The sequence below is a fragment of the Verrucomicrobium spinosum DSM 4136 = JCM 18804 genome (genome assembly GCF_000172155.1).
GTDB classification, from domain to species: Bacteria; Verrucomicrobiota; Verrucomicrobiia; order Verrucomicrobiales; family Verrucomicrobiaceae; genus Verrucomicrobium; species Verrucomicrobium spinosum.
On record NZ_ABIZ01000001.1, the window covers coordinates 7,661,451 to 7,776,793 of the forward strand.

At 59.6% G+C, this 115,343-nt stretch carries 71 protein-coding genes and 2 pseudogenes (2 of these 73 cut by a window edge); 33 read left to right on the forward strand and 40 right to left on the reverse strand.

Annotation, left to right across the window (positions count from 1 at the left end; translation table 11 throughout):
* Positions 1–405 carry the 3' portion of a Uma2 family endonuclease gene (locus VSP_RS30910; RefSeq protein ID WP_009965610.1) on the forward strand. Its footprint begins 216 nt before the window's first position, so the window shows 405 of its 621 coding nt (coding positions 217–621); its start codon lies off the left edge, out of view; it ends in the stop codon at positions 403–405.
* A 657-nt stretch (positions 406–1,062) separates the two neighbouring features.
* Here VSP_RS30910 and VSP_RS30915 read toward each other — a convergent pair.
* Complete coding sequence (locus tag VSP_RS30915; RefSeq protein WP_009965611.1) at positions 1,063–2,376, reverse strand: DUF1501 domain-containing protein; 1,314 nt, start codon at positions 2,374–2,376, stop codon at positions 1,063–1,065.
* 24 nt (positions 2,377–2,400) lie between these two features.
* A complete protein-coding gene (locus tag VSP_RS40325) occupies positions 2,401–4,818 on the reverse strand; it encodes a DUF1549 domain-containing protein (RefSeq protein ID WP_009965612.1) in 2,418 nt (805 codons plus the stop codon).
* Positions 4,819–5,145: 327 nt separating this feature from the next.
* On the opposite strand from VSP_RS40325, the gene VSP_RS30930 reads away from it, so the two are divergent.
* On the forward strand, positions 5,146–7,992 hold the full coding sequence (locus VSP_RS30930; RefSeq protein ID WP_081452832.1) for a beta strand repeat-containing protein: 2,847 nt from the start codon (positions 5,146–5,148) through the stop codon (positions 7,990–7,992).
* Here the strand turns inward: VSP_RS30930 and VSP_RS30935 are convergent.
* Entirely contained in the window at positions 7,977–8,441 is a 465-nt protein-coding gene (locus tag VSP_RS30935) for a L,D-transpeptidase (RefSeq protein WP_029190898.1), read from the reverse strand. The genes VSP_RS30930 and VSP_RS30935 overlap by 16 nt on opposite strands.
* Before the next feature lie 50 nt (positions 8,442–8,491).
* Between VSP_RS30935 and VSP_RS30940 the strand changes: the two genes are divergently transcribed.
* The gene (locus tag VSP_RS30940; RefSeq protein ID WP_009965617.1) at positions 8,492–9,520 is read left to right on the forward strand and encodes an aspartate-semialdehyde dehydrogenase; all 1,029 of its coding nucleotides are present in this window, start codon (positions 8,492–8,494) and stop codon (positions 9,518–9,520) included.
* A 180-nt stretch (positions 9,521–9,700) separates the two neighbouring features.
* A complete protein-coding gene (locus VSP_RS38255) occupies positions 9,701–10,918 on the forward strand; it encodes an anthranilate synthase component I family protein (protein ID WP_044135194.1) in 1,218 nt (405 codons plus the stop codon).
* A 119-nt stretch (positions 10,919–11,037) separates the two neighbouring features.
* Here the strand turns inward: VSP_RS38255 and VSP_RS30950 are convergent, their stop codons facing one another.
* On the reverse strand, positions 11,038–11,313 hold the full coding sequence (locus VSP_RS30950; protein ID WP_009965621.1) for an HU family DNA-binding protein: 276 nt from the start codon (positions 11,311–11,313) through the stop codon (positions 11,038–11,040).
* 130 nt (positions 11,314–11,443) lie between these two features.
* On the opposite strand from VSP_RS30950, the gene VSP_RS30955 reads away from it, so the two are divergent.
* The 8 genes from VSP_RS30955 to VSP_RS30990 all read left to right on the forward strand — a co-directional run bounded on the left by VSP_RS30955 (position 11,444) and on the right by VSP_RS30990 (position 24,901).
* Positions 11,444–11,962: a gamma carbonic anhydrase family protein gene (locus VSP_RS30955; RefSeq protein ID WP_044133722.1), complete on the forward strand. Its 519-nt coding sequence runs from the start codon at positions 11,444–11,446 to the stop codon at positions 11,960–11,962.
* A 107-nt stretch (positions 11,963–12,069) separates the two neighbouring features.
* Positions 12,070–12,957, forward strand: a complete 888-nt coding sequence (locus VSP_RS30960; RefSeq protein WP_009965623.1) for a polyprenyl synthetase family protein — start codon at positions 12,070–12,072, stop codon at positions 12,955–12,957.
* 23 nt (positions 12,958–12,980) lie between these two features.
* On the forward strand, positions 12,981–13,340 hold the full coding sequence (locus tag VSP_RS30965; RefSeq protein ID WP_009965624.1) for a metallopeptidase family protein: 360 nt from the start codon (positions 12,981–12,983) through the stop codon (positions 13,338–13,340).
* A gap of 383 nt (positions 13,341–13,723) precedes the next feature.
* Positions 13,724–15,019, forward strand: coding sequence for a glutamate-1-semialdehyde 2,1-aminomutase (gene hemL / locus VSP_RS30970; protein WP_009965625.1), 1,296 nt, complete (start codon positions 13,724–13,726; stop codon positions 15,017–15,019).
* A 509-nt stretch (positions 15,020–15,528) separates the two neighbouring features.
* Positions 15,529–17,190 carry a DNA repair protein RecN gene (gene recN, locus VSP_RS30975; protein ID WP_009965626.1) on the forward strand — a complete coding sequence of 554 codons (1,662 nt, stop codon included), beginning with the start codon at positions 15,529–15,531 and terminating at the stop codon, positions 17,188–17,190.
* Positions 17,191–17,287: 97 nt separating this feature from the next.
* Positions 17,288–23,572, forward strand: coding sequence for a tetratricopeptide repeat protein (locus VSP_RS38260; protein ID WP_198141269.1), 6,285 nt, complete (start codon positions 17,288–17,290; stop codon positions 23,570–23,572).
* Entirely contained in the window at positions 23,569–24,147 is a 579-nt protein-coding gene (locus VSP_RS30985; protein ID WP_009965629.1) for a hypothetical protein, read from the forward strand. The genes VSP_RS38260 and VSP_RS30985 overlap by 4 nt, the downstream gene beginning before the upstream one ends.
* Positions 24,148–24,214: 67 nt before the next feature.
* Positions 24,215–24,901, forward strand: a complete 687-nt coding sequence (locus VSP_RS30990; protein WP_029190900.1) for a metallophosphoesterase family protein — start codon at positions 24,215–24,217, stop codon at positions 24,899–24,901.
* Here the strand turns inward: VSP_RS30990 and VSP_RS30995 are convergent.
* Positions 24,893–25,804, reverse strand: coding sequence for a LysR family transcriptional regulator (locus VSP_RS30995; protein ID WP_009965632.1), 912 nt, complete (start codon positions 25,802–25,804; stop codon positions 24,893–24,895). The two genes, VSP_RS30990 and VSP_RS30995, sit on opposite strands and share 9 nt — an antisense overlap.
* 105 nt (positions 25,805–25,909) lie before the next feature.
* Between VSP_RS30995 and ilvD the strand changes: the two genes are divergently transcribed.
* The gene (gene ilvD / locus VSP_RS31000; protein WP_009965633.1) at positions 25,910–27,586 is read left to right on the forward strand and encodes a dihydroxy-acid dehydratase; all 1,677 of its coding nucleotides are present in this window, start codon (positions 25,910–25,912) and stop codon (positions 27,584–27,586) included.
* A gap of 795 nt (positions 27,587–28,381) precedes the next feature.
* On the opposite strand, the gene VSP_RS31005 is transcribed toward ilvD, so the two are convergent.
* From VSP_RS31005 to VSP_RS31040, 8 genes are all read right to left on the reverse strand, one after another.
* On the reverse strand, positions 28,382–29,734 hold the full coding sequence (locus VSP_RS31005) for an aminopeptidase P family protein (RefSeq protein ID WP_009965635.1): 1,353 nt from the start codon (positions 29,732–29,734) through the stop codon (positions 28,382–28,384).
* Positions 29,735–29,903: 169 nt separating this feature from the next.
* On the reverse strand, positions 29,904–30,908 hold the full coding sequence (locus VSP_RS31010) for a patatin-like phospholipase family protein (protein WP_081452833.1): 1,005 nt from the start codon (positions 30,906–30,908) through the stop codon (positions 29,904–29,906).
* 204 nt (positions 30,909–31,112) lie between these two features.
* Positions 31,113–32,396 carry an SGNH/GDSL hydrolase family protein gene (locus VSP_RS38265; protein WP_009965638.1) on the reverse strand — a complete coding sequence of 428 codons (1,284 nt, stop codon included), beginning with the start codon at positions 32,394–32,396 and terminating at the stop codon, positions 31,113–31,115.
* A gap of 146 nt (positions 32,397–32,542) precedes the next feature.
* On the reverse strand, positions 32,543–32,941 hold the full coding sequence (locus VSP_RS31020) for a hypothetical protein (protein ID WP_009965639.1): 399 nt from the start codon (positions 32,939–32,941) through the stop codon (positions 32,543–32,545).
* 153 nt (positions 32,942–33,094) lie between these two features.
* Positions 33,095–33,529, reverse strand: coding sequence for a hypothetical protein (locus tag VSP_RS31025; RefSeq protein WP_009965640.1), 435 nt, complete (start codon positions 33,527–33,529; stop codon positions 33,095–33,097).
* A gap of 18 nt (positions 33,530–33,547) precedes the next feature.
* On the reverse strand, positions 33,548–34,021 hold the full coding sequence (locus VSP_RS31030; RefSeq protein ID WP_157211159.1) for a hypothetical protein: 474 nt from the start codon (positions 34,019–34,021) through the stop codon (positions 33,548–33,550).
* Entirely contained in the window at positions 33,999–35,123 is a 1,125-nt protein-coding gene (locus VSP_RS31035; protein ID WP_009965642.1) for an RHS repeat domain-containing protein, read from the reverse strand. Before VSP_RS31035 ends, VSP_RS31030 begins: the two co-directional genes overlap by 23 nt.
* A 30-nt stretch (positions 35,124–35,153) precedes the next feature.
* Positions 35,154–36,380, reverse strand: a complete 1,227-nt coding sequence (locus VSP_RS31040) for a hypothetical protein (RefSeq protein ID WP_156345707.1) — start codon at positions 36,378–36,380, stop codon at positions 35,154–35,156.
* A gap of 316 nt (positions 36,381–36,696) precedes the next feature.
* Between VSP_RS31040 and VSP_RS31050 the strand changes: the two genes are divergently transcribed.
* A complete protein-coding gene (locus tag VSP_RS31050; protein WP_009965646.1) occupies positions 36,697–37,245 on the forward strand; it encodes a glutathione peroxidase in 549 nt (182 codons plus the stop codon).
* Between the two features lie 129 nt (positions 37,246–37,374).
* Entirely contained in the window at positions 37,375–37,659 is a 285-nt protein-coding gene (locus VSP_RS31055; RefSeq protein ID WP_009965647.1) for a hypothetical protein, read from the forward strand.
* Between the two features lie 54 nt (positions 37,660–37,713).
* Here the strand turns inward: VSP_RS31055 and VSP_RS31060 are convergent, their stop codons facing one another.
* Positions 37,714–39,171 carry a hypothetical protein gene (locus VSP_RS31060; RefSeq protein WP_009965648.1) on the reverse strand — a complete coding sequence of 486 codons (1,458 nt, stop codon included), beginning with the start codon at positions 39,169–39,171 and terminating at the stop codon, positions 37,714–37,716.
* A 138-nt stretch (positions 39,172–39,309) separates the two neighbouring features.
* Entirely contained in the window at positions 39,310–39,708 is a 399-nt protein-coding gene (locus VSP_RS31065; RefSeq protein WP_009965649.1) for a hypothetical protein, read from the reverse strand.
* 115 nt (positions 39,709–39,823) lie between these two features.
* Here VSP_RS31065 and VSP_RS31070 point away from each other — a divergent pair, with 115 nt between their 5' ends.
* Positions 39,824–42,463, forward strand: a complete 2,640-nt coding sequence (locus tag VSP_RS31070; RefSeq protein ID WP_009965650.1) for a DEAD/DEAH box helicase — start codon at positions 39,824–39,826, stop codon at positions 42,461–42,463.
* A 485-nt stretch (positions 42,464–42,948) separates the two neighbouring features.
* Here the strand turns inward: VSP_RS31070 and VSP_RS40330 are convergent, their stop codons facing one another.
* Both VSP_RS40330 and VSP_RS31080 read right to left on the reverse strand, forming a co-directional pair.
* Positions 42,949–44,532: a serine/threonine-protein kinase gene (locus tag VSP_RS40330; protein WP_009965651.1), complete on the reverse strand. Its 1,584-nt coding sequence runs from the start codon at positions 44,530–44,532 to the stop codon at positions 42,949–42,951.
* A 49-nt stretch (positions 44,533–44,581) separates the two neighbouring features.
* Complete coding sequence (locus tag VSP_RS31080) at positions 44,582–46,528, reverse strand: beta strand repeat-containing protein (protein ID WP_009965652.1); 1,947 nt, start codon at positions 46,526–46,528, stop codon at positions 44,582–44,584.
* Between the two features lie 952 nt (positions 46,529–47,480).
* Between VSP_RS31080 and VSP_RS31090 the strand changes: the two genes are divergently transcribed.
* The 13 genes from VSP_RS31090 (at position 47,481) to VSP_RS31150 (ending at position 64,126) form a co-directional block, all read left to right on the forward strand.
* Entirely contained in the window at positions 47,481–48,452 is a 972-nt protein-coding gene (locus VSP_RS31090) for a S1/P1 nuclease (protein ID WP_009965653.1), read from the forward strand.
* A 437-nt stretch (positions 48,453–48,889) separates the two neighbouring features.
* Positions 48,890–49,666, forward strand: a complete 777-nt coding sequence (locus tag VSP_RS31095; RefSeq protein WP_081452835.1) for a pilus assembly FimT family protein — start codon at positions 48,890–48,892, stop codon at positions 49,664–49,666.
* A gap of 5 nt (positions 49,667–49,671) precedes the next feature.
* On the forward strand, positions 49,672–50,289 hold the full coding sequence (locus VSP_RS31100; protein WP_157211160.1) for a type IV pilus modification PilV family protein: 618 nt from the start codon (positions 49,672–49,674) through the stop codon (positions 50,287–50,289).
* 58 nt (positions 50,290–50,347) lie between these two features.
* Positions 50,348–51,379, forward strand: coding sequence for a prepilin-type N-terminal cleavage/methylation domain-containing protein (locus VSP_RS31105; protein ID WP_009965656.1), 1,032 nt, complete (start codon positions 50,348–50,350; stop codon positions 51,377–51,379).
* Complete coding sequence (locus VSP_RS31110) at positions 51,376–54,495, forward strand: type II secretion system protein (protein WP_009965657.1); 3,120 nt, start codon at positions 51,376–51,378, stop codon at positions 54,493–54,495. The genes VSP_RS31105 and VSP_RS31110 overlap by 4 nt, the downstream gene beginning before the upstream one ends.
* On the forward strand, positions 54,479–55,345 hold the full coding sequence (locus VSP_RS31115; RefSeq protein WP_009965658.1) for a hypothetical protein: 867 nt from the start codon (positions 54,479–54,481) through the stop codon (positions 55,343–55,345). Before VSP_RS31110 ends, VSP_RS31115 begins: the two co-directional genes overlap by 17 nt.
* A 45-nt stretch (positions 55,346–55,390) precedes the next feature.
* Entirely contained in the window at positions 55,391–57,181 is a 1,791-nt protein-coding gene (locus tag VSP_RS31120) for an FAD-dependent oxidoreductase (protein ID WP_009965660.1), read from the forward strand.
* 129 nt (positions 57,182–57,310) lie between these two features.
* Positions 57,311–60,199, forward strand: a complete 2,889-nt coding sequence (locus VSP_RS31125; RefSeq protein ID WP_009965661.1) for a tetratricopeptide repeat protein — start codon at positions 57,311–57,313, stop codon at positions 60,197–60,199.
* A complete protein-coding gene (locus VSP_RS31130) occupies positions 60,196–61,278 on the forward strand; it encodes a hypothetical protein (protein ID WP_009965662.1) in 1,083 nt (360 codons plus the stop codon). Before VSP_RS31125 ends, VSP_RS31130 begins: the two co-directional genes overlap by 4 nt.
* Positions 61,279–61,306: 28 nt before the next feature.
* Positions 61,307–62,110, forward strand: coding sequence for a MotA/TolQ/ExbB proton channel family protein (locus VSP_RS40335; protein WP_009965663.1), 804 nt, complete (start codon positions 61,307–61,309; stop codon positions 62,108–62,110).
* 38 nt (positions 62,111–62,148) lie between these two features.
* Positions 62,149–62,562: an ExbD/TolR family protein gene (locus VSP_RS40340; RefSeq protein ID WP_081452836.1), complete on the forward strand. Its 414-nt coding sequence runs from the start codon at positions 62,149–62,151 to the stop codon at positions 62,560–62,562.
* Positions 62,563–62,565: 3 nt separating this feature from the next.
* Complete coding sequence (locus tag VSP_RS31145) at positions 62,566–63,027, forward strand: ExbD/TolR family protein (protein ID WP_009965665.1); 462 nt, start codon at positions 62,566–62,568, stop codon at positions 63,025–63,027.
* A 37-nt stretch (positions 63,028–63,064) separates the two neighbouring features.
* Positions 63,065–64,126, forward strand: a complete 1,062-nt coding sequence (locus VSP_RS31150) for a vWA domain-containing protein (protein WP_009965666.1) — start codon at positions 63,065–63,067, stop codon at positions 64,124–64,126.
* Between the two features lie 165 nt (positions 64,127–64,291).
* Here the strand turns inward: VSP_RS31150 and VSP_RS44065 are convergent, their stop codons facing one another.
* The 15 genes and pseudogenes from VSP_RS44065 to VSP_RS31225 form a co-directional block, all read right to left on the reverse strand.
* Complete coding sequence (locus tag VSP_RS44065; protein WP_198141270.1) at positions 64,292–64,828, reverse strand: hypothetical protein; 537 nt, start codon at positions 64,826–64,828, stop codon at positions 64,292–64,294.
* Positions 64,829–64,951: 123 nt separating this feature from the next.
* The gene (locus tag VSP_RS44070) at positions 64,952–65,416 is read right to left on the reverse strand and encodes a transposase (RefSeq protein ID WP_009965669.1); all 465 of its coding nucleotides are present in this window, start codon (positions 65,414–65,416) and stop codon (positions 64,952–64,954) included.
* Between the two features lie 272 nt (positions 65,417–65,688).
* The gene (locus VSP_RS42815; protein ID WP_157211161.1) at positions 65,689–66,162 is read right to left on the reverse strand and encodes an Imm26 family immunity protein; all 474 of its coding nucleotides are present in this window, start codon (positions 66,160–66,162) and stop codon (positions 65,689–65,691) included.
* On the reverse strand, positions 66,162–72,263 hold the full coding sequence (locus VSP_RS31170; protein WP_232289531.1) for a polymorphic toxin-type HINT domain-containing protein: 6,102 nt from the start codon (positions 72,261–72,263) through the stop codon (positions 66,162–66,164). Before VSP_RS31170 ends, VSP_RS42815 begins: the two co-directional genes overlap by 1 nt.
* Positions 72,264–73,124: 861 nt before the next feature.
* Positions 73,125–75,413: pseudogene (locus VSP_RS44075) on the reverse strand (RCC1-like domain-containing protein); the annotation flags it as partial.
* A 111-nt stretch (positions 75,414–75,524) separates the two neighbouring features.
* Positions 75,525–75,695, reverse strand: coding sequence for an alpha/beta fold hydrolase (locus VSP_RS42820; RefSeq protein ID WP_156346210.1), 171 nt, complete (start codon positions 75,693–75,695; stop codon positions 75,525–75,527).
* Positions 75,696–76,002: 307 nt separating this feature from the next.
* A complete protein-coding gene (locus VSP_RS31180; RefSeq protein ID WP_009965674.1) occupies positions 76,003–76,419 on the reverse strand; it encodes a hypothetical protein in 417 nt (138 codons plus the stop codon).
* A 206-nt stretch (positions 76,420–76,625) separates the two neighbouring features.
* On the reverse strand, positions 76,626–77,702 hold the full coding sequence (locus tag VSP_RS31185; RefSeq protein ID WP_009965675.1) for a hypothetical protein: 1,077 nt from the start codon (positions 77,700–77,702) through the stop codon (positions 76,626–76,628).
* Positions 77,703–77,944: 242 nt separating this feature from the next.
* A complete protein-coding gene (dxs, locus tag VSP_RS31190) occupies positions 77,945–79,831 on the reverse strand; it encodes a 1-deoxy-D-xylulose-5-phosphate synthase (protein ID WP_009965677.1) in 1,887 nt (628 codons plus the stop codon).
* 32 nt (positions 79,832–79,863) lie between these two features.
* On the reverse strand, positions 79,864–80,235 hold the full coding sequence (xseB, locus tag VSP_RS40350) for an exodeoxyribonuclease VII small subunit (protein ID WP_009965678.1): 372 nt from the start codon (positions 80,233–80,235) through the stop codon (positions 79,864–79,866).
* Between the two features lie 110 nt (positions 80,236–80,345).
* A complete protein-coding gene (locus VSP_RS31200; protein WP_157211163.1) occupies positions 80,346–82,145 on the reverse strand; it encodes an ArnT family glycosyltransferase in 1,800 nt (599 codons plus the stop codon).
* 91 nt (positions 82,146–82,236) lie between these two features.
* Positions 82,237–83,670 (reverse strand): sigma-54-dependent transcriptional regulator, encoded by a 1,434-nt coding sequence (locus tag VSP_RS31205; protein WP_009965680.1) that lies wholly within the window; start codon positions 83,668–83,670, stop codon positions 82,237–82,239.
* Between the two features lie 768 nt (positions 83,671–84,438).
* Positions 84,439–85,155 carry a hypothetical protein gene (locus tag VSP_RS31210; RefSeq protein ID WP_009965681.1) on the reverse strand — a complete coding sequence of 239 codons (717 nt, stop codon included), beginning with the start codon at positions 85,153–85,155 and terminating at the stop codon, positions 84,439–84,441.
* Positions 85,152–85,538, reverse strand: coding sequence for a BlaI/MecI/CopY family transcriptional regulator (locus VSP_RS31215; RefSeq protein WP_009965683.1), 387 nt, complete (start codon positions 85,536–85,538; stop codon positions 85,152–85,154). The genes VSP_RS31210 and VSP_RS31215 overlap by 4 nt, the downstream gene beginning before the upstream one ends.
* Positions 85,539–86,326: 788 nt before the next feature.
* Positions 86,327–86,656, reverse strand: a complete 330-nt coding sequence (locus VSP_RS31225) for a hypothetical protein (RefSeq protein WP_009965686.1) — start codon at positions 86,654–86,656, stop codon at positions 86,327–86,329.
* Between the two features lie 425 nt (positions 86,657–87,081).
* On the opposite strand from VSP_RS31225, the gene grpE reads away from it, so the two are divergent.
* From grpE to VSP_RS40355, 3 genes are all read left to right on the forward strand, one after another.
* Positions 87,082–87,654 carry a nucleotide exchange factor GrpE gene (gene grpE, locus VSP_RS38295; RefSeq protein WP_009965688.1) on the forward strand — a complete coding sequence of 191 codons (573 nt, stop codon included), beginning with the start codon at positions 87,082–87,084 and terminating at the stop codon, positions 87,652–87,654.
* A 51-nt stretch (positions 87,655–87,705) separates the two neighbouring features.
* On the forward strand, positions 87,706–88,857 hold the full coding sequence (gene dnaJ, locus VSP_RS38300; protein WP_009965690.1) for a molecular chaperone DnaJ: 1,152 nt from the start codon (positions 87,706–87,708) through the stop codon (positions 88,855–88,857).
* Between the two features lie 169 nt (positions 88,858–89,026).
* Positions 89,027–89,770 (forward strand): lipid-A-disaccharide synthase N-terminal domain-containing protein, encoded by a 744-nt coding sequence (locus VSP_RS40355; protein WP_009965692.1) that lies wholly within the window; start codon positions 89,027–89,029, stop codon positions 89,768–89,770.
* Positions 89,771–89,803: 33 nt separating this feature from the next.
* Here the strand turns inward: VSP_RS40355 and VSP_RS31250 are convergent, their stop codons facing one another.
* The 5 genes and pseudogenes from VSP_RS31250 to VSP_RS31280 form a co-directional block, all read right to left on the reverse strand.
* Complete coding sequence (locus tag VSP_RS31250) at positions 89,804–90,670, reverse strand: tannase/feruloyl esterase family alpha/beta hydrolase (protein WP_009965694.1); 867 nt, start codon at positions 90,668–90,670, stop codon at positions 89,804–89,806.
* A gap of 220 nt (positions 90,671–90,890) precedes the next feature.
* Positions 90,891–91,947 (reverse strand): annotated as a pseudogene (locus VSP_RS38310) (transposase).
* A 210-nt stretch (positions 91,948–92,157) separates the two neighbouring features.
* Positions 92,158–92,658, reverse strand: coding sequence for a hypothetical protein (locus tag VSP_RS42825; protein ID WP_157211164.1), 501 nt, complete (start codon positions 92,656–92,658; stop codon positions 92,158–92,160).
* Complete coding sequence (locus VSP_RS31275) at positions 92,646–97,616, reverse strand: RHS repeat-associated core domain-containing protein (protein WP_009965699.1); 4,971 nt, start codon at positions 97,614–97,616, stop codon at positions 92,646–92,648. Before VSP_RS31275 ends, VSP_RS42825 begins: the two co-directional genes overlap by 13 nt.
* Positions 97,617–97,956: 340 nt before the next feature.
* Positions 97,957–104,151 (reverse strand): right-handed parallel beta-helix repeat-containing protein, encoded by a 6,195-nt coding sequence (locus VSP_RS31280; protein WP_009965701.1) that lies wholly within the window; start codon positions 104,149–104,151, stop codon positions 97,957–97,959.
* Between the two features lie 104 nt (positions 104,152–104,255).
* Here VSP_RS31280 and VSP_RS31285 point away from each other — a divergent pair, with 104 nt between their 5' ends.
* Complete coding sequence (locus tag VSP_RS31285) at positions 104,256–105,434, forward strand: ISAs1-like element ISVsp18 family transposase (RefSeq protein ID WP_009959057.1); 1,179 nt, start codon at positions 104,256–104,258, stop codon at positions 105,432–105,434.
* Positions 105,435–106,290: 856 nt separating this feature from the next.
* On the opposite strand, the gene VSP_RS31290 is transcribed toward VSP_RS31285, so the two are convergent.
* From VSP_RS31290 to VSP_RS31305, 3 genes are all read right to left on the reverse strand, one after another.
* Positions 106,291–106,896 (reverse strand): hypothetical protein, encoded by a 606-nt coding sequence (locus VSP_RS31290; RefSeq protein WP_157211165.1) that lies wholly within the window; start codon positions 106,894–106,896, stop codon positions 106,291–106,293.
* On the reverse strand, positions 106,863–112,226 hold the full coding sequence (locus VSP_RS31295; protein ID WP_232289534.1) for an RHS repeat-associated core domain-containing protein: 5,364 nt from the start codon (positions 112,224–112,226) through the stop codon (positions 106,863–106,865). Before VSP_RS31295 ends, VSP_RS31290 begins: the two co-directional genes overlap by 34 nt.
* A gap of 634 nt (positions 112,227–112,860) precedes the next feature.
* Positions 112,861–115,343, reverse strand: the 3' end of a protein-coding gene (locus VSP_RS31305; protein ID WP_009965705.1) for an RHS repeat-associated core domain-containing protein. It continues 2,494 nt past the right edge of the window; only the last 2,483 of its 4,977 coding nucleotides appear in the window; the start codon falls outside the window, past its right edge; its stop codon occupies positions 112,861–112,863.

Here is a 115,343-nt window from a genome sequence, read left to right on the forward strand (position 1 = left end):
AAGGTGGAGGCAACGGGGCTGCGCACGTATCCGGACGTCAGTGTCTTTTGTGGTCCCAAGGAATACGACGCTGAGGATTCCCAGCGGGACACCGCCACGAATCCCACCATGCTGTTCGAAGTCCTTTCCGAATCGACGGAAGGCTACGACCGCGGCACAAAGGCGGAGCACTACCGGCGCATTCCCTCTCTCCAGGGCTACGCCCTCCTCTCGCAGGACAAGGCGCACATTGAGCTCTTCGAGCGCCAGGGAGATGGCTCATGGCGGCTCACCGAAGCCACCGGTCTGGAGTCCTCGATTGCTCTTTCATGCATCGACGTCACGCTCCACCTCGCAGAGGTTTACGCCGGGGTGGAGTTCGATGAACCCACTTCCTTGAAGGTCATCCAGCCCGAAAGGGCGTGATGAGGGTATTTTAAAGTGGTTTCCCTCGCGGTCATGGAGTGGCCCTTGGACACTTGACAGCTCTCCGCGGGACAAGCGTCGCATACCGGGAAGTTAGTGCCTGCCAAGGAACCTGGTGACTGACGTGGGGGTGTTGATGGCGGTGGAGAGAAAGCAGATGCGGTCGGCCTTCCCACCTGATCATCCTCCGCGGAGGCACCCAGGGTTGACTCGCTTAAGGCTCGTCCAACCGCTGGGCTGTGCTAGAAATCCCCTTCGGGGATTGGCTGCGAACTGAGCAGTAGTTGGTTCCTTGGCGGCCACCCCAAAACGCGCGCGATTGGTTCGTTCTCCTCACGTCGACAACTACGACCGGTGTTATTGGCCTCACGGCAGAAGGCATTCTCAATCACCCTCCGCATCCGCACACACCCCGATGGCTCACGCCTCAACTCCCACCCACTGGTCTTTGATCACCCACCACCCAGCGCCCCTGTAGTTGTCGACGTAAGGAGGCACTAGCTGAAGCGTCTGCGAGCTTCTCCTGCTCGCCGATCCCGCCAAGTATCGACAGACGGTGGGCTTTATCGGCGGAAGGCGGAAAGAATGCCCCATCCGGATTACTCCCGCAGCCACGCTGCGGGGCACCCTCAACCACCAACCTCCCCCGGCCCCGGTTCAGCCAAACAACTGTGTGAGCGGCTGTCCCTTGTCCGCCACGGTAAAAGGCCGCTTGCTGGGTGAGTACAACACCTGGTCAAGAGGAATGCCCAGGGCATACGCGATGGTGGCGTTGAAGGCGGGAATGTCCACTTTGTTCTCCGCCACCTCGAACCCCTTCTCATCCTTCTTCCCGTAGGCCTGGCCTCCGCGAATGCCCCCGCCGGCGAACAGACAGGTGAAGGCCTTGGGATGGTGGTCGCGGCCGTCGTTCTGGTTGATCTCCGGCGTGCGGCCGAACTCCGTGGCCAGCACCACCAGCGTCTCGCTCAGCAGTCCCCGCGCCTCCAGGTCCTGGAGGAGGGTGCTCAGCGCCGCGTCCAGTTCTTCACAAAGCTCCGGCACACGGATGAAGTTCGCATTGTGCGTGTCCCAGTTGCCGAAGCTTACTTCCACGAACCGCACCCCGTGCTCCACGAGGCGGCGGGCCAGCAGGCAGCCCTGGCCAAAGGAGGATTCGCGCCCATAACGGTCGCGCAACTCATCGTTCTCCTGGCTCAGGTCAAAGGCCTTGAGCTCCTCGCTCTTCATCATGCGCACGGCATCATCATACATGTCCGCGTAGGCACGCACGTTCTTGACGTTGTATTTCTGCGCGAAGGTGGTGTCGAGCTGGCGGGCCGCCCCCAGGCGGCTGCCAAAGCGGTCCTCACTGCTGGCGAACCAGCTGTTGATCTTGCTGTTGGAGACGCCGTCATCCGGGTCATTCACCATGAGCGGGCTGTACTTGGCCTCAAAGAACCCGGCCCCGGGGTGGCGGCTGTCGTTCCCGATCATCACACTGCCCGGCAGGCTGGGATTGCCACGCTCCTGGAACTTCTGCAGCCAGGCCCCCATGGCGGGGTGGCGGATGGAGCTGCGCAGCGTGTAGCTGGTGTGCATGTAGTACTGCCCCTGCTCATGCGCCCCCTGCGTGGAGTTCATGGAATTCACCAGCGCCACCTTGTCCATCTGGCGGGCCATGAGGGGCAGATTGGAGCTGATGCGAATGCCGTCCGCCGTCGTCTTGATGGCGTCTGTCTCCCCGCTCACCTCCTTGTTCTCCGGGCGGGGGTCAAAGGTGTCCAGGTGGCTCATGCCGCCGGTCATGTAGAGGTAGATCACGTTGCGCGCCGTCGCCACCTGCTTGAGGGGCGAGGTGCCCAGCCCGGCGGCGGCAAGACCGCGCCCCTGGAGCTGGTTCAGAAGAGACACTCCAAGGAAGGTCTTGGCCGCACCGCTCACAAACTGGCGGCGGGTGGGCTGGTCCACGGACTGGAAGAGCGGGTTCATCGAAATAAATGCAGAAAAGGGTGGTTACTGGATGAAGAGGAACTGGCGGGTGTTGAGCACGGTCCAGAGGATGTCCCCCCGGCCTTCCTGCGGGTTCTGCTCCACCATCGGGCGCAGCACCGCTTTCTCCTCCTCCGTGGCCCGGCGGCTCAGCGTGCTGAGGTAGATGGTGTCGATCGCGGCGTTCACATCTTTGCCATCCTTCCGGACTTCCCGCGCAAGCGTGGCAAAGGGGCTGATCAGGTTGCGGAACAACGCGCCATTCATCATCGTCAGTGCCTGCATCACGGAGGCATCGCGATTGCCATTCTCCACCAGTTCCCGGTCACTCTGACCATAGAGTCTGAGGAAGTGCCCGTTGGGGGCCGGATTGCGCAGATCTGCCGCACGGACCAGGTTGCGGTCCCGGTACTCGGCAAACTTGCGGTAGTTCTCCTTTTTCTCCTTGGTGTCCACGCCCCATTCCAACATCTCGCGGTCGCGCACGGCCGTCTGCCAGTTCGAGTAATCCTTGCGCTGCTGGTCCAGGACGAAGTCCAAGGCCTCGTCCATGGTCGGGATCTTGCCAAAGTGCTTCACCGCTGCCGCGATCTGCGCGACGAACTCCGGATCCGTCCGCTTCGCCACCACGTCAGGCTCCTTGGCAATCTGCTCCGCGAGCTTCTGGAAGCCGGCGTTGAAGACGATCTCGTCGGACTTTGCGTAGATCTTCTGCCGCTGGGTTTTGGCCGCCTTTTTGGCCTCGCGCACCTCCGCCTCACTCAGCGTGCCCGCCTTGAGAGCCACCGTCTTGGCCTGGATGTCCTCATTCAGATCCTTGCCATAGGCCGCGATCTTCCGGGCCCCTTCCACCAGCTCCGCCGGGGTCTGGGCCAGGAGGGTGCGGTCCATCCACTCCACCTTGGTCAGGAGTTGCTTCGTGTCCATGTAGGTGGCATGGCTGGCCTCATCGGGATTGTCCTTGGCCAGGGCCACGATCGAATCCCAGATCTGTTCCGCCGTCATGCGGCGCAGCAAAGGTCCCGGGAAGTGGTATTGCGCCCCCAGCTCCACATCCGCAGTGTAGGCCTCCCGTTGATAGGTCTGGGAGTTCAGCAGGATGCGCAAATACGCCTTCATGTCGAAGTTCACCTGCTTCATGGTAGTTTCAAGGAACTCCATGAGGGCCGGGTTGCTTGGCACGGTGGAGTCCGTGATCTCATCCACGGGGTCGATCACCCCCATGCCCATCACTTTCTTCCACAGCCGGTTCGCCACCACCAGGGTGAAGCGCGGATTCTCCCGCGAGGTCATCCACTGTGAATAGGCCAGGATGGGAGCCTCACCCTCCTTGGTGATCTTGCCGTCCTTGGAGAAGGACACCGGGATCATTGGTTCGATGTTCGCACCGGGTCTGGCATCCTTGTACTGGTAGTCACCAGGCAGCTTCAACGTGCGGTCCAGGGCGTACACATGGTTGAAACGCAACCGGAACAGGATCTCGCTGAAGGCCTTGTTCATCGTCCGGCGCTCCTCAACCGCCAGGCCCTGCTGGGCCATGAAGCGGTTCACATCCGCCGCATTGGCCAGGGCGTTGGACCCTGCCATGCCGTTGCTGTGCGCGGCCATCTGGTAGTAGTCCATCTGGCTCCACTTGTCGAAGGGGTGGTTGTGGCACTGCGCGCACACCATCTGGGTGCCCAGGAAGACCTGGGTCGTCACTGCCATGTTGTCCAGCGGCATGCCCAGATCCCGCATGTAGAACCCCATGGCCCCATCTTCATAGGTGGCACCATCGGCAGTCAGCAGTTCCCGCACCATCCGGTCATACGGCTTGTTGTCTCTCAGTGACTCCTTGAGCCACTGGATGTACGCCGCCCCTGCCTCACGCCCCTGCCCACCGGGGGCAATCCCGTTCTTCACCCGCAACACATCCGCCCAGAAGTTGAAGGCATGCTGCACATAGCCGTCGCTGTTCAGCAGTTGATCAATGAGCTTCTGCCGTTTGGTGGCATCCTTTGATTCCAGGAACGCCACGGCTTCCGCCTTGGTGGGAATGCGGCCAACCACATCCAGATAAATGCGGCGCACAAAGACCTCATCGGAGACCGGCGCATTGGGCTGGATCTTTTCCGCCGCGAGTTTCGTGGCCACCAGTTCATCAATCTTCGCCGCCGCCTGCTGGACCTCCACCTTGCCGGTGTAGAGAGGCTCCCTGGCTGGCGGAGTCTCCAGGAAGGTTACCTGCGCATTGCGATCCGCCCGTTTGGCGTTTTTGGCCACCGCCTTGACTTTGGGTTTTGCGGCGGGTGCAGCGGTCGGATTCACCGCCGGGACCGCCTTGGGAGTCATTTCCTCATCCGCGCCGGGCGCTCTGCCGGGAAGTGACATCACCACCACGGCCGCTGCGGTGGTCACCGCGCGCAAGCCTGTCGTCAGGTATTGCTTTCTCACTGATTTCATCGCTCTGGAGTCAAGTCGTTAGGACTGCGTCGTGCGCCGCAGCATTCAAAGAGGGTCACCAATGTTGCCACTGGCTGGCGCGTGAAAACGAAGCCGGTGGACACGCCTTTCATTTTTTTCGAGGTGGTTCGCCAGACTGCCCCCACGATCCGGCGCAAGCGTGATCAAAACAATCGCAAGGGATTGGGAGAAATCGTGTCCAAAACCCCCCGCGATTTTGCCTCAAGAGGAGCGGCGTCCTTCCGACCTGTCTTCCCTCTACGGGAAGAAAACGCTCTAGCGCGCTCATCTTAAACCGCTTGCCTCACCCAAGCGCCCCTTGTCTTCATGCCCTTCCCCATCCTCCTCTCGTTCCAATCCTCACGCACCCCGGCATCGCGCCGATGGAGCATGCTGCTGTTGGGAATGGCTTCCCTCCTCACGACTCTGCCCCTGAATGCCGCCAACTTCTATTGGCGGGGCAGCAGTGGCACGGGAGGATCGGCAGACTGGGACACCGCGTCATCATTCTGGTTCGACAGCACCTTGAAGCCCTGGGCCACCGGGAATGCAGCCATCTTCGGCTCACCCACAGATACCGATGCCGGCTTGGGAGGTACTTTGACCTTACGATCCGCAATCGAAGCCACCACCCTGGTCTTCCAGAGCAAGGCCAATGGTTATCTGCTCCAGGGCGACACCAGTGCACGCAGCCTGACCTTGAGTGGGAACATCACCATCGATCCTGCGGCGACCGTTACCTTCGGCCAGAACCTCACCGTACAGCGCACCGGGCAGATCCACGTGGACGGCGGCGGCAAGCTGGTCATCGACAGCGGCGCGACCTTGACCACGCTGGGGAGCAGTTTCCTCAACATCAACGGAGGCACCACCGTCGAGGTCAAGACCGGTGGCATCTTGAGTTCCGGCGAGACCTTCATCGTGGGGACCACCGCCTCTGGCAATGGAGCCTCAGGATCCGGCACCCTTCTGATCAGCGGCGGCATCGTCAATGCCGGTGCCAACACCTCAGGAAGCCGCAATTTCATCTTGGGGAACCGGACCGGTAACGCGGGCGACGTGGTCGTGACCATCACCGGAGGCGAGCTCAACGGCAACGCCTCCGCCACAAACGGCATGGTGTTTGAGAACACCGGAGCCAGCTCGGCCATCTTCAACCTCGATGGCGGCACGCTCACCGTCCGGCGGGTGCTGCGGTCAGGAAGCCCTAACGCGGGCGAGGTCACCGAGTTCAACTTCAACGGAGGGGTGCTCAGGGTCACGGATACCGCAGGGGACGCCGGGGACGTCAACTTTGCCTTCCTCGCCAACACCTCCGGCATCACCTACAACGTGAAGGAGGGCGGAGCCATCATCGATACCAACGGGCGAAACGTCCTGGCCGCGGCCCAGCTCGTTCATGCGGGCACCGCTGCGATCGACGGCGGCTTCACCAAACGCGGCAGTGGCACCCTTCAACTCCACGGTGCCAACACCTTCACCGGGGCCACGGTGATTGAGGCGGGCACATTGAGCATCGCCTCCGATGGCAACCTCGGCGCAGCCCCCACCACCGCCACACCCGCCAGCCTGGTGATCCATGACGGGGCCACTCTGCGCACCACTTCCGCCGCCGATCTGGCTTTGAGCACCAACCGGGGCATCGCCATCGGTGCCGCCACTGGCGCGGGGACCAGCACCATCGAGGTGCAGTCCGGCTCACTCACCTTTGCAGGCATCATCGCCAATCGAGGAACAGGGCCCGCGGGTCTGATCAAAACCGGTGCCGGGGTGCTCAATCTCTCTGGTTCCACCGCCAACACCTTCAGCGGCCCCATCACGGTGAAAGCCGGCACCCTGCGGGCCGCCAGCGCGGCGCGACTGGGCACCGCCACCAATGTTCCCACGAACTTCACCCTGGACGGAGGGGGCTTCGACTACACCGGCGGCGGCTCCCCCATCGAGCGGGGCATCCACATCACTGCCAATGGCGGCACCCTCTACAGCTCCGTGGTGGCGTGGCGGCTCAATGGCAATATCACCGGCTCCGGCACGCTCACCATCAATGTGACGGCGGGATTCATCTCCACCTCGGGCGACAACAGCGCCTTCACCGGTGACATCGACATTGCCGCCGGAGAACTCCAGCTGCGCAAGGCGGCGGCCCTGGGCACCACCGACGGCAAGACCACCGTCCGCACCAATGCCACCCTGTCCCTGGACCAGAACGGCACTGGGGGAGGCGGCCAGGTTCCGGGAGACAACAACTACAAGGACGCCCTGGTTCTTGAAAACAACGCCACCCTGCGCAACCGCGGCGGCACCGGCGGCGGAGCGACCAACAGCCTCTACTCCGGCACCGTCACCCTGCAATCAGGCGTGGCCGTGATGGACATCGCGGGTCGTGTGCTCACCGTGCAAAACGTCATCAGCGGGGCAGGAGGCATCAACAAAACTGGCGCGGGCGAACTGGTCGTGGAGGCACAGAACACCTACACCGGGAAAACCACCGTCTCCGCAGGCACTTACTCCCTGGGAGCCTCCGCCTCCATCGCTGACAGTCCGTGGCTCCAGGTGAACAGCGGCACCACGCTCAAAGCGACTGCGCTCACCGGGACCGGGGGCTACACCACCAACAGCCAGGTCTTCACGGGCTCCGGCACCTTCCTCGGCAACTTCGGCTTGGGCGGCACCGCTCTCATCAAGGCGGGCGACTCCACCACCCAGGCCTTGAGCTCGATAGCCAGTGCAGGAGATCTCACGGGCAACCTCACCTTTGATGGAGACCTCTCCTTCAGCGCCAACGCCAGCGCGACCACCCGCGCCATCTTCGGCCTGGGCGGCGCTGGAGCGGGCCAGTTCGACCGGATCACCATCACCGGTGCCCTCAATGTGGGAGCCAACACCCGGTTCGAAGTGGTCTGGGTGAACGGCTTCGAAGCAGGCTGGGGCCAGTCGTTCGATCTCCTGGACTGGGCGTCGGGCTCCGCCATCTGGGGCACCTTTGACCCATTCCTCGAAACCTCGCTGGACCTCCCTGAGTTCACCCTCGGCTCCGGCCTCTACTGGGACTACAGCACCTTCAAGGACGACGGCATCATCCGGGTGGCTCCCGAGCCCTCCCGTGCCTTGCTCCTGCTGGCAGCATGCGGCACCCTTCTCCTGCGGCGGCGGCGCAGCTATTCCGCTATGTAAACGGGCGTGCCCGGCTCCACCAGATCATAGAGCTCCACCACATCCAGATTGCGCATGCGCACGCAGCCGTGGCTGCCCCGCTGACCGATCAGCTCCTCCTGGTTGGTGCCGTGGATGTACACGTAGCGGTCCTTGGTGTTCGCATTGCGCTCCTCCGTACCCTCCAGCCACAGGATGCGCGCCAGGATGAGGTCCGCGTCGGTCTTTTCCCCAGGCACCCATTCGCCCACAGCCTTCCGGCTCTTAAAGATGGTGTGCAACGGACTGTCCGCCCCGTGCTTCTCCGCCACACGAAAGGCCCCCAGCGGCGTGCGGTTGGAGCCCTCCTCAAAACCAATGCCAAACTTCGAGGTGCTGCATGGCCAGCTCTTCACCTGGCGCGTACCATCCCATAGGGAAAGGGTTTGCGTGGCGACGGAGACTTCGAGGCGTGGGTGCGAAAGTTGCATTTTGCAGGCGTCGGGGTAATCTGCCCGCCCTTTTCTACAAAGCAAACATCATGAGCAACACCAAACATGTCGCGGTCGTCGGCGCCACCGGAGCGGTGGGAGTGGAAATGTTGCGCTGCCTCGAACAGCGCAACTTCCCCGTCGGCCAGCTTACCCTTCTTGCCAGCGCCAGGAGCGCCGGAAAGACGATGAAATTCAAGGGTGAGGACGTGACAGTGAAGGAACTGACGCCCGACGCCTTCGCCGGTGTGGACATCGCCCTCTTCAGCGCAGGCGGCGGCATCAGCAAGGAGTTCGCTCCACACGCCACCAAGGCGGGCGCCATCGTGGTGGACAACTCCTCCGCCTTCCGCATGGATGACGAGGTGCCGCTCGTGGTGCCAGAGATCAATGCTGCGGACCTCAAGAATCTTCCCAAAGGCATCGCCGCCAACCCGAACTGCACCACCGCCATCACCCTGATGGCCCTGTACCCGCTGCATCAGGCCTTTGGCGTGAAGCGTGTGTTCGCCAGCAGCTACCAGGCCGTCTCCGGCACCGGAGCCCAAGCCATTGAGGAACTGGAAGCACAGATCCGCGACTGGGCCTCTGCCGACCGCAAGTGGGACGACGTCCGCCTCGCTGCGGACAAAGTGAAGGTCTATCCCCACCAGATCGCCTTCAACGCCCTGCCGCACGTGGACAGCTTCCTCGACTCCGGCTACACCAAGGAGGAGATGAAAATGGAGAACGAAGGGCGCAAGATCATGCACCACCCCGGTTTCCGCGCCAGCGTCACCTGCGTGCGGGTGCCCGTCTTCCGGGCTCACAGCGTGGCCGTGAGCGCTGAATTTGAGAAGCCTGTCACCGTTGCAGAGGCGCGCGCCGTGCTCGCCAAGGCCCCGGGACTCGATGTTGTGGATGATCCCACGCTCAAGCAGTATCCGCTGGCTCTCGATGTGGCTGGCAAGGACAACTGCGCAGTGGGCCGCCTTCGACTCGATTGCGCCCTCGACAACGGCCTCGCCTTCTGGATCGCCGGCGACCAGCTCCTCAAAGGAGCCGCTCTCAATGCGGTGCAGATCGCTGAGTGCCTGTAACCGACACCCTGGCAGACTCTTCCACCCCGCAGCGGCCTTCTGGTCCTGCGGGGTTTTTGTTGGTTTGTCCGAGCGCGTCGTTCAATCGTCCCGCCTCCCGCCGTCCTGCTTGATGTCCCGGCACTTCCAGTGCACTTTGACAAGGCTGTGACATCCGTTGGACATGCCCCGCACCCCTCTTTGCTCCAGCCGCCTTCGCCGCTGGAACTCGCGCGTGCGAAGCAGGCTGCAGGCGACCTGGTGTTTCTCGACAGCGCCATCGCTACCAACAGTTCCTTCTCCATCGTCGCCGAGGCCCCGGAAGAAGTGCTGACCGGCAATCTCTTTGAAGATGCCTCCAAGCTTCGCGAGATCATGCAGCAGCACCGTCCCCGCCATGTGGCGGATCTCGGTGCTCCGGCTGGTGGCCTCTATGGATGGATCGGGTTTGACGGGCAATACACGCTGGGCCGCTTTGCCCGATGCCACGTGTATCAACACGGAACCCAGTCCTGGCTCAAGACTGGAGACGGCGCGGGCGATGGCAGGCCGGATCTGCTCAAGGCCACTGCCACCGCGCCGGTGGAGACCCTCCTTCCCGAGTTCACGCCATGCATGACAGAGGAGGACTTCTGCAACCGCGTCCGGCGCGCGCAGGAGTACATCACCGCGGGTGATATCTACCAGGTGAACCTCTCCTATCCCTGGTCCGCCACCTGGCCGGCGGGCTTGGATCCATGGCGTTTCTACGAGCGGCTGCGCAAGGCCTCCCCCGCCCCCTACAGTGCTTACCTGAACCTTGCCGGCACCCAGGTGTTCAGCGCATCACCCGAGTGCTTCCTCAAGATCAGCGGCAATCACATCGTGACCCGCCCCATCAAAGGGACACGACCGCGCGCCAGCGAAGCGATCGAAGACCAGTGCCTCGCCGGCGAACTGCTCAACTCCCCCAAAGAACGTGCGGAGCTCGTGATGATCACTGACCTGGAACGCAACGATCTGGGACAGGTTTGTGAATACGGCAGCGTACAGGTGACGGCGTTGTTGAAGCACGAACGCCATGCGCAGGTGCATCATCTCGTCTCCACCGTGGAAGGCACCCTGCGGCCTGATGTGGATCACCTCGATGCGTTTCTGGCATGCTTTCCCGGCGGCTCCATCAGCGGTGCGCCAAAGAAGCGCGCCCTGGAGATCATTCACGAACTTGAGCCGCATCCACGCGGCCTCTACACCGGCGCCATCGGCTGCTTTGGCTTCAATGGTGAAAGCCACTTCAGCATCGCCATCCGCACCGCCTGGCGTGAAGGTGAGCACGCCATGTTCAACACCGGTGCCGGCATCGTGGCAGATTCGGATCCGCTGCGTGAGTGGGAGGAAACTCGCCACAAAGCCGCAGGCCTGCTGCTGGCCAGCCGTTGACTCTCAACATCAATTGCCGCCTCTTGGAAAAAAAGAGCCCGCGGCTGCGAGAGCCGCGGGCTTTTGTCTGAGAGAGAGTGACTGAACGCGTCTCAAGAAAGACGTCTTCAGCGGATCGCTTAGAGCGCGCCTTTGAGGGCGGAGGAGGGAACGAAGCGAACCGTCTTGGAGGCTTTGATCTTCATGGCTTCACCCGTCTTCGGGTTGCGGCCGGTGCGGGCGGCACGCTTGGCCACCTTGAAGGTACCGAAGCCGATAAGCTGGACCGTACCGGTCTTTGCCACGCCCTTGGAAATCGAAGCGAGCACGGCTTCCACGGCATCCGAAGCGGCGCGTTTGGAAGTGTCCCCGCCGAGATTCTTTTGCACGGCTTCAATAAGTTCAGCTTTATTCATGGTCTGCGTGATATGTTTGGGTTGCTGGAAGGACCCTCTGCTGGATAAGTGCGGGGCTTCGCGTTTGTTTATGGATAAATTCACGGAAAGCGTCAACCCCATTTCGTCTCCAGCCCTTATTTTTTCAGGCATGAAACGCTTTTTGCTGCCACAAGAATCACCCCGGATTGACATCACTGCATTCATCGCCGCAGGAGCAGTTGTGGTAGGTGGTGTGACCGTCTCCGCCGAAGCCAGCATTTGGTACAGTTGTGTTCTCCGTGGCGATATTAATCACATTCATATTGGCCCCCGCTCCAACATTCAGGACGGCACTATTGTGCATGTGGCAGATGACTTTGAGGCGAGGGTGGGTGAGGCCGTCAGCGTGGGCCACAGAGCCATCATCCACGCCTGCACCATCGGAGATGAGACTCTGGTCGGCATGGGGGCCATCGTCATGGATGGTGCCGTCATCGGTCCACGCTGCATCATCGCAGCCGGAGCCCTGGTGACCAAGCACACCGTGGTGCCCGAGGGCTCGCTCATCGTAGGCTCACCTGCACGGGTGGTGCGAACCCTGAGCCAGGAGGAACAGGCAGGAAATGCCCGGCTTGCCGCGAAATACGTCGAAATCTCGCGCCGATACCGGGACATGGGCCAACTGTAAAATGCCAGACGAGGCGTATCTGCATCGAACTGCCGCTTGAGATTCCAGCAGGATTGTTCCAAGGAAAGATGCCCATGCCGTGAAGGCATCCCTCACTTCCTCCTGCCATGTCTGCCGATCTCAAGTCTTATCTCACTCAACGTGTCGCCTTTGTGGATGCGGCGCTGGATCGTTTTGTAGCAGCGGCAGAGACCCGGCCGGTGACGATTCACAAGGCCATGCGGCACAGTCTGTTCGCGGGTGGGAAACGGCTCCGCCCCATCCTCTGTCTTGCCGCAGCCGAAGCTTGTGGCGGCTCGCTGGAGAATGCCTTGTACGCTGCGTGCGCAGTCGAGTGTCTTCACACCTATTCGCTCATTCATGATGACCTGCCCTGCATGGATGATGACGACATGCGGCGCGGTGTGCCCACCTGTCACAAGGTCTTTGGCGAGGCCATGGCCCTGCTGGCCGGGGATGCACTGCAGGCGCTCTCGTTTGAACTGGTGGCGCAAACTCCGGTGACCCACCGCCACTCTCCCGCCGCCATGGTCTTGGAACTGGCCCGCACTGCCGGCAGCCTGCATCTGGTGGGCGGACAGGTCGCGGATCTGGAAGGGGAAGGCAAGAAGCTCGGCATCGAGGACCTGCGCTACATTCACGAAAGCAAGACCGCCGCACTGTTGACCTCCAGCGTGAAGCTGGGCGGCATGAGTGCTGATGCGCAGTTGGATCAAGTGCAGGCGCTGCATGACTTCGGCATGGCCACAGGGCTGGCCTTCCAGATCATCGACGACATCCTGGACGTGACGCAGACCACGGAAAAGCTGGGCAAAAGCGCTGGCAAAGACGTGGCCTCGGAGAAGTCCACCTACCCCGCCCTCATGGGCCTGGACGCCTCCCGCGATGAAGCTCATCGACTCACCGGGAAAGCGCGCCAGGCGCTGGAAGTCTTCGGCCCCAACGGTCACTGGCTGCATCAACTGGCAGACTACCTTCTCAAGCGCGACTACTAGCCGCACCAGCCGCCGCATTTTTCATGCACCCCAAGCTGTTGCGACTGGCCCAGACGGAAGTTGAGCGGATCCTCGCACAGCTTCCTGAAACCGTTCGCGACGCCGCACTTGAGTGTTTCATCTCCTACGAAAACGCCGCAGACGAGTCCGACGAGACCCTGGCGGACCTGCTCGGGCTCTTCGAAGGATTCAGCCGGTTGGACCCTGAACCCTCCGGCCCGTCCGAGATGCCCCGCGTGCGCCTCTTCCTGGACAACCTCTGGCTCTATGCAGAAGAGGATGAGCGCACCTACCGTGATGAGGTTCGCATCACTTATTTACACGAACTCGGCCACTACCTCGGCTGGGGCGAGGAGGAGGTCGAGGCCCTGGGGCTGGGGTAGGCCGCCTGCGGCGGAGACACAAGACTTCAAGACACAAGACGAAAGACCTGAGACTGGGAAGGGAAGGTGCTTTTCAGGCTGGGCGGAAGAGGGGCCCTGCTCCACGCATTCCTAGAACCCAGTCTTCCCGCTCCGCATGCGATGTTGGAGTTGCGTCCCGCATGCGGGACGGTCAGGAGGCAGGCGGCCTGGCGACAACACCAGGGCCAGGGAACGTTCATCGCCCGGCGAAGGCCGCGTCAAGCCGAAACACTCCAAGATGCTGGCGCGTTGAAGGACGCCCCCCTTGCCAAACAAACATTCTCCATCCATCCAGCATCCCCCAAGGCCACTCCCCCCTCTTCCCGCTCGACTCCGGGCCGTCCCGCGCTACTCATTCTCCCATGTCCGACTCTCCATCTTCGCTTTCCTCCAAGTTGTTTGCCATGGCGAAGCAATACATCCCCGGCGGGGTCAACTCCCCGGTCCGCGCCTTTCGCAACGTGGGCGGCGAGCCTTTCTTCGCCCAGCGGGCCAAGGGCTGCCGGGTGTGGGATGTGGACGGCAAGGACCGGATTGACTACGTGGGCACCTGGGGTCCGGCCATTTTGGGCCACGCCCCCCAGTGCGTCATCGAGGCGGTGCACAACGCCGCCAAGGACGGGGTCAGCTTCGGCATCCCAAATGCCTACGAGGTGGAGATGGCCAAGCTCATCGTGGACTGGGTGCCCAGCGTCGAGAAGGTTCGCATGACCAACAGCGGCACAGAGGCCACCATGTCGTGCATTCGTCTCGCCCGGGGTTACACGAAGCGCGACCGGATCGTGAAGTTTGACGGTTGCTATCACGGCCATGTGGATTCCCTGCTGGTCGCGGCTGGCAGTGGTGCCCTCACCCACGGCCACCCGGACAGCGCCGGCGTGCCCAAGAGCTTCGCGGAGCTGACCACCGTGCTGCCGTACAACGACGTCGCCGCCCTCGAGGAGTGCTTTGACAAGTACGGCCACGAGATCGCCGCCCTCATCGTGGAGAGCTACCCTGCCAACGCCGGGCTCATTCTTCCGCAACCGGGTTTCCTGCAAAAGATGCGCGAGGTCACGGAGAAGCACGGCGCGCTGCTGATCCTGGATGAAGTGATGACCGGCTTCCGTGTCGCCCGCGGCGGGGTTCAAGAAAAAGAAGGGCTCAAGCCAGATCTCACCGCCCTGGGCAAGGTGATCGGCGGCGGCCTCCCCGTCGGTGCTTTTGGCGGTCGCGCCGAGATCATGGACTACCTTGCTCCCGATGGTCCCGTGTACCAGGCTGGCACCCTGTCTGGCAACCCCCTGGCCATGGCCGCCGGTCTGGCCCAGTTGCAGGAAATGGAGAAACAGAAGGGCTGGGACCGTCTGGAAGACCTCGGCCAGATCATGGAAACCGCGGTGCTCGATGTACTGAAGAAGACCGGCCGCAACTACCAGTGGTATCGCACCGGCAGCATGTTCTGCCTCTTCTTCACGGAGAAGCCCGTGCTCAATCTCACGGACGCCAAGACGAGCGACCTCGCATCCTTCAGGAAGTTCTTCCACTACTGTCTGGACCACGGCGTGTACTTCGCGCCTTCGCAGTTCGAAACCGGCTTCATCAGCATGGCCCACGGCCCTGATGATCTGGCTCGCACCGCCGAGGTGGTGCAGAAAGCGTTGCTGTCATTGGATTAAGTGGGAGGTGGTGAACGATCCGCCAAGTATTCGAACCCGGAGGGTTCACCATGAATAGCCATGTGGTGGAGCGTGCGTAGCGAGTGCAACCCATGGAAAACGTGGAGCGGAAACTCTTCCGCGGAGCGGTCGGCCATCACGACGGTCATACATCCCAAGCAGACACTACCCGCCCAAGGCCTACCGCTCCGCGGTAGCACGGCGTTGACACTTTCCACGGGTTTGACTCGCTAAACTCGCCTAACCCGTGGCTATTCATGGTGGACCCTCCGGGTTCGGAATCCCCCCAAACACCACGCATTTAGAGAGATGTCACCCCTGCGAACCGCATTGGCCTCAAGTTCCCACGAGAGAGGCTCCTAACACAGAAGCCCTGTCGCCGTGTAGACGCTCCGCCGCCGGAGGTCTCTACCAGACATCTGCCTACCAGTTTTCAGCAAACGCACCCCGCAGGCGTTTGCAAAAAAGAAGGGCGCTCGCATAATCGCAGTGTCTTCCTCCCCCACCCGATGCTCTCCCTCCTCAAGATCCAAAATCTCGCCCTCGTAGAAGACCTCGCGTGGGAGCTTGGTCCAGGTCTCGTGGGCGTCACCGGCGAGACAGGAGCTGGCAAGTCCATCATCGTGGGCGCGCTCAAGCTGATCCTGGGTGAGCGTGCCGACAAGGGGCTCATCCGCACTGGCACGGAGTCCTGCAGTGTAGAGGCGGTGTTTGATCTGAAGAAGACCGACACCGTGGACAGCATTCTGACGGCATCGGGACTCGATCCGCTGGACGGGGAGTCCCTCATCATCCGACGGGTCATCGGAGCCAGCACCAACAAGCAGTTCGTGAATGGTTCGCCCGTCACGTCCGCCATGCTCAAGGAGCTGGGGGCCTACCTGGTGGACCTGCATGGACCTCACGACCACCAGTCACTCAATTCACGGGAACGCCAGCTTGAGATGCTGGACGGGTATGCGGGACTTGATGACGCCAGCGAGGCGTATCGTGCCGCGCATCAAATCTGGCGGAAGGCCGTGGGCGAGTACGAAGAACTCGCCACCAGTGAACGAGCCTCCGAGCAGGAGATGGACATGCTCCGCTTCCAGATCAACGATATTGACGCGGCGGGCCTGCGCGAAGGCGAAGAGGAACAGATCGAATCCCGCCACCGCATCGCCGCGAACGGTTCCCGCCTCGTGGAACTGTGCGGACAGGTGGAAGAACGCCTGGGCGAAGGAGAAGGAGGTGTGCTGGCAGGCATGCGCGATGTCTCCCGCCTCCTCCATGATCTTGAGAAGCTTGACCCCAAGCTGGCGGAATCCTTTCAGGGCTTCCAGTCGGCCTACATTGAGCTGCAGGATCTGGAGGGCAGCGTCCGCGACTATGCGGAGGAGATCGAAATCCAGCCCGAGGAACTTGAGCGGCTGGAGGAGCGCATTCACATCATCCAGCTCCTCAAGCGCAAGTACGGGAGCTCCATCACCGCGATCCTGAAGTTCAAGGAAGAGGCAGAGGAGAAACTGGGCCGGATGGAAAACCGCGGCGAAGCTCTTGAAAAGCTGGACCAGGCGGTCAAAGCCTCCCGCAAGGAGGTGGACAAGCTGGGGCACGACCTCTCCGCCCAGCGCAAGCTGGCCGCTCCACGCCTGGCCAAGGACATCGCCGTCCACCTGGCGGATCTTGGGTTCAAGCGGGCCGTGTTCGAAGTGTCCCTGACGCTCCGTCCCGAGCCTGCCCGCGACGGTTTGGAAGAGGTGGATTTCCTCTTCGCCCCCAACCCGGGCGAACCGCTCAAACCTCTGCGCCTCACCGCCTCCAGCGGGGAAATGTCCCGTGTGCTGCTGGCGGTGAAGAGCGCCCTGGCGCGGGAGGACTCCATCCCGCTCATGGTCTTTGATGAAATTGACGCCAACGTGGGCGGCAACATTGCCGAGGCCGTGGGCCGCAAGATGGCCGCCCTCTCCGGGCAGCATCAGGTCATCGCGATCACCCACATGCCCCAGCTCGCCTCCCTGGCGCAGAGCCATTTTGTGGTGACCAAGGAGTTCGACGAGCACCGCACCCGCTCCACCCTGCGGGAGGTGGCTGGCCCGGCCCGGGTGGAGGAGCTGGCCCGCATGCTGGGCGGCAAGGCCGAGAGCGCCCGCATCCACGCCGAGAGTTTGCTGGCCGGAGCGGCAAAGTAATTGCTGCTTTGAACGCCAGTCCGTGTTGTACTGGCCAAGCCAGATGCCTGAGAATCCGGTGGTGCACGCCCCGGATGCGGGCCGTATCCTATCATTCATGACCATGTTTGCCGCGCCTCTCGGAAAACGGAATGCCCGCTCGCAGGATGGATCTCCCCCGGGTGGGACCCAGGCTCGAGCACTTCCCAGCGCTCGCAAGGGCACGGCAGGCGGATGGATCGCCGCTCTCACCTGCGCAGCAGGCCTTTCATTGTCCCCGGCGGCAGACACCGCCACGGCTGCACCCTGGTCTGAGAAGGACTCCCGTCTGGCGAGCGAGTACCTGAATCTCCTGGTGGAACAGCCGGAGTACGGCCGGGTGCTGGACCTGCTTTGGGATCTCTATCGCAAGCACGACTCCACCAGTTTTCTGCTGGAAAACATCGCCACCCAGGCCAAGGCCCAGCCCCACCCTCACATCACGCTGGTCCACGCCCACCTGCTGCGCAAGGCAGGTCACAATGCAGAGGCTGCCGCCTTGTACGACGAGGTGCTCAAGAAAGAGCCCAAGAATCCGCTCGTCCTCCGTGCCCGGGCCGATCTGGCGACCGAGGCGGGCGACTCCCAAATTGCCCTGGACCTCATTCAGCGCCTCACCACCCTCTTCCCGGAGAACGACGTCCAACGCATCCCCTTGTTCCTGGAACAGGGACGCCTGGCTCTGGCACTGAACAAACCCGAAGAGGCGGCCAAAGTCTGGGAACAAGCGACCCAACTGCAGCCGGAGAACACGACCCTCGTGCGGGAGGTGGCACAACGTCTGCTGGGCACTGGATTCCTGGAAAGGGCGCTCGCTCTCTATCAACAACTGGCCCAGACCACGGACCCTGAGAAGCGCCTGGATGCCCTCCAGGATCTGGCGCGAATCGAAGAACAAGCCGACCATTTTGAACCAGCCGCGGAGGCCCTGCGCAAGGGGCTGGCCGTGCTCCACTTCAAAGACTGGCGCTACGCCCAGTTCTTTGTGCGCCTCGTCAGGCTGCATGAGCGCTTTGGCCATCTGGACCTGCTCAAGGCGACCCTCGCAAAGGAAGCCGCAGTCCGCCCCGCCCAGGAAAAAGCCCTGGCGGACATGGCCCGCTTTTCCGACCTGACGGTGGATTCCGATGAGCACCTCCGCTGGCTGCGGGAGCTTGTTTCCTCCTTCCCAGACGCCACCGACTACCGCTGGCAGCTGGTGACCGCGCTGCTGGATCATGACCAGTGGCAGGAGGCGGGACAACTGGTGGATGCGCGGTTGAAAAACGACGGCACAGATCTTCCCGCCCTGGTCCAGTTGCGTTGCCTGGCGCACCTCCGGGCGGGCGAGCCAGAGATGGCCGTGGCCCGGCTGCGTCAGGTGCTGGACACCCAGGGCAGCACCCTGGAGGTGGAGCAGCAGGTCCTCGCGTTCGCACGGGAGAAGGCACTGGATGAGATCGTCGAGCGCATCCTCCGCGCCCGCATGGCCCGGGATCCGGACAAGGCGGAGGTCGTCTTCGAGCTGGCCTCCTATCTGGTAAAACGCCAGCGGCTGGAAGACGCCCGCAAGGTGCTCAACGAATACGCGGCGACACCCGGCCTCCGCAATGAGGAGGCCCAGCGCCGTCTTCAAGACGTAGCCGCTTTCCTCATCACCTCCCAACAATCCGATGCGGCAGAAGAAGCCGCCCGCAGCGCCGTGAAAAAAGGCGGCGACCGTGGAGCGCTCGTCCAGCTCGCCGATGTTCTCTCCCAGAAAGGAGACCACGCTGCGGCCCTGCCCCTCCTGGAAAAGGCCTGGACCCTGAGCGACTCCATCGACAAGCGGACGGATGTGGATGAGATGATGCTTTCCATCCTCTCCGGCGAACAGGCTCAGGAAACTTCCTCCGCCGCCGAGCCCACGGGCGAGTTCAAGATGCCCTCCATCTTCACGGGAGAGGGGTTTGGCTCCGAGGCCCCGCCCGTCCAGCCACAGAAGGGCATCCCCGAGCCGGTGGCGGAATTCGCCGCCGGGCTGGTGCTCCGCCTGGGTGCCATGCGCCAGACCGCTATGCAGGGTGTCACCCTCCTGCCTGTGCAGTGGGCCCGGGACTGGGTGGGCCCCCTCGCCGGACTGCTGCCAAAACCTGACGGCGGGGTCCAGCCGGAACTGCTCCACCGCATCGCCTGGTGGTGCCTCCGGGCCGATCAGTACGACATGGCCTACGCCGTCCTCGCGAGGCTGCACTTCGACGCCCACGGCCGCTGGCAGCCGGCCCCGGTGGAGACGGAAAAGTTGCTCCTCGAACTGGCCCGGGCGGACCAGAACATCCTTCTGGCCCTGCGGCAGCTTCGTCTGCTGGCGGACATTGATCCAGACAACCGGTTCAGCCACCTGCTCCGTCTGGCGGAGATGGAGGGCAAACGCGAGAACCAACGCGGGCTGGATGTGGCCATCCACATCATGGAGGACCTGCTGCGCACCGATCCCTTGAACGAGTCCATCATCTCCATGCTGGCCCCGCTGTATCTCGAGGACGGCCGCCGCGAAGAAGCCACCGCCATCTGGGAAAAAGCCGCCCGGGAGGCCAGAGGCACCGCAGCCGGGCCGCTTCTGGAGCGCTACGCCGAGGTGCTGGTGTCCCAGCGCAAGTTCAAGGAATTTACCGATGTGCAGATGCGTCTGCTGGAGAATGAGGCCGACGTGAAGCGCCGGCGGGAGATCTTCCTGCGGGCGGTGGAGCGCCTCATGTGGGCGGACATTGTGCAGGGCACCCTGCCCGATGACCAGGTGCAACTCCGTCTGAAGCTGCTGCTCTCCGCGCTGGAGGAGCGTTCCCGCCGCGCCCCGTTCGACGGCTTCTGGCATGAGGCACTGGCGACCGTGTATGAGCGCCAGGGCGATGCCACCCGGGCGTTCGAGGAAATGAAGCACGCCTACTACACCGCACCGGAGACGCCCTTCTCCCTGGAACAGCTGCGGGCGGCGGCGATGCGGGTGGGTGACATCAAGAGCGCCATCTATTTCCAAAAACAGATTGCCGCCGCAGCCTCGGCCAAGTCCGGTGCGGAGGAGTGGCGCGAGCTGGTGGAGCTCCTGGAGCAGGACTTCCGCATGGTGGAGGCAGACCAGGCCCGCCGTCGTCTGGAGGCCAAGTTCTCCCAGGACTCAGCCGCGCTCGAAGAACTGGCCCGCTACTACGTGGAGACCGGCCAGGAAGAGGCCGCCCGCCGCGTGCAGGAGCAGGTGGCCCGTGTCCGGTCCTGGGATGTGAAGAACCTGCTGCGTCTGGCCCTGCAGCAGAAGCAACTGGGGGACACCAAGGCCGCCCAGCGCACGCTGCGACAGGTGCTGGGCGCCGCCCCGCCCCCGGAACCGAAGAAGACCGACAACGTGGCGGTGGAGCGCCTGCCCTGGCCGCTCATGGATGGCCGCAAGGGATCCGCAGCTGCTCCCACCACCCTGCTCAGCGCCCTGGACAACGTCCCGGGCCTGGAACAGTCGGAACGCGACCGCATCCGTCAGTTCTTGACCATGCCCCGCAGTGAGTTTTCCGAGGTGCCCGATGATGTGAGCGCCATCCGGCTGCGGGCCGTGGAAGAGCTGGCCCGCATGCAGGCAGGAAAGACGGGCTGGGCTCATCTGGCCCCGGGTGCCGTGCTCTCGGAAATGGAAAAGGCCTGGGCCCTGTTTTACATGGGCGACGGCCCCGGTTTCCGTGCCGTGCTTGCGCAGAAGTCCAGCAAATCGGACTCACTTGAACTACGCTTCCTCAAGGTCTGGATGGGACTGCGCTCCCACGGCATGGCCGATATGCTGGCTTGGGCCCGGCAGCGGGGCGTCGGGGAAGCGGCAATGCAGCAACGCAAGGGACTGCTTCAGGCAGCCACTCATCTCCTGGCGGAAGATGAAATGTTTGAGTTCACCCCAGGCGATCTCATTGCGCTCGGGAAATCGGGGCTGCTGAGCAATATCGAACTGATCGACATCGCCCGAAAACTGGAGAGCCGGCAGAAGTATCCCCTCTCGATTGAACTGCGTCTGCTCGCGCTGGAACGGGACCCCACCCCACAACCGGTGGACGTCCTTTTCATCGCCAATCTGGCGGAAGTGATGGGCAGAACCGCCGAGCAAAAGCAGTACCTGCAAATGGCGTGGAGCATGCCGGTCAAGGCCGGCCCCCCGCAAGCATTTGACCCCTTCCTCTATAGCTTTGTCAGACTGTTGCGCCTGTGCGAGACTCCGGTTGAGCGGGAGCGGCTGATCCGCCAGAGCTGGGCGAGGCTCCAGGCCCTGCCCCCCTCTGGTCAGGGGACGCTGCGGGAGACCATCGTGCTCGGCACCGTGGGTGCGGAGCAGGCAGCAGCGGCAGAGATGGCAGCCTATTTCAGCAATGGGTTCCTGGCAGCCCAGGCCTTTGTGGAGCCCATGCTGGGCGGCAGGCTGCCCCCCGGTGCCCAAGCACCCGGCCCAAGAATCGATGAAACCACCCATCTCCGGCACTACTGGGACGACCTGAGGGAATGGGGAGATCTCATTCGTCAGGAAGGTCTGGCAGGCCCGCTCGTGCAGGTGGAGCGCACTCTGGACCAGCGTTTGGGCGGGGTGCCGCTCGGGCCGAAGTCGAACTACGAGTTCGGCGTCTGGCGCAATCTCGCCCTCACGCGGCGGATGAGGCCGGTCAGTTACCCGGAGCGGGTGCGCATGCTCAAGGAGTTTCTCGAGGCGGATGACCAGGTGGACACCCTGCTGGAGTTGGGCCCCTTCCTGGAATCCCAAGGGTACGCGAGAGAATGCATGGAGGTGTATCGCCGCCTGCCAGCGCGCGCGCCCTCCAATGTGGAATACTGCGAGCAGTACCTGCGCGTGGCGGAGAACTCCTGGGAATGCGAGGCCGCCATCCCCTTCATCGAGAGGCTGTTTGTCGCGGAACCCCAGTTCAAACCGCAAAACCTTGCCGAAGGGCTGCTGGAAGAGAAGCACGCCCGGTTCCTGGCTCGTCTGCACGATGTGACCCGCCTGCGGATGCTCTCCTTCCGCGGCACGGCCAGCGTCAAACCCATGCTGGGCCGGGTGCCAGATGAAGTGCCCTACCTGCGGGAGCTCGCCCAGTTGCTGGAGCGGCTCAATGACAAGCCCGGAGCCCTGGCCGCCTGGGAACAGCTTTACAGTCTCTGGCCGCAGGACATGGACGGCGCGCTCCATGCCGCCACCATCCTGGCCGAACAGGGCAACAAAACCCGTGCGCTGGAGTTGCTGCGCAAGGTGGACTACACCAACCTCTGGAATGACCCCATCCGGGAATCTCTGCTCCTGCGGGTGAAACTGGCCGCATCCACCGGACTTTGGGATGAGGTCCGCCTCATGATGAACGTGGTCACTGGCACCGCAGGAGGCAAGAACGGCACGGTGCCGCACACCCCCAGCGTGATCGCCATCAGCAAGGTCCTCGTGGACCACGACCGCCGGAGTGAGGCCCAGAGCCTCCTTCTCCGGGCGGAGCGGGCTTCCAAGGACACGCTTGACCGTTTTCGCCTGCGTTTGACCCAACTGAAGCTGGCCGCAGAGGATCCCACCTGGTCCCCCTCTCGCGATGTCGCCCGAATCCACAGCCTTTTGCTTCTGGAGCCTCTGGAGCCCGAATCCATGAGCGAGTTTGCCGCTTTTCTCACCAAGGAAGCCGCCGGCTCACGCGCCGCCGCCTGGGTGGAGGTGCTCAAGGGGTGCCCTGCACAGGGCACGACCCCGGCGGTGGCCTTCTGCAGCCTCGCTCCCCTGCTCTCCGAGGCAGACGTGCTGCCAAGACTGGTGCGCCCCTGGCAGCAGGCCTCCTCGAAGACGGCCATGATCCAGCGACTGGCGGTCCAGACCCTCCTGGCTCAAAACCGGCCCCAGTGGGCCCGACAGGTCGCTCTCACGGGCGAGGGTCGCGCTTTGGCCGACTCACCCGTGATGGTAGAGGTGTTTGCGGCTCTCAAGGATGAGCACAGCCTGAAGGAGCTCTTTGCCCGTGTGGTGCGCATGTCGTTCCCGGGAGGAAGTGACACCCAACCCTTTGCCGAGACCTTTGCCAAGACAGGTCACACACGCCTGGCGGATGAGTTCTACGGACTGGCCCTCGACCGCCTGCGTGCCAAAGGGGAGTCCCTGCCCAAGCTGGTGCAGAGCTACGCGCAGTTCCTCATCGGGCAGCACCGGTACGAAGAGGCTGAATCGGTGCTCTTGATTGAACATCAAGGCATGACTGAGGGTCTGCCCGCTCTCCTCCTGGCACTGTATCGGGGCTGGAACAAGCTTGACCGCCTTCCTCAAGAGCTGGCAAAATTCCACCTCCCCGACGGGATCATCAGTGAAGTGCTCTTCCTCCGGCAGAGCCAGCCCCCCCTTCCCCCTACATGAAGCACCTTCCCCTCGTCCCTCTCTTCAGCACCGTGCTGCTTTGTCTCCTGCCATCTGCCTGCGCCAGCAAAAGCCAGGGATCCCAGGCAGTCGGAAAGAAGGAGAAAATGGGGCCGACCATGTCGGAACGCATGGGGAAGTGGGACATGGGCAAGCGCAGCAACTTTGAAAAGAGCCTGGGCACAGCAGGTGCCAACAAGGACTTCAAGACCTCTAACTTCCACCGCCAAAAGGACTTTAACACCGGTTCTGCCTTCTCAGGGGGCAATGACAAGTTCAATGCCAAGAGCTTCGGTCAGTCGGACAAGACCACCTATGACCGCAACAAGGTCTTCTCCGGCGCGGACGACAAGAGCAAGCTCGGCAACAGCAGCTACAAGACCGGCGAAAGCCGCTTCTCCCGGGAGGAAGTCCGGGACTCCGGAAAGACTTCCTCCCTCGATGACGATGTCTTCCGCACCCACGATAATCGCATGGGCACCAAAGGACTGGAGAACAGCAAACGCCCGGTCGTGGAAGACCGTGGCCCGGACTACTCGGAGAGCCAGATCCGCTCCCTTCTCAACAAAGGTTGAGAGAGTGAACAGCAAGTCGTTTGACGCCCGGGGAGCCCCAAAGAATCATGCTCCCTGCCCCCCCTTCATGCGTACCTTTGCCATCGGTGACATTCACGGCTGCCAGACTGCTCTCCAGGTTCTGGACGAACAGCTGAACTTTGGAACGGACGACGTCATCGTCACGCTGGGGGACTATGTGGATCGCGGACCCGACACCTGCGGGGTCATCGATCACCTGCTGGGCCTCTCCAAACGGGCCACGCTGGTGCCTCTGCGTGGCAACCATGAGGTCATGATGCTCAATTCCCGCACCGACTGGAGGACGCTGGACGCCTGGAAAGATTGCGGCGGGGCCGAGACCCTGGCCTCCTACGGCACCACCCTGTTGGAAGACGTGCCGGAACACCACTGGGCCTTTCTTGAGAGCACCCTGCCGTGGTACGAAACGGCCACGGACATCTTCGTTCACGCCAACCTCCGCGCCCATCTGCCTCTCGACCAGCAGTCTGAGAACGTGATCTACTGGGAACGGCTCATCATCTGCCACCCCCACATTTCCGGCCGGCGCATGATCTGCGGCCACACCCCGCAGCACGAGGGGGTACCGCTGAACTTCGGCTACGCCGTGGGGATCGATACCTACGCCTACGGCACCGGCTGGCTCACCTGTCTGGATGTGGGTTCCCCAGATGGCACCTACTGGCAGGCCAATCAGCTGGGCGAGTTCCGCACCGGAAAACTCACCCCGTTGAGCCGCATCGGCTCAGTCTGACGAGAGCAGCTCCAAGAAAGCCTTCATCGCGGGAGAAGTCGAACCGCCCGCCGGATGGGCAAACACATGCGTGATCACGGGTGCCTCCTTGAGCCGCACCACCTCCACACTCCCTCCCAGCACATGGGCCAGGCTTTCCGGTAGAAAGGCCACTCCTGAGCCTGCCGCCACCATCACCGCCACCGCCTGAGCCCGGGGGGATTCCAGGACGATCCGGGGCCGGAAACCTGCCGCCGAGCAGAGTTCTCTCAGCAGAGTGGCAAAGACCGGGGCCGCCTCACTGGAAACCGCGACAAACGGCTCCCGGGCAAACTCCTTGATGGAAACCGGTTTGCGGGATGAGTTGGACCCGCCTGCGCCCAATCTGTGACCGGATGGGACAAAGGCCACGAGCGGCTCCTCCCGCCAGGGGACATGCTGCATGCCCAGCGGGCGGTCCTTCTCATCGGGCATCAGCCCGACGAACCCACCATCCAGTGTGCCCTGTATCATCCCCAACCACTGCTCTGCGGGCGGCATGTCATGGAGCATGACCTGCACCTGAGGATGCCGCTGGCGGAAGCGCCGGAAGGTCTCCACCAGCTTTTCACTCAAAACGGCACTGACAAACCCAAGCCGCAACCGGGCCGTCTCCCCCTGCAACTGCCGCCGCACCGCCTCCCCAGCCCGGAGCAACTGCGGTAAAATCCCCCTCGTCTCCTCCTGAAACACCGCCCCGGCTGCCGTCAGCGCCACCCCTTTTTGCGACCTCTCAAACAACGGTGCGCCAATCTTCTCCTCCAGCACCCGGATGTGCCGGGAGAGCGGCGGCTGGGCCAGATGCAGCCGGCGAGCCGCACGCGTGAAGGAGAGCTCCTCCGCCACCGCCACAAAGCACTCCAGTTCCCGCAACGAGTATTCCATACCAAAACGGTATCATAGCACGACCAAAGCTGTCATTCCAATATGGCAACGCCAGGCCAGTTTCCCCTCATCCAAACCTTAACTCCCAACCCCCTCCTACCTTCCATGAATTCCCACACCATCAAAAAAGGCCCCCTCCGTGCCCCCCATCGCAGCCTCCTCCGTGCTACGGGGGCCATTCAGAGCGAAGCCGACTGGGACAAGCCCTTCATCGCCATCGCGAACTCCTTTGTGCAGATCATCCCCGGTCACGCCCATCTGGATGTGGTGGGGCGCAAGGTGCGGGAGGCGGTGCGCGCCGCCGGGGGCGTGCCGTTTGAGTTCAACACCATCGGGGTGGATGACGGCATCGCCATGGGCCATGGCGGCATGAAGTACTCCCTCGCCTCGCGCGAGATCATCGCCGACAGCGTGGAGACGATGCTCCGCGCCCACTGCTTCGACGGCGTGGTGTGCATTCCCAACTGCGACAAGATCGTGCCGGGCATGCTCATGGCCGCGGCCCGCGTGGACATCCCCACCGTGTTCGTTTCCGGCGGCCCCATGAAGGCGGGGATCCAGCCCTCCACTGGCAAGGCCCTGAACCTGACCTCCGTGTTTGAAGCGGTGGGCGCCCTTTCCGCCGATCGCATCACGGAAGAGGAACTAACTGAGATCGAGCAGCATGCCTGCCCCACCTGCGGCTCCTGCTCGGGCATGTTTACCGCGAACTCCATGAACTGCCTCTCCGAGGCGCTCGGTCTGGCCCTGCCGGGGAACGGGTCCATCCTGGCCACCGCCCCCGCACGCGACCGACTGTTTGAGGAAGCAGGCCGCACCATCGTAGAGTTGGTGAAACACAACCTGCGCCCCTCCCACATCCTCACCCGTCAGGCGTTTGAAAACGCCCTGGCGCTGGACATGGCCATGGGCGGGTCATCCAACACCGTGCTGCATACGCTGGCCATCGCCCGGGAGGCTGGGGTGCCGCTGACCATGGCGGACTTCAACACCTTTAGCGATCGCGTGCCCCACCTCTGCAAGGTGGCCCCCTCTGGCATCCATCACATGGAGGACATCGACCGCGCCGGCGGTATTTCCGCGATCCTCAAGGCTCTGAGCCGCAAGCCAGGCGTTCTGCATCTCAATGCCCTGACCGTGACCGGCCGCACCCTGGGGCAGACCATTGCCGATGCGGAAGTGAAGGATGCCGGGGTGATTCGTCCTATCGAAAACGCCTACTCAGAACGGGGAGGTCTGGCGGTGCTCTTTGGCAACCTCGCGCCGAACGGCAGCGTGGTGAAGGCCGCAGGCGTGTCCCCTGCCATGATGAAGTTCACCGGTCCTGCCGTGATCTTTGAATCCCAAGACGAGGCCAACCAGGGCATCCTCACCGGCAAGGTGAAATCCGGCGATGTGGTGGTAATCCGCTACGAAGGGCCTCGCGGCGGCCCGGGCATGCAGGAGATGCTCGCCCCCACCGCCGCCATTGCCGGTCGCGGCCTGGGCGACTCCGTGGCCCTCATCACGGATGGCCGCTTCTCCGGTGCCACCCGCGGCGGTTCCATTGGTCACGTGTCCCCAGAAGCCGCTGCCGGCGGGCCCATCGCCCTGGTGGAACCGGGAGATCTTATCGAAATCGACATCCCCGCCCGGAGCATGAAGCTTCTGGTGGATGAAGCCACGCTCGCTGAACGCCGTGCCAACTGGCAGCCGCCGCAACCCAAAGTGGCCGCGAGAGGTTTCCTGGCCCGGTATGCGAAGCTGGTAAACAGCGCGGATACGGGCGCGGTGCTGGAGTAGAGAGGGCGGCGATAATGAGCGATCGGCGGCGCATCCAGCAGGCGAAAGCGGTGGCACTTGTGATGTTCTAGAACCACCGTGCTTCAACAGCGCCGGCGACGTCCATTTTATTTTCAGCCTGCCTCAGCTTGCAATGGGTTCAGCGTGTTTCCCTCCGCCAGAGAGCGCTCAAAGCCGGTGTAGTTGTCGACGTGAGGAGGCACAAATTTCCCGGCATGTGGCGATGTGCCGGGAAATAGGATCAAGAGCCCAAGGTGCGAGCCAGGGCGGGTGGGAGCAGGGCGTTGGGTTGGAGAATGTCCCTTGCGATATCGAAGCCGCAGACGCTTCAGTCAGTGCCTGCCAAAGAACCTGGGTGGTGAAGCATCGACTGACAGGCTTCAGATGACCTGTGCCTGGGAAGCTCGGGGAGCGCACCCATCCTGCGTGCTGTTTGCGGCATCTTGCCGCAAACGTCAGTCAGCGCATGACATCAGGTCCAACTGACGTGGGGGTGTTGATGGCGGGGAGGAGGAAGCAGATGCTGTCAGCCGGCCCACCTGATCCTCCTCTGCGGAGGTACCCAACGTTGACTCGCTTAGGGCTCGTCCAACGTTGGGCTGTGTTAGAGATCCCCGTTGGGGATCAGCTTCGACCTGGGGCGGCCACCCCAAAATGCGTGCTGTTGGTCTGTTCTCCTCACGTGGACAACTACAGGGGCGATCTTCGATCATCAAACACGACTCCATGCCCCAAGCCCGGTCCAATTTCACCCCTCTGTCCCCTCTGCGCCTCCGTGGTTAATCCTGAAACTCCTCATCCCCCTTTCGCCCCCGCCTTCTTCTTCACTTTCCCGCTTCCACTTCCACCCGCCATCAATTCCTCAATCTCCTCCACCTCGATCGGCATGGTGGGCATGAGATCCGTGTTCCCCCTGGCGGTGATGACGACATCGTTCTCGATGCGCACGCCGATGCCTTCCTCCCGGATATAGATGCCGGGCTCCACGGTCAAAACCATGCCGGGCGAGAGCTTCTGCCACATGTTGCCCACGTCATGCACATCCAGCCCCAGATGATGGCTGGTGCCGTGCATGAAGTACTTCTTGTACGCCGGACGGCTGGGATCGCGGTCCCGGGCGGTCTTCACGTCCGAACGGTTCAGCAGCTTGAGCTTGATGAGCTCCTCCTCCACAAACGCGCCGACCTCCTCCTGATAGGCCCTGATCTGCACGCCGGGTTTCAGGAGCTTGCGCGCGTGCTTGTGGGTGCGGAGCACGGCATTGTACACGTCCCGCTGGCGGGGGGTGTACCGGCCATTCACCGGAATGGTGCGGGTGAGGTCCGCATGGTAGTTTCCCAACTTCGCGCCGAAGTCCAGCAGCAGCAGATCCCCGTCATTGCAGCGGGCATTGTTGGTGATGTAGTGCAGGACACAGGCGTTCTTGCCGCTCCCAACGATGGGGCTGAAGGCGTGCCCCTGAGCTCCCTGGCGAATGAACTCGTGGATCATCTCCGCCTCCACCTCGTACTCCATGACCCCGGGCTTCACAAAGCCGAGGATGCGGCGGAAGGCGGACTCGGTGACCGCAATGGCCTCCTTCAGCGCGGTGACCTCGGCCGGGGCCTTGATGATCCGCAGCTCGTGCAGGAGCGGGGCCAGACGCTCGTAACGGTGCAGAGGAAACTCCTGCTGACAGCGCGTGATGAAACGACGCTCCCGGGTCTCCACCTCCACGGTGGCACGCAGGGATTCGTTCGTATTCAGGAAAACCTGCCTGGCCTGGCACATGGCCATGCGGAAGAAGCGGTCAAACTGGTCCAGCCAATGGATGGAGCCCGCTGCCACCCCGCTGGCGGCAGACGCCTGGTCCTTGGTCAGTCGTTCGCCTTCCCATACCGCGATCATCTCGCTGGTCTCGCGAAGAAAGATCATCTCCCGCATGGAGGGATCCGGCGCATCCGGGAAGAGCATGAGGATGGTCTCTTCCTGATCCACCCCGCTGAGGTAGTAGAGATCACTGCTCTGGACGAAGCCCAGGGTGCCGTCCGCGTTGGTCGGATACACGTCATTGGCGTGCAGAATGACCAGTGACCCCGGGGGAAGGGATTTGCAGAGACGCTTGCGGGCTGCGGCAAAAACTGTCGGGGGCATGGGACGATAGCGCATGGCGGGGAAGGAAGACTCAAATGAAAAACTTCAAACAACAAACTTCAACCATCACTGCGGGGCGATGCTGGCATTACGAAGTGCAAAGGGATGTCGGGCGCAGCAACGCTGGGACGCGATTTACGGCCCCTTGAGCAGCACCTGTGCTGCACCCATCTTCGTGGAAGAGCTATCTTCCGGCCACGGTGGCCGTGGAAAAGCCAGGCAGCATCTGCTCTTCGCCGCAGCGGCAGGCATGCCGTATCTGATTCAGGATGGCGTTATGCATCGCCGCGGGCACCGCATCGGTGCTGACTGCGGGCTTGCCCGCACCTTCCAGAAGACGGGTCACGGCTTTGGCACCAGACTGGTAACCTGTCTCAAGGAGCAATGACCGCACCTTGCCGGGCAACAGGCCGGGATGCGGGGTCTCGGTCACCACCTCGATCACGCGCTTCCCAGACTCCCGGGCCTGACGCATGCGCATCTGGTGCAGGGTGCCGTTGATGGTGTCGTGCGAAGCCGCGAAACCAGTGGCCACGGAGGGCCAGCGCGGGACGCACTCCGTGCCACGCACATGCTCAATGCGGTGCAGCACAATGGTGTGGATCTCCGGATCCTCCAGCCAATGATCAAAGGGGATCTCCAGGGCCACGCCACCGTCACACCAGCGCATGCCGTCAATGACTTGGTTGCAAAAGAGCCCGGGGACGGCGCAGCTCGCCATGACCCACTGGGCGATGTCCCCCTCCTCCACGAGCACGCACTCGCGGCGGGTCAGGTTGGTCACGGCCAGTTGCACGCGAGGATGGGTGCACTCCTCCAGCCGTTGCTTGGGCAGATGCTTGCGGAGGAACTGGACAAAGTTGTGCCCGGAGAGGATGCCCGAGCAGACCAGGGTGCTCACCACGCCCGGAAACCGCAGCGGAGCCGCCCAGTCCAGAAAGGCCCGCCGCAGCCCGCGCCGCATCACAAACGCCTCCAGATCCGCCCCCTGCAACCCGACCCCACAGAGCGCGGCCGCCACCGCTCCGGCGGAGGTGCCGGACATGTGAGAGGGGAAAATGCCCTGGTCATGCAGTGCCCTCATGAAGGCCGTGTGGGAGTAAAAGCCGAAGAACGAGGACCCCAGAGCGACTGCCAGCCCCTTGGAGGCCGGAGGTTGTAGCGGGGTGGTAGTGGGCATCGAGCTCATGTTTCGGTACAGAAGAGGGCCGGTAGAATGCCCGGGTGAAGGGCCTTTTCAAGGCGGGAGTGGCGGGAGCCCCCGTTGCCCATGCATGTTCAATGCCAAGGGTCTGTGACACGCCCTGCCCGCCCCTAAAACGAAAGCGGGGACGGAACTGGTCGTTCCGTCCCCGCCGGGGTGATGTGGGAAAGGTGAATCTGTTTCCCTGGATCAGAGCACCGGCTCCACCTTGAGCGTGTGCTTCACGGGCACCAGCTTGCTGCGCACCTGGGCGTCCAGCTTTTCCTGCTTGGCCAGCATCTTCTGCTTCAGGGTCGAGATCGCGGCCGCGAACTCCGCGTCGTTCTTGATGTCCTCCGCGAAGTTGCGGAAGTTGGTGATCAGGCCCTTGATCATGGGGGTCTCATACCCCTGCTTGGCCCCAAGAGCGCTCAGCAGACCCTGGAAAGCGGCGTCGAAGGGGGTCTTGGCGAATTCCGCGGGAAGGTTGATCCCGGCGGTAAGCTGCTCCTTGGTGAACTCCTTGGACTCCGTGCCCCAGGTGACCTTGGCCTTGGGAGCATCGAGGTTCTTCACCTTCAAGATGAGGCGGTTCAGATCCTGGTTGAAGCTGGTGTAAGGCAGAATGCTGCGGGTGCTGCCGGAGCCGACGGGGTTCCCGTCAAAGCAGAACGGCCAGGTGGCACTCTCCAGCTCCACGGTGCCGTCCTTGCCGCCCAGCACCTTGTGCCCGCCTATGGCCGAGCCAGCGCCCTTCAGATCCACCGTGATCTCGCCGATATCGCCGCTCACGCCGAGCCCCTTCAGGAAGGACTGCGCCATGAGGAGCTGACCGTTGGCATTGGGGTGCACCCCATCACGGCCACAGACGTCGTAGTCATCGCCCAGGCCCGCCTTGGCTTTGGCCATGACGCTCACCATGTTGTCGTGCACATTGGCAAAGGCGTACTTGGCCTCCAGCGCGAGCTTCTGATCAATGTCCCGCAGGTGGGCAAGGTTGTCATTGTACTGGGCCGGAGTGGCACCCGGGCGGGCGAAGAACTTCGTGTCCACCGCACCGGGAGAACCCACGACCACGTTCTTCACGCCCAGCTCCTGGAGCCTGGCCAGGACGAGCCGCATGTTTTTCTCGTAGTCCGCCCCGATGGTGTCTGCGAAGGGCACATAGCGCCCGTCATTCATGCCATAGCAGAGGGTGGCCACAGTGGGATTGAAGACGGCCAAGTCATTGATGGCCCTCTGCGCAAATCCGCCGGCGGTTTCCCCACTCCAGCCGAACTGGAAGACCTTGATGTCCTGGCGGCCCAGACAAGCCAGCAGGTAGGCCTCGATGTAGCGGGAGTACTGCTTCTGCTCCGTGATGGAGTCTCCAATGATGGCCACACGGGCATTGGGCGGGAGCTGGGAGACGGCAGCGGGCTCACGGGCGGAGAGCACCGGAGCCAGGGCAGCAAGAACCAACGGCAGGGCGAGGAAACGAAGATTCAGTTTCATGAAGGAGGTGAGGAGGTCAAACAAGCACGATCCCCGGCCCAATACGCCGGGGGCACACAAACGCCCGCCAACCGCGTCCTCGTTCAACGACTGACGTTTTTTCATCTTCAAGTTGCCCGGTGACAACCCAGCTTGCACCCGGCAGATCAGGGTTGTTTCCGCGCCAGTTGGCCCTCAATCCACCAGCGACCGCCCTGGTACTGCAGACGATACGCATCCGAAGCGATCTTCTGGCCCTCAACCATCACTGCCACCTCGACCTCGGCCGTGGTGTCGCATTGGGAGCGGGTGGTGAAGGTGGGCTCAGCATCCAGCGGTGCCCCCGCCCCGTTCCCCCACCCTACGCTGCCACCTGCGAAGCAGCGCTCCGGCTGGAGCCAGTAGTCCTCTGCCACCAGGGAGGCCTCCTGCATGAGCAGCGTCATCTGGGCCAGGCCATTGATCTTGCCCGCGTCCGCCATGGCCTTGAACTTCAGCGCCTGCTCACGCATGGCCCCCACATAGGCGGCCACAGTCTGCTCGGGAGTGAGGATGTCTTCTGCCACGAAGGCAGCCTAGCGGGTTCGCCCTGCCGGAAAAACTGAATTCTCCATGCAACTCTACGGCTTGAAAGTTTGACGCGGGAATCCCGTGTTGTCCCCCCGCATGAAGAAGCTGTTGCTCGTTCGCGTTATGCAAACGGTTTTCACAGCTCACTCTCAGTGTTCAACACTGATAATGATGTCGTTTCCATCGACCTCTATTCGCGCTTCTCGACCACTAGGTTCCCTGAGGGCTACCTTCACACGTGCGAGATTGCTTTGTGTCTTGACGAATCCAAATTGGGAAAACCACTCTTCACACTGCTGCATCATTGCGGGATCGTATTTGGGGACATGAATCAGCAAAATGTTTGCGCTCTTGCCAGTCGGTTCGCCTGGGGAGTAAAAATATTGTTTTTCGCCCGGTATAAGGTCGGGCGGGAATGCCCTTACAGCACGACTTCTCAGCAGCAATTCACCCATGAGAGTTCCGTGATGCAACTCGACGGTGGAGTCGATGAAAAACATCGCATAGGCAAACAACGCGACGCACGCAATCCCCGCAATGAGCAGTAGTGCTCCGAGGAAGTGAAAGAGCCGTTTAAGGGTCAAAGAGCAGGGAAATCGCCCCTACGGACGGGTGAAAAAATCAAGAAAGTCTTGCGCCATCCCTTGATAGTCTTCGCTCTCGCAACGATATACTACAATACCGCTCGATGGTGCGTAACTGACAAGCTTAACAACTCTTGTTCCGTGCGACAGCACCATTGGCAAATGACTTCGCCAAAACAATTCCATCGAACTATCATCTTCTTCAGCGATTTCATACGTTTTGCCTGTAACGGATCCCAACGCTTCGGCACTCATGCCAGTAAATTGCCGCCATGAGGTGAGGTCTATCGATGCCTCGGCCGACAACACCATGACCGGATTCAAATCAGCGGAGAATATCCTTTTGAACCGCACTACGCCCGTAGCAGGCGTTAGCTTCAAGAGTGGCAAAATTGAAAGCGAGCCGCTTTTGCTGACGCGTAGAAACTCATTGAAGAGCGGTAAAGAATCTGTCTTGGCATCAAGATGTTCAGATGAGGTGGGCTCCGGCAACGCCCGGTCCACCAAAATCGGTGAAGTCGCCAATGAAACCTTGGGGAAAAGCGAGGTCCACAATGTCGCGAGCCGCACAACGTAGCTTTTCGCTGGAGGGGGAGGGTCCGCCTGTAATGGCATATCCAGACACGCAATACTCCATGTGCCACCTGGTGCATCTCCGACAGAGATGACCAGATATCCAGCATTTCCATTCGGAGTCATTGCCGAGACTGACGACGAACCAGAAATCAATATGGCCAATAGCACGACCCTTTTGATGAATTTCTTCATTGTTTTTGTTCAGTGAAACCCAGCAAGCACATCCATCCACAATTAGTTCAATACTCGGACCAGCCATTTGCGGTTCATCCGCTGTTGGAGTCCCAACAAGCCTCACGAGCGAAATCTCTCGAACCTTTTGCGGCAACTTGCCTGCGTAGCAACACGCAATTCCAAGCTTATCATCATTGGGTTTGAAATCCTCCGCGAGAACTTGTCCCAAAGGATATGGAGCAGCAACCTGTGTATTCAGCACTTTGGCCCCGGGCACCTCAAGAATCACTCCCGTTTCAATAGGGGCATGTGCCCCGTGAGTCATCAGGATGTGCCGGTCTCCTTGATTTGCAAGATGAGTTCGAATTTCCCCAGCGGTTGCTGTATATTTGAACAAAAATTTCACCGTATGGACCGGTTCCATTCCAGCAGCTTTGTATTTTGCAAGACGAGCCCGAACTCTTTCTTCTATGAAACTCTGGCGGCGTATAGGCGTAGATTTCGAATAGTTTACCACAGTCGGCAAATATCCCAATTCCTGCTTCAGGATTGGCAAAATTGGTCTGACCGCCGATGAGGGATTGCTTTCTGAGATGCTAATCCCCTCTCCAATGTCTGGCCCCATTGCAACAACCAACGTCCTCTCTTCAAGGCCGAGATAGTCCCACTTGTTCACGGCATCATTTGCAACAAAGCCGTATAAATTTAAGCCGCCCCTTTCAGCAATTGGATCGCGCGAGAGCCATGTGCCAGTGGCTGGGTTGTAGTATGCCAAGAGGTCTTGCCCAACCAAGAGGAATCCAAGCAGCACGGCAAAGCGGAGGCAGGAAAAGATGACATTCATGAATTTAAATGATCCGGGTTGCAGAGGAGTCTATCGAGGAAATCTTCCGGAGACTGGAGTGTTCTGACGGAAAGCAGGATTTTGTGCGGGAGGCGCGAACATGCGTCGCTGGTTCTGTGCATTGAAGGCTTCTACCTCTCCGATATTTGAAAGAGGGGCGTCGTCGAAGCGACGCCCAGAGGGGACTTGCATTGCAGGAAATATTCCCATCGCACCACCATACTGGTCGCTGGCAATGGCCAGTCCCGCTCCATAATCGGGATGTCCCGGGTGCAGCAGATTCGCCTGCGCATGGGCAATCAGAGCCTCGATGCTTCTCCGGTGAAATTGCAGCACCTGACCACGCAGGGCGAAGAACGCGGCCAGTTCCTCGCGCGGTGAAAGTGAACGCAAATACCAGCCTTGTTTTACTTCCTCATCAGAAATGGGAAAGGGCCACTTCTGATAGTGGGCATCAGGGTAGCAAGTGATGCCATTCGTGCATTCAAAGTTGCGCCGGGTCTTGCCATCATCCCACCGTAGGAAAAGATGCCCTTTGGCGGGGACCAGCTTCAAAGGGTAGCCAAGCTTTCGTCCTACAGCGACAAGCAGCACCGGCATGGAAGTACAAGTGCCCATCCGATGTTCTCCGAGCAACCCTGAGAGAAAAACATCGTCGGCTTGTTCATAGAAGGACTGGTCTTGCAGGCTTTCAGCAGTTGCGGCTGCGATTTTCTTTGGATTGTAGCGCAGGCTGAAATCCTGCCCCAGAACCGTATTGAGCATCACGATGCGATAGAATTCCTCGGAGTTCTCAAACCCGGCCGGATTGGAAGTGAACTGGTGGAAATTTCTTGCCGTCTCGGAACGAACTGCTTGGACCATCTGTTCGAGGTTCTTCAAACCGTCTTGAAGAGTGACTGCACCATGTCCGGGCAGCCCTTCCGCACACAGCAAGTTCATCAAGGCGATGTCCACACCCGCCAGTTCGCTTTCGGATAGTTCAGCAAGCCGTCCCAGGGTGAGAGGTGGCCCGCTTCCATTTGTGTTCACCGCGACAACGGGAGGAACAGCCTTGGGGGACTTTTTGTCTGCGGCAATCCAAAAGGCAATTCCAATACCGAGCACCATCCCTCCCAGGAAAATTCCGGCAGTCCAAAGCGGGGGAGACTTCGCGGTGGAAGCAGCAGGCGATGAAGGAACGCCTCCCGCAGACTCTGCAGCCTTGCGGTTTGTTCGTTCTAAAGCGCGGCGTTCGCGACGAGCCTCTCCCATCACGAGCACTAGGCAACGAAATCACCTAATGGCAATAGAAAAAACTGTAGCTCGCATGGAGTCAAAACCATGCTTCGGCAGCTTGCGTCAGCCCTCACTACGCGCCGCTGATACACTTGCGGCTCGCCAGTTTCACAACCTGATGAAAAGCTAGACTGCGGTTGGGTTGCCCCACATAGGCGGCCACAGTCTGCTCGGGAGTGAGGATGTCTTCTGCCACGAAGGCAGCCTAGCGGGTTCGCCCTGCCGGAAAAACTGAATTCTCCATGCAGGTCTGCGGCTTGAAAGTTTGACGCGGGAATCCCGTGTTGTCCCCCGCATGAAAAAACTGTTGCTCACCGCTGTCCTGGCCGTCTCCACGGCCTTCGCCGCCGACGCCCCCTCCCTCTACGACATCCCCGTCAAAGACATTGAGGGCAAAGAGACCTCTCTCAAACCCTACGCCGGAAAGGTGCTGCTGATCGTGAACGTGGCCTCCCAGTGCGGGAACACGCCGCAGTATCAGGGCCTGCAGGACCTGTACAAAAAGTACGGCGACAAGGGCCTGGTGGTGCTGGGCTTCCCCTGCAACGACTTTGGGGCCCAGGAGCCTGGCTCCAATGCGGAGATCAAGGAGTTCTGCTCCACCAACTACAAGGTGACCTTCCCCATGTTCGACAAGGTGCATGTCAAAGGCCCGGACCAACACCCGCTATTCACGGCCCTGACTGGTTCGCAGGGGGCATTCCCAGGCAACGTGAAGTGGAACTTTGGCAAATTCCTCATTGGCCGCGATGGCAAGCCGCTCCAGCGCATCGAGCCAGGAACAGAGCCCGATGATCCTGCCGTGGTGGCCGCTATTGAGAAGGCGTTGGGCGAGAAGGGTTAAAGCGTGACGTTTGGAGAGGCGGGTCCGCTGACCTATCGGTTGACCCTACCTCTTCACTCCTAACCCTTACCTTCTAACGCTGGTCATTCCCCCTTCCCATCCCGCCGCTCCAATGATAAACCAGCGGCCATGATCAAGTCTTTCATTCAGACCGCCGCGCTCTGCCTTGTCGCTTCCACCCTTGCCAGTTGTGCCGCCGCCCAGATGCCCATGCGCATGCTCCAGGCCATGGGCCGCACCTTGAAAATGGCCGACAACCAGAACGCGCCTGCCCCCACGCCGATCCACCTGCAGCAGCGTGAGATTCAAGACAACCGCGTGCCTGCCAATCTGAATCCCGTCCTGGCCAAAGCCCCCGTGGAGTCCCGCGTGGCAGGTGGTGCCGCCAAGGCAACGACAGGGAACCCCTCCTGATCGAGCCTCTGCCTCCTGCTGGCTCGTGTGGATGAACTTTCCGGCCGCTCTGCCTCAAGGCAGACGGCGATCATCCGGCCAGCCACCCACCTGCTCCTGGGACTGCAAGGTCTTCCGGAAGACCATGCCCTCGACGTCCTGAATCACCCGGACGTCCACCGCATCGCGATCCGGCCCTGCGCCTGCGGAGCCGATCACGGTTTGCCAGACAGTGGAGATGGGCTCTGGCTTCACGGGCACTGGAGCGGCAAAGAGACGCCGGGTGACGGCCCCCTCTGGCACGGGCACACGCAAGACCACGCCAGCTGGCCCTGCGGGCGTCAGCCCCGTCTTGACCTCTCCTGTCTCCCGGTTATCCGAATCCGGAGCATCAACCCGTGCCTTCGGCCGGGTGACCAGATCCACCCGGGAGGATGACTTGGTGCGCCAGTGCAGGTGGGGCCCTTTGATCGAGAAGGCAGGCAAGCGAATGCCTGCCACCAGGCGGGGCACATCTGCCACCCGCACCTCATTGCCCACCACGCCCGCCTTCATGCCCGGGGCGTGGCCATGCCGCGTGAAGACCTCAATGGGACTGCGTGTTGCGCGGGAGGAAAGGTAGAGATTGTTCAGGAACTGGAACTCAAACTTCTTTCCCTCTCCGGTGCCGGACCCTTTCTCCACGCCCGTGGAGTAGCGGGAGCCGCTGCGCCCATAGTCAAAGATCACGTTGTTCACCGCCTCCATCTGCACGGTGTAGCGGTCCTTGGGCCGGAGGTCGTTGCACTCAAACTGCGGCCCCCGCATCACGAACCGGGCGAAGAGACAATGGTGGATGCTCAAGGTGCTGGCACTCGCATTCACCCCGAAGGCGTGATCATCCCCGTACGGATGCAGTTCCTTGCGCCCCAAGGGCTCGCTCAGGATGCACCACTGCACGGTCACGTTGCGACAGCGGGTGATGCCGATGAGCTCGTCACAGCTCCACGAGAGCGAGCAGTGATCGATGAGCACCTGGTTGGTGTTCTTGAGGGTGATGCAGTCCAGGCCGTTGGAGCCCTTGGGCCGGTGGCGTTTTTCTGCCTTGTTCCGGCGCAGCACGTTCTCGTCCCCCAGGCGGATCCGGAGGTGCCGCAGGACGATTTCCTCGACCCCCTCAAACTCCAGGCTGCCGCCCCGGATGGTGATGCCGCCGTCAGGGGCATCGGTGCCATCGACCGTGAGGAACGACTCCTTGACCTCAATGCGGTCCTTCAGAGTGATGGTGCCGCCCACGCTGAACTTCACCGTGCGCGGCCCTTTCTGACGAAGCGCCCAGCGCAGCGTACCTTTCGCGGGCTTTTTGACATCGTCGTCCAGACGGGTCACCAGAAGCACGCGTCCACCGGCACCTCCTGTGGCCGTGGCTCCAAAGCCCAATGGCTTGCCGCCCGTCGCACGGAGAGGCACGCCCAGCACCGGCCCGGCCGCCACCAGCACGACCCCCAGGCACAGGCAAATCCGGGCCAGGCGGGAGGATGAGACAGGCTTCATAGGCGGAGTGCGAGCATTTTGCCCCTCCCAAGCAAAAACGATCCTCCTCCGGAAGTCGGCGCAAGAACCTGAAAAATTGACCGCCCCGGCGGGCCCTTGTCCCATCCCAGCCGGGGGTTGATCTGAAATAGAAACTTCTTACTGCGGGCTGGCCGGGGAGTAGGCGGGATCCACCTCGTCCTCAGCGCTCTTTTTGCCACCCACAAAGGGGATCCACTTCAGAGGCTTGGTAAGGGTCTTGCCCACGGATCCTGCGGCGCTGCCCACCTTGCCAGCGCTGCGACCCATCTTGTTCACCACGCTGTTCTCCTTCTTCAACTGCTCCTGCTGGGCGGCGATCTCAGGGTTGGGCTCTGAGGGCGGCGGCACCACCACCCGGGACACGGGGCGCCAGGTGTTGGAGAAGGGGTCGAATTCCTGAGCGCCCACCGGGGCGGATTGGGAGACGGAAGACTTGGAGCCAAACATGGAGCAGGCGCTGAGACCGGCGACTAGAGCCAGACAGGCTGCGGAGTGGGCGAGACGGGACAGATTCATCGGGCCGGAAGCTAGCGAAGGTTTCGCCGTACACAAGTGACTTGCTACGGCCAGCAATGACGGGCAAGACGTAGCCTTCTGGCAGATTGGCCGTGTTCCCAGCCATGTTGAACCGATGATTGACTCCCTGCACCCGGCTCTGGCCGCCTGGTTCACCGGGCGTTTTGGCAAGCCCACTCATGCGCAGGAAGTCACGCTGCCGCACGTGCTGGCGGGTCAGTCTGTGCTGCTCACCTCCCCCACGGGCAGTGGGAAAACGCTGGCGGGCTTCCTGGGAGTGCTGGACGACCTCCTGCACCGCCTGGACGAGGGGCCGCTCCCCCATCAGACCCTGGCCATCTACGTCTCTCCCCTGCGGGCGCTGACCTATGACATGCAGAAGAACCTCTCAGAACCTCTGCATGAGATGGGCCTCGCGCAGGACATCCGGATCGGCCTCCGGAATGGCGACACCCCGGCCTCAGAGCGGGCAAAGTTTCGCAAACAGCCCCCTCACATCCTGCTGACGACCCCGGAGAGTCTGGCCATCCTCCTCCCCCAGGAAGGTTACCGGGAGATTCTCAGCGGCTGCCGCCATGTCATCGTGGATGAACTGCACGCCCTGGCGGAGAACAAGCGGGGCTCCCATCTCAGCCTGACCTTGGAGAGGCTGGAACAAATGGTGTCCGCGCCTCCTGACGGGGCCGGACTGGTGCGCATTGGCCTGAGCGCCACGGCCGCCCCCCTGGATGAGCTGGCGAGATTTTTGTGCGGGACAGGTCGTGACTGCGCCATCGTGCAGGGCCGGGCGGAGCGCAGACGCCGCGTGGAGGTGCTGTCCCCCTTGCGTCGTGAGCCGTATCCGCCAGCCGGCTGGACGGCCCAGCGGGTGATGAAGGATCTGGCGCGGCTGGTGGAGCAGAAGCGGAGCACCATCATCTTTTGCAACACCCGGAGCGGTGCGGAAAGCACATCGCTCCGGCTCAAACAGGCACTGCCGGAACTGGCCTCGGTCATCGAGACCCATCACTCGTCTCTGGACCGCGATCTGCGCCTGGAGGTGGAAGACCGCCTCAAGGCTGGGGAACTGCGGGCCGTGGTGTGCTCGACCAGCCTGGAGCTGGGCATCGACATCGGGGCGGTGGACTGCGCGGTGATGATCTCCACGCCGAAGGGCGTCAGTCGCGCCATTCAGCGGATCGGACGCAGCGGTCACAACATCCACGAGGAGAGCCATGGCGTGCTGGTGGCCACCAATGTGAACGATCTCATGGAATGCGTGGTGTGTGCGGACATGACCCGCCGCACCCAGCTGGACGCCATCCGCGTGCTGCAAAAGCCCTATGACGTGCTGGCCCAGCACCTGGTGGGCATGGCCATGCAGAAGGGATATACCCGTGACACGGCGTATGCGACGGTGCTCCAGGCCTGGCCCTACCATGAACTCAGCCGCGCGGAGTTCGACCGGGTGCTGCAGTATGTGATGGGTGGCGGCAAAAGCCTGGAGGAAAATTATCGCGAGGTCTTCGGCAAGATTGTGGAGGATGCACAAGGCCGGCTCATGACCCCGAACCGCAAGGTGGAGCGGGACTATCTGGTGAACATCGGCACCATCGCGAGCGAGGGGGCCGTGCGCGTGTACCTGGGCACCCGCAGGCTCGGGGAGGTGGAGGAGAGTTTCGTGAAGAACCTCAAGTACGGCGACATCTTCGTGCTGGCCGGGCGCACGGTGAGGCTGGTCGAGACTGGGGTCATGGAAATCACTGTGGAGGCCGCCGACGGTCGCCTGCCCACGGTCCCGAGCTGGAATGCCAACAAGATGCCGCTGGCCAGCGGTCTAGCCCAGGAGGTGACCCGCCTGCGCACCCGCCTGGCCGCCAGGCTGGAGGCGAACGAGCCGCCAGCGGCGACGTCAGACTGGCTCGTGGAGGACTACCTCATCAGCAGTGTGAATGCGGACGCCATTGTGAAGCACTGCCGCAACCAGTGCCGCTTCTCCGCCATTCCCACGGACTCCTTGTTTCTCATCGAACTCTACCGCGAGCCTGAGGATGATGGGGAGGAATTCCGCGAACCGGAACCCAGCCTCATGCCACCCAAGCGCGGTGCGGGCCGGGCCATGAGAAAGCCGGATCCGGAGCGCTGCCACTTCTTCTTCCACTCCCTCATCGGCCGGTCCGCCAATGATGCACTCTCCCGCATCATCGCCCACCGGGTGAAAGAGGCCGTGGGCGGAAATGCCCTGGTCACCATCGATGACTACGGATTCCTCCTCTCGGTCCGTCAATTCCAGGAACTAGGACTGGAAGAGTGGCGCGACCTGTTTCATGCCGACAATCTGGAGGCAGATCTGCGCAGCGCCCTCGCCGAGAGCCAGCTCGTGAAATGGCAGTTCCGGGGCGTGGCCCAGACCGGCCTGATGGTGCCGCGCAATCTGCCGGGAGCGGAACGTCGGCTCAAACAACTCCGCTGGAGCGGGGAGATCCTCTTCCAGGTGCTGAGCAAACACGAGCCTGATCATCCGCTGCTGGAACAGGCGATCCGCGAGGCCACTCATGTCTTCCTGGACCTGCCCCGGGCAGCCCAGTTCCTTGCGGGGGCTCACCAGATGCAATGGCAGCTCATCGAGGTGCCCGTGGTGACGCCTTTCTCGTTCGGCATCTATGCCAGCAAGATCAAGGAAAGCATGCTTCTGGAGGACCCGGAGGAAGCCATCGAGAGGCTGTGGAAGAAGTTTGAGAAGGCCGGCCACCGGCATGAAGAACCTCTGGAATAGGGACGCTTCCCCGCCACGGCTCGCCCAACCTCGCGCCAGGGTCTTGGAGTGCGTGTGGCTTGACACCGCTTTCGCCTGCCGACTGCGCACCCTCCCCACGTTGGACTCCGCCAGCCTGCAAAGGGGGCGGGATCTCCGGTCCCGCTCAGTCGCGCCACGACCGACGCCGCCAACACGACAGACGGCCATCCACCCAACATCCCCCACCACGCACCCCCTCCGCTCACCTGCGTGGCCGGGAAACCCCGCCTCCCTTACGTCCACGCCCCTGCTCCACCCTCTAGGTTCTATCCCATCACAAGCAACGCGCTGGCCTCTTGCCCAACCATCGACTCCTGGCCACCTCCATACCCCCCGGCCCATCCAACCTCGCGCCAGCGTCTTGGAGTGCGTGTGGTCTGGGCACCGCTTTCGCCCCCCTTGTGATAGGGGCGAACCCAAAGGCAGCAGCAGGGCCTTTGACCAAGCTCAAATGACTCACACCCTCAATTCACCCTGACCAGTGCGGACTCTTCCTTGATATAGATCAGCAGCCCACCATTCAACTCCGTGACGGTGCCCCGCGCCCGGACTTTCGCGCCCTGCAGAGCCTCAAGCCGGGATTTAGGAAATACAGACTCCGTGTCTGCCGTGCGGAATGCCAGCGACACCGACTCGCCAGCACGCCGGGAAAAGTTTAAATAGCGAGTCTTGCCGGACTTGCTCTCCCCCACACTCGTCACCACGCCCTCCACCTCCACAGGCTGATTAAGGCTGGTTCGCAGCTGATCCAGCGCACGAGGATCCAGCGGTGCACCGGCCGCCATCATCGTCGATGGAGGAGAAGGGGGCGCCGTCGCAGGAGCTGGCGCGGTTGTTTCCTGCATCGCCACCGGCGGGCTGGCGGACATCTGCTCCGTTGCCGGCACCATGGTGACTGCAGGTTCCGGTGGCGGGGCTGTCTCTGGCGTCTGAACTTGCTCCGGAACAGACTCGCCCGGGCCGGAAGGGGCCGCCTCTTTGACGGGACGATTCGAGGCTGGCGCAGGCTGGTACTTTTTCTTCGCCTCCTGAAAGTGCCAGTACCCGTAGGCTGCCGCAGAAAGCAGGAGGCAGCAGATCACGGGAATGATGATCGACATGGCATTGCCTGAGGAAGAAGCCTCTTCAGGATGCGGCAGGCGCACCGGCTGGATCACCGGACGGCTCACGTGCGGATTCGCGGAAACTGCTGGCTTGGGAAGAGGGCGGGCCGGGGGTTGCAGGGCCAGCTTGAATAGCGCCAGGGCCTGCGCCGCACTGTCCGGCCGGTCTTCAGGCAGACGGCTCATGAGCCTGAGCACCCAATCGACCACGGCAGCCGGCAGATCCGGCCGCCACTCCGCCAGGGGCCCAGGTGCATGCGTCAGGTGGGCGGCCATCACCCCGGCAGCACTGTCCGCGGTGAAAGGATAGTTGCCCGTGAGAGCATGGTAGTAGGAACATCCCAGTGAGTAGAGGTCGGTGCGCTGGTCGAGGGTCCCGCGTTCAAACTGCTCGGGAGCCATGAAATAAACCGTGCCCATCACACTCCCCTCCACGTCTGTCGTCTGGGTGGTGGGGGCGGGGCAGTATTTGGCGATGCCAAAGTCCAGCAGCTTGAACTGCATCTCACAGGTGGGCAGCCACACCAGCATGATGTTGGAGGGCTTCAAATCCCGGTGCAGCATGCCACGCGCATGGGCGGCGCCCAGTCCACCCAGGGTGTCCTGCACCAGGGTGGCGAACTCCTCCAGGGGAAGCGGCGCACCCTCCACCACCTGCTCCATGGTCTGCCCCTCCAGATACTCCATCACCACGTACGGCCCGTCTTCATCCGTGCCGATGTCATGGATCGTCACAATGTTGGGGTGCTGCAGCGCCGACAGGGACAAGGCCTCCTGCCGCAGCTGTCCCGCATCTTCATGAGTCTCCCCAGCACCCGGAGAGCGCATCAGCCGTTTGATGGCCACCGGACGATGGAGCTGCAAGTCCATAGCCTTGTACACCACCCCCGACCCGCCCTGACCAAGCTGTTCCAGAAGCTCATAGCGTGAAGTGACAGCAGTCATGGCGGGAAGCTATGGATGATGGTGGTGGTTTGATCGTGAAGTGATTTCCTTAGACTCTGGCGGGACGCTCCTGCCGGCGGCGACGCTGGATCAGCATGAGGCCACCGCCCAGAAGCAACAGCACCATGCGGCCCGGCTCTGGCACCGCTGAAAGGGTGATGCGCCCGTCCGTGGACAAGGTGTTGATCCACTCATAGCCAGCGATTTCCGGAAGGGTGATGGTGCTGTAGTTTACGGTGCGGTTGGCCTGAAGCACCGTGCCCCAGTCAATGAGCTGCCAGAAGGAACCATCGACCCACGGCTGGGCGCCAAAGTCGGGATCGGCATTGTTGATCACCAAGGTGCCGGACAGATTGACCGACGTGGTGCCACTGCCGAAGGCCAGCTTGTCCGAAGACCCCGCCTCGCCGCCGATGCTGCCGGAGAACAGATCAAACTCCATGGTACCGGAGCTGGTCAGGTTGCCGGAAATGGTCATGACCCGCGCCGTGGTGTCTCCCGTGCTGCCGATCTTAAGACGGCCGTCGGAATTGATCGTCACCGTCCCCGTAAGCGTGCCCCGCCCCTGGAGCGTCGGCGTCGTGCCACCGGAGGTGTTGTTATCCCCCACCGTGACATTGCCCGTGAAGAGGTTGTTGATTTCCGTGGTGACGGATTCAGCGAGCGTGACGGCATAGGTGTTGGTGCTCCAGTTGCCGTTTAAAATCAGCTTGCCTGTGCCGCCAAGAGTGATGCCCGTCGCGGTTCCCGTCCCAGAGTCCGCCGCCCTGTCACCGTTGAGGGTGGTCGTATTCATCGTGTTCAACGCCAGTTGCCCTGTGGTGCTTGTGCCACGGAAGAAACCCACGGTGCCGTTGATCTCCATGTTGCTACCGCCAAACGCAGCCGCCGCCCCGGCGCGCCCCCCAATGCTGAGGCTGTTGGCCAGCGCATTCTCCCCTGTCAGATCGGTCACAGCATGCAAGGTCCCGTAGTTGAAGCGGAACTGAGCCGTGGTACCCAGGCCGTTCTTGTGGCCGATTTTCAGCGTGCCACCGTTCGTGGGAGTGGCAGCGGTGGAGCCCAACTGGAATCCAAGAGAGAGTCCTGCGTTATCGCCTGTGGCCTCAAGCGTGCCTGCGCCAGCTTTGATGATGCGGCTTCCTGTCAAGGTGCCCTGCAAGGCCAGCACCGCCGCCGCGTTGCTCACGGTGATCGTCCGGTCAACCGCGCCGAGGTTGAGATTGTTCTGAATCGTCGCCGTCCCGGCGTGGCTGGCGGTGATGTTGGCGGCGGTGGCGTCATTGCCCTTCACCGTGGCATTGCCTGAGACCGTCACCGCACCCAGATCATTGGTGGCACCTTGAAGATCCACCGTGCCAGAGTTGGAAAGCGTCAGAGCAGTGAGGGAGGTTGTGCCATTCACCGTCAAAGTGGTGCCATCTGCAACATCCAGACCGCCAGCGCCAGAAATGGCATGTCCGCCGGTTGCAGTGGCCCGCTCTTCATGCAAACTCACATCGGCAGTCGTCTTGAGCGTTCCGCCACCCAGCACAATGCCGTTGCTGGTAGCGCCCAGATTGTCGTCACTGGCAATCTCAAGGATGCCAGCATTGATCGTGACGTCGCCGGCAAAAGTGTTGATGCCGCCAAGGACGAGAGTCCCTGCTCCTGCTTTGGTGAGGCCGCTGAAGCCGGAAATGACGTTGTTAATCGTGGCCACATGCCCAGCAGTCGTCACGGTGATGGTGGGGCTGCCAGTCCCAGGTGCCAGGGCCAGAGCCTCCCCCTCCAAAGTGTATCCGCCAACTTCGAACCGCAGGTTGCTTTCGTGGGATATCTCTTCCGTGAGGGTCACCGTGCCTGCGGTGCCGGCGAAGATGAGTTCCGTAGAAGGATCAAAAGCATTTGGTGTCGCTGTGCCGGCTTGGGTATTCCAGGTTGTTCCGCCTGTGGTCCAATTGCCAATGCCGCCTACACCGGCGGTCGTGCCATTGGCGTCCCAGTAGTTGCCCACGGTTGGGACAACGACAACCGGATCAACGGTCCCGACAAATGAAAAGTCATTGATACTGAACGTGCCGGAACTACCTGTCGCCCCCCATGCATAGAGTCTGAATTCTATGGAGGCGGTAATGCTGTCAAAGCTTGGGGAGGCAAGGCTGATTGAAAATGGGGAAGCACTGCTCGCTGTTGCACCAGTCGCGATATTAGAGGAGAATCCATCCAGCGACGATCTCAACGCGTAGGTCTTAGGTCCAGTGGTAGATCTTTGCCAGTTGCCATCCAGACGCGTAAGATCAATTTCGAATCCGGTTTTGGGAGTCAGCGTCCATGAGAAGTAAGCAGTGGTTTCAAAATCCGAACCGTCGGAATCAAAATTCAAACCCCAGTCATTGGCATTGTATCTGGACCCACCTGCATTGGCACCAATCCCCGACCCTCGACCAATGCCGGTAACTGTAATGTTCCCATTCACAATTTGGCCAGTAGTATATGGGTTTGAGGCGCTTGGATTGGTCTCATCGATGGTATTTGAAAAGATCGACTGTGCCGGAAGACTTGAACAAGCTCCCGCTACCAAGAATAGAGTCATGCCCCAACACAACATACGCATGAAGTTGGCGCTGCATGGAAGTCGCGTTTGACTACTCGGACGGCTCAAACTTTGGCAGGATCGTGGAGTCATAGGGGTCTTGGATGAATTGCAGCTTCATGACTTATCCCATTTCACTCAACCAACGTTCACGTCACCCTCGCGCCTGTTGCTCCACGAACCATCAAATCCAACAGAAGTTCCCGTCACATTGCTTGCACACGCCATGAACTCCTCCTACGCATGCAACGACTTCTTCACCTTGGCGTGGTTGTTTCCGTCACCCGACTTCCCCTAGGCTCTTCACCTGCTGATCAACTCCTGTGCAGATAACACTAAATCTGTCTGATAATTCCACCTCACTCACCTCATTGTGAAACCCATTGCCACACTCATCTGCACCTTGTCGCTCTTTGCCGCCTCCATCACTCCCGCTTCCGCATGGTGGGGTACAGGTCACATGGTTGTCACTTCCGTGGCATGGCGTCAGTTGAGCCAGCAGGAACAGGAGCAGGCTCACGCACTATTGAAAGCACATCCCAAATACAATGACTGGATGTCCTCCTATCCTGCGGACGTTCCAGGCCTGAGCAAAGGCTTGTACGCTGCCATGGCCGCCAGCCTTTGGGCAGATGACATCCGTGACAAGAACAATCCTGCCACCCACCCCGAGTGGCACTATGTGGATTATCCGTTGGTACCGCCACATTTCCCCAAAGAGCCAGCCCCCAATCCGACCAACGATGTGCTGGTGGGAATCAAGGAGTGCGAACGTGTGATCGCCAGCCCGACCACATCCACCCAGGAGAAGGGCGAGATGGTCAGCTGGCTCATTCATCTGGTGGGAGATGTTCACCAGCCGCTTCACTGTGCTTCGTTGACCAACGACGACTTCCCCGCGCCCGAAGGGGATCGTGGAGGCAACAGCGCCTTTGTCCGGCCGGACAAGCAGTCCAAGGCCATCAACCTCCACATGGTGTGGGACAGCCAGTTGGGCGGGGCCCGGGTTGCCGATGCGGGGAGTTCTCGTGAAGCGCTTAACAAAGCCATTCTGCTTGAAACCGAACATCCCCGAGTTGCCGCCGCCGAGTTGCAAAAGAGTCCGTCACCGGAATCCTGGAGCCTTGAAGGAAGAGAGCTCGCCATCCAGGAAGCCTATCTCCATGGCAACCTCCGGTATGCTGTTGGGAAACAACTCAATGCGCCAGTTCTGCCCGAGGGGTACACCAAGAAAGCCAGGGCGATCTCTGAACGACGCGTGACCCTGGCGGGCTATCGTCTGGCAGACATGTTGAAACGTCTGCTGGCAGTGTCCACGGCTGAACCTGAAAGGGCTTCCAACTGAAACCATGCGCCAGGCATTCTGACCTGGAGAAACTGTAACAACTCCGTTTAAGTCACAAGGGCGTCACGTTTCCTACCGGCAAACCGGTGGCGTGGCGCCTCGTCGTTTGCCGCAGTTGTTGCGATATGCCAATCGAACGAGGCGCGCGCCTGTTATCACGCAAAATTCGTGCATTGCCTTGGCGGCACCCTCTTCGAACAGATGACTCCGCCCCGGTGGTTCAATGAGTTACGGTCAAAGGGGACAACGAAAGGGATGCGCCGCCACCGGACATGGTTGGGCCTTTGCATGGATCAACTTATGCTCCATGCGGCCCTTCAGGCTCTGTAGCAACAGCCATGTGACATGTCACGAAAGGCTTACATGCCCTGTGTTTACATTCCCCCTGGCAGAACGTTATAAGCTGCGGCCCTTCCTTCCACCCCCATGGCCCGTTCATGAGACCCCCTCGCTCAGGCTCATTTGGTTGTTACCTGCAACCACCTCTCCGCACCCGCTCCGCTGGCATGACGCTGGTGGAGGTCACCGTGGTGATGGCGATCATCGCCATTATGATGGGGGTGGGCATCGCCGGCCTCTCCAACATGTCCACTCCGCGTCGGCAGACGGCGGTCACCACATTGAAGGGGACGCTGGACCAGGCGCGCGCCCATGCCATCGCCACACGCAAATATGTGGCGCTGATGGTGGTGGACGGGGTGCCGCCGGAGTCCGTGGAGCCGCTGAATCTCTGCAAATACGCCGTGTTCGAAGTAGGCTCACCCGGAACTGATGGTCAGTATGCCACTGATTCCAAGCAGGTGACGGAATGGAAAAGTCTTCCTGACGGAGTTTGCTTTGCCAAAGGTCTGGCGGGGAAGCCCACGATTCTGGATCTGCCGCTGACGCTGGACCAATACCGCGTGCGGGGCATTTCTGGAGCAGGCTATCCGGAAGTCGAACTCCGCTTCATGAGCGGCAACACTTTCAAAATGCTTCCGGGGATTGTTTTCGCTCCCAATGGTGCCGTGGCCACGCCCCGTCTTTCAGCGGTGGTGCAGAATCTGGATGTGCTGCTGGTTGAAGGAAGGGTGGATGCGGCCGGGACCGCCACGAGCGTCACCCCCAGCCACAATCCGCCAAGGATTGAAGGAGTTCGCATGACACGCCTTACCGGCATCAGCCGGTACTACGATGACACCGCTGCGGGAGCGTCAACTCCACCCACCCCTTGAAGATCATGACCTGCCATCCTGAGTCCTGCTCCGCTGTCCAGAGCTGCCGGCCATCGGCCGCTGGTTTTTCACTGATTGAAGTGACCATTGCCATGGGCATCTTTGGCGGTTCCATTCTCGTGCTGATGGGGCTGACGGCCATCACCACCGAGTTCGCCATGACCAACCGCGAAATGACGGCGGCCAGTCAACTCGCCGCAAAGGTGTTCACGGACCTATCCCAGCCGCAGAGCGGGGCCGCAAACGATGACCGCAACCGCACCCTGAACCCTGCCAGCAGTCCGACCACTCCGTACGGCGTCCAGATTGCGCCCGCGGCGGAGCGCTACAACAACACTCCATTTACCTGGGTATTTTCCGAGAACCTCTCAGCCATTTCCGTCGGCAGCACGGGATCATCGGCCCTGTATGAAAATGGTTCCGATCAGCTTGATGGCCGGTACCTGGTGGGCCTCTCGTTTGCAGACGAGTCCCGCTATCAGACTCCCGCCACGGCACCCATCGCCCCGCCCGCTGGCACCGGGGTTGTCAAAAGGGTCATGGTGAGCGTCGAAGCTCCCGCGCATCTCGCCCGGCAGTACCGCCGCAAGTACGAGTTCTACAGGATTATGGAGTTCCGTTGATCCGGCCCCTCCCAGGAGCCGCTTCCCGCTCCGCAATCACTCCCTCATCCCCACTGGTATGATTCTTCATCCCCTGCGCCCGCTCCGTGGTTTCACCCTGGTGGAAATCATGGTCGCAGCATCGGTATCCTCAGTACTCCTACTCCTGCTCGTGCAAGTGCTGGGTTCTTCACAGGATCTGTGGGTGAACCTGCGACGCAAGACCGACGCAGCTCAGGAGACCCGGTCCCTGCTCGGCCTTATTCGGTCGGACATCAAAGCCATGTTCACCCGTGGAGACCGCAAGAAAGGCCTGGTTCCGTTCTATATCATTCCCGGCGGCCCGGGCAGCCCTTCTGAGATCTCCTTCCTGGCTGTTCAAGATCAGCTTTCCCAAGATCCCTCCTCCCAGGCGGCCACCACGCCCAAGAGCGATCTTTGCATCATTTCTTACAAGCTCGACACCGCTCACCCGGACCGCCCGCTGGTCCGCACTTTCAGTGACAGCAACGCCACCTACAAAGCGGTGAAGGCGCGCATTGATGGCTTCATCAATGCAGCCGCGCCCACCGTCGAACCTCAGGTGCCCACGACTCCAAGTCTGGCCGACCAGCCTTGGAAAGAGGCCAGCATCCCCTCAGGCACGGGCACCTCCGTACCGGAGGCAGTTTCCGAGAACCTCGGGATGCGCGTCATGGCCTTCGAGGTGGTTCCCATGAGACTGCGCCGGCAGGTTGCCTCACCCACGGGTGCCCCCATGACACCGTTGCAATTGCAGAACATCCTGACGGGGCGAATTGCTGGTGTAGCCACCGATCCCTGGCCCCGGCCCAACCTTTCCCCGGAGCATGCGGGCCAGTTGCCCAAGACGGCTGAATACGACCCCGACTACTCTGCGCCAGATGTCATCGAAGTCCGCCTCGTCGTCGCAGATGCCGCCAAACTGGCCCGCATGACGCCTTCCACCATTGCCACGCTCGGCACCAATGCCCAGCGGGACATCAGCGATGGCAAGCTGGATGGATTTGCCGGTGCTGACCAGGTGCTCACTCCTGCTGAGCTTCAGGGTCTCTCTTTCGCCAATACTTCCGTCGCCATCAACAAACCATGAAGCTGCCATCCCCTGCGTCATCACCGCAGCGCCGAAAGCGAAGCCAGAACGGCTTCACCCTCATCGCCACGATCATGATCCTGGCGCTTCTTGTCGTGATGCTCGTGGGGTCGTTCTCCACCAACACCACCGAACTGGCGGTCTCACGATCACACTTCAACGACTACCGGACCACCCTGGCCGTGGAATCTGCCTTCCGCGCTGCGACCAGGAAGGCGTTTCGGCAAATTGAAAAGTCCGGTGACTTCGTGGTGTTCCGCCGTCAGCAGACCGGCTCGTCCGCCTCCCACCTGCGTCCGGTAGTCTATCTCACAGCCGCTTACGATCCTGCTACCAACCAGTGGCAATATCAGCCGCTGATCAGCGGTGCCAAAACCACGCTGTCCACCTCCGCTCTCGTGCCCAGACCCGGTGGCAACACCCTGGAAACAGCCGTGATGGATACCGGTGAAAAGTTCAGTGACTTTGCCAAGTTCGTCCCTGGCACCGGTGCTGGAGGCTGGTCGGACACGCCACTGGCGCCTCGCTGGGAGTATCTCGACTTTCGCTCTGAAGCGGCAGGCACAGCCCCCCTTTCCGCGAACCCCAATGATCCAAGGGCCAAGGGGCAGGATCTGCGGGTGCGGTACTGCTACTGGGTGGAGGATCTGGCCGGCAAACTCGATGGCGATCTCGTAGGCAACACCAGCGGACCAAACCTTACCCACCTGCGTGGCCAACCAGCGAGGAACGAGGATCAACTTCGCCAGGTGGCCCTCTTCACACTCTTTCCTCCGACACCGGGCATACCGGGGACCACGTTCCCCAATCTGGACAACAGCACCACCTCTACGCAGGACAATGACCTGATCAACAAGCGGCACTATGCGCTGACCAATGAGACCATCAAACAGATCGGCATGAGCTCCACAGCGGCCGAGTTGATGCTCAAGAAGAACATTAACTTCAGCATGCCAGCTGGCGTGGAGCATGAGGTCATTCCAAGAAAGGCAAGCATTGCTTCCTCGATGTGGGGCAAACCCAAACTCGCCATCAACAAACTCATCGAAAGGGCTGAAAGCGACACCTCGGCCACAGGCTCTGGTGAACGCCACGCTGCCATCACCGAACTGGCGGAACACATCAAGAGCTCGCTGCCCAACTTCGCCAGGACCCGAGCCGGAGGCAACGTGATGAACACCGGCCTCAACAGTGCTTATCAAGGTGCGCCCTACGGCAAGCTCATGACGGAGGACGAGTATGTTTACTCCCTCGCTGCGAACATCATCGACTACGCAGACCGGGACCAGACACCCTCTGTGGATCCATCCTGGGTCAGGAGCACGACCACTACCGGCTATGGTCCTGGCGACATCAATGTACCCAAATATCGCGGCATCGATCTCCAGCCTTATTGCGTGGGCTATGCCACCCGGTTCCTAAACTCCGCCTGGGACGACTCCTCCGTCACCATGCAGGTCTCCGTATGGGTAGCCCTGTGGAATCCCACGGACCGTGAAATCGAAGGAGACCTGGAGGTGCGGTTCACAGAAGGCCGTACGGTGGTGAACTGCATGCTCCAGGGCGAGAACATCGCCGGTGGAAGCCGCCCGGCGCTGCCCCATCTCAATCTGCCGGTGAAACACATCAGTCTGGGGCCCAACGAGTGCATCCATGTGCCCTGGTACGATGTTCATACGCTGAGGGCAACTGGACTGGCCAAGAGCCGCATCCAAGACCCCAACTTCCGGATGTGTCCAGACGATGCGGCAGGGATCCAGTCTCTCTTCGACGGCGGATATCAAATCTTCTGGAACGGCAAACTGGCCGACCGTACCCGCAGACCTGACAATATCAACCGCCCCTACAGACAGCCAGGCAGCACGAATGACAAAGCTGGACTGGGCAAATGGTTCTTCGCCAGCTCTGGCATTGGCGACAGTTCGCAACCCGCGGGCGATCCGCGTGGCACGCTCTACACGGCGGGACTGGCATCCAGCGGCGGTGATGCATCTGGCAACCGAGGCTACTACTACCGGGAGGCCAAGTACATCAACAACTGCTTCTGGGGCGGTGGCGCGGTGAAGAGCACCTTCGGAGACAGCTTCAATCCTGCTCAATGGCTGAGCGACCCTGGACATCAGACCCAGCCCAACCAGTTCAATATAGCACCACTGGAAACCGAGACACCGGACATTCACCTACAGAAGCGACCGGTGACAACGCCCCCTCTCCCCGAAAAAGCGCCTTCTCATGTGAAGCACCCAGTAGACGACTATCCAGCGAACTACACGGGCCCTGGATACTACGAGTCGCTTGGTGAGTTGGGGTTTGTCTTCGATCCCAACGCCTGGACCCGTGTCACGGGCGGTGGATCCCCACACTTTCAAGGTGGTGGCAGCACGCTTCGCATCGGCTCTGTAGAACTGACCCCGTTTAACAGTCCCGGAACACGGGCCTCAGATCTTCTGGACATCCTCTGCCTGGATGAAAAGAAGACCTTCAAGGGTCTGGTGAATGTCAACAGCACCTCACCGGAAGTCATCCGCTCTCTTGTCGCAGGAGTCGAAATTCGCAGTGAGCGCGCCATGGTCAACGGAGTGGAAACCTCGACCGACGGCATCGTTCGCAATGGTGGAGTGACCGGTGGCTCGGTGTTCCACCCCTGTAGCAACATCAACACCGGAGCGGGCAGCGTTCTGGCCAAGGGCATTTCCGATCTGGCCGCCGCCAACCCGGGTACCGTGCTCGCCACACCGGGTGATCTCTCCGCGCTCATGGTTGCCAATCCTTCTTCACCCAGCACGCAGATCCCCTATTTCGGAAATGTGAACACGTGGCCGACTGTAGCCACGGCCGACATTCCCAGCCCTCCCACCATGCGGCCGGTGCCAAGTGGCGCAGACCCGGGCCTGGATGATCGCGGTCGGGAGGAGTTCTTCCGTCGCCTCCTGCCGCTGGTCACCTTTCAGAGCCGGACCTTCAGGATGTATCTGGTCACGCAGGTGCTGGACAAGAACAGCAATGTGGTCGGCATGCGCCCCAAAGTCATGGATATTCTCCTAGAACCCATATACGACACCGCTGGCAAAGTCATCGGTCAGGACGTTCAGATCGCCTATGAAAGAAACCTTTGATCTCTTTGCCATGCGCACTCTCATGCTCCTCGTGCTTGCCTGCAGCCTGACGCCACGGGGCTTGCCGGCACAATCGGCCAGTGAACCTGCGCCACCGCCGCCGGTGGCCTATTTCAATGTGGTGAATGTCACCGGTCTGGAGGGTGAGGTGACGGTCCTCACCAACAACAAGCAGGATGAGTCCCGGGCTCTGTCCAAAGGCGGTGAAACCGGAGAATGCGCGGTCACACCCGGTTCAGTCACGGTCAAGGTGTCTCATCCCGCATGCCCTGCGGATGTGGAGCAGAAATTCGTCCTGAAGGTCAACGAGCGGCTCAATCTCCTGGTGCACGCGCTCGTCGTGAAAGGGGAAAACGGGAGAGCCCCGAGCACCAAACTCGCCCTGCTTCCTCTTCAACATCTGCCCTCGCCAGGCAAAACCACGCTCACCCTGCTCAACTGTGACGCCCAATCCCGTCCCCAGTCTCTGGCATTGAATGGTGCGGAGATGACGCTTGAACCTCTCCAGCCCATGCACATGACCGAACTCACCGCCGCAGGCAGTTTTGCCCTCACCTTCAAAGACAGTGAGGTCATGGCTCCCTACGAGCCCCTGACGGAGGACCATGCCTATCTCGTGGTCTATGTTGACCTGGAGAATCCACGGTTGAACGGGGTGGTCATCTCCGATCGGAAACGGGGCACCGTCGATGAAGAGCTGGATCTGAAGAAAAAGGAAGTGGCCCAAAGAATCGCCCGCGAACGCAGGGCTGCGGAATGGGTGCTGAAGGAGCTTGACCGCAAGACCCAAGAAAGGGCTGAGGCCCGGGCCCAGCGGCAGAAGCAACGCGCTCCCGAAAACAGCAGGTGAGCAGGACCACAGCGATCCACCCGACGACCCACCTGATTCAACCTCATGATTCTTTGCGCAGCCCAACTTCGCCTGATCCCGCTGCTGGCGGCATCTGCATTTAGCATCACCTGTGCAACCGCAGCCACCTATGAATATGACGTGGTGGTCTATGGCGGCAGCCCCGCAGGCATTGCGGCGAGCATTCAAGCCGCACGTATGGGGCGGAAGGTGGCACTGATCGAACCCACCCGTCATCTGGGAGGCCAGCTCACGAACGGCGGCTCCGTCATGGAGCCAAAGTACTCCCATCTGGTCGGAGGGATTGCCCGCGAGTTCCATCATCGCATCTGGAACTGGTACGCTGACGAAACCCACTGGACCTTCCAGAAGCACGACTCCTTTGCAGGGTTCGCTCCCGTAACATCTGAACCAGACAACCGTCGGATGTGGACCTGCGAACCCCATGTGGCGGGGCGGGTGCTGGATGACATGCTTCGCGAAGCCCGGGTTCACGTCGTTTTGGGACGCTCCCTGCATCCGCAAGACGGTGTGGCAAAAGAGGAACGACGTCTCACTTCGATTCACCTTGGACGTGACGAGGTGTATGCAGGCAAGTTCTTCCTCGATGCCAGCTACGATGGCCAACTCATGGCACAGGCGGGCGTGACATTCCGCACCGGCAGGGAGGCCAATGTGACTTATGGGGAAACGCTCAACGGTATCCGTCCCGTCGATGCCGACGGAAAATGGGCCAAGTGGAAGATCGACGCCCATGTCATTGAAGGAAATGCCAAAAGTCCGCTCCTCCCTGGCGTCGCCGCCTCCGCCGCTGGCGAAGCAGGCGCCGACTGCCCTGCCCCTCCAACAGCCACGCTGGTGCTTTGTGTGACCAGAGAAGCTGCGAACCGCCTGCCCTGGCCCAAGCCTGCAAAGTACGACATCGCAGAGTACGAACTGCTCCTCCGTGTGGCGGGAAAGCTGGATGCCAAATCACTGTTTACCCTTGAACCTCTCCCCAATGGCAAGGCGAGGTTGACTCCGGGACTGGAGCTGGCTCCTCTATTCAACACTGTCCCGGCAGAACTTTTTTCCTCCGACCTCCAGACCAGACGCAAGATCATGCGCCACCACCGGGACCATATGATGGGCCTGTTCTGGACCCTCGCCAATGACGGGCGCGTTCCTGAACAGGTGCGCAAGCAGTTGCAGGAGATAGGTCTGTGCCGGGATGAATGGCGAGACAGCGGATCCTGGCCCTCCCCATCCAGCATTCCCGGCACGCGCCGACTTGTTGGATCCACGGTGCTGACTGAAAAACATCTCCGCGGTGAGGAATCCACCGAAGACCCAGTGGCTATGAACTTTGGCAGCGTCCAGTTGAGCCCCTCGCTGCCCTACGTCACCAAGGGCGACCGCATCGCGATTGAGGCACCCGCCATGATGGAGCTCCAACCCCAGCCTGTCGGCCTTCAGGTGTTGTTGCCTAAATCCGAAGAGTGCACCAATCTGCTCGTTCCGGTGTGTGTGAGCACCTCCTACGTGGCAGAGGCGGCATTCCGTAATGAAGTGGTCCTCATGGTGCTGGGGCAAAGTGCAGGCACCGCAGCCGCCCTGGCTGTCGAGCACAAGGTGGATGTGATTGATTTGGAATACCCACTGCTCCGGTCGCGACTCCTGGCCGACGGGCAGGTGCTTGAGGACGAACCGCTGCGGCAGGAGGTGCAGCAGAAAGTGACCCGTGAAAAGGCCGCAGCCGACTCCGTCTTGAGCGATCTGGATCGCAAAACCAAGGAAAGAACGAACGCCCGGGCCGAGGCCCAGGAAAAACGCAAACAGCAGGAGGCGCTCCGCTAGATCACCGCTCAATGCCGCTTTGAGAACCCCACAGGTTCTATCCCTAACATCACCTTTTCCTTCTGACAAATTCTTAACCCGGACCGGCTTGCCACTTCTGCCGCTGTATCCAATAGATCGGCCCCCGCCATGCTGAAGCCCACCACCTCCTTCATCCTGCTCCTGTTGTGGTGGCTCTCTTTCGCACTGTCCCATCAGGCAACAGCCCAGGATGCGACGGAACTCACGCCCACGGAGCTCTTCAATGTCGCCCGTACGGCATTTGACTCCGGAGACTGGGCAAAGGCCGAGACCCTTTTTGCCAAATTCATCGACACCTATGGTGCGGTGGCGGAGACCGCTGAGGCAGCCAGGCGGCTGAAGCCCCTGCTGGTGAGCGCCAAGCTCAGGCAGAAGAAGTACGCCGAGACGCTGCCGCTGCTGGAGGAAGTGCTCAAAGATCCGCAACTGGACCCCGGCTCGAGTGATGAGCTCGCCTTCTGGAAAGGCATCTGCCAGTTCCAGGTGCAGGACTTTGATGCAGCCCAGAAGGCTTTTGGCGAATTCTATGGGGAGAAGTTGCCCTATGTCTTGCGGCTCAACGACGCCCAACGCCACGTCCATGCCGGACGCAGGACGGAGTCGGTGCTGCTCTATGGCATGTGCTTTCTCATGAAGGACGACTTCAAAGGGGCCGCCTCGTTCTATGGCCGCCAGATTGCCAGCCTTCGTCAGGTCAACCGCGAGGCCGCCGGGCGCGCCACGGTGTTGAGGCTTCACGCACTGCTGGAGTGCAATGATCGCGCGGAGGCCCTTGTACTGGTGAAAGAGACGGCCGCTCATGTACAGGACATCACCCAGGCCGTGGCCTATCAGGTGTTGTGTCTGCAACTCGGAGCAGGGCTGCTCGAAGACGGCCAGTTCTATGAGTCCATTTACGTGCTGCAGCGCATCGGTTCGCGGGAAAAAATCCTCAGCTCTCAAAAGGCCTCTCAAGCCTTGTTTACCAGCCGGCTGGAGATCGCCCGCAAAACCCCGGGGCAGGAGTATCTGGCCTTTCAGTATGAGTCTCTCATCACCCGCATTCAGCGGGAGCTGGACCAGTTCGAGAAGATGGAGAGCTTCGATGCCGCCTTGAGGCTGAGGGTGGCCACCGGCTACCGCGAGCTCGGCAGATATCGCGAGTGTGCTCTCATACTGGAAGAGATGCTCCACGGCCTGCCTCAAGACGAGGTTGTCAAGAAAGCCTCCTTGAGCCTCGTCCAGTGCTGGATGGAAATCAACCGATGGGACAAGGCCGTCGCAGCGGCAGATGAATGGCTTGAAAAATTCGGCTCGGCAGGTTCTGATCCCGAGGTCCCGGTCGTGATGCATCTCAAGGCCGTCGCCCTTCACGCCGGTCTCAAGGCCAATGATGCAGAGCTGGTCTTCGCCACCGTGCACCAGAAGCACCCCCAACATGCCCTGGCACCGCAGTGCCTGTTCATGGAGGGAATCTGCCTGCTTGAGCAGGATCTCAACCGGGAGGCGCTGGATGCGTTTGCTGAAGTGCCAAAGCGCTTCCCTGCCGCTACCGCGGTGGTGGAGGATGCCTGGTACTGGGGCGGCATGTCACTTTCCCTTGATAAGCAGCATGCTGCTGCCAGATCCCGCATGGAGGACTATTTGAAGCGCTACACGGAGAAAGGGGCTCACGCCGCCGAGGCCCGCTTTCGCATTGCATTCTCTTCATTCGGCCTCTCGGAACATGCCCGTGCCATCAACGAATTGGGCGCTTTCCTCAAGAGGGAACCCGGCACTCTCATGGCCGAGGAGGCAAAGCTGCTGCTGGGGGATGCCCTGGGGGCGGAAGGCCGTATCGATGAGGCGCTCAGGGCCTATGCTGAGGTGAACCCGAAGCTGAATGCCCGCTTCGCGGAAGAGGCAGTGTTCCGCACGGGGAACATCTACAAGCTGGCGGAGAGGTTCGATGAAATGCAAGACCACTTCAGCGTGTTCGTGCGGAACCACCCACGGAGTGCGCGCGTGGCCGAGGCGGTTTACTGGCTTTCCTGGATCCACGACACCACCGGACACAGGGAGGAGGCACGCAAGGCCGCCTGGGACGCCGTGGCGGCCCACGGCAACGACCCTGAAGCCAGGGGGGTGGAGGACGTTCTGGCGGGCATGGCACGGCTCTACCCCGGTGGTGAGGGAAAGACCGAGCTGAAGCAGCGTCTGGACGTGCTGGCAGGCGATGCCCGCGGGCGCAAGCAGGAGGTGCTGGCCATGCGTCTGGAGTGGGCTTCTGCCATGTCAAGACAGAGGGAGGATGCTGACAGTGCCCGGCAACAGCTCGCCGCCATGTCCTCCCGGATCAATCCACGGGTACAAAGCTCCCGCATCGCCGTGGACGTCGCGGACGCGTTGCGGGAGTCCGGCCGGCTGCCCCTGGCATCCGCCCACTACCGCGAGATTCGAAAGTGGCATCCCCGCGCCCTCGAAAAGGACCGCGTCTTCCTGGGCCTGGGGCTGATAGCCGTTCAGGAAAACCTGCCTGAGGAGGCACTGAAGGCTTTTGCACGGTTCGAGAGGGAAACCGCTGGCTCACCGCTTCTGGCGCAACTGGCCTTCACTAAAGGAGGGCTCTACACCGGGCTGCGGCGTTACCCCGAAGCCCAGGGGGAGTTCGAAAGGCTCCTCCAGATGCCCACCGCGCCACGGAAGTTGAAGGCGGAGGCCATTCTCCAGCTGGGTGACCTCCAGGTTTCCCAGAAGCAGGATCTCAAGGCCACCGCCTACTATGAGCGCGTCTATGTGTCATACGGAAAGTACGTGCCCGTCGTCGCCTCAGCCTACCTCAAGCGGGCGGAGGCACTGGAACGGCTTTCAGAGCCGGCCAAGGCCCTGGAAGTGTATCGGGAGCTCGCCCTGCGGGAGGATCTGAAGGGAACGCCCGAGCAGAGCACAGCCATGAAGCGCCTGGACGCGGGTCACCCCGGATGGCGGAACCCGCCTTCTGAGGCAGCCCCACCCCCCACCACTGCTGCAAGCCCATGATCCGCCCTCTTTCCCTCCTTGCGGCCGCCTTCGCGGTATTGACGCCGGTCCTCTATGCACAACCCGCTGCCGGACCGGAGCGGGCAGATGTGATCACGCTCTTCACAGGTGCCAGCGTCCCCTGCCGCATCCTGGAAACAACACCCACCCGGCTCCGCATCGAGTACGCCCCCCCGGGCGGAGTGGGGGTGATGGTGCGGGAGGTGCCCTGGGCGGATGTGAGGTCGGTTGACTTCGCCATGGATGAGGAATTCCGCAATCTGGTTGAAGGAAAGAACCCTGCCCCCCAGATGACCAGGCTGCAGGCCCGGTGGGTGGAGGTGCAGCCGCTCCTGGATCGTCCCAACCATCCCGCCGGGGCGCTGGGGCTGTCCTTTGCCAGAGCGTGTCTGGCCGGCGGACAGCCGCCGCAGTTGAGCCGGGCTCTGGAAGTCTGCGACGCGGTGGCGACCACTGACTGGAACGCGGGGCGCCGGGCCTGGGCGCTGGTGGTAAAGGCAGAGGTGCTCCTTGCCCGCAAGGAACCCGCCCAGGCAGTGAATGACCTGGACCGGCTTCTGAAGGAGAAGAACCTGGAGCCGGCCGTCGCGACGCATGCCTGGCTCTTGCTGGGCCAGACGCATTTCGCGTCTCTCAAAGCCCTCGAGGAGGAGCATCCCCGGTGGCAGGATGACGATGCGGTGCTGCCGGATCGCCAGCGGTTGTTTCATGAAGCAGTGGAGAACTTCCTCAGACCCTCTCTTTTTGCGGGCAGTTTAGAGGGGCCTGCCGCCTCCGGCATCTGGCAGGCCGTCGCCGTTCTGGCCCATGACCGCGATATTCCGGCGGCAGCAGATGCCGTCCGGGACTTGATCCAGCTCTATCCCACCTCTCCCCAGGCCGCGGAAGGCCAGGCGTGGCTCACGCAGCAAAAGCTGCCACTCAGACCCGCAACAGAGACCGTTGCCCCCGCACCAGGTCCAGTTCCAGACAAGAAAGCGGCACCCGCTGAGAAAGCCGCTCCGGAGCCGGAGGCCAGCCGGAGAAAGCGCTATGTCAAACCGGGCGGGGACACTGTGAACCCGCCATCCATCCCCTGATCGACGACTCACGATTTCAAGCACCACCATGATCCACCTGTTCATCTCCGCCCTTCGCCGCTTCTCTGCACTGGCCGCCATTGCAGGCACGCTTGCCCTGGCTCAGACGACCTCGGCGCAGACTGCCCCGGGGGTCTCACCTTCGCCGCCCCCCGCCGCCGCCGTTCAGACGGGTCAGAAAAGCCTCATGGACGTGTACAAGTCTGGCGGGCCCCTTATGCACTTCATCCTGCTCTGTTCCGTCGGCACCATTGCCGCCGTGGTCTATTGCTTCGTGGCGGTGAATCCAGGCCGCATGATGCCAAAAACCTCCCACCATAGCATGGTGCAATTTGCCCGGCATCGGGATGTGAACGCCGCCTATCAGCTCTCAGAACAGAACCCCTCTGCCTACGCCAAGGTGGTGGGGCCTGCACTCCTCAAAGTGAATTTTGAACGCGATCACGCGAACAAGGGCAGCATGGAGCAGGCAGCCGGTGACGCTCTGGACCGGGAGGAGACCCGCCAGATGGCCTGGGTAAACTACCTGAACGTGTTCGCCACCCTGGCTCCCATGCTTGGCCTTCTCGGCACGGTCACTGGCATGATCGCCTCCTTCGACCAGCTCGCCGCCGGCCGCAGCGAGCCCGCAGACCTCGCCGGGGGCATCGGTGAGGCCATGATCACCACCGCTGGCGGGCTCTTCGTAGGCATTCCGGCCATGTTCTTCTACTTCTTCTTCAAGAACCGCCTCACCTCCATCATGTCAGAAGTGCAGAAGAACGCGGCGTTCGTCATCGACATTCTCTCCGGCGAGGTCGCCCTTGCCGAGGACGACGCCCGCTCCGTCTGAGCCCCGGTTGTTACCAGGAACCACCAGCCGCCCCTACCATGGCCATCCCCAGACGTCGCCGGCATCCGGACGAGCCCAGCTTTCAGATGACGCCGATGATCGACATGACCTTTCTCCTGCTCATCTTCTTCATGGTCACTACGAAGATGAGCAAGGAGCAGGTCAAACTGGAGGTGGCACTGCCCACCGCATCCGCTGCCATCCAGCCCGAGGACCTGTCCAACCGGGACATCGTCAACATAGACCACCAGGGCACCTTCTACGTGGCCAACAACCCGGTATCGTCCGGGGAGCTCAAGGCCCACCTGAAAGAACGGTTCAAGAACGCCCCTCCGTTGAAAATCTACCTGCGGGCCGACAAAGACACCCCCACACGAAAGATCCGTGAGGTGATGAAGATGGCCACAGAGGCCGGGGCCGCCGACGTCATATTTGGAAGCTACACCCGCTGAACCATGGCCATCCGTCGTCGCAAACGTCATGATCCGCCGGTTGAGGTGCCCATGGGCCCCATGATCGACATGGTCTTCCTCCTCCTGGTGTTCTTCATGGTCACCTCCAAGCCCATCAAGCAGGAGTCAGACATCAGCCTTGCCCTGCCTGGAACGGTGGCTCAGGACGAGTCCGTCGAAATTCCGGATGAACAGCGCATTCAAATCAACCAGACCGGCTCCGTGGTGCTGAATGAACTTGAGATGGGGGATCCTGGAGATACGACGCTGACGCGGCTTTCCGCAAGTTTGAAACGGTTCAAGGAGTCAGCGGATGCCGCGCGCACCAAGGCCATGGTCACCCTCGATCCACACGACCTGGTGCCGCACCAGCGGGTCGTGGATGTACTCAACGCCTGCGCTCAGGCTGGCATTCGCGGGGTCACTTTTGCCGACAGCACCATGGATGGACAAGGGGCACAGTGATCCCTCATTCCGAGCATTCCCCTTACTACCGCCTGCCATGTCACGCCCTCTTTTTGTCAGTCAGCCGTTGGATGAATCCGTGCGCGACAGGAGGCGGCGGCGGGGTCTCATTTCTGCGGTCATCACCGGCGCGGTGCTCGTGCATCTGGCTGGCCTGGTGGTGGCCACTGCCGTGGTCGTGGCCCGGTTCTATTCACAACCCAAGGCCACATTCGAGATCCCGCGGGAGATCCGCATCCCCGTGCTGGATCGGGAGCACAAGATGACCCTGGCCCGTCATGAGGCAGTCGCTCCCAAGCCCACGTTCAACGACCGGCTCGTAAGCACGCGTCCCACCGCATTCTCCCTGCCGGAGATGCCCAAGCTGGATATGGATCAACTGCTGCCCCTGGACCCGAGCCAGATCATCTCCGACCAGGTCTCCAGCCTGGTGGGCAGCAGCGGTCTTGGCTCCGGCATGGGAAATGGAGGCGCTGGCAGTGGTGGCATGGGGGGTGCCTCACTCAGCTTCTTCGGCATCAAGACAGAGGCCCGGCGCATTCTCCTGTTGTTTGACGTCTCCGGCTCCGTCGTGAACAAGGCCAAGGCCTCCGGCGTACCGCTCTCGCGGATCAAGGAGGAAACGTCTGAACTCATCAGCAAGCTTCCCATTAACTGCCGCTATTCGATCATCCAGTTCGTGCGCAACTTCAAGCCGTTCAGCGAGGAGCTGGTGGCTGCCAGCCCCACCAACAAGGATCTGGCACACCAGTGGATCGAAACCCAGTGGGACGAGAGCGGGATGATGCCCGCCGGCGGCCAGGGGGTGAAGTCCACCATCCCCAACGGGCTTCCCTTTGTGCTGGACTACGCCTTCAGCCTGAAGCCCGACACCATCTTCTTGATCTCCGACGGGAGCTTTGAGCAGACGACCCCCACCGATGGCAACCGCAAGGTGCCGGGCGATGAGTTCGAGGCACAACTTAAGCGTCTCCAGTCCGCCGCCGGCAAGGAGGTGCCCATCCACTTCATCGGCTTCCAGATGCGGCCGGAAGACAACACCACCTGGCGCCGCCTCGCCCAGCGCAGCGGGGGCAAGTTCCGGGAAATGGGGCGGTGAAGTGACGGTCTCAGCCTGTTCCGCAGGCCAGGATTGCCCGCGGGCGGGCAGAGCACTGACCAGCTTCACTCTTACAGCCACGTCTGACACGGCGGTTGAACGCTTTTGAGCCTTTCAGGCGTCTTGCAGGGAGCACGAAGAGACAGGCCATATCATGCGACAACCTCAGATCACACCGACCCTCGGCGCTCGAAAGGCAAACATTCCGGCAAAACTCCCGCCCTTCATGGGGCGGGAACCTCGTTGGCGGCGGACATCAAATTGTTCCCGTCGCGCCTCGAAGAACTCATCCACAAACCCCCGGCTTCCCAAGGCCACACCTAGCGTGAAGTACGTCACCCGGTGACGCAGCGTCTCCGCGAGCGTCATCTTGCCGTCTTCCGTGCGTACCTGCTCCACCACCTCGCGCTTGATCCCCTTGCGCAGCACCTGGCTGTCCGAACCGTGACCGTCTCGAACCTCCTCCCCCTGGCCAAAGAGCCACACCCGGTAGCCGGAAAGGACCTTGCCCGCACCGGGAATCCGATGCGAGCCCCCTGGCTGGTTCCGCTCGTGCAGACGATGCTCGTTTGTGATCGTGTGCAATGCTGACAACGCCTTGCGGCCACCCGCTACCGCCTCCGCATAGCTGCACCACCGGTAGTCCTTGGGATCCTCCACCAGTCCCGCCCGCACCGGATTGAGATCAATGTAGGCACTCATCACCGAGAGCGTAGCGAGCTCACCTTCCAGCAGCACACTGGTGAAGCGCTCCTCCCAGAGTGTGCCCTTGCGATTCTCCCTCTTGTTGAACCACAGGCACTGCCATGCCGCGAAGCGGCAACATTAGAGCGGAGTCAAATTGCAGGTCGCGAGCGAACGCGAGAGACAAAAGCGCTGTTTGAGCTCCTTCATGAACTGGCTCACATCCCACATCCGGCCCAGGTATCTCTCCTTGAGTTCCTCGGCCGCCGCGTCATGCCCCTGGCTGCGAAAGGTTTCCAGAGTCTCCTTGAGCATCCGCACCGCCGGTTGGGAATAGATCAACGCCGCCTGCTTCAGCAGCCAAACATCCGAATACACCTCCCCTTCAGGCCGCTTCCTGACTTCAACCATGATGTGGAAGTGGTTGGACATCACACAATAAGACAACACCCGCACCTGGCAGAACCCCTCATAGGCCCGCATCAAGCGCACAAACTGCTCCTTCTCCTGCGGCCCAAACGCCAACCGCCTCTCGACCACCCGAGAAATGCAGTGGTAGTACGCAACCGGAACCAGCGGATCGGCAAAGAAGCGGGGAGACGCCATGCCACGATGTCGCCCACTCGTGAAAATTGTCAATTTCTTCTTTCACAAATAGCCTGTCTATTTGTGTCCTCCTTCGCCCAAGAAGCGGCCGAAGCAGCCGCCGACTCCTGACCAACCACCGGTTGCTTCCTCAGAAGCAACCCTGGCTCCCCGCAGGGGGGAGGGCTTGAAAGACCCACTATCCCCAGATCCCCTCGATGTTGTTTGCTCACCTGCTGCCTCGTAGTCTTCCTTCTCAATAGCCTGTCTTCTCGCACTTCTGCTATGGGTTGTCACGTTTTCTCAGGCCACTCCAGTGGTTTCCCTTCCGCGATGAATTGTTCAATGTCTTGGGCCAGCCACAACACTTTATGAACAAATCCTTTTGCCAACATTTCATTTCGATCAACAGGCTGCCCCGAAGAAAATTTAGTCTTGCCATCAGGGTACTGCACCGTCCAACCGCTCATTTGCGTACCATAAAAAAAAATCGGTATCTTCAATACGTCTGGCCGAAGCGGAAGTGCCCCACTATGATGCCAGCGCTTTCGGGCAGATGCAGTATTTACAAATGCCTTGGCCAATATTTTTGGCGCTCGCATAGCCAAAACATCAGTTGAAATTTGTTGTGTGGCGATTAGATCAAAGACAGCAACCAATGCCCCAAACTCCTCACGATGGATGACCTGGGCGCAACCGAAGCCTGCCGTACCCAAAGGTATATTTAGCAATTCCCCTGTAGTTAGTTTTGGTCTTTGATGGTTCATCAACACGATTTCTCTCTAAGGTATTCTGCCCCCTTCTCTCGCATTCGCACAGCCTTCGCGTCCGTTCTCTTTTGATCAATTGAATTGTTTTGACGAGGCCCAATACCACCTTTTCGATTATTTTCAATCTCCACTTGCTCAACTCCACGAGCTGTTTCGTTGTCTTTGATGCCCTCATGCATCGGCTGGATTTTAAATCCATCACGAGCCCATTCTGCTTGCCTCCTGCTGAAGTCGTTGGTCTTACCTACATAACCATCGTTACGCCGGTACACTTTGAAGTCACCTACTGGTTCGCCATTGTGAACCAGAAATCCTTGAGCCCCCACGAAGTAGTTATGGAGGTCTGCAACTTCAAAATTGTGCGTCGCCTCAGGCTCATCTAGTTTTCTTAGTTTTGCGAGGGTGACAACCGTCAATGCACCGCTCTCAAGACGAAGCACCATTCCAGGTTGTAAATCGACTGCAGGAACCCATGCCCCAAGGTTTTCGACCCAAAACAGATGAAATCGAGTGGCGGAAATCTTTGAATCACCTGCAACGATGTCGATCCAGAAGTAGGTAAAATGCTGGTGCGTCTTGAGGACCGGTTTCTCTACGATACATTCACTTAAGAAATCATAGGCCAGCACAACGTCACCCTCCTTGAGTGTTTCAATTGCAACCTTGCCTCGAGCCGTTTGAACCATTGTGCCGGAAGGAAAACAGTTTTTGCCACTAGGCAGTTCAACGACTTGCATCGCAGATGCTCCCAGCGTAAACCCAATCAACGCCCCCTCTTCCATTACGTCCTTTGCGTCAGACCACTTCTCTGGAATCGTGCGTGAAGCATGCTGAATGAACACTGAGAATCCATTCGTGTTGGCGACAAACTTGCCATCTTTGTTCTTCAGAAAGAAGTCGTGAGTCTCCGTTTCCGTTGCATCACGCCATTCGGTACGAACAAATTTGGGCTCCCCAGCCAGCGGAAAATACCATGGAGCTTCAAATACGTTTTCCCGCATCTGCGGCACTCCGCTTGGGCTGACACGGGTGTAGTCGATACTACGTTTGTCCCTCCCATCGTACTCCCTATGTTCCCACAACCCCTCTGGATCAAAGCTCGTCCACGGATTCTGCCGCACATACGCATACAAGTTGGGGCCATCCACGAACCCCGCCGGGTCGCGGCTCAGCCAGACACCGGTCTCGATGTCACGGTAGCGAAACCCTTCGTTGAGCAGCCCGGTCGGATCTTCCTCTTTGGTGTTGGCCCGCTGACGGTCCAGGTTGGTCCCGGTTTCCACTGGACGTTTGCCGTAGGCTTCGTAGCTGGCTGTCCAGGTCAGGGCTCCGGCATCGTTGCTCTGGGCCACGACGTCTCCTCGGCCGTTGCTCATCGCATACTTCGCCTCGGTCCCGCCGTTGCGCAGGCTGTACATCATCCCACCCACGCCTCCACCCATGTCCGGGCCACGCAGGTATTCCACCGTGGGCGTGATGCCCTGGGACTCGTACTCGGCCACGCTCAGGCCGCCGCTGAACACGATGGCCGTACCGATGCCGTTTTCCACCCGGCTGATGCGCCGGGTCCGGTAGTCATAGCCATACTCGTGCTCCTCAGCATTCGGCAGGGTCACGCCTTCCAGCCGGTTCTCTGCATCCCAGTGGTAGGTGGTGGTCTGCACGGACTGCTCGGCGGTGGTGAGCGTCTGGGTGGCCCGGTTGCCGGCCAGGTCATAGGTCAAGGCGGCGGTGCGTGTCACCGCCCCCAGCCCATCCTCCTCCGACCAGTCCGTGAGCTGGTTGAAGTGGTTGTAGGTGTAGAGTGTCTGGGTGGTGAGGCTGCCGTCCGTGCTCACCAGCTTGACGCTGCGGTTGCTGCTGGTGTCATAGGCATAACCGGTGGTGATCACCGGGGAGCCGGGCTGGGCCATGGCCTCACCCGTGAGCCGGTTGGTGGCGTCATACACCATGACCGTGCTGCGCCAGCCTGCCCCACGTGCGCCTTCTCCGGGCCAGCGCTCGGACTGCACCGTGACATTGCCCACCGCATCATAGGTCCACAGGAACTGGGCCTGCAGGGCATCGGCGCTGGTGTAAGTCTGGCGCGATTCCAGACGGCCCAGGTCGTCATAGGCGTTGTACTGCCACAACCCGTTGGGCTGGGTCTGGGCCACCGCCCGGCTGGCCAGGTCATAATGATAGACCGTGGTACGCCCGCCCTCGGTCACCGTGAGCGGTTTGCCCTGGCTGTCGTAGGTGGTGGCAATGGTCTTGCCCGTGCCCAATGCACTCCCGGTCCGGCGGCCGCCCAGGTCATAGGTGTAGGTGTGCGTGAGGCCCTGAGAGGTTTCCGTGGCCACCCGGTCAAGAGCGTCATAGGTGTAACCCACCGTGGCCTCGGGACGCCCCGTCTCGGTCACATCGGTGAGACGGCCCGCAGTATCATAGACCCGGGTGCGCACCACCGGGCTGCCGCCCACCGTCCAGGTCGTGGTGGTGAGACGGTCGCGCAGGTCATACCCAAAGGTGAACTCACGGCCCGCGCTGTCCTCCCGGGAGGTTTCACGAAGGGCATCGTAATGACGCTCGGTCCACACGCCCTCCTGGAACGTTTCTTTGAGGAGCCGGTTGAGGTCGTCATAGGTGAACGTGGTCACCTTGCCCCGCGGATCGGTCACCGAGGTCCGGTTGCCGTTCTTGTCATAACCAAAGGTGGTGATCTGCTCCTCCGCATCTTCCGTCTCGATGAGACGGTTGTGGATGTCATAGGTGTTGGTCACCACCCGGTTGAGCGCATCGGTCACCGTCTTGACGTTGCCGTTGCGGTCATAGGTGGAACTGGTCACCTGCCCCAGGGCATTGGTCACAGTGAGCCCCCAGCCGGCGTTGTTATAAGTCTTGGTGGTGACCTTGCCCAGAGGGTCGGTGACCGTGAGCACATTGCCCCCGGCGTCATAGGTGGTGTTCACCTCCGGCCGGGACCACTGGCCCTCCAGGGCATCCCAGATATACGGGGAGGTCACCTTGGTGGGGCGGTTGCGGTTGTCATAGACCGTGGTGGTGATGTTCCCCAGAGGATCCTGCACGGCAATGACATTGCCATTGGCGTCATAGGCGGTCTTGGTCACCGGGCTGACTCCGTTGACCTCAGGCAGCGTCACCTCCACAGCGCGACCCGCCCGGTCGTACTGGGTGAGGGTTTCACGTCCCAGCTCGTCCACGACCTTCCAGACCAGGCCGGAGGGGGTGTAATAAGAGTGCTGGGTGGTGGCATCGGGATACTCCACCTGGGTGGGACGGTTCAGGCCGTCAAAGGTGGTCTTGGTGATGCGATTGAGCGCGTCCTTGACCTCCTCGGGGTTGCCCGCGTCGTCATAGGTGGTGGTGACGGTGTTGCCCTCCGGCAGCTGCTTGACCGTGGGCCGGTAGAGGCCGTCATAGGTGATGGTGGTCACCTTGCCGCGGGGGTCGGTGATCGTGGTGGGCTTGAACCCGCTCACATCAAAGACGCTGCCCCCGCTGTTGGCCCCGTAGGTGCAGGTCGTGGTCTGGGCGTCCCCGCCGCTGCCCACCGTGGTGGTAAGACGTCGGCCGATGCCGTCATAGGTGTGGGTGGTGACCGTGCCGCGTGGGTCGGTTTCCGTGTGCGGCAGGTTCAGCGCCGTGTAGGTAGTTTCGCTCGCCAGGTCGGCCCCGTCATCCATGTCCACGGTGGACTTCTTGCGCCGGTTCAAGGCGTCATACTCGTGCGTGGTCGTGACCCCGCGTTCATTGACCTCACTGGTGAGGTTGCCATGGGCGTCATAACCCAGGGTTCGCGTGGTGCTGTCGGGGTTCTCCACGCCCGTGAGCCGCAGGCTCTGGGCGTCGTAGGTGAAGGTGGTGGTGTGCCCGCGCGGATTGGTGACGGTCTTCTTGCTGCCGTTGCCCGTGTAGGTGTAGCTGGTGACCAGCTCGATGCCGCCTCCGGCCGTGACCGCTTCCTTCTGGACCCGGCCATTGGCATCCGGGGTGTACTCCGTGACCAGATCGCCCCCGGTGGCCGTGGTGCTCTGTACGGTGGTCCTGGCCAGGAACCCGGCAAAGCCGCCGGCACCATAGTCAAAGTCGGTGACCCGCAAGGTGCTGCCGCCCTTGCTGATGGTTTCCTTGGTCCGCAGCCCGGTGCCAGCTTGAATCGTGTAGCTGGTCAGCGTCCCCCGCTCATCGGTCATGGACTTCATGACGCGGGTGTCATCGTCGTAGGTGAAGTAGCGGCTCTTGCCCAGGGCATTGACCTGCTGGATGGGATCATCCCACCCGAGGCCGTTGGAGCCCACGGTGCCATAGTGGAAGGTAGTGGTGTTCCCGCTTATATCCGTGGCCGAGCTGAGCGCCATGCCGTGATCAAAGTCGAAGTTGTAGACCTCGCTCCCGGCCGGGGTGTCGATCTCCATGCGGCTGAAGAAGACGGTCAGCTGCTTGCTAAAGGGATCATCTTCTTTACCGGGATCGTTGCGGAGAGGCACAAAGACGTCCGGCTGGGAGAACGTGTAGGTATAGGTTCCACAGGGCCCACTCACCACTGTTTGCACGCTGCCCGAACTGATCGTGGCGTCTGCTTGAGTCTGAATCGAGCGATTGCCACCAAAGTTCACGACAGATGCGTCGGGCAGAGTGACTTTTTTCACCAACCGCGGCAGGCCCAACTGACTGCGGAGACGGAACGCAGCACCGGAGACCTCCAGGTACTTGTTGCCGTGGTTGAACTCGTAGGTGAAGTCATAGTCCGCCCCTCGCTCATCTTCGATTCGGGTGAGATTGAAATGTCGATGGTCAGGTTCCAGAGGGCCATTGGGATCAAGATCCGCAGAGGGAGCCGCCTCCGTGACTGTTTCGTACTGATAATTCACCTGACTCCCTCCTCGCTGCACCGTCGTCAAGCTTCTTACCTCATCGTCCCCGGTCCCTTGAAGGGAGTATGAGTACGACACCGTCTCCCCGGAGGGCCCCCGAACGGCAGTTACAACCCCATCAGCTTGTGTGATGGTAACGAGCTGATTCGGTCTGGCAGGGTCGTGGATTTTGTTGGGAATGAGCGTGGTGTCCGAAGGGTAGGTATAGACCAGTTGATTGCTCCACCGATCATCCACGTGAGTGAGCCGGGCATATCGAAGCTCGACATACTTGAAACTGCCATCCACGCGATCACTGGTGTGCAACTGATAGATGGGTGTGATTTGATAGGTGCATACTGCCCCGTATTTCTTCTTGTACTTGAATCCAACCACTGCATTGCTTGCATCCCGAATAGTTTCTAGGGAGTCGAAAGCGGTCTTTGCATTTTGCTTCTCTTCGCGGGAGTGAACCCACACATGCGGTTGATTGGGATCTGCAGGCAGGGTAGGAATTGATCGATAGAAGATGGCACAAGACCCCTGCTCGTCTGTGACAATCGCCTTGCGGAAATTGTCTTCAAATCGGATGTTCGCACAGAGATTGGAGGACCATCCTGGGCCAAACGGGGCATCCGGAAACTCCATTGGCCGGAGTCCATGCCTCAGACTCCAGCCGTGTTCCCTGGCGCTGCGCCTCACCACAATCGGAAGCAAACTGCTGTCCACCGAAGAATAGACGTCACTGACGACATGGTTGATTTGGCGCGTGAACGAATCCACGAATGTCTCTTCGGGCAATTCTCCGCTCTCGTCCTTGCTCTGTGGCTTGCGATCTGACAACGGGATTCCGTGCAAAGCGATCTTCCGATGAGATGGACCTGCGGCATCTGACGCGGAAATTCGGTGCCCCGGCATGGGGTCGCCACTCAGATCCACATACTCCAGGCTGATTTCTTCACTTTCCCCTCGGTCCAGGAGATTGGGAGCAATGGGATACATTTCCACCTCTTCGTTGCTGTACCGCTCACCCTGAGGCACAATGAAACAAATCTTCTCCAGCAGTTCTCGCGACTGCACCAGTCCATCCAGCTTGATTGTTTTGTATTTGTTGTAGTAGTAGCGCCACCAACGGGTGGCGGGGTCCGCCAACGCAACTCCTACCACCATGCCGTCATGACGTGTGTCTTCGTAGGTTATCTTCTCGCCAATTTTGACTGGAGGCGAACTAGCGTCCTCCATGACATTCACCGTTTCGACGTGAGCTCGAGAAGATATTGCCACCGGCTCCCAATCAAAAAGGGTAGTGGGCACTCCGAAGCTGAGCGACAAGGGTTCCCAAGAATTCCAGACAGGCAAGGCACCAGACCTGAACAAGTCCCAATCCTCGTAGATCTCCGGGGCCCTTTCAGAGTCCACGAAATCATACCGTCTAAAGTTGTACCTCAATGATCCTGATGATGCCTCGAGATTGATCATCTCCCCCGAATAGTCACCACCTGGATAGACTTCGTCAAAGAATGACTCGTCCACCGGAGTGCCCACATTCAATGCCGAGGGAGTGGCAGGAGGCACACCTGTACCCCCCGCATTGGATCCCATTGAATTTCCAATCCAAGGAACCGCCGGGGGAACTCCAGCAATGTCCGCGACGGTCAACTTTTCCAGAGGATTCGTCTTGTCGGCGTACTCTTGGCCATTGACGACCCCATCCTTGTCCGGGTCCCCTTGAAAACCATGGCTAAGCGACCCAAAGTATTTTAGTTCCCACCAGTCTGGTAAAAAATCTGAATCGCTGTCGTACGGGACATCCACTATGATGGGAGCAGTTTTCGCCGAGATGGCCCCTTGGCTGTTCCGAATCACTCCACTGATACTGAATCTTCCCCAAGTCGGCGGAGTGAATCCAACAGCAACTGTCGGCTGCGCGACCTGCTTCAATAGGGTCCCGTAGTGATAGACCTCGCACGAATACAAATCCTGCCCAGGAGCCAGATTTTGCACAGGAATGTTCAAGCTTTGCCCCAGGGGGACGACAAAAGAAGCGCTTCCTCCACCCAGATCTGCGAGTGGCCAATCACTAAGGGCGTTGAATCCCAACACCCTGGTCGGAGCGGTTCTCAACCTCCCATTGTGCACCCCTAATCCAAGCTGCGTCGATGTGAATTCCGGATCACCCGGATTTGCACCCCATGATACGAGACTTCCATCTTCTCTGATCGCCAAGCTATGGTCTGCGCCACCTACGACGGATGTCGCGCCCACCAACTGCTCAACCAAGCCAGGCACACCTGGATCTACAGTCGCTCGCCCTAGTTGGGCTGCATGATTGCGCCCCCAACTCCACACCCTTTTCTGCTGATCAATGGCGAACGAATGATGGTCCCCTGTACCAATGGCAACAATGGCCGGCAAGCCTTCAACTTTGACGGGCGTCGCAACGCTGATTGCCACGCTGCCGCCAGCTTGCTGATAGTTGCTCCCTCCCCAAGCCCAAACGGTGCCATCATTCCTCAGAGCAAGGACATGGAGCTTGCCTGCCGCGATTCCGACGACATCATGGATTTCCGTAGGATCAACCTGAAGAGGACTGGCCGCGTTTGTATAGGTTCCGTTTCCCAGTTGTCCCAGACTATTGTCTCCCCACATCCACACGGAACCATCGGCCTTCAGCGCCGCGGAAGAATTGGCGGTGGCCGCAATCTTTGCGACACCAGCCAAACCAGGTATTGTCGCTGGTCTAGTTGCGGATGTTGGCGTCGAAATCGCCCGTCCCAACTGCCCTTCCGAACTCTTGCCCCATGTCCAAACTGCACCCGCAGAGGTGAGGACAAGTGAGTGATTGTCTCCGAGCTTCAGATCAATGGCACCTACGAGAGGTGTGGGGAGCGGCGCAGCATAACCCACCGACACTGGATTGAGCGCTCGATTGGCGGCAAGTCCACTGAGTCCAGAAGGGTTATCACCCCAGGCCCATACTCTCGAATTTGCCCCTACAAATGCCAGGGAATAGGTGGTTGTTGTCGCAACACCTTTGGCACCCAAACTGCCATTCAGAACCGTTGGTGCAGCCACAGCATATTTTTCACCAAGGTTAAACTGAGCATCCCGATTCTCCCCCCACGCTAGCAACTTGCCGTCTGGCTGCACTGCAAATGAATGTCGCCCGCCCGCTGCCACCTGCGCCACAGGAGATGCGTTTGACACCGGCTTCGCGCCAGGTTGAGATAGATCAATGTCAGTTAATCCAAGGCGATTTTCAGCATTGCTCCCCCAAGCCCAAACCGTGCCACTTGAGTCTAATGCAGCTGAGCTCTGATATTCTCCAGAAACCTCGTGCGCAAAAAAAGAGCCGGCAATCATGGTCGGCGTGTCACGCCTGCCGTCTCCCAACTGACCGGGAGTTCCCGTGCCCCAACTGTACAGCTTGCCATCCTCAGTCGCGGCAAGTGAATGATAGATACTGGCAAAGATGTCTACAACTGGCCCAGCACCAATGGAGAGAGCGACTGGATCGCTGGAAAGGGTCGCAGCCCCCAGTCCCAGTTGGTTTTGAAAACCACTCCCCCACACATAGACTTGCCCAGTTTCGTCCAACGCCATGGAATGAACCCATCCCACCGAGATTTTTACAATGCCACTTAGCCCGCCAATTTGGGTGGCACTAAGGTTTATGTTCGTGCCAGCATGTATGCAGTGTCCCCATTCCCAAACAGTCCCATCTTCCTTGATCGCGGCGGCACTGCTATGTCCCGCCTCAACAGCGACCATATCCGAAGCACCCGACACTTGCACAGGAGGAAACACCTTACCGGAAGTTGGGCTCCCATTCCCCAGTTGCCGATAGCCGTTGGTTCCCCATCCCCATACTGTTCCATCTGATTTGAGGACAATCGCGAAGAAATAGTCTCCACTGGCTCCCGTTGAAGTTCCCGCCGTCACCCTGGTAACTCCAGCAATGCTGGAAACCTGAACCGGAACAAGATTGTCATCAGTGGTGCCAGCGCCTGTGAAAAAAGCCTGTCCAGCCCCCCACGCCCAAACCGTCCCATCAGACTTGACGGCCAGTGTGCTGGCGGATCCTGCCGCCACGGAGACCACATCAGTCAACCCAGGCACCTTTACAGGCACAGTGCTGTCTGTCCGACTATTGATGCCCAACTGACCCCGGTCATTTTTTCCCCACGTCCACACGGTTCCGTCCGCTCGCATGACCACTGTATGGCCATATCCCGACACCACTCGTTTTGCTGGCAGCGGCGGAGCACTAGCGTGAGCAACGCTCAGCGCTGCGAAGAACATCAAAATAAAGAATGAGAGTCGAGACGCAAAAATGAATAACATGGCCATCGAATAACTTTCTCTTCCAGCTGGCGCATTGTAACTTCTCATGTGGCGAGTGGGGGGGGCTTGTTCGCGTCAGCAGTTGTTCACTGCCGATGCCACACAACTAACGTTAACATAGCCAAAACGTCAACTTACATTTTGAACACCTTTCCCCCTTCACCTCACCCCTTCCAGCGCCGCGTGCACTTTCTCGGTATCCGTGTTCAACACATCATTGTGCCGCGCCCCTTTAATATCCTCATACTTTACAATATCAGGAAATAACTCACCCAGCTTCCGGCCCATGGCCACGGGGATCACCTCATCTTCGGTGCCGTGTCTCGCCACCACTTGGTAGCCGCCTTCTTTCTGCAGGCGCCTCAGCGCGACCGCATTGTCGAAGCGATTGCAGGATCTCGCACAAGGGCCAGCCGAGGGGGTGACCAGAGTCGCGCAGACGGAGATGCAGTTCGGCTTCGGTGGTCATGAGCTCCGCAGCAAGGGTGGGCACGGGCTTCGGCACCGACTCCTTGATCCGACGAGGGGTAGGGTTGCCTTTGCTGCATCCATAGCCGGGGTCGTCCACCAGCACCGGTGTGCCTTGTTTCAGCGTCGGGAAGTCAAAAAAGGTACGGAAATATCCTGTCTTCTGGCACTACCGAATCTTGGAAGCTATGTACTCTTCATTTAGTCCGAAGTTGAGCCCCAATGGATGTCCGCTGGCGGAATCGAAGGTAGCATCCATGCTTGTAACTTCTAACGGCTCATCATACTTTTGCATTGTACCTGGTTCGAAGTAGGCTGCGGCTTTTAAGAACCTGACTAGCGGTCTTGTTTGTAGCGTCCCCCTTTGAAGCTCCCATGTGCCAGTTTCTGAATGAAGCAGCACCTTGCTTCCGCCATCTCGCAGCAATCGATGTTCATACTTCATATTCTCACCGAGAATCCATGTCTCCTCCCAACCACCATCGTGCTTGATAACATATTCTCCCGCAACAGAAGTAAGCTCAGGCACTCTCTCGCAACACGCCAAGAGCAACAGAGCAACAAAAGCACCCATTGGTTTTCCCATGCCGAATTTACGTTAAAAGTCAGAAGAGTCATTCCTCGTCTTCGTTCAAGCCCCATTGATTTTCGCCAAGATTAGACCGCGCAACTCAATCGCCCAATCGGTGGTTCCAAAGAGACGAATGTACCACGGTCTTCGCACTTCTGAAGCCATCGTAATAGCCTGTCCTCTGGCATTCCGAGAGATGGGTCGCCAACCTCTACACCTGCTCATGCAACATTGTTCCCAGCTGCCTCCCCCGCCCGGAGAGCCGCCGGGACGCCCAGGGAGAAGAAGTAGTTCTTCGTGGAGGCCATGAAGTGAAACATCTTCGTGTCAGGATGAGCTCCACGAAGTTTCATCGCACCCCGACCAACCCGGTAATCTTCCGGGAGCGGTCGCGCCCGGCCGGAGCGGTGCGCCAGCATGCCAAAGAGCGTCTGCTCACTCAGGATCGGGATGGTCACGCCCTGCTCTTTCATCCGGCCCAGCCAGCGCTCTATCACCGCATAGTCCAGGATCTCGTCCTTGTTAAAGGACATCACCCCGGAGTTGAACAACGGCTGGACACGCGTCTCACAGGCGTGCTCCACGCGGGCCTGCAGATCCGGAAGACGAAACTCCGAGGCGATGGTCTCCAGCGGTTCACGGAAATGCTCATTGTACAGGAGTCCCGTCTCCGGCTGCTCCAGGGCCTGCAGCAGTTCGACCGGACGCGCCACGGTGATGACATCACTGTCGAGGATGAGGATGGATCGCGTGCCTGCGGTGCAGCCCAGGTTGAAGAGCTTCAGGGAGAAGTCGAACCGGGTGCGGGCCTCCCGACAGAGCGGCAGACGGTCAAAGTACTGCTGGGCGCGGGCATCCGTCTCCTCCCGTGACAGGACCGTGAGGCAGGGGAACAGCGCCTTCAGCCTTGAGGCGCTTGCAAAAGTGAGGGACCCGTCATCGTGGACGATGATCTTGTAGGGCACCTCGATGTATCTTACGAAAGACCAGATGGCCCACTCTGCCATGACCACGTGCCCTTCACAGAGCATCATGTGAATCTCGAACCGGGGCTCACCTTCCTTTACGGGCAGACAGGCCAGCTCTTTGCTCAGGCAAAACTCCTGCTGGCACATGTACTGATACAGCGCCCCATACGGGACCCGGGGCCAGCCTGTGTACAGCAGCGCCCCATGAAAGAGCCTTCTGCCGAGCACATAGCCCCACTTGGGGGCCAGCGCTGCCAGGCCCTGCTTAAATCGGGACCAGAGGCGCTTGGCAGAGCGGACGGAGAGCGGGCTGACACTTGCTACATTCACAGTTCAGAGGCGGATCCTTCATGCCATACCAGGGGTGACAGACAGCGGAGGCCTGCCTTCCGGCTTTGGGCGGAGAGGCCGAACCGTAGCAAAGGCACGGCCATCCTTCACGCACGTTTTTTTGGAGCGTGCACTTTCCGGATGGATTTTCACACCATGTGGAAAAACAAGAATTATCCGCAAGCAAGGCCACCAAAGGAAAAGGCCGCCTGGTCTCCCAGACGGCCTTCCTTGGAAAAAGGCTACTGCAGCAAGGCGAGAATCTTCTCCACCGCAGCTTCAGCCGTCATACCATGCTTCTTGCGAAGGATGGCAGGAGTGCCGTGCTCGATGAACTCATCCGGCCAGCCCACGCGGGCCACGGGCGTCTTGATCCCGGCATCGTTGAGGTGCTCGATGACCGCACAGCCAAAGCCGTTGTGCAATACATGATCTTCAAAGGTGCAGACCACCTTGCACTGCCTGGCGAACTGCTCAATGACCGCCGTGTCCATGGGCTTGATCCAGCGGGGGTTGATCAGGGCGGCATCAATGCCACGGGCTGCCAGCAACTGCCGGGTCTGCTCTGCCACCTCGAACATGGAGCCCAGACCAATCAGAGCCACCTGCCCCTGCGACTCCACCACCTCGGCCTTGCCGATCTCCAGCAGAACAGGCTTGTCCTTGGGCGTGGCTCCGGTGCCGCTGCCACGAGGATAGCGGATGGCGATGGGACCGCCTTCGTAGTGGGCCATGGTCCAGAGCATGTCCACGAACTCATCCTCATCCTTGGCCTGCATGTGCACGAGATTCGGCACCAGACGCAGGTAACCAATGTCAAAGAGACCGTGGTGGGTGGGGCCGTCATCGCCGCTCAGGCCGCCGCGGTCCATGCACAGGCGCACGGGCAGCTTCTGGATGGCCATGTCATGAATAATCATGTCATAGGCCCGCTGCATGAAGGTGGAGTAGATCGTGAGGAACGGCTTCAGCCCTTGCGTGGCCAGGCCACAGGCAAACAGGGCGGCATGCTCCTCTGCGATGCCCACGTCATAGTAGCGCTCGGGGATCTCCTTTTTGAAAACGCTCAGCCCGGTGCCTCCCGGCATGGCAGCCGTGATGGCCACGATCTTCTCATCCGCCTTGGCGAAGTCCGTCACACTGCGCGCATAGATCTGCGAGAAGGTGGGGGTGCCGCCGGCGATGGCTTCGCCCGTCTCGATCTTGTACTTGCCCAGCCCGTGGAACTTGCCCGGATCTTCCAGCGCCGGCTTGTAGCCACGCCCTTTCTCCGTGATGATGTGCAGCAGAACTGGCTCGTTTTGCGTCTTGAGAAACTCAAAGGTCTTGATCAAGAGCGGCAGGTCGTGCCCGTCGATGGGACCGTAGTAGCGGAAGCCAAACTCCTCAAAGATCACGGAGGTGGAGGCGCTGGGCTGGGAGTTGGTCGCCAGGAGGAAGCCCTTGGCGCTCTCTTCCACCTTGCCTGCCAGTCGGCGGATCACCTTGCCGCCAATCATCTCCAGCAGGCCAGCGGCCGTCTGGTGCAGATGGGCATACGTGGGATGGGTGGCGATGTGATTGAAGTACTTGGCAAGGGCACCGACGTTGCGGTCGATGCTCCACTCATTGTCATTGAGCACCACGATCAGTCGCTTGGTCTGCGCAGCGGCGTTGTTCAGCGCTTCAAACGTGGGGCCGCAGGTGAAGGCGGCGTCGCCCGCCACACACACCACATGCTCGTCAGAGCCGCGGAGGTCCCGGCCGACGGCCATGCCCAGAGCGGCGGAGAGGGCGGTGCCAGCGTGGCCTGCACCATAGGAGTCATGCTCGCTCTCAGTGCGGAGCAGGAAGCCATTGAGCCCCTCGTACTGGCGGATGGTGTGAATGCGATCCCAGCGGTGGGTGAGCATCTTGTGCACATAGCCCTGGTGGGCCACATCAAAGACGAACTTGTCCTTCGGCGTGTCAAAGACGCGATGCAGGGCCAGAGTCAGCTCCACGACGCCCAGATTGGGCCCCAGGTGCCCGCCGGTTTCCGCCAGGGTGGTGATCAGGGTCTGGCGGATCCGTTCTGCCAGCTCGGGCAGTTGCTCCTGTGGCAGTGCTTTGAGGTCGGCAGGCGAGTGAATGTCGGGCAGTTCCGGCATGGCAGTATGATCAAATAAGCTGGGCGGGCGGTCTAAAACAATCGGATCTCACCTTCGTTCGACTCTTCTGGGGCCGGTTTTTTTCGTGGGACACGGGGCTTGGGGCTCTCTTCTGAGGCTGGGTTGCCAGCAGCTGTGGGTGTTGCAGTCTCCTCCATGGCGGCGAAGTCACTGAGGGAGACCCGGCCTCGGCCATCCAGATCGGCCGTGATCATCTCCACCCGCTGGCGGGCACTTTCGATTCGGGAACGGCACTGGCTCAGCAGACGGGCCCCACGCTCATAGCTCTGCACCATCTCCTCCAGGGGCATGCGCTCGCTCTCCAGCGAGGACACAATCGCCTCCAGCGACTCCATCGCTTCTTCAAAGCTAAGGTCTTCAGGGAGGCGTTCTTCTTCGGTCATGGTGCAGCGAGTCGGTTACTTTGCCGCTTCGCGCCATCCTCGCAAGCGGAATGCGCTGTCACCTGAGGCCTCCCTGCCCCAAAGGGGGAAGGGGTGGGACGTGCCCCTGCCTACTTGGCGGCCTCCGCCTCCCAGCGACGGCGGTCTGACATGAAGGCCATCTGAACGAGGAATCGGGTGCCCACTGGCTGCCCAGCCAGGGGGAAGATTTCCTTGAAGGGAAAGGTTCCCGTGCTCAGCGTGTCCAGCCCCAGGCCGATGCCTGACCCACGGTACACCTCTGGAGCCCAGGCTCGATACTCGCCGGAAAAGACGTCGGTCACGTTCGACACCTTGGAGGACAAGGGGGTAAAAAGCATGCCAGCCACTTCTTCACCGTGCGCCCTGGAGCGGTCCCTCATCTCGTTGAACTGGGCCACCTCCATGGGAAGCCACACTGCCTTGCAGTCCGCGTACCACGCGACGGCCCAGGGCATGTCCGTGTACACCAGTTCCTTCTCATCGACATAGTCCTTCACCTTGGCAATCCGATCCGGGAGATAAGGCGGCCAGTGAGCGAACTGCCCTTTATTATAGAGTCCCGCCAGCACCTCCAGAGGCAACGCCCGGACCATGGGCAGGATGCTGATGAGCACCACCGTCACCACCAGCGCATTCTTCCCCCACCACCCAGCATGGGTGAAGCCCAGCCTGGCCCATAAGACGGTGAGAAACGCCAGACCATAGGCCGCAAAGAGCGGGATGAAGATCTGATGCATCTGGTTTTCATCGAACTCCTTGCCCGGCAGCCCCACGAAGCTCATGCCCACCAGTGCCATGCCCCACACAATGGCCAGCGCCCAGCGCAGGTTCCTTGTCTCCCCCTTTTTGAACGGGTGGAGCAACGCCAGAAAAAACATCCCTGCGGGCAGGACGGCACCGAGGTGGAGGTACAGGGTCCCGAACTGGTCGATGAGATTGCTCAGTGTCTTCCGGAGCAGGAAGCCCACATCCACCGGCGGACTGGTACCAGAGAAGTCCCGTAGTAGCCAGGTGTCCCCCGGCAACATCAGCGCCGCCTGCAGCATCGCCTTGCTGGAGCCGAGGGCATCTCCACCCACCATCTGATTGCGCCAGCCCCACGCCGCCAGCGCCAGGACGGATGGCAGCAGCACGGCCAGCGCCAGCGCCCGAGGCCGCAGCCAAATGGCCGCAGCCACCGTCAGTCCGAGCATCAACCAAAGCGCCATCCAGTGAGTCATCACCATGCATGCCGTCACCAGGCCCAGCCCCACGGCGTAGCGGGCCACGCCAGGGCGCCCCTCCTCCACCGCCTCCAAAGCACCCACCAGCCAATAGAGCGCCAGATTGAAAAAGAAGAGCAGCATCATGGGGGTGAGCCCGCTGCGCCCCACCTCCCAAAAATACTGGCACAACACCATCAAGATCACCGTCCAGCCTGCGATCCAGGCGTCAAAAACCCGCTGCACCGTCAGATAAGCGAGGCCGATGGAGGCGACAAAGAGAAGCAGCGACGCCCCTACGATGACCCGGTCCAGAGGGTAGATCCGTGAGCTTTCTGGAAACTTCCAGTGCCCTTTGAAAGCCTGCATCATTGGCACCATGAGCAGCGTGGGCAGAGGCGGCTGGTGCGTGTCCACCATCTGCTCCAGCGGAGCGTCCTTTCCCGCCTTCAACTGCTGCTGCCACGCGTAAGGCCGGATCAGCTTGGTGTGGAAGCCGTTCCCTCGTGCGATCTCCCGCGCCACCTGCGCAGCATCCATGGTCGCAGGGGACGAAATCCCCCGGAAGGTGGCAAAAAGCTGCACAAAGAACAGCGCCACGAGCACGGCAAAAAAGACCAACACCACTCCCCACGAAGGTCCGCTAACCCCTCCTCTGCGGCTGGTTTGATCTTGGGAGTCCATCATCCTGTTTACGGAGCGGCTGGTTTTAGGGCCTGACCTGCGGCAAGCATGAACTTGATCCCGCGAAATCCAAGAAAATTTGGCGGAAACAATTTCAATCGCTGTGCCGGCGGATCTTCTTCACGCGGTTCATTTCCTTGAGCTTGCGCTGGAGGGTGCGTCGGCTGAGGCCCAAAACCTCCGCCGCTTCGGTCCGGTTGTCACCAGTCCGTCGCAGCGCCTCCTCGATGATAGCCCGCTCCATTTTTTCCAGATTCAGATCATCACCCAGAGCGGCACTGCCATGGGCGCCCCCCTCTCCCGCAGGGCTGGAGCCCGCCGCAGCGGAGGAGCCAGGGGCCGGCGCAGGCCGGGATTGGAGGAGATAGCCGGGCAGGTGCTTCAGCCCCACCCGCGGGGAATTGCACATCACGATGCCGTGTTCCAGAGCCGTGCGCAGTTCGCGCACATTGCCCGGCCAGGAATAGGCCAGCAGCGCCTGTAGCGCCTCGTCAGACAGCGGCTTGAACGGCTTGCCATTGGCCTTGGCCAGCTCATGCAAAAACGCATCCGCCAGGATGGGAATGTCGCTTTTGCGCTCGCGCAGAGGCGGCAGCTTCACCTGCACCACTCGCAGCCGGTAGTAGAGGTCTTCCCGGAACTTGCTCTCTTGCACGAGTTTCCAGAGATCCTTGTTCGTGGCGGCCACCAGACGCACCTCCACCTTGATGGGCTTGTTGCCCCCCACCCGCTCGATGGTGTGCTCCCCCAGAGCCCGCAGGAGCTTGATCTGGATGTTGGCATCAATCTCCCCGATCTCATCCAGGAAAAGCGTGCCTCCGTCCGCCAGCTCGAAACGACCAATCCGGCGCTCCGTGGCCCCGGTGAAGGACCCTTTCTCGTGACCGAAGAGTTCGCTCTCCAGCACGTTCGCCGCCAGCGCTGCGCAGTGCACGGTCACCAGTTTGGCTGCCGGGCGACCGCTCAGGTGGTGGATGGCCTTGGCCACCAGTTCCTTCCCCGTGCCGCTCTCGCCCTCGATCAAGACGGTCGCTTTAGTGGGTGCCACCTGCTCGATGACCTCGAACACCGGCTTCATGACCTCACTCTGGCCCAGAATGCCCTCTATGGAGAATTTCTTCTCCACCTGCCGCTTCAGCTCGGAGTTCTCCTTCTCCAGCGTCCGGCTGCGGAGGGCCCGTTTGATGAGGATATCCACCTCATCCAGGTTCAGCGGCTTCGTGACAAAGTCGTACGCCCCACGCTTCATCGCCTCCACGGCCGTATCCACGGAGCCGTAGGCGGTCATCATGATGCAGATGGGCGGGTGCGACAGCTTCAATGCCTGCCCGATGAGATCCATCCCGCTCTCCCCGCCCAGGCGGAGGTCCGTGAGCATCACATCCACCGGATCCCCTTTGAGGATCTCCATCGCCTCAGCCGAATTGCCCGCCACATAGACGTCGAAATCATCCTCCAGCGACAGCCGCAACCCCTCCCGGGTGTGCTTCTCGTCATCGACAATAAGGATGGTGGCAGGCGTGGTCATGGGTGCGTGAACGCGAGCGCGTCAGAATGGCACAAAGCCCGAGAATAGGATAGGCGTCAAGGCAGGAGATGGCTGCGAAGCGAGGACGCGAGGAGAACGGATCGGACTACTCCTGCTGCGTCGCCCCGGGTGTAGTCTGGATGTGCCATCCGGCTCAGTTGCCTCGGGGTTTCAGGAACGAGCCGCGAGATCGAGTTAACGCCGCCGATAGGTTGCTTTTGGAAGGCGATCAACGGTTCTCTATGACACCATAGACACTCTTTTTGGTAGTTCACCGAGAAAGAGGAGGGGGGTCTTTTTGGCGTAACTTGGAAAAAGGGTGTCTATGGTGTCATACGCGCGGTGGGAAGTGCGGCATGTGGATCGCTGAGGCAGGGAGATTGCTCGTCCAGATGCCAGAGCACCCCTTGGGTCCTTGGTGGGCACTAGCTGAAGCGTCTGCAGCCCTCGCATTCCCGTCGATGTCACCACGTTTCGACGGGCTCGGCCCCTGCCACGCGCAGGACGCCGGCGCATGCCACTTCCCAGGCACCATGCTCCAATGTTAATCGGCTATCAACGCTGCAAGGGGCAGGTTCAAGGTGCACCCACTACCTCGCCCCCCCTGGTGGCGACCTCCTGAACGTTCCAGCGATTTTGCACCCGGTAGCGGGCGGGTACCAGATCCCATCCGGACTCTCCAAGGGCTCCACGAGTTCCCACAATAAGTTAGGCTCTTCGATGCGGCGATCGCCCTCCACGATTCGCACTTCTCTGAGCAGTCCACGGTCAAAACGACAACGGCAGCCAGATGGTCGCGCCCGTCGCACCGGTCAGCAATGGCGTGGCCAGCCCCGGCACCACCCGGCAGGACGGCACCTGCGCCATCTGTAAATTCCTCGACTCTCTAACCACCAGATCCACAAGCAGCACCTCTGCGGCCTGACCATGCCGGTGAAGCCACCCCAACCCACACGCCGCTCTGGCGAACCGCCAGCCTGCAACCAGGACCGCCCCACCAATCCAGATGGGAATCAACCAGCGCTCCGGCACTCTCAGCAACGGCTTCTGCAGATGAAACCTCGTGACTTCATGATCCGCAGGATGAACCCACGGTGGAAGTTCCGCCTTGGAAGGCGCAGCGAGAAACACCTGCCTGGAACCTTGCGGGGCAAGCTTCCAAGCCCGCGATCCTGTCTTTGGTGAATGCTCCAGATAGGTCCGCACATCCTCCGGCAATTCGTTTTCCTGCCCCATCAGAGTCGTGAGCCCTCCCAGTCTCCCCAAGTAACTTGGAGCCACCACCCAAACCAGCGTGACCAGCCAGCCGCAAAACGTTGCCCGCCACAACCAGGAGCGGAAAAGCGCGGACCGTCCCCTGCCCCACCAACTAAAGATGGACGCCAGTAGGTAGATCGCTGCCACCTTCAAGGCCGCCAGAAGCGCCACCGCCAAGGCAGGGTATAGCTCCTGAATCAGCACCCAATAGGAAAGCAGGAGGCTCATTTCTTCCGAGCCTCCTCGATCAAGCGGCTGAGTTGATCGGCTTCTTCGTCGGTCAGCTTCGTTTTCTGATGCCCCAGCAAGGCCAGCGCAGCATCCGCGACGGAGTTGGCGAAGAAGTTCTTCACGAACTCATGCAGCGCCTTCGTCTTGGCCGCAGCCTGGGGCACCGGCAGCTTGAACTCGTCCCGGCCGTTGACCTTTTCTTTGACCAGCATCCCCTTCTCCACCAGCAGGCGGAGAATGGAGCGCACGGCGGAATAGGTCGGTGCCTCAGGAAGTTCCTCCTCGATCTCCCGCGCGGTGGACTTGCCCAGTCGCATGACAATCTCAATCACCTGCCGCTCTCTCCGGCTCAGGTCTCGGGCTTTTGATGATTCCCACATGCCTGTTGAAATATCAACATGGGGACGTGTTGTCAATCACCATGTTGATTTTTCAACAGTCCCATGCTTATGGAGATGTGTTTGGCCGTGGAACTGTGGACTGATTTGTCCACTGAATTCCTGCCGTCTCGGTGTGTTCCGTGCGCCAAGGAAGATGCAGGGTGAGTCCAAGGCGGTGACTCGGTAAAACGACGATTGTCGCCACTCTCCTCCGCTCGCAAAACCGGTTGGGACAACCGGACTACGCCCGCAGCGGCAGCCGAAAGTAGAGCAGAGTGCCGCAATGGCGCATGCGTGTGCTCTGACGCCAAGGGCGTCAAACAAAGTAGCCCAGTCAGGCGAGGCACGAGCCGCCACCCTGGGTACATGAGCAGGGAAGGCGAATGCCGGAGGCATCCCAGCCATTAGACGCCGGGGGTTGAGCGTAGCGATAACCCCCGGAGAGCAAGCATCTGTTTCACCCCAGAGGGGTGACAGCAAGGTTCGCGTGCTGATGGAAGTCGCTGGCATCCGCTCCGGGATGCAATGCCCATTCTGATCACCCGGAGGTATCAGTCGCTACGCTCCTTCAACCATCCGGCTAATGGCTTCGATGCCTCTGGCATCGAGTAGCCCTTGGGCTCTTCAAGCCTTGCCGGCAATGGCGTGCTTTTCACCAGCGACATTGATACTCGCAAAGCACGGGACTTCGTCTTCATCGACAACCCATCCAAACTCGCCATAGGTGAGTTGATTGCTCCACCGCTCCATCCGGCGTTGAACGACACTAAGGTGCGGCAGCGAATGCCTTAGTGCCGCGAGGTCCATGGAATCAGTTCCAGCTCTTCTTTTCTCAAAACTCCCGGGAAAGGCGCAAACCCTTTGAGGAAGCGAGCTTCTTCGCTGTCGTCTCTGAGCAGATCACGCAACGCAGCCATTCCATTATCTGACGTCTGGACTGCCACCAGCATTTCCCGCCACTGAAGCAGACGCTTCTTTGCGCCGTGACCCGCTGCGAGCCAGCGATCTACATTGGCGATGGCAACGCCGATCCGCTTGGGGTCCGAAGCGAACTTTTCCGCGATGAGACAGAACCGATCGTGGCTTCTGCTGTCACCGATGGAAGGATTGCGAATCATGGCGAGTGGCTAACGCGAATATAGTCTGCTTCTCCGCAAATGCGACAGTCTTGCCGTCTAATCTGAGAAGACGCTCCCCGTGTCAGTTTGTCGCAATAGGGGCAAAACTGGTGCCCTGATCTGCCCCTTCGGCCTCATCCCACGGATATCAGACGGTCGCTCCCTGGCCGCCTTTCACGCCGAAAAATCAGCGTAACTCCCTGATCATGAGCAGCCCGCCACCATCCCTCACCTTACCAAAGTAACGTCAGGGCCACGCTAGGAACGGAATCTGCACCTGAGGCAGATTCGCCGTCCGGCCCTGCTGCTCCGTGATCCTACCGCCCCTTGCCACCAGCCTCTCTTCAGTGCATAGTCCCAGCCCCCTTGATCGGGCGGCAAAATTTTGCCGCTGATTTGCACTGCTTCCCCTTTCCTTTCTGCTCATGAACTCAACGACCGAAGAACCCATCGCAGCTCAGGAGTCTGCCGCTCCCGAGATCGAAACCCAGGCCGCTGAAGCCGCTTCCGAATCCCAAACCGCCCCGGCGGCCGCCGATCCCATCTCTGAACTTCAGGCAGAGGTGGCCAAGTGGAAGGACAGCGCCCTGCGCACCGCCGCTGAGCTGGACAACTACCGCAAGCGCGTGGCCCGCGAGACCCAGGAGAGCCGTGCGTATGCGAACGCGGACCTGCTGCGCGACCTGTTCCCCATCCTCGACAACTTCGAGATGGGTCTCGACGCCGCCAAGGCCGAGAGCGAGAAGAGCATGATTTACATCGGCCTTAGCATGGTGCGCCGCCAGTTGGCCGACTTCCTGCGCGACGCCGGGGTGGAAGAAGTGCCCGGCCAGGGTGCCAAGTTCGACCCGAATGTCCACGAAGCCGTGAGCCATGAAGCCAGCGCCGACCAGCCCGAAGGCACCATCCTGAAAGTGATGCGCCGCGGCTTCAAGCTCAAGGACCGCCTGCTGCGTGCGGCGACCGTTTCCGTGTCCAGCGGTCCTCCGGCGGCGTAAATCCCTGCACGGGCCCTCCTGCCTGCGCCCACCTGACCCTTTCCCTCCCACATGGCCTCCAAACGCGACTATTACGAAGTCCTCGGCGTCTCCAAGACTGCCACTCAGGACGAGCTCAAAAAAGCCTACCGCAAACTCGCGGTTCAATTCCACCCGGACAAGAACCCTGGCGACCATTCCGCAGAGGAAAAGTTCAAGGAACTGGGCGAGGCCTACGATGTGCTTGGCGATGAGCAGAAGCGCGCTGCTTACGACCGCTACGGTCACGCGGCGTTCGCCGGCGGCATGCCTGCCGGTGGCGGTGGTGGTGGTTTCCACGATCCCTTCGACGTCTTCCGCGAAGTCTTCGGCGGCGGAGCCGGTGGCGACATCTTCGAGAGCTTCTTCGGCGGCAGCGGCCGCCGGGGTGGACGCGGCGGCAACGGCCCGCAGCGGGGCAGCGACCTGCGCTATGGCCTGGAGATCACCCTCGAAGAGGCGGCCAAAGGCGTGGAGAAGGAACTCGAGTTCGAGCGCCTGGCCAACTGCAAGACCTGCAAAGGCTCCGGCTCCAAGAGCGGCGGTGGCACCAAACAATGCCGCACCTGCGGCGGCGTGGGCCAGGTCATCAGCGCCCGTGGCTTCTTCCAGATCCAACAGACCTGCCCGGACTGCATGGGCACCGGTCAGACCATCTCGGACCCCTGCGTCGACTGCCATGGCCAAGGCCGCGCGAAAGATCGCACCCGCATCCGCCTCAAGATCCCCGCAGGCATCGAGGAAGGCTCCCGCCTGCGCTCCAGCGGCAATGGCGATGCTGGCACCCGCGGTGGCCCCAGCGGCGACCTCTATGTGGTGATCAGCATCAAGTCTCACGACCTCTTCGAGCGTGAAGGCGCGGATCTCCATTGCGACGTTCCGGTGAGCTACCCCATCGCAGCCCTGGGCGGCGAACTGGCGGTGCCCACGCTGGATGGCAAAGCCAACGTTCGCGTCCCCGGTGGCACGCAGAACGGGGCCACCTTCCGTCTCCGCGGTCAGGGGCTCAAGCATCTGGACAGTGAACGCAAGGGCGACCTCTACGTGCACGTCCAGATCGCGGTGCCCACGAAGCTCAATGCCGAGCAGAAGGAGAAGCTTCAAGACTTCGCCAAGGCTCTGGGAGAGCACAACTCACCGCTTCAGGAGGGCTTCTTTGAGCGCGCCAAACGCTTCTTCACCTGATCGGCAACCTTTCGGAACCCGCCCGGCGCACTCTGCACCGGGCGGGTTCTCGCTTTCAGGAGGTCCCTTCCAATTCTGAATATGACGATCTGGTTACTTGCGGGGTCCTCCATCCTCCCGGAAGCCATACATTCCTCATTTCTAATTCCTAATTCCTAATTTTTAGAGCGTGTCCGACGGATTTCTTCAGCCCTACCTCGACTCCACCTTCGGCCACTGGCTCTACATTGACTCCGCGATGTGGACCGCGGTGGGCTTTCTGGGAGCTGCCATTTTCGGCAGCCGCTTCGTCCTCCAGTGGTTGCAGAGCGAGAAGGAGAAGAAACTCGTGGTGCCCTGGTACTTCTGGCACCTCAGCTTCTGGGGCAGCGTGCTGAACCTGCTCTACTTCCTGCACATCGACAAAGCCCCGCTCATCCTGGGCAACTGCTTCCTGCCCTTTCTGTACGGGAGAAACATCATCTTCCTCCGCCAGACCCAGGACCGCCGTCGTGGTGGCGGCCGCATGGTCATGGCAGGCGTGGTGGTGCTCATGCTCGCCACCTTTGGCTACACCGCCCTGACCAGCCCAGACGCGAAGCTCCGCCAGGATCTGCAAGCCCTCAAGGACATGGAGTCCATCGTCCAGGGGGTTAAAGGATACTACGCCGAGCACCACCAGCTTCCCAAGGGTGCCACCTCTGAAATGGTACGTGAACTCATCAAGGACAATCCCCGGCACATCGCCTACATCAATGTACCCAAGGACCGCCTCGACAAGGAGGGGGCCTGGCTTGATCCTTGGGGGCAGCCCTACCGGATCTTTGTCTCAGGCAACCAGGTCATCATTCGCTCTGCCGGCAAGAATGGGCAGTTCGACGATGGTCTGGATGACAAACGGGATGACATCCTTGTGCAGGGTGCGGTGAACTGAGACGCGACAGGAAGAGATCTCCCTGAAGGCAAGTCAGTCAGCCGCCGGGGGAATGAACCGCGCGGAGATTCGATCCACGCCCAAGCGCGGCCCATCGATCTTCTTGAACCCGCCAGCCTCATCCCAGCCCGTTTTGCCCGGATAGGGATAGACCGGGATGTCGATCTCGGTCTTGCCGTTCACGATGCGCTGGCCCTGGATGACGTCCGGCACCACATTCTTCTCGCGCCAGTCCACCACCAGCTTCAGCATGTTGGGCAGCTTGTTGATGCCGGGCCCGGGCCCATGGCTCATGCCGGGGACCAGGTAGAGGCGCAAAAACGAGCGGACCTTGTCAAGCGACCCAAAGTGCTCGGCCGTGCGTTCGTAGTAGTCGATGGAGGCATGAAAAGGCACCACCGAGTCGGCAGAGCCCGAGATCATGAGCAGCTTGCCGCCGCGCTTCTCGAAGGCACTGAGATCCGGGTTCTCGGCATTGAGGTAGGGTGCCAGCGCGGCAGCATAGGTGCCAATGTCAGCCCCGAAGTTGAGCTCCGCCAGATTCTTGTCCGGACCAAAGACCCAGCGGAAGAGGTACAGGTGGCCATGCGCCGCCTTGAAGGAGCTGCCAAAGGGGATGCCGCAGAAGATGCGCTCCCCGGTCACAGAGTGCTTCGGACCGTCGAAGAGCTTGCGCATGGCCTCGGCGTGCTGGTCCGTGAGCGTGGTGTCTTTTTTCCTGGCCAGGGCGATCACGGCCTCGATGTCCGCTTTGTTGCAACGCGGGTCTGACACCAGCTTCCCGGCGGTTTGAGGAATTTCCCGTGTGGCCATGTACTCATTCCCGGCGGCGATGATGTTCGCCTCCTGAGACTCTGTGAACGGACACTGGCGCGGAATCTCACAAGACAGGCTATACACAGGAAAAGAATCGAAAATCGCAATTTTAACCTCATTCAGGGCATGCCTCCGATCTCTGCCATAGCCTGCTACCCATGGCGCACTTACGGAGTTGGTTTCGCGCCGTAAATCAACACCACCTCTGGGCACGGGTGTACAGACTCACCAGGGGATCGCTGGTCATCATTCCATTCCCTTCAATAATGGCTCCCCTGCCTTGCGGCAGCCTGCTTCACTCTCATCACACCACACCGATTCTCGGTGCCCGAAAGGCAAACATCCCGGCGAAACTCCCGCCCCTCATGGCACGTGCTCCACGTTTGCGCCGGGCATCAAACTGGTCCCGCCGCACCTCAAAGAACTCATCTACAAAATCCCGGCTTCCCAAGGCCACACCCAGAGTGAAATACGTCACCCGGTGACGCAGCGTCTCCGCGAAGGTAAGACTACCGTCTTCGGTGCGCACCTGCTCCACCACCTGGCGCTTGATCCCTTTACGCAGGACCCGGCTGTCGGAACCGTGACCATCTCGAACCTCCTCCCCCTGGCCAAAGAGCCATACCCGATAGCCGGAAAAGCACTTTAGCCGCACTGGGAAGCCGCTGCGAACCCCCTGGCTGGTTCCGCTCATGCGCCCGGTGCTCGCTCGTGATCGTGTAAAGGGCTGACAACGCCTTGCGCCCACCCGCCACCGCCTCCGCATAGCTGCACCAGCGGTAGTCCTTGGGATCCTCCACCAGTCCCGCCCGCACCGGGTTGAGATCAATGTACGCACTCATCACCGAGAGCGTGGCTAACTCACCTTCCAGCAACACACTGGTGAACCGCTCCTCCCAGAGCGTGCCCTTGCGATTCTCCCGCTTGTTGAACCACAGGCTGAAGCGCTGTTTGAGCTCCTTCATGAACTGGCTCACATCCCACATCCGGCCCAGGTATCTTTCCTTGAGTTCTTCGGCCGCCGCGTCATGCCCCTGGCTGCGAAAGGTTTCCAGCGTATCCTTGAGCATCCGCACCGCCGGCTTGGAATAGATCAACGCCGCCTGCTTGAGCAGCCAAGAATCCGAATACACCGCCCCTTCAGGCCGCTTCCTGACCTCCACCATGATGTGGAAGTGGTTGGACATCACGCAATAGGACAACACCCGCACCTGGCAAAAGCCTTCATAGGCCCGCATCAAGCGCACAAACTGCTCCTTCTCCTCCGGCCCAAACGCCAGCCGCCTCTCGACCACCCGAGAAATGCAGTGGTAGTAGGCAACCGGGACTAGCGGATCGGCAAAGTATCGAGGCGAAGCCATGGCGGCCCCATCGCCCTAAAAGACTGCGCAGTCAATTTCCTTCTCTTGTAATAGCCTGTCTCTTCGCACTACTTCAGAAGGGGATTGGTTTGACGCTTACTACGCGCCCACAAGACCGGTGGACGCTGACGCTACCCGACTTCCCCGCCCTCCGGTCGGCTCTTGAAGGCTTCGGGTTCGCAGTGTTATGAAACCTTGAGGTATACCCACTCACCTCGTTAGGCGCTCTATGTCCAGTTGCTTCTCCTTCATTTGTTCTTCAAGTTGCAGCAATGTATCGGGCACGTTTGCCTTCATCAGGTCAATCACTCTTCCGTTTAGCTTTGGAAGTCTCATTTTCACATACTTTGGATGAGACAAGATCAGATCACCGTCAGGCAGGTAAATCCAGCCTTCAGCTACTTTGCCTCCATCAAAATCCAAGAACTCAACGCGCGCAACGACACCAACTGATGGAATCTCTGGTGCTTCTTCAGATTCGGCCCGAAGAGCTCTTGACAGATCGCTTGCCCAACCGCTTGCATTGATGCTGCCAACCGGGACAGACACGAAAGCTTCGGCTCGGGTGAAAGGATCTCCGTTCAATTTCTCAACAAAGACATTGCATTGAGAAATCTCAGATCGGCCGGCCACTCTCCACCACCAAAAGATGGCGAATGTAGCCACGAGCAGTAACAGGATAGCAATAGTTTTTGGTGTCACTTTTTGCACGGGTGTGGGATATGTTTGCCGCAGAATGCGAGCGAATTATGCATATTAAATTTCTCGGCCCATTTAACATAATCTTTTTCGCACCAGATCTTGATCGTGACGGTCTTGCCTTGGCAACATTTTTCATTGCAAATTTTATCAGCCTTCTCATGGGCTTGCTTTAGCATTCCTGGCAGTTTTGCGTTCATTTTGTCGAAGAAGTCAATTTGATCCTGTTGCAACTCCGGATCTACCAAAACGTCATCCTCACCAATTCGGGACATAATATCCATTGATGTATCCAAAGACCAACAACTCAGCGTCCCGAACGCATATCCACAGGGCGCCTTCCAGTTCTCATTTTTCCTCTTCTTCCAAAGCGTATCGATCGTGCTCCAGTGACCAACGTGAAGTTCGATTGAGCAATCGTCAGATAGACCCAGTTGATCAGCGCGATTCACTGGATCATTTCGAACCATGCCATACAAGTTAAGACCTCCTCTCTCCGCGATCGGGTCCCGTGAAAGCCACCGACCAAGTTCGGGATCATAGGGTCTATAGGTGGCCAAGGACAAGCCACTCTCATGCCACCAATGGCCAGTATATCCCCCTCCCCACTCCTCCACACCGTCGACGCGTGTGCGTTTGCCCCAAGGCGAATAGCTGTATGATGCCGTCACAGCGCCGTTAGATCCAACGACGACCCTGACAGATCCCAGATGATCCTTCAGCAAGAAACGCTTTCCGGTCTGGTTCCCTTGCGGATCAAGGATCTCGACGCCACCGCTCCAAAAACGATGCTTGCCACCGCCCACCAGACGCTCCTCGAGCAGGTTGACATCTTCCCACACCCATTCACGAACCGGAACATCGTCCTTTCGTTCACCAATCCGCCTGTTGGCTCCATCGTAGTCGAAAGACCATGAACTATTTCCTGCCTCAAAACTGACCAGCCGGTTGCGTGCATCCCAACTGTAGGCACGCGTGCCGTCATTCTTGAGATTGCCATCATTGTCATATGTCAGGATCTTATTCTCACCGCTGCCGTTGTCGACCCGCCACGTCTCGGTGACGACGTTTCCCCCTTTGTCGGTGGCCGCTATCGGAACATCATGGGTTCCGGCACCCAGGTTGGTGGTCAGTTCAAAAATGCCATTTGGGCGAACAAGTGCCGGCAGTCCGTTGACATTTACCTTTGAAGCCTCATTAACCTGGCCGCGAAACCATGTCATCCCGCCTGAAGCGAGCTCGGTCATCTGGTTGAGATTGTTAAAAGTGGCCGTTCTGGTACGATTGCCATCCTGGGTCAGGGTGCGGTTTCCGCTGGCGTCATATTGCTCTCGCCATACTTTTTGCATGCCCGGAGAAAGGGGCGCTCCAAGGGGAGTCTCGACCACGGCGGTCATTTGATTGGCAGCGTCGTAAGAGATCTCCAATCGCCTGCCAGTGCCTAGGCCGGGTTGTTCCTGGTCCCAGGTTGCAATTCCACCATCGGCATGATACGCATAGCTGTAACGAGCCAGCACCGAGCTTCCAGGACCTTCGTGGACGGTTTGCACCAGTCGGCGATCAGCGTTCACAGGCAGCCGGCTGTATGTGGTTACCAACCCTGTTACAGGATATTCAAACCTCGAAAGCACCCTGCTGTTACCAACATACGTTGGTGTAAATGTTCCAAGAGGATTGGTCATGACAGCCACACGTCCTAAACTGTCAAAGGTATAGCTTTCAGTTCCTCCTCCGTAACTCCAAGCACAGAGGCGCCCCCACTGATCGTAGGTATAGGCAACAGTATCATCAGCCAAAGGCCCATCTATCTCACTGAGGCGCCCCAACACATCATAGGTGTAATCTGTCGTCTTCATGCCATCGATCCATGTAAGCTGGCGCCCCAGTTCATCGTAGGTGTAGCTTTGGCTAGGCAGGTCTGGATGGGTGACGCTTTGCAGTCGACCATGGCTGTCATAAGTGCATGTCGTCTGACGGTTTTGTGAATCCCTCCTCCATAACAATCGTCCCGAACTGGCTTCATATCCGTAGGTCAGTCGACTGTTATCAGGGTATATTTTTGCCGTCACACGGTTCCCACTATCATATTCCCAACGAATCCACTCACCTCGACCGAAACGCACCTCCTTCACATTACCAACTTTGTCATAGTTGTAAGTTGTCGTCTGTCGGCCAGGGCTCACGGCAGTAGACAACCTCTTCAAGGCATCATACCCGAAGCGTGTCACGCCCCCATCCCGAGCCGTGACACTGTTCAAGTTGCAGCAGCTGTAGGCATTGACCAGGGTGGTTGCATCCGGATAGATCGTCTGCAGCCTCCGATTCAGGTCATCATAGGTGTGCAGCAGCGTGTAGCCGCTGCTGTCGGTTTCCGAGACCGCCCGTCCCGCATCATCATACACATAGGCGGCCTGTACGATTTCGGTGGGATGCCCATTGGCCTGGAGCTTCACCGTTTCCAAGTACCCTTGGGCGTCATACTCATAGGTGGTCACATCCCCCTTGGGATTCGTCGTGGTCACTAATTGTCCCCGGACATTACGCGTGTACTCCGTGCGCAGGCTCGCCTGATCCTCCTCCGCCGTGACATCTCCAGTCACCGGGTCATACTCGGTTTCTGAGAGCACAGTCTCCACACCGTCCACTGTACGCTTGGTGCGCACCTCGTCCACATCATTGGCGGCGTATTCGTAGGTAAATAGGATTCCGTGACCGTCGTCATGGGTCAGCACCTTACCTTTGCTGTTGTATGTGTAGGTGTCCGCACCCATGGGACTGGTGGTTTGCCCAGGCTGCCCCCCATCGCTGTAACCCTCGTAGTAGCTTGTGCCACCTCCCTGGTGGTCCGTTGAACTAATCTCCCCTCGTCCATTCACCATAGTGAAGTGATGCACCGTCTTGACGGTTCCCTGCTCGCCTTCTTTGTAGTGGTTCTTGTCCCGGTGCCAGTAGACACGGCTGTACCCGTCAAAGTGGTGCTCTTCTTTCGCCCCCATGGCGTCCGTCACTGTGATGCGGTAGTTCTCCCACATCACCCCACCCGGTGGCGGGTAACGATCCATACTATTGTTGATGCCATCCGCTGGCTCCGTGTAAAACTGCGTGACGCCGCTCGGTGTGGTGATGGCACTAAGGAACAACTCGTTGGTGCGGGTCACAAACTGCTCTGGGTCGTTGAGATCCCGCTCCCTTACTTGCGCCGCGGTGGTGTAGGAGTAGCCATAGGCAACTCCACCCATGTCCGTCTGACCGGTCAATCGACCATTGCCATCGTAGCTGAAGGTGACCTGCCGACCGAACGGATCGTCGATATGGGAGACTTTCCCGTTGCCGCCATAAACAAAGGTCCAGGTCCCCGTTGGGCTCAGTGTTGTGACCGCCGCCGGATGACTCACGGCCGTGATGGCCCCCTGGGCATTGTGGGTGATGGTAACCGCCGTTCCATACTTGTCCGTCATGGAGAGCAGCAGGCTGGACGCGCTGCTCCCGCCCATGGCTGGCGGCACATCATAGAGAAACTTGGTGCCTGCCGCGTCAGTCAGTTCGAAGCGGTAGCTGTGCCCCGTCACCTTGGTCAGCGTCTTGGTGGCGTTGCGCGCATCTGAATTGTAGCCCCCGCTGCCGTCAGGGGTGAAGTTCTCGCCCTTTCCTGAACCCGTAATGACTTTCACACTCCCACTGGGATCCACCACCAGATACGAGGCATAATTGAGCATCCACTTGTCTCCAAATGGACGGATGGCAATGAGCGAGTCCAGGCTGTTGTAGGTCAGCCCGATCCTCACACTCTTGCCATAGGGGGCATCCCACCACATGGGAATGTCCTTGACCACAAGATTCATGTTCATCTCGTTGATCGACCATTCCGGCATGCCGTAGCAGGAGCTGCAGCCGCCGCCCTCGTCATCGCAACACTCCTCGCAAAGATCGTCTGGATTACGAGGCAGGCCGCAGCATCCACCCATGGCTTCCACCGTCTCCTGAACCGATGCCAGACGCACCCCAGGGGCGCTCACCTCAGAGAACACCGTGGCCAATCCCGACCACTGGGCGACAAAACCCTTGTGGTCCATCGCCACCGTATGGCCCACACGCGTGTCATACACCTTCAACTTGCCGTCCTGCTCCCGTCCAACAACTGCCACGAAGTGCCGGTCACGGTAGTGGGCCACTAGCGGCAGCGGCAGCTCTTTGAGCGTGGCCCCGCTGGCTCGCACTGTGCGGGCCGCCATGCCATACCGACGGGCTGTCTGCTCCAGCTCCTGGATGGTGAATCCATGCGGGCCGGCCGCATCCAGTGCGCGCAGTTCCCGCGCGTTCGTTTCGTTCCCCATCACTTTGCAGATTTCACCAAGGGACTTTTGCCCACAGTCCCTCAGCGCCGTCTCCTTGGCCTTCATCAAACTCAAGGCCCGGATCCAATAGGACGCATAAGTCATACGCGCGGGATCCCCGTCATTGGCCCTTAGCTGGGCAAAGAGCTCCGACGCCTTGCTGAGTTCACCACGGTCCATGGCCACCACGCCAAGACGCAGCAAGGCCTTCTGATGCATAGGTTGCCCCAGGTCCGCCCTGGTCTGGGAGGCCTCAAACCACTTTTGAGCTTCGTCATATCTGCCAAGGTACTGGCTGGCACAGCCAAGGTGCAGCTCAGACTCCGCTGCCCACGGACTATCGGGATACTTGGTCAGGTGATCGAGAAACAGCAACTGTGCCTCGTCATAGTCATGGAGGTTCCACTTCTGAATGGCTTTGCCGAACTCCAGATTGTCCTCTTCTTGCTTCTTGCGGGCGGAGGGATCAGCGATGGAGGCAGGGTCAGCCGACCTGGTCGGTTGCAGTTCCTCGCCCAACTGTCCTGCCATGCGCAGATCCTTCTCCGTGGGCACCTTCGTCAGATCGAGCAACCGCAGCGTGGTTTTTTCGGTGGGGCGGGCCTCCGAAGTCCAACGTTTCTGATCTTCGGACATCTGTCCCCAAGCCCGCCGCGGTGTTGAGGGAACTTTCGTCGTGGTAACCAGGGTTGTGCCTGCATTTGGCGATGACTCAGGAGTTGCGATCGGGGAAATGCCAGAAGACGACGCAGTCGGTTTTGGTGGCCCTTGCTCCGTCACTTGCTTCGTCGGCTGCTCAGCAATTCGAGAGTTCCCTTCACCCACGAAATTCCATGCTGCCATACCAATTGCCGTCAGGGCAGCCCCTGCGAGAAGCATGGTCCATTTCCGGTTTATTTTCCGTACCTGTGTCATACACTGTCCTCGTTCTGAACTGGTTGATCTTTGTCGATTTCTTAGTTTATTCCGTCTGCTCTCACGGAAGCTTCACCGCATCGCCCGGCTCCCACAGGATGATGGTGGGTGCGGTGGTGTCTCCTGGATCAGGGGCAATCGGGGCATGGAGACTTCCATTAAGCGGGTAGGCATCGACGTTGTCGTTGTAGCCATCCCCGTCGGTGTCAGCTTTGAAGGGATCGGTGCCCGCCACGAGTTCGCTGGCGTTGGTGATGCCATCACCATCATGATCCAGGTTGACCGAACTGATCACCGGCGCCCCAAACCCGTCCTGATAACCATCACCGTTGGAGTCAGCGAGGTCGGGATTCGTACCCGCCAGGAGTTCTTGGTAAAGCGTCAGCCCATCGCCATCCTGGTCGCCGAGCCACGCGACAGGCTCAGAGATATTGGCACCTGCGAGAGCAATCGCCTCGTCCAGATCATCGATACCGTCGTTGTCAGTGTCCGGGTCGGTGGGATCCAGGCCGAAGAACAATTCCAGCAGATTCTCCAGGCCATCGCCCGCAGGAGTGTCATCATCGCCATCGGCCGTCTTGGTCAAATTGCCAAAGTATCGCTGCTCCCATGCATCAGGCAGGTCGTCGTTGTCGGTATCAACAAACTCATCTGCACCGAGATCCGACGGCGAAGTGCGCGTCTCGCCATGAATGTCTTTGCCAAGACCAACCAGCGTCACGCCACCTGCAGGATTAATTGCAGGACTGCCGGGCAACAGCAAACCTTCGGGACTCAGATCAGGATCGACATTCTGACCTCCGAACTCACCACCGCGAATGATGGAATTGCTCACGGTCACCGTGGCTGAAGCAGCTTTGTGGATCTGTGCCACACCGGCACCCAATCCCGTGTTCCATACGATCGAGTTTTCCACAGACAAGGTGTTGTCCGCATCGATATTGAAAACACCAGAGCTGGTCGCCTTGTTCTGGCTCACTGTGACGTGAGCAAGACTCAGATCTCCGCGATAGACATGGGCTGCAGCACCTCCTGCAGTCTTGGTGTTGCCGATCAAAAGACAATTGGTCACCCGGGCCAGCTCATTGGGCTGTGCCAGGGAAACATACAACGCTGAGCCCTGGAGTCCTGTCGCATGCCTGATCACGAAGCCATCCACGGCAGAATCCTTCTTCTGAAGGCTGATGCTCGACTGGGCAGAGGTGCCACTGAGCACAGGTGGCACAAGACCACGCTGGCCAAGGATGAGAACCGATTTGGAGCTGACAGTCAGGGCCTCGGTGTAGGTACCGGGCAATACGAGAATGATCCGGTAGCTGCCAGTTTGAGCGTTGGCCGCAGTCACTGCTGCTGCAATCGTCTTTTTGACCGTGGCGGTCTCGGGATTCACCGCAGGATTCACCGTGACATCAGGAACCAACGATGCGGGGCTGGAGGTGCTGTTTGCATCCCACGAGCGGTTGTACTCATAGACGTTTGGGATCCGGTCACCGTCCTTGTCTTCCAATGCGTCCCTGGGATCCAGGGGATCCAGTCCTTTGGCGATCTCATAGTTGTCAGGAATGCTGTCATCATCCGTGTCCGAATCCCATGGATCTGACCCCGCGGCCAGCTCGGCAGCATCGCCAGTGCCATCCCCGTCTGTGTCTGCTGCGCCAGGATTGCTTCCGTAGGCATATTCCTGGGCATTGGTCAGACCGTCACCATCGGAGTCCGCGCCGCCATTGGCGGCGAGGTTGCCGATGAAACGCAGCTCCCAGGAGTCTGGAAGAGCATCACCGTCGCTGTCGCCGTATTCATCCGCTCCGAGATCTGCCGGGCTGGTGCGGGTGTCACCCTGGATATCCTTGGTGACGGAGGCCAGGTTGACGCCGCCTGAAGGATTGATGGCAGGGCTGCCTGATCGGAGATAGCCATAGACGTCGAGCAAAGGATCGAGATTAATTCCACCATGCTCCCCACCCAGAATCAGGTTGTTGTCAGCTTCCACCACAGCGTTGCTGCCACCGCTTATTTGCTGCACCCCCACCGTGGTCGTGGGATTCCAGAGGATCGAGTTACGGACGCGCACCTTGGTGCCGTAGGACAGGTATATTCCCCGGCCCTGCCCTCCCTCCCCATTCCACTGCCCGCCTTTGTTGTTGAACAGGGTGCAGTGGTCTACAATGGCTTCCCCTTGTGAAAGGTAAATGCCGGCCCCACTGGAGGCGGCGTTCCCGGTGATCACGCTGTTCACAATCCTCACTTGGGCCAGGTACCCACTCACGGAAACGTACGCGCCATAGTCACTGAGGTGGAATGGAGAGGTGTGCTTGAGAACCATCCCGTCAAGAACCGACCCGCTTAAGGTAAGATTCACGCAAGCAGTGGTAGTGGACGATGCGATCACCGCAGGAGCAGCCACCCGTTCGCTCATCAAGAGAATCCTTTTGGTGCTGAGGTTCAGCCCTGACTCCGGATACATCCCTTTTTTCACCATCACGATCTTCCAATCACCGGCTGCAGACTTGGCCGTACTCAGGGCTGTTGTGATCGTCCTCTTCACGGTGGCGGTCTCGGTCACCACTGCAGGATCCACCGTCACGTCAGGTGTCAGAGTCGCGGGGCTGCTGGCACTGTTCGCGTCCCAAGAGCGATTGTATTCATAGATGTTGGGGATGCGGTCCGCGTCTTTGTCTTCCAATGCGTCACGATAGTCCAAGGGGGCCAGAGACTTGCTGATTTCATATCCGTCGGGGATGCCATCATCATCCGTGTCCGCGTCCCATGGGTTGGTTCCGGCAGTCTGCTCGGCTGCATCATTGGCCCCATCCGCGTCAGCATCCGCAACTGTGGGATTGCTGCTGAAGAGGTATTCTTGCAGATGAGTCAGACCATCCGCATCTGGATTAGCGGAACCGTTCGAGGAAAGACTGCCGACGAACCTGGTCTCCCACCAGTCAGCCAGACCATCACTGTCACTATCGGCATACTCGTCAGCTCCCAAATCGGCTGGGCTGGTTCGGGCTTCCCCATGAATGTCGGTGTTTGCCAGAGAGAAGCCACCTGAGCCCGACGCATTGATGGCTGGGCTGCCAGGCAGCAAACATGCGTAACGATCAAGCAATGGATCTGCACCAGAAGCCCCATGTTCAGCCCCGAGGATGATGCTGCTCAAGACCTGCACCGTTGCGTATGAATTGACCCAGATCTGAGAGCTTCCTGCAGGGGCTCCGATGTTCCAGACGATGGAATTGCGCATCCGGAGTTTGGCTGAGTTTTGGACCGCTACCGCCAGACCATTCACGGGGGCAAACTGGTAGACCCCGGCACCAGTGGGCACATTGTTTCTCGTGAATGTGCACTGATCCACAAGACATTCACCACCTGCTACCACCATTCCGGCACCGTAGTCGTCGTGATTCTCCTGGATAAAGCAGTTGGAGATGCGCGCCCGAGCCAGTTGCGACAGGGAGAAGTAAATCCCGTTGGAACTTTGCTGGGGGTTCTGATGCTTGATGACAAACCCATCGACAACTGTATCGGCATAATAAATAGAGAGCGCTACGCTGGCAGTGGTCGGAGCGATCTCGGGTGGCGTGGGCGACTTCTCACCAAGCAAGGCGATGCGCTTGCTGCTGAGTGACAGTGCCGCCGTGTATGTACCCTTCTTGACAAAGATGAGCTTCCAGTCCCCCGCCTGGGAATTGGCTGCCGAAACGGCAGCCGAGATGGTCTTCTTCACGGTCGCTGTCTCGGGGTTGACCGCAGGGTCAACCGTCACATCGGGCACGAGAGCCGCAGCCACAGCCGCGTCCGTACCACGGTTGTATTCATAAATATTAGGCACCCGGTCTCCATCCTTGTCTTCTAGGGTATCTCTGGGATCGACTGGGTTCAACCCCTTGGCAATTTCATAGCCATCGGGAATGGTGTCGTCGTCGGTGTCAGTATCACGTGGGTTGGAGCCAGCAGCCTGTTCAGCCCCATCATTGGCTCCGTCACCGTCTTCGTCTGCCACAGCTGGATTGGTTCCAAACAGAAATTCCCCAAGATCATTCAAACCATCACTGTCGCCATCTGCCATGCCATCATGGCTGAGATTGCCGAAATGGAGCATCTCCCACCATTCCGGAAGACCATCAGCATCTGAATCCACATACTCATCTGCTCCAATGTCGGGAGGAGAGGTTCTAGACTCACCATGAACATCCTGCGACGGAATGGAAAAGAGCAAACCACCAGCGGGGTTGATTGCTGGACTGGTCGAGAGCAGGTGCCCTGAACTCGTGAGCAGCGGATCGCTCCCTGAGGCACCCTGCTCGGCGCCTAGCACAACAGAGTTCAGCACTTCCATTTGAGTACCAGGATCACCGTGTATTTGTGTGCTACCGCCGGGCAACCCTGGGTTCCAAACGATGGTGTTGCGCAAACGCAACGCCCCATCATCCACATAGATGGCAAGTCCTTCAACCGGTTGAGAGACAGAATGCCCCGTGGGAACACTGTTGCCAAAGAGGGTGCAATGATCCAGGTGACAATCGCCCCCAGCGAGATAGAGGCCGGCACCTCCATACGACTGGAAGTTGGAAGTGATGAACGTGTTCACCATCCGGACCGACATTCCATCATAGAGACTCACGTGGACCCCCCGGGCACTGCTGGAGGCACTCTGATGCCGGATGACAAAGCCATCCAAGACCACATCCCCGGCGGTAAGGCTGACCGCAGAGTAGTAAGGCTGCCCCACAATCTGCGGCAGATCACTGCCCAACTCCCCCAACAGCAAGATGCGCTTGTCACCCAAGGATACCGATTCCGTGTAGGTGCCTTTTTTGACCAGGATCACCTGCCAGTCGCCGACGTTGTTGGCATCAGTCACGGCGTCGCCGATGGACAAATGGGTGCCCGTTCCATTTACGTCGACGGTGAAGTCCGGCACAAGAGTATCGGGAGTGCCTGCACTGGTGCTGCGGTGATATTCATACAAGTTGGGCACACGATCGCCGTCCTTGTCATCCAGGGCATCCTTTGCGTGTCCCGGGTTCAAGCCCTCGGCTATTTCATAGCCATCTGGAATGGTGTCCCCGTCGGAATCGCTTGAGAATGGATTGCTTCCCGCAGCAAACTCGGCCCCATCGTTGGCACCGTCAACGTCTGCATCTGCCACCGCGGGATCCGAGCCAAATCCGTACTCACCCAGATCATTCAAGCCGTCTGAGTCACCATCAGCTGTACCATCATGCGACAGCCCGCCAAACCTCTGCTGCTCCCACACATCAGGCAGGTGGTCCGCATCGGAATCCAGCCATTCATCAGCCCCGATGTCAGGTGCTGTGGCAGTGGGGCGGGGTTCGCCATGGGCATCCTTGCCAGATGTGTAGAGTACAGCCGCTGCGTTGATGGCGGGTGAATTGGCTTTGAGCGTGCCGTTTCGCGTCACCTGGGGATCCGACGACAGGTTGCCAGTTCCGGCATAGCCTCCTCTGAAAATCGAGTTGGAGACTTCCAGAGTAGCGCCATTCTCCAAAAGTGTCTCGAAACCCGGGCGATTCCAAAAAATAGAATTGTGAACCGTAACTGCGCTGTTGTCCGCATGGATGCCATTGGGTGCATTCCCGATTGCCGTGCAATGAACCACCATTAGATCCGCCCCGTAGACGTAGATTGCGCCGCCCGTATCTCCGCCGAAACTATTGTTCAGCAGAATACAGTTGATAAGTGACGGCCGTCCGCCGGAGGCATAGATCGATCCTCCGTAGTAATTGGCGGTGTTCTTAATGGTCAGCCCCTCCACCACCACGTTTCCGGAGAGGGAAATCCCGGCATTTGTCCCCTCACCATCAATGATCGTGCTTGCGGCCCCGCCCGCAGAAATCAACAAGACATCACCGTAGAAAGAGAGGCTGGTGTTTTCCCATCCTGTGTAGATGCCCGGCTGCACCAAAATGATCTCGTAGTTGTAGGCCGAGTAGCTCGGTTCATAGAGGCTGGTGTGGGTTCCACCGCCATTGGGATCCACCACGTAGTGAGGTGTGGGAATAGATCCTACCGCAAATGGATCAGAAGAATTTTTGACCTCGAAGATGTTGGGATAACGATCTCCGTCATAGTCGGCGTGAGCATCGTCCACCAGCGGATTGCATCCGGCAACGATCTCCTCACTGTCCGTCATGCCATCGAGGTCCGTGTCGATCGAGTAAGGATTGGTTTCCTCGGTAGCCTCGTCAGCATTGCTGATACCGTCCGAGTCCAGATCCAACCCCTGCATGTTCATGTCGGCCAGGGTGGTGGCAACCTGCGTCCCCGGATCTGTCCAGGTATCCAGGGCTTACGCATCTAGTTTTTACAAAGCACGTGGAAATTAGTTAAGATGTGTGAATGAAGTGGGGCATGTCTTCCGCCTCTGCATCTCCTGACAGCAATCTTCGTGAAGTTTTTCAGAGCATTGATGACTGGAGGGTGCAGCGTACCCAGCGACATGATCTGGCCGACATCCTGGTGATTGCCACCTGCGCCATGCTGTGCGGTCAGGGGCATTACACCCATATGGAAGCCTTCGGCAATCTGAAGCGCACTTGGTTGGAGAGCTTTCTTGCCCTGCCCAACGGCATTCCCAGTCACGACACGTTCCGTAAAGTCTTCAGCCTGCTTGATCCCAAGCGCTTCATGGAAGCCTTCAGTCTCTGGACCCAAGGTGTATTGCGCCAACTCTCCAGCGAGGGGCTTGAGAGCGGTCTCAAAGGGGTGATCGCCATTGATGGAAAGGCACTGCGCGGGGCCGTCGACAAAGGGCAGGCACCTGCGGTCATCGTGGGGGCTTGGGCCAGTGAATTGAGCCTGTGCCTTGGACAGGTCAAGGTTGCTGACAAGAGCAATGAGATTGGCGCGATGCCGGAGTTGTTGGAAATGCTGGCGTTGAAAGGCTGCATCGTGACCATCGACGCCATGGGCTGCCAGAGGGAGGTGGCCAGGAAAATCATCCAGCAAAAGGGGGACTACATCCTGGCCCTCAAAAGCAACCAGGAAAGCCTCCATCAACAGGTCAGCCACTATTTGGACACGGGGGAGGACCTGGCCAGGGCAGAAGGCAACTTTCATCAAGAGGAAAGCGATGGGCACGGCCGGCATGAAGTGCGTCGCTGTTGGGTGAGTGAGGAAGTGGAATGCTGGCTGCAGGGGGCAGAAAAGTGGGCGGGACTGCGCAGCGTGGCTGCGGTGGAATGCGAGCGCACCGTGGCGGGTCAGACCACGGTGCAAAGGCGTTACTTCATCAGCAGTTTGAAAGCCGATGCCGCGCTCATTGCAGCCTCAGTACGCGCTCACTGGGGGATTGAAAACTCGCTGCACTGGGTTCTAGATGTGACCTTTGGCGAAGATGAGAGCCGGTCTAGAAGCGGTTACAGCGCGGAGAATCTGGCCACCCTTCGACGCCTGACTCATGCAATGATCAAGCGAGAGAACCCAAACTCCAAAAAATCGGTCAACCAACGCAGATTCGAAGCCGGACTCAGTACAGACTATCTCCAAACCTTGCTTGGAGTAAATTTAGATGCGTAAGCCCTGTCCAGGTATCGTTGTCACCATCCATGTCTGCGTCAGACCAACTCGCCGGAACAAGCCCCGCGGTGACGAGCAGCAAACCTGCACCGAAAAGACACGACCAAGTTTTTTTGCCATGCCGACACCTGAGGAATGAGGCGTTCATAGAATGCGGGTTCCAAGTGACACGCCTGCCTCAGACAGGATCGCGGCAAAACGCGACCCAGCCGTCGACGGCGTGAATGCTGTTTGTTGAGAATTGGGGGTTCTTTCCCTGTGAGAATTCAAACACTCTTCGTCACTAGGAATTCGCCCGATCCCTGGCTAGCAACCATCCGGACCCGCGATACCGCCGATACTTCATTATAAGTTCGCGTTTGGCAATCCTATAATGTTAAAAATTTTGTCGTATATTGGTAGTATTCGAAAAGAATAATTTCATCCACCTCATCCATTCGTCACATCTTTGACATCTATCTCACAAGTGAAACAACTATCCTTGAGGATAGTATTGCCAGCAACATGGCCACTCGCACCGGTTTACGAGTGGATCTGGCACCAAAACGCGTAGTTCATTCTGCGCGAACTCACCAGATCTGGTAGCGATATACACCTTGGACAAGTGGGTGATGACCCGCAAGACATGCAGGTCGTCTCTATGCCTTGTGCTCCCGGATCGCAGTGGGTAAACAATCCCTGCTCGACGGTGAGCTGCTGATCTTCGCGCCAAATCAAACCGCTGCAAAGCGACTTGGTGAGAATGGGCTGCATCTCTATCGGTTCCGATCGATAACTATCTGGCATTCGACGACGGTTTGCTGGACATGACCCGCTCCCGCAAGGCACCATCAACGGTTCAAATCTCCCGTTCTGTCTACTTCCGCTTGCTCCCAGCCTCCACAGGTGGTTCACCGCCGCTTTCGAACAGGGCATCGCTGGCTTCCGTCACGGTCTGACCAGGCTTGGTGAAGGGGCTGGCTGAATACCCTCCCCCTCTGACCGAAATCAGCCAGTCAAGTATCGCGAGCTGGCCTGAACTGCCTGTCGCTTCGAAGATCTCCTTGTAGTGAGCTTCCGCTTTGGCAGGGGCAGCCAGGTGGACAACGCGCACCCAGGCAAGTCCATCTGACTTAAGAGCCGGCGATGTGAGCGCCATGGTGGCGACTTTGAGCAGCGGCGTTGGATCCTCAAGAGGAGATGTCGATTCCAGATAGAAACAAAGGGCGTTCGCCCCATAAAAGCGGTCTCTCTCGTTTTTCCCCTCAGCAATCGGCTTGATGGCATCGGCAATTCTTTGAGCCGTTGCGACATCCGATTTTCCCCGTGCCAGTCCAAGCTCCTTGAGAAAGGTCGAATAGACTGGGTCCTCCAGAACTTTCGGCTCCTGCCCCAGGCAGAAAGCGCCAATTCCAAAAACGACGAGAGTCAAAATCTTCGTTTTCATGATTAAGGTCTTACCACTGTTCTCACGAGGCGGCATTTTTCCTTCAGCATGTTTCGCAGGATGTCTGGGGTGTCATCCTGTACTTTGGGATCGAGTTTGCCACCTCCTGGAGCCTCTAGGTATTTGGGATCAACCGGCTGGCCAGAGGAGGGGTCCAGCACCCCGGCGACACCACCATTCCTCCATGCCGAAAAGGTACCGCAACCTTCTTTTGTACAAGAAAAACTATCGTCTGGCATCTTTGTGTCTTGCGAGGGAATTGCTTGACGTTTCTTGGCTTTCTCAAAACCCTGTTCATCTTGAGGTGTTAGACAGCAGCAAAGATAGATCTCTGTCGAACCATTCATGACTCCCTTCGCCGGAAACAACGTATTTTGCAATTCTCCGTTTGGCCTCAGCCCGGAATGCGAAAGACCGACTACTGGTCCGCCAGCAGGCTTATGGCTGGGAGGCATTGCATGTGTTGCATTATCGCCAATCATCGTGATGAAGTGGACAATACAGTTCTTGTCTTTCAGATCATCTGGAATCGGAATTGAACGATCGACATCCAGTCCCAAGGCATCAAGATTATTTACGGGATCATTCCCAGCCATGCCATAGAGATTGAGTCCCCCGTGCTCCCCTATTGGATCTCTTGATATCCACGAACCACGCTCGGTATCGTAAGCACGGTAGGTTGCGAGGCACAATCCAGACTCGTGCACATGATAGCCAGCAAATCCCAACCGGGTCAGATCGGCTCCTGCTATGAGTGTGCGCTGCCCCCAAGGACTGTACGAATAACTGGATACGACCGCACCCGTTTCGTTCAAAACGACTCGAGTTGAACCCAGAAGATCAGTGAGGTGAAATTGTTTCGCAGTTTGCATGCCGCTCGCATTAAGCACCTCAACTCCGCCAGTCCAACATCGCATCTTCCCCCCGCCGCCCAGACGTTCTTCAACGACGTTGGCTCCATGCCACACCGTTTCGCGCGTCTGAGTCGAGTTTTTTGACTCAACAATTCTTCTTCTCGCCCCATCATATTCCAAAGCCCAGTTGTCTGCGCCAGAATCAATGCTTGTCAGGCAATTGCGATCATTCCATCCGTAAGAACGGGCTCCATCAGAGAGCATGTTGCCTGCGACATCATAACTCAAGGTCCTGGATGAAGCGCCCCCATTGTCCACCCGCCACAGCTCTGAGGTGACATTTCCAGCTTTGTCGGTAGCCACAACAGGAACGTCGTGTTGTCCGGATCCCAACTGCAGGATCGCCTCGAAGACGCCTTCGGGGGACGTTTTTGCAAGTTGACTATTCACCTCAACTTTTGAACTCTCGTCAACCTGGCCCCTGAACCACGTCATGCCTCCGGCCAACTGGCTGGTGTTTTGATTGAGATTGTTGAAGGCAAACTGACGTGTCCGATGACCTTCCTGAGCAAGCAAACGATTCCCGCTTGGGTCATACTGGTAGCGCCAGACTGCTTGCGGATTGGGCACCGGGCCTTGAGCGGGGCTTTCCATCACCGCGTCAAGTTGACCGGCCGAGTCATACTTCATCGTCCAAACTTTTCCTGAACTTATCCCGGGCTGATGCTGACTCCACGTTTCGATCTTTCCACCGGAGTCATAGGTGTAGTCAAATCGAGCAATTTCAACACTGCCTGAACCCTCATACCGAGTTTCGACTAACCGGCGCCCATGGATGTTTGTGTCCCTGGAATACGTTGCGGATACGCCTGGTATGGGATACTGGACGCTGGACACCAATCCTGTGTCACCAAGATAGCTAAACGAAAATGTTCCAAGAGGATTCTCAACATTAGCAATCCGGTCTAGAGAATCGAAAGTGTACGATTCAGCTGCTCCATCATACTCCCAACTGCTCATTCGACCCAAGGAATCGTAAGTGTATGTGATCGTGTCGTTGGCAAGCGGCCCGTCAATTGAAACAAGCCGGCCAATGGCATCATACTCATAAGAAGTAATGCGCGCACCATCCGTCCACGTCAGGCGTCTTCCGAGCTCATCATACGTGAAAGATTGCAAGGGCAACGAGTCATGCTGGATGCTCGTCACAAGGCCCAAGGTATTGTATGCGTAAGTTGACGCGCGGTTCTCAGTGTCCTTTGTCCAATTCAACCGGCCCGTCAGAGGATCGTATTGCAGGCTGACCTGGGTTCCGTCCGGATTGGTTTTTGCGACAACCCTGTCAGCTGCATCGTATGCCCACTTCAGCTTTTCACCCCGTCCGAACTGGATTTCCGTCAGATTGCCAACCTTGTCATATGAATAGCTGGCGACCTGCCGTTGAGGTCCCACCACCGTACGCAGTCTTTTGAGTGCGTCATACCCGTATTGGGTAATGCTGTTATCGCGGCTCTTCACCGAAACCAGGTTGCAGCAACTGTAGGTGTTTACAGTGGTTTCACCGCCAGGATACGTAGTCTGGATGCGCCTGTTCAAGTCGTCGTAGGTGTACAAAAGCACATAGCCGTCAAAGTTGGACTGGCCCACCAGCCTTCCGACGTCGTCGTACTCAAATGTTTCGAGGGTGATTTCGTTTGGATGTCCGATCGCCTGCAATTTTACACTTTCAAGCCACCCCGCCGAATTGTACTGATAGACTGCGACGTCCCCAGAGGCACGAGTCACCGACACCACCTGCCCCCGCGCATTGCGTTCGTATTCAGTACGCAGTCCGGCCTGATCCACAGTGGCAGCAAGATCGCCCGTTGTACCATCATACTCGTACTCCGACAGAACGGTTTCCTCTCCATTGAGAAGGCGTTTTACACTGAGGACGTCGATGCCGTTGGTGGCGTATTCGTATGAAACTTGCCCTCCATGGCTGGTTGCATGGCTCAGAACCATGCCTCTTGCATTGTAGACAAAAGAGTCAGAATGACCATTGGTGCTACTCTTTCCCAGAGGCCGTCCGCCTTGATCATAACTTGAGAAGTAGGTCGTCGCCCCTCCCTGGTGCTTCACCTCTGAAAGCTCCCCCTTGCCGTTCACTAATGTATAGTAGTACCTCGTGTGAGGGTCGGCGAGTGCCGCGCTTGCGCCCCCGTATGCAGGAACTCCAGATTTGTAGTGGTTCTTGTCCCTATGCCAGCCGGTGTAAAGAGCTGCATAGAAGTATTCCTCCTGAGCTCCCAACGGATCGGTGATAGTTATTCGATAACTGGACCACATGGGGCCTCCAGGAGGCGCATAGGTGTCTGAACCGATCTGGACACCATCCGAGGGCTCCGTCAAGAACTGCGTTGTGCCGCTCGGGGTGGTGATTGCATTCAAAAACAGCTCATTTGTCCGGGTGATCGTCTGGGACGGATTGGCTGGATCGGGTTCTGTCACAAGGGAAGCCGTAGTGTAGCCGTAGCCATAGGCGACAGCCCCCATGTCCGTCTGCCCTGTGAGCCGGTTGTTGACATCATAGGTAAAAGTCGCCTGACGACCAAATGGATCGTCAATGTGCGACACCTTGCCGTTTGCGCCATACACGAAGCTCCAGGTCCCTGTAGGACTCAGGGTGGTCACTGCCGCAGGATGACTGATAGCCGAAATCGCGCCCTGGACATTGTGAGTGATGTTCAAGGAAGTGCCGTACTTGTCGGTGATCGACAGCAAGAGGCTCGATGCGCTGCTGCCTCCCATTGCCGGAGGTACATCATACAAGTACTTGGTGCCTTCGCTGTCTTCCAACTCAAATCGGTAGTTGGAGCCCGCAAGTTTGCGCAAAACCTTCGAGGCCACCCGGGCATTTGCAACGAACCCCTCGTTTCCGTCTGGAGTGAATCGCTCAGCCCTGGCATCACCACGAATCACCAGCACTGCGCCACCAGGTTCCACCACGAGATAAGACGCGTAGGCGAAAGTCCACTTGGGACCGAACGGACGGACGTCAATGAGCGAATCGAGACTGTTGTAGGTAAGGCGCATTTCGACACTGGGTCCATAGGGTGCATCCCACCACATCGGTGTATCTCGCACGATGAGGTTCATGTTGACGGGATTGACCACCCACTCAGGCATCCCCCGGCATGAAGAGCACTTGCCCCCTTCACAATCATCCCCCAAGTCATCGGGATACCTGGGCTCACCACAACATCCGCCAATAGCCTCCTGCGTCTCCTGCACCGAGGCCAGCCGTATCCCCGGCTGCTCCGGCACCCCGGCAAACACCGTGGCCAGCCCAGACCACTGCGACACAAATCCTGCATGCGTCATCGAGATCACATGTCCCACACGCGTGTCATACACCTTCACCTTCCCATCTCCCTCACGCCCCAGCACCGCCACAAAATGCTGATCCCGATAGTGCGCCACCAGCGGAAGCGGTAGATCCTTCAAGGTCGATCCACTGGCACGCACCGTGCGGGCCGCCATCCCATACCGCCGGGCCGTCTGCTCCAGCTCCTGAATGGTGAAGCCGTGCGTCCCAGCAGCCTCCATTCCCTTCAGTTCTCGCGCGTTCATCTCCAGTCCCAGCACACTGCAGATCTCGCCCAGGGACTTCTGGCCACAGTCACGCAGGGCGGTCTGCTTGGCCTTCATCAACCCCAAGGCACGAATCCAATAGGACGCATAGGTCATCCGTGAAGGGTCGCTGTCGTTCTGCCGGAGACGCGCAAACAGCTCGGTCGCCTTGTCCAGTTCCCCGCGATCCATGGCCACCACGCCCAGACGCAGAAGCGCCTTCTGGTGCATCGGGTGTCCCAGCGGAGCCCGGCTCTGTGACGCCTCGAACCACTTTTGAGCTTCGTCATATCTGCCAAGGTACTGGCTGGCACAGCCAAGGTGCAGCTCAGACTCCGCCGCCCAGGGACTTTCAGGAAACTTCGTGAGATGATCCACAAACAACAGCTGTGCCTCGTCATACTCATGGAGGTTCCACTTCTGAATGGCCTTTCCAAAGTCAAGGTTGTCCGCCTCCTGCTTCTTGCGGGCGGCGGCATCGGCAATACCTGCGGGATCGGCTGCTCGTGTCGGTTGAAGCTCGTCCCCCAGCTGTCCTGCCATGCGCAGATCCTTCTCCGTGGGCACCTTCGTCAGATCGAGCAACCGCAGCGTGGTTTTTTCAGTGGGACGCGCTTCCGCAGTCCAGCGCTTTTGTTCTTCAGACACCTGCCCCCAGGTCCGCCGCGGCGTGGAGGGAACTCTCGTCGTAGTAACCAAAGTCGTGCCTGGCACCTTTGCCGCTTCGCTCTCCTTTTCTCCAGCAGTGATGTTTGTCGTACCACGGGAAGAGTTCCCAACAAGCTGATCGCCACTTTGGCCTCCCGGATCCGGCACCCTGTCCTGTTGATGATTCCACACCACGACTGCCAAAGCAGCAGCTACTCCTCCTATCCCGAGCGTAGTCAGGAGCTTCTTCATCTTGTGATAACGGATCATACGGAAGCTAATTTTTCGGCATGTGGGCTGCTAAGGGTTACCTGCGGACCGGTGGGCACTCGACTCGTGCGTGCCAACCAAATGCACGGATGACGTAAATACTTGATTCGAATGGTCCGAATGGTTCGTGATTGGATTCAGGATCTCATGCTCCGTAGTTTGCTTGACAGCGTCAGCCACAAGGATCACCTCAGACGAGCACAAGTGATTCCTCAAGGCCCCCTACCTAGGGATTGGCCAGCTTCAGCGGCCCTCGGATCGTCGTAACTGGGCCTTCATAAGTTCCCGTTCCCGCAGTCACCGAACCAACAACGATGGAGCTTTTCACCAAGTCGGATTTCAGCCCATCAACCAAGTGACGTTCACAGGAGGCATCTGCGACAAGATCTACCTTCGAGATATTCGAGGCATGCAATTCCGCGATCAATGATGCGGGGGATCCCACCCGCTTCAGAGGAGGTCCATCAACCCTGTAAAGCGGCCGATTGTTTTCCATACTAATGTAAACCACCTTTCTCTGACCTGACGAGCAGCTGCACAACAGTGCCGTGCAGAATAGCCCAGCCAGTACGAGCAAGGTTAAGAATTGATTTTTCATACCGATATCAGGTCCTTTCTACTTGTCGTGACAGCAGCAGTATCTCAGCTTCGGAACGTTTCCGCCCCATCTCGAATCTGGATCGTTGTTGACACACGGATCGGGCTTTGTGCCGATTGGATGATTCCCTACAATTTCCGACCAGTTGCCATCGTTATTGGGATCCCCAGCGGCGTGGAAATCGTTTTTCTTGGGGTTGAAGATCCAGGGGTCGTTCCACGGATCTTTCATGTCATTCGGATCATACTTGTAGATATAGATCACCATGGCTCTGTCACACTTGTCTGGGCAAGTGCACTTCGCAGCTGTCGGACCCGTACACTTGTATCCAAGCTGCCTCTCGATGAGATCCCTTAGAGACTGTTTACCCCTCTCAGGTTGAATTGTCTTTCCAAATCCGCTGGCATATCCCAGGCAGTTGATCACGGGATCGGTGGCAATTTCAGCGAAGCCAAGCACATCTTTTCGGTTCACCGGATTATTCCCCACCATCCCATAAAGATTGATGCCGCCTCGTTCTCCGATCGGGTCCCTGGACAACCAGCCTCCTGCTTCTGGATCGTAAACTCGATGCACAGCAAATGAGAGACCGCTCTCGTGCCAGCTATGGCCAGTATATCCATCAGGCACTTCTTCGGTTCCAGCAAGTCGAACGCGTTTCCCCCAGATTCCATAGTCATAGCTCGCCACAACAGAACCTGAAGCATCCAATGCTACGCGGGCCGAACCAAGATGGTCTGTTAGCAGGAATCGCTTGCCGGTTTGCACGTTGGAAGCGTCCAGGAGTTCGATTCCCCCAGTCCAGAATCGGCGCTTGGACCCGTCAGCCAGTCGTTCTTCCCGAATTCCTGTGTCATTCCACACCCATTCCGTCTGGTTTATGCCATTTTTCTTTTCACCGATTCGACGATTGTTTCCATCGTAGGTGAACTCCCACGAATCTCCTCCCATTGTGATGCTCGTCATGCGGTTCATGGCATCCCATGTATGAGTTCGTGTTCCATTCGATAGCAGGTTGCCTTCGGCATCAAAAGTGCGTGCCTGAGGCGAGTTACTACCGTTATCCACTCTCCAAGTTTCATTGACAGAATTTCCTGCGTTGTCAGTAGCTTGCATGGCGACATCGTGAACCCCGGTTCCAAGTGACAGCACGGCCTCAAAGACACCGGCATTGGATACCTTTGCTGCCTGCCCGCCTACCGAAACATTGGCCGCTTCATTCACCTGCCCACGGAACCAGGTGCTGCCGCCTTGCTGTAGATTCGTCATCTGGTTGAGGTTGTTGAACACGGCTGCATTTGTTCGGTGATTTTCCTGCGACAGTTGTCGGTTGCCACTGTCGTCATATTGATAGCGCCATACCACTTGGGGATTGGGAGGGGAGCCCAGTAGTGGAGCCTCAACCACAGACGTCATTTGTTTGGCCGCGTCATACTGAAAACTTAACTGTCGCCCTGGACTCAGGCCGGGCTGAGTCTGATTCCAGGTCGCGATTTCCCCGCCAGCGTCATAAGTATAGCCAAAGCGGGCGATTTCAGCATTGCCCGGCCCCTCATAATAGATTTCGGTCAACTTAAACCCCGCGGCAACTGGGCCTCGGGCGTATTGGACAGACAGGCCTGCCATGGGGAAAGCAGTCTGCTCAAGGACGTTGGTATCACCATCATAGGCGTTCGTGAATACGCCAAGAGGATTAGTCACGGTCGCGACCCTTCCCAACGCATCAAAAGTGTAGCTTTCTGTACTTCCGGAATAGCTCCACTCACTCAGCCGCCCCCACTGGTCGTAGGTGTAGGTGATGGTATCGTCCTCAAGAGGACCGTCTATGGAGGCGAAGCGGCCTATGACATCATAAGTATAGGTGGTAATCCGATCTCCATCGGTCCAAGACTGAATAAGCCCCCGTTCATTGTAGGTATAGCTTTGTTCGGGGAGATCTGAATGCGTCACCTTCAGCAGTTGACCGTGCTCATCATGGTCAAAACTGAGTTGTCGATCTTGCGCATCCTTGGTCCAGAGATGTCTTCCTGTTTGTGCATCGTACCCAAAAGTCAGCCTCTTTCCGTCAGGGTAGGTCTTCGCTGTCTTGCGATTGGCCGCATCATATTCCCAGCGCACCCACTCTCCACGTCCAAAGCGGATTTCGGTGATGTTTCCGACCTTGTCGTGACCATAGTTCACCACTTGCCGTCCTGGGTTCACCTGGGAGACCAATCGCTTGAGGTTGTCGTATCCAAAACGCGTCACTGCTCCGTCTCGAGTTGTGACGCTTGTCAGGTTGCAGCAGTTGTAGTTTCTAAGCTCGACAGTGGTGTCGGGGTACGTGGTCTTGATCCGACGATTCAGATCGTCATATTCATAAAGCAACACATAGCCACGTTCATCCATTTCTGAAACCACGCGCCCCACATCATCGCAGACAAACTCTGTCTTCACAATTTCAACAGGGTGGCCATTGGGTTGGAATTTTACCTTCTCCAGATAACCTTGAAGATTGTATG

What these genes read in the sequence shown, in the direction of transcription:
- VSP_RS30915 (WP_009965611.1), bottom strand. Translation starts at nt 2,376, where the DNA reads ATGAACCCGCTCTTCCAGTCCGTGGACCAGCCCACCCGCCGCCAGTTT.
- VSP_RS40325 (WP_009965612.1), bottom strand. Translation starts at nt 4,818, where the DNA reads ATGAAATCAGTGAGAAAGCAATACCTGACGACAGGCTTGCGCGCGGTG.
- VSP_RS30930 (WP_081452832.1), top strand. Translation starts at nt 5,146, where the DNA reads ATGCCCTTCCCCATCCTCCTCTCGTTCCAATCCTCACGCACCCCGGCA.
- VSP_RS30935 (WP_029190898.1), bottom strand. Translation starts at nt 8,441, where the DNA reads ATGCAACTTTCGCACCCACGCCTCGAAGTCTCCGTCGCCACGCAAACC.
- VSP_RS30940 (WP_009965617.1), top strand. Translation starts at nt 8,492, where the DNA reads ATGAGCAACACCAAACATGTCGCGGTCGTCGGCGCCACCGGAGCGGTG.
- VSP_RS30950 (WP_009965621.1), bottom strand. Translation starts at nt 11,313, where the DNA reads ATGAATAAAGCTGAACTTATTGAAGCCGTGCAAAAGAATCTCGGCGGG.
- VSP_RS30955 (WP_044133722.1), top strand. Translation starts at nt 11,444, where the DNA reads ATGAAACGCTTTTTGCTGCCACAAGAATCACCCCGGATTGACATCACT.
- VSP_RS30960 (WP_009965623.1), top strand. Translation starts at nt 12,070, where the DNA reads ATGTCTGCCGATCTCAAGTCTTATCTCACTCAACGTGTCGCCTTTGTG.
- VSP_RS30965 (WP_009965624.1), top strand. Translation starts at nt 12,981, where the DNA reads ATGCACCCCAAGCTGTTGCGACTGGCCCAGACGGAAGTTGAGCGGATC.
- hemL (WP_009965625.1), top strand. Translation starts at nt 13,724, where the DNA reads ATGTCCGACTCTCCATCTTCGCTTTCCTCCAAGTTGTTTGCCATGGCG.
- recN (WP_009965626.1), top strand. Translation starts at nt 15,529, where the DNA reads ATGCTCTCCCTCCTCAAGATCCAAAATCTCGCCCTCGTAGAAGACCTC.
- VSP_RS38260 (WP_198141269.1), top strand. Translation starts at nt 17,288, where the DNA reads ATGACCATGTTTGCCGCGCCTCTCGGAAAACGGAATGCCCGCTCGCAG.
- VSP_RS30985 (WP_009965629.1), top strand. Translation starts at nt 23,569, where the DNA reads ATGAAGCACCTTCCCCTCGTCCCTCTCTTCAGCACCGTGCTGCTTTGT.
- VSP_RS30990 (WP_029190900.1), top strand. Translation starts at nt 24,215, where the DNA reads ATGCGTACCTTTGCCATCGGTGACATTCACGGCTGCCAGACTGCTCTC.
- VSP_RS30995 (WP_009965632.1), bottom strand. Translation starts at nt 25,804, where the DNA reads ATGGAATACTCGTTGCGGGAACTGGAGTGCTTTGTGGCGGTGGCGGAG.
- ilvD (WP_009965633.1), top strand. Translation starts at nt 25,910, where the DNA reads ATGAATTCCCACACCATCAAAAAAGGCCCCCTCCGTGCCCCCCATCGC.
- VSP_RS31005 (WP_009965635.1), bottom strand. Translation starts at nt 29,734, where the DNA reads ATGCGCTATCGTCCCATGCCCCCGACAGTTTTTGCCGCAGCCCGCAAG.
- VSP_RS31010 (WP_081452833.1), bottom strand. Translation starts at nt 30,908, where the DNA reads ATGAGCTCGATGCCCACTACCACCCCGCTACAACCTCCGGCCTCCAAG.
- VSP_RS38265 (WP_009965638.1), bottom strand. Translation starts at nt 32,396, where the DNA reads ATGAAACTGAATCTTCGTTTCCTCGCCCTGCCGTTGGTTCTTGCTGCC.
- VSP_RS31035 (WP_009965642.1), bottom strand. Translation starts at nt 35,123, where the DNA reads ATGAATGTCATCTTTTCCTGCCTCCGCTTTGCCGTGCTGCTTGGATTC.
- VSP_RS31050 (WP_009965646.1), top strand. Translation starts at nt 36,697, where the DNA reads ATGAAAAAACTGTTGCTCACCGCTGTCCTGGCCGTCTCCACGGCCTTC.
- VSP_RS31055 (WP_009965647.1), top strand. Translation starts at nt 37,375, where the DNA reads ATGATCAAGTCTTTCATTCAGACCGCCGCGCTCTGCCTTGTCGCTTCC.
- VSP_RS31060 (WP_009965648.1), bottom strand. Translation starts at nt 39,171, where the DNA reads ATGAAGCCTGTCTCATCCTCCCGCCTGGCCCGGATTTGCCTGTGCCTG.
- VSP_RS31065 (WP_009965649.1), bottom strand. Translation starts at nt 39,708, where the DNA reads ATGAATCTGTCCCGTCTCGCCCACTCCGCAGCCTGTCTGGCTCTAGTC.
- VSP_RS31070 (WP_009965650.1), top strand. Translation starts at nt 39,824, where the DNA reads ATGATTGACTCCCTGCACCCGGCTCTGGCCGCCTGGTTCACCGGGCGT.
- VSP_RS40330 (WP_009965651.1), bottom strand. Translation starts at nt 44,532, where the DNA reads ATGACTGCTGTCACTTCACGCTATGAGCTTCTGGAACAGCTTGGTCAG.
- VSP_RS31095 (WP_081452835.1), top strand. Translation starts at nt 48,890, where the DNA reads ATGAGACCCCCTCGCTCAGGCTCATTTGGTTGTTACCTGCAACCACCT.
- VSP_RS31100 (WP_157211160.1), top strand. Translation starts at nt 49,672, where the DNA reads ATGACCTGCCATCCTGAGTCCTGCTCCGCTGTCCAGAGCTGCCGGCCA.
- VSP_RS31105 (WP_009965656.1), top strand. Translation starts at nt 50,348, where the DNA reads ATGATTCTTCATCCCCTGCGCCCGCTCCGTGGTTTCACCCTGGTGGAA.
- VSP_RS31110 (WP_009965657.1), top strand. Translation starts at nt 51,376, where the DNA reads ATGAAGCTGCCATCCCCTGCGTCATCACCGCAGCGCCGAAAGCGAAGC.
- VSP_RS31115 (WP_009965658.1), top strand. Translation starts at nt 54,479, where the DNA reads ATGAAAGAAACCTTTGATCTCTTTGCCATGCGCACTCTCATGCTCCTC.
- VSP_RS31120 (WP_009965660.1), top strand. Translation starts at nt 55,391, where the DNA reads ATGATTCTTTGCGCAGCCCAACTTCGCCTGATCCCGCTGCTGGCGGCA.
- VSP_RS31125 (WP_009965661.1), top strand. Translation starts at nt 57,311, where the DNA reads ATGCTGAAGCCCACCACCTCCTTCATCCTGCTCCTGTTGTGGTGGCTC.
- VSP_RS31130 (WP_009965662.1), top strand. Translation starts at nt 60,196, where the DNA reads ATGATCCGCCCTCTTTCCCTCCTTGCGGCCGCCTTCGCGGTATTGACG.
- VSP_RS40335 (WP_009965663.1), top strand. Translation starts at nt 61,307, where the DNA reads ATGATCCACCTGTTCATCTCCGCCCTTCGCCGCTTCTCTGCACTGGCC.
- VSP_RS40340 (WP_081452836.1), top strand. Translation starts at nt 62,149, where the DNA reads ATGGCCATCCCCAGACGTCGCCGGCATCCGGACGAGCCCAGCTTTCAG.
- VSP_RS31145 (WP_009965665.1), top strand. Translation starts at nt 62,566, where the DNA reads ATGGCCATCCGTCGTCGCAAACGTCATGATCCGCCGGTTGAGGTGCCC.
- VSP_RS31150 (WP_009965666.1), top strand. Translation starts at nt 63,065, where the DNA reads ATGTCACGCCCTCTTTTTGTCAGTCAGCCGTTGGATGAATCCGTGCGC.
- VSP_RS44065 (WP_198141270.1), bottom strand. Translation starts at nt 64,828, where the DNA reads ATGAGTGCCTACATTGATCTCAATCCGGTGCGGGCGGGACTGGTGGAG.
- VSP_RS44070 (WP_009965669.1), bottom strand. Translation starts at nt 65,416, where the DNA reads ATGGCGTCTCCCCGCTTCTTTGCCGATCCGCTGGTTCCGGTTGCGTAC.
- VSP_RS42815 (WP_157211161.1), bottom strand. Translation starts at nt 66,162, where the DNA reads ATGAACCATCAAAGACCAAAACTAACTACAGGGGAATTGCTAAATATA.
- VSP_RS31170 (WP_232289531.1), bottom strand. Translation starts at nt 72,263, where the DNA reads ATGGAGGACGCTAGTTCGCCTCCAGTCAAAATTGGCGAGAAGATAACC.
- VSP_RS31180 (WP_009965674.1), bottom strand. Translation starts at nt 76,419, where the DNA reads ATGGGAAAACCAATGGGTGCTTTTGTTGCTCTGTTGCTCTTGGCGTGT.
- dxs (WP_009965677.1), bottom strand. Translation starts at nt 79,831, where the DNA reads ATGCCGGAACTGCCCGACATTCACTCGCCTGCCGACCTCAAAGCACTG.
- xseB (WP_009965678.1), bottom strand. Translation starts at nt 80,235, where the DNA reads ATGACCGAAGAAGAACGCCTCCCTGAAGACCTTAGCTTTGAAGAAGCG.
- VSP_RS31200 (WP_157211163.1), bottom strand. Translation starts at nt 82,145, where the DNA reads ATGATGGACTCCCAAGATCAAACCAGCCGCAGAGGAGGGGTTAGCGGA.
- VSP_RS31205 (WP_009965680.1), bottom strand. Translation starts at nt 83,670, where the DNA reads ATGACCACGCCTGCCACCATCCTTATTGTCGATGACGAGAAGCACACC.
- VSP_RS31210 (WP_009965681.1), bottom strand. Translation starts at nt 85,155, where the DNA reads ATGAGCCTCCTGCTTTCCTATTGGGTGCTGATTCAGGAGCTATACCCT.
- VSP_RS31215 (WP_009965683.1), bottom strand. Translation starts at nt 85,538, where the DNA reads ATGTGGGAATCATCAAAAGCCCGAGACCTGAGCCGGAGAGAGCGGCAG.
- VSP_RS31225 (WP_009965686.1), bottom strand. Translation starts at nt 86,656, where the DNA reads ATGATTCGCAATCCTTCCATCGGTGACAGCAGAAGCCACGATCGGTTC.
- grpE (WP_009965688.1), top strand. Translation starts at nt 87,082, where the DNA reads ATGAACTCAACGACCGAAGAACCCATCGCAGCTCAGGAGTCTGCCGCT.
- dnaJ (WP_009965690.1), top strand. Translation starts at nt 87,706, where the DNA reads ATGGCCTCCAAACGCGACTATTACGAAGTCCTCGGCGTCTCCAAGACT.
- VSP_RS31275 (WP_009965699.1), bottom strand. Translation starts at nt 97,616, where the DNA reads ATGTCCGAAGATCAGAAACGTTGGACTTCGGAGGCCCGCCCCACCGAA.
- VSP_RS31280 (WP_009965701.1), bottom strand. Translation starts at nt 104,151, where the DNA reads ATGAACATGCAGGGGTTGGATCTGGACTCGGACGGTATCAGCAATGCT.
- VSP_RS31285 (WP_009959057.1), top strand. Translation starts at nt 104,256, where the DNA reads ATGAAGTGGGGCATGTCTTCCGCCTCTGCATCTCCTGACAGCAATCTT.
- VSP_RS31290 (WP_157211165.1), bottom strand. Translation starts at nt 106,896, where the DNA reads ATGCCGCCTCGTGAGAACAGTGGTAAGACCTTAATCATGAAAACGAAG.
- VSP_RS31295 (WP_232289534.1), bottom strand. Translation starts at nt 112,226, where the DNA reads ATGAAGAAGCTCCTGACTACGCTCGGGATAGGAGGAGTAGCTGCTGCT.